65 protein-coding genes (2 of these 65 running past the window's edge) are annotated in these 115,343 nt (G+C 34.5%); 38 read left to right on the top strand and 27 right to left on the bottom strand.

The window, feature by feature from the left end:
- The 4 genes from LNP81_RS22825 to LNP81_RS22810 form a co-directional block, all read left to right on the top strand.
- Positions 1-785, top strand: partial view of an outer membrane beta-barrel family protein gene (locus tag LNP81_RS22825; protein ID WP_230039583.1) — the 3' end only. 1,306 nt of this gene lie to the left of the window's left edge; the window shows 785 of its 2,091 coding nt (coding positions 1,307-2,091); its start codon lies off the left edge, out of view; the stop codon is at positions 783-785.
- A gap of 288 nt (positions 786-1,073) precedes the next feature.
- On the top strand, positions 1,074-2,693 hold the full coding sequence (locus LNP81_RS22820; RefSeq protein ID WP_230039582.1) for a hypothetical protein: 1,620 nt from the start codon (positions 1,074-1,076) through the stop codon (positions 2,691-2,693).
- A 2-nt stretch (positions 2,694-2,695) separates the two neighbouring features.
- Complete coding sequence (locus tag LNP81_RS22815; protein ID WP_230039581.1) at positions 2,696-3,235, top strand: hypothetical protein; 540 nt, start codon at positions 2,696-2,698, stop codon at positions 3,233-3,235.
- 1 nt (position 3,236) lies between these two features.
- Positions 3,237-3,890, top strand: a complete 654-nt coding sequence (locus LNP81_RS22810) for a hypothetical protein (RefSeq protein WP_230039580.1) — start codon at positions 3,237-3,239, stop codon at positions 3,888-3,890.
- A 62-nt stretch (positions 3,891-3,952) separates the two neighbouring features.
- On the opposite strand, the gene LNP81_RS22805 is transcribed toward LNP81_RS22810, so the two are convergent.
- Both LNP81_RS22805 and LNP81_RS22800 read right to left on the bottom strand, forming a co-directional pair.
- The gene (locus tag LNP81_RS22805) at positions 3,953-4,555 is read right to left on the bottom strand and encodes an RsmD family RNA methyltransferase (protein ID WP_230039579.1); all 603 of its coding nucleotides are present in this window, start codon (positions 4,553-4,555) and stop codon (positions 3,953-3,955) included.
- A complete protein-coding gene (locus tag LNP81_RS22800) occupies positions 4,552-5,373 on the bottom strand; it encodes a DUF3822 family protein (protein ID WP_230039578.1) in 822 nt (273 codons plus the stop codon). Before LNP81_RS22800 ends, LNP81_RS22805 begins: the two co-directional genes overlap by 4 nt.
- Before the next feature lie 373 nt (positions 5,374-5,746).
- On the opposite strand from LNP81_RS22800, the gene LNP81_RS22795 reads away from it, so the two are divergent.
- Positions 5,747-7,171 carry an ATP-dependent DNA helicase gene (locus LNP81_RS22795; RefSeq protein WP_230039577.1) on the top strand — a complete coding sequence of 475 codons (1,425 nt, stop codon included), beginning with the start codon at positions 5,747-5,749 and terminating at the stop codon, positions 7,169-7,171.
- An 89-nt stretch (positions 7,172-7,260) separates the two neighbouring features.
- Complete coding sequence (gene ygiD / locus LNP81_RS22790) at positions 7,261-8,091, top strand: 4,5-DOPA-extradiol-dioxygenase (RefSeq protein ID WP_230039576.1); 831 nt, start codon at positions 7,261-7,263, stop codon at positions 8,089-8,091.
- A 191-nt stretch (positions 8,092-8,282) separates the two neighbouring features.
- Here ygiD and LNP81_RS22785 read toward each other — a convergent pair whose 3' ends face one another.
- Positions 8,283-9,617 carry an outer membrane protein assembly factor BamB family protein gene (locus tag LNP81_RS22785; protein ID WP_230039575.1) on the bottom strand — a complete coding sequence of 445 codons (1,335 nt, stop codon included), beginning with the start codon at positions 9,615-9,617 and terminating at the stop codon, positions 8,283-8,285.
- A 113-nt stretch (positions 9,618-9,730) separates the two neighbouring features.
- Here LNP81_RS22785 and LNP81_RS22780 point away from each other — a divergent pair, with 113 nt between their 5' ends.
- Together LNP81_RS22780 and kdsB are read left to right on the top strand one after the other, a co-directional pair.
- Positions 9,731-10,183, top strand: coding sequence for a hypothetical protein (locus LNP81_RS22780; RefSeq protein ID WP_230039574.1), 453 nt, complete (start codon positions 9,731-9,733; stop codon positions 10,181-10,183).
- A gap of 36 nt (positions 10,184-10,219) precedes the next feature.
- Complete coding sequence (gene kdsB / locus LNP81_RS22775) at positions 10,220-10,954, top strand: 3-deoxy-manno-octulosonate cytidylyltransferase (RefSeq protein WP_230039573.1); 735 nt, start codon at positions 10,220-10,222, stop codon at positions 10,952-10,954.
- 425 nt (positions 10,955-11,379) lie between these two features.
- Here the strand turns inward: kdsB and LNP81_RS22770 are convergent, their stop codons facing one another.
- The 5 genes from LNP81_RS22770 to uvrA all read right to left on the bottom strand — a co-directional run bounded on the left by LNP81_RS22770 (position 11,380) and on the right by uvrA (position 21,487).
- Positions 11,380-13,794 carry an alpha-ketoacid dehydrogenase subunit alpha/beta gene (locus LNP81_RS22770; protein ID WP_230039572.1) on the bottom strand — a complete coding sequence of 805 codons (2,415 nt, stop codon included), beginning with the start codon at positions 13,792-13,794 and terminating at the stop codon, positions 11,380-11,382.
- Positions 13,795-13,981: 187 nt separating this feature from the next.
- On the bottom strand, positions 13,982-16,732 hold the full coding sequence (locus LNP81_RS22765; RefSeq protein ID WP_230040940.1) for a gluzincin family metallopeptidase: 2,751 nt from the start codon (positions 16,730-16,732) through the stop codon (positions 13,982-13,984).
- A gap of 302 nt (positions 16,733-17,034) precedes the next feature.
- On the bottom strand, positions 17,035-17,763 hold the full coding sequence (locus LNP81_RS22760) for an LOG family protein (RefSeq protein WP_065448388.1): 729 nt from the start codon (positions 17,761-17,763) through the stop codon (positions 17,035-17,037).
- A 659-nt stretch (positions 17,764-18,422) separates the two neighbouring features.
- Positions 18,423-18,560 (bottom strand): hypothetical protein, encoded by a 138-nt coding sequence (locus LNP81_RS22755; RefSeq protein ID WP_230039571.1) that lies wholly within the window; start codon positions 18,558-18,560, stop codon positions 18,423-18,425.
- A gap of 95 nt (positions 18,561-18,655) precedes the next feature.
- The gene (gene uvrA / locus LNP81_RS22750; protein WP_230039570.1) at positions 18,656-21,487 is read right to left on the bottom strand and encodes an excinuclease ABC subunit UvrA; all 2,832 of its coding nucleotides are present in this window, start codon (positions 21,485-21,487) and stop codon (positions 18,656-18,658) included.
- Between the two features lie 281 nt (positions 21,488-21,768).
- Between uvrA and LNP81_RS22745 the strand changes: the two genes are divergently transcribed.
- Genes LNP81_RS22745 through LNP81_RS22730 form a run of 4 tightly spaced genes read left to right on the top strand, consistent with a single transcriptional unit; the run spans position 21,769 to position 26,711 of the window.
- Positions 21,769-22,884, top strand: coding sequence for an alpha-xenorhabdolysin family binary toxin subunit A (locus tag LNP81_RS22745; protein ID WP_230039569.1), 1,116 nt, complete (start codon positions 21,769-21,771; stop codon positions 22,882-22,884).
- 5 nt (positions 22,885-22,889) lie between these two features.
- Positions 22,890-25,349: a hypothetical protein gene (locus LNP81_RS22740; protein ID WP_230039568.1), complete on the top strand. Its 2,460-nt coding sequence runs from the start codon at positions 22,890-22,892 to the stop codon at positions 25,347-25,349.
- Positions 25,342-26,061, top strand: a complete 720-nt coding sequence (locus tag LNP81_RS22735; RefSeq protein WP_230039567.1) for a hypothetical protein — start codon at positions 25,342-25,344, stop codon at positions 26,059-26,061. The genes LNP81_RS22740 and LNP81_RS22735 overlap by 8 nt, the downstream gene beginning before the upstream one ends.
- Positions 26,062-26,072: 11 nt before the next feature.
- Positions 26,073-26,711, top strand: coding sequence for a hypothetical protein (locus tag LNP81_RS22730; RefSeq protein ID WP_230039566.1), 639 nt, complete (start codon positions 26,073-26,075; stop codon positions 26,709-26,711).
- An 80-nt stretch (positions 26,712-26,791) separates the two neighbouring features.
- Here the strand turns inward: LNP81_RS22730 and LNP81_RS22725 are convergent, their stop codons facing one another.
- From LNP81_RS22725 to LNP81_RS22715, 3 genes are all read right to left on the bottom strand, one after another.
- Positions 26,792-28,576 (bottom strand): chloride channel protein, encoded by a 1,785-nt coding sequence (locus tag LNP81_RS22725; RefSeq protein WP_230039565.1) that lies wholly within the window; start codon positions 28,574-28,576, stop codon positions 26,792-26,794.
- Between the two features lie 74 nt (positions 28,577-28,650).
- Positions 28,651-30,333 carry a gamma-glutamyltransferase gene (ggt, locus tag LNP81_RS22720; protein ID WP_230039564.1) on the bottom strand — a complete coding sequence of 561 codons (1,683 nt, stop codon included), beginning with the start codon at positions 30,331-30,333 and terminating at the stop codon, positions 28,651-28,653.
- 39 nt (positions 30,334-30,372) lie between these two features.
- Entirely contained in the window at positions 30,373-30,957 is a 585-nt protein-coding gene (locus tag LNP81_RS22715) for an acyl carrier protein phosphodiesterase (protein WP_230039563.1), read from the bottom strand.
- Positions 30,958-31,554: 597 nt separating this feature from the next.
- Between LNP81_RS22715 and glmM the strand changes: the two genes are divergently transcribed.
- Complete coding sequence (gene glmM, locus LNP81_RS22710; protein WP_230039562.1) at positions 31,555-32,943, top strand: phosphoglucosamine mutase; 1,389 nt, start codon at positions 31,555-31,557, stop codon at positions 32,941-32,943.
- A gap of 215 nt (positions 32,944-33,158) precedes the next feature.
- Here glmM and LNP81_RS22705 read toward each other — a convergent pair whose 3' ends face one another.
- On the bottom strand, positions 33,159-34,640 hold the full coding sequence (locus tag LNP81_RS22705) for a glycosyl hydrolase (RefSeq protein ID WP_230039561.1): 1,482 nt from the start codon (positions 34,638-34,640) through the stop codon (positions 33,159-33,161).
- A 221-nt stretch (positions 34,641-34,861) separates the two neighbouring features.
- Positions 34,862-35,734, bottom strand: a complete 873-nt coding sequence (locus LNP81_RS22700; protein WP_230039560.1) for a lysophospholipid acyltransferase family protein — start codon at positions 35,732-35,734, stop codon at positions 34,862-34,864.
- 112 nt (positions 35,735-35,846) lie between these two features.
- Between LNP81_RS22700 and LNP81_RS22695 the strand changes: the two genes are divergently transcribed.
- From LNP81_RS22695 to LNP81_RS22685, 3 genes are all read left to right on the top strand, one after another.
- Positions 35,847-36,494, top strand: coding sequence for a rhomboid family intramembrane serine protease (locus tag LNP81_RS22695; protein ID WP_230039559.1), 648 nt, complete (start codon positions 35,847-35,849; stop codon positions 36,492-36,494).
- Between the two features lie 53 nt (positions 36,495-36,547).
- Entirely contained in the window at positions 36,548-37,237 is a 690-nt protein-coding gene (locus LNP81_RS22690) for an SIMPL domain-containing protein (protein WP_230039558.1), read from the top strand.
- Between the two features lie 173 nt (positions 37,238-37,410).
- Positions 37,411-38,391, top strand: coding sequence for a YheT family hydrolase (locus LNP81_RS22685; RefSeq protein ID WP_230039557.1), 981 nt, complete (start codon positions 37,411-37,413; stop codon positions 38,389-38,391).
- Between the two features lie 19 nt (positions 38,392-38,410).
- Here the strand turns inward: LNP81_RS22685 and LNP81_RS22680 are convergent, their stop codons facing one another.
- Together LNP81_RS22680 and LNP81_RS22675 are read right to left on the bottom strand one after the other, a co-directional pair.
- The gene (locus LNP81_RS22680; RefSeq protein WP_230039556.1) at positions 38,411-38,893 is read right to left on the bottom strand and encodes a hypothetical protein; all 483 of its coding nucleotides are present in this window, start codon (positions 38,891-38,893) and stop codon (positions 38,411-38,413) included.
- A 116-nt stretch (positions 38,894-39,009) separates the two neighbouring features.
- Positions 39,010-39,312 carry a helix-turn-helix domain-containing protein gene (locus LNP81_RS22675; protein WP_230039555.1) on the bottom strand — a complete coding sequence of 101 codons (303 nt, stop codon included), beginning with the start codon at positions 39,310-39,312 and terminating at the stop codon, positions 39,010-39,012.
- Positions 39,313-39,384: 72 nt separating this feature from the next.
- Here LNP81_RS22675 and LNP81_RS22670 point away from each other — a divergent pair, with 72 nt between their 5' ends.
- Together LNP81_RS22670 and LNP81_RS22665 are read left to right on the top strand one after the other, a co-directional pair.
- Positions 39,385-39,792, top strand: a complete 408-nt coding sequence (locus LNP81_RS22670) for an aldose epimerase family protein (protein WP_230039554.1) — start codon at positions 39,385-39,387, stop codon at positions 39,790-39,792.
- 191 nt (positions 39,793-39,983) lie between these two features.
- Positions 39,984-40,904 (top strand): glycoside hydrolase family 16 protein, encoded by a 921-nt coding sequence (locus tag LNP81_RS22665; RefSeq protein ID WP_230039553.1) that lies wholly within the window; start codon positions 39,984-39,986, stop codon positions 40,902-40,904.
- 164 nt (positions 40,905-41,068) lie between these two features.
- On the opposite strand, the gene LNP81_RS22660 is transcribed toward LNP81_RS22665, so the two are convergent.
- From LNP81_RS22660 to LNP81_RS22620, 9 genes are all read right to left on the bottom strand, one after another.
- Positions 41,069-42,460, bottom strand: coding sequence for an endo-1,4-beta-xylanase (locus LNP81_RS22660; RefSeq protein WP_230039552.1), 1,392 nt, complete (start codon positions 42,458-42,460; stop codon positions 41,069-41,071).
- Positions 42,461-42,592: 132 nt separating this feature from the next.
- The gene (locus LNP81_RS22655; protein ID WP_230039551.1) at positions 42,593-43,711 is read right to left on the bottom strand and encodes a hypothetical protein; all 1,119 of its coding nucleotides are present in this window, start codon (positions 43,709-43,711) and stop codon (positions 42,593-42,595) included.
- Between the two features lie 8 nt (positions 43,712-43,719).
- A complete protein-coding gene (locus tag LNP81_RS22650; protein ID WP_230039550.1) occupies positions 43,720-45,243 on the bottom strand; it encodes a RagB/SusD family nutrient uptake outer membrane protein in 1,524 nt (507 codons plus the stop codon).
- A 49-nt stretch (positions 45,244-45,292) separates the two neighbouring features.
- The gene (locus LNP81_RS22645; RefSeq protein ID WP_230039549.1) at positions 45,293-48,397 is read right to left on the bottom strand and encodes a SusC/RagA family TonB-linked outer membrane protein; all 3,105 of its coding nucleotides are present in this window, start codon (positions 48,395-48,397) and stop codon (positions 45,293-45,295) included.
- Positions 48,398-48,830: 433 nt separating this feature from the next.
- Positions 48,831-52,985, bottom strand: coding sequence for a two-component regulator propeller domain-containing protein (locus tag LNP81_RS22640; protein WP_230039548.1), 4,155 nt, complete (start codon positions 52,983-52,985; stop codon positions 48,831-48,833).
- A gap of 1,121 nt (positions 52,986-54,106) precedes the next feature.
- Positions 54,107-56,398 (bottom strand): beta-glucosidase BglX, encoded by a 2,292-nt coding sequence (gene bglX, locus LNP81_RS22635; protein ID WP_230040938.1) that lies wholly within the window; start codon positions 56,396-56,398, stop codon positions 54,107-54,109.
- Positions 56,399-56,910: 512 nt separating this feature from the next.
- Positions 56,911-57,465 carry a porin family protein gene (locus LNP81_RS22630; RefSeq protein WP_230039547.1) on the bottom strand — a complete coding sequence of 185 codons (555 nt, stop codon included), beginning with the start codon at positions 57,463-57,465 and terminating at the stop codon, positions 56,911-56,913.
- A 295-nt stretch (positions 57,466-57,760) separates the two neighbouring features.
- Positions 57,761-58,300, bottom strand: a complete 540-nt coding sequence (locus LNP81_RS22625; RefSeq protein WP_230039546.1) for a DUF3575 domain-containing protein — start codon at positions 58,298-58,300, stop codon at positions 57,761-57,763.
- Positions 58,301-58,387: 87 nt separating this feature from the next.
- Entirely contained in the window at positions 58,388-59,527 is a 1,140-nt protein-coding gene (locus tag LNP81_RS22620; protein WP_230039545.1) for a helix-turn-helix domain-containing protein, read from the bottom strand.
- 422 nt (positions 59,528-59,949) lie between these two features.
- Between LNP81_RS22620 and LNP81_RS22615 the strand changes: the two genes are divergently transcribed.
- The 19 genes from LNP81_RS22615 to LNP81_RS22525 all read left to right on the top strand — a co-directional run bounded on the left by LNP81_RS22615 (position 59,950) and on the right by LNP81_RS22525 (position 107,285).
- Positions 59,950-60,735, top strand: coding sequence for a hypothetical protein (locus LNP81_RS22615; protein WP_230039544.1), 786 nt, complete (start codon positions 59,950-59,952; stop codon positions 60,733-60,735).
- Between the two features lie 201 nt (positions 60,736-60,936).
- Positions 60,937-62,262: a BNR repeat-containing protein gene (locus tag LNP81_RS22610; RefSeq protein ID WP_230039543.1), complete on the top strand. Its 1,326-nt coding sequence runs from the start codon at positions 60,937-60,939 to the stop codon at positions 62,260-62,262.
- Between the two features lie 297 nt (positions 62,263-62,559).
- The gene (gene lacZ, locus LNP81_RS22605; protein WP_230039542.1) at positions 62,560-65,673 is read left to right on the top strand and encodes a beta-galactosidase, LacZ type; all 3,114 of its coding nucleotides are present in this window, start codon (positions 62,560-62,562) and stop codon (positions 65,671-65,673) included.
- 377 nt (positions 65,674-66,050) lie between these two features.
- A complete protein-coding gene (locus LNP81_RS22600; RefSeq protein WP_230039541.1) occupies positions 66,051-70,142 on the top strand; it encodes a hybrid sensor histidine kinase/response regulator transcription factor in 4,092 nt (1,363 codons plus the stop codon).
- 78 nt (positions 70,143-70,220) lie between these two features.
- The gene (locus tag LNP81_RS22595) at positions 70,221-71,378 is read left to right on the top strand and encodes a glycoside hydrolase family 88/105 protein (protein WP_230039540.1); all 1,158 of its coding nucleotides are present in this window, start codon (positions 70,221-70,223) and stop codon (positions 71,376-71,378) included.
- Positions 71,379-72,026: 648 nt separating this feature from the next.
- On the top strand, positions 72,027-75,353 hold the full coding sequence (locus LNP81_RS22590; protein WP_230039539.1) for a SusC/RagA family TonB-linked outer membrane protein: 3,327 nt from the start codon (positions 72,027-72,029) through the stop codon (positions 75,351-75,353).
- 11 nt (positions 75,354-75,364) lie between these two features.
- Positions 75,365-77,347, top strand: a complete 1,983-nt coding sequence (locus LNP81_RS22585) for a RagB/SusD family nutrient uptake outer membrane protein (protein WP_230039538.1) — start codon at positions 75,365-75,367, stop codon at positions 77,345-77,347.
- A 358-nt stretch (positions 77,348-77,705) separates the two neighbouring features.
- Entirely contained in the window at positions 77,706-81,584 is a 3,879-nt protein-coding gene (locus LNP81_RS22580; protein ID WP_230039537.1) for a glycosyl hydrolase, read from the top strand.
- A gap of 130 nt (positions 81,585-81,714) precedes the next feature.
- Complete coding sequence (locus LNP81_RS22575) at positions 81,715-82,569, top strand: glycoside hydrolase family 16 protein (RefSeq protein ID WP_230039536.1); 855 nt, start codon at positions 81,715-81,717, stop codon at positions 82,567-82,569.
- Position 82,570: 1 nt separating this feature from the next.
- On the top strand, positions 82,571-83,704 hold the full coding sequence (locus LNP81_RS22570; protein WP_230039535.1) for a glycoside hydrolase family 43 protein: 1,134 nt from the start codon (positions 82,571-82,573) through the stop codon (positions 83,702-83,704).
- A 399-nt stretch (positions 83,705-84,103) separates the two neighbouring features.
- Entirely contained in the window at positions 84,104-85,129 is a 1,026-nt protein-coding gene (locus LNP81_RS22565; protein ID WP_230039534.1) for a glycoside hydrolase family 43 protein, read from the top strand.
- Between the two features lie 246 nt (positions 85,130-85,375).
- Entirely contained in the window at positions 85,376-87,715 is a 2,340-nt protein-coding gene (locus tag LNP81_RS22560) for a glycoside hydrolase family 2 TIM barrel-domain containing protein (protein ID WP_230039533.1), read from the top strand.
- A gap of 34 nt (positions 87,716-87,749) precedes the next feature.
- Positions 87,750-89,768, top strand: coding sequence for a DUF2264 domain-containing protein (locus LNP81_RS22555; RefSeq protein WP_230039532.1), 2,019 nt, complete (start codon positions 87,750-87,752; stop codon positions 89,766-89,768).
- 1,127 nt (positions 89,769-90,895) lie between these two features.
- Complete coding sequence (locus LNP81_RS22550) at positions 90,896-93,604, top strand: alpha/beta hydrolase-fold protein (RefSeq protein WP_230039531.1); 2,709 nt, start codon at positions 90,896-90,898, stop codon at positions 93,602-93,604.
- Between the two features lie 61 nt (positions 93,605-93,665).
- The gene (locus LNP81_RS22545; protein ID WP_230039530.1) at positions 93,666-95,222 is read left to right on the top strand and encodes a glycoside hydrolase family 43 protein; all 1,557 of its coding nucleotides are present in this window, start codon (positions 93,666-93,668) and stop codon (positions 95,220-95,222) included.
- 43 nt (positions 95,223-95,265) lie between these two features.
- A complete protein-coding gene (xyl3A, locus tag LNP81_RS22540) occupies positions 95,266-97,860 on the top strand; it encodes a xylan 1,4-beta-xylosidase (RefSeq protein WP_230039529.1) in 2,595 nt (864 codons plus the stop codon).
- A 215-nt stretch (positions 97,861-98,075) separates the two neighbouring features.
- Entirely contained in the window at positions 98,076-102,206 is a 4,131-nt protein-coding gene (locus LNP81_RS22535; RefSeq protein ID WP_230039528.1) for a hybrid sensor histidine kinase/response regulator transcription factor, read from the top strand.
- 559 nt (positions 102,207-102,765) lie between these two features.
- Positions 102,766-105,780 carry a SusC/RagA family TonB-linked outer membrane protein gene (locus LNP81_RS22530; RefSeq protein ID WP_230039527.1) on the top strand — a complete coding sequence of 1,005 codons (3,015 nt, stop codon included), beginning with the start codon at positions 102,766-102,768 and terminating at the stop codon, positions 105,778-105,780.
- Positions 105,781-105,791: 11 nt separating this feature from the next.
- Entirely contained in the window at positions 105,792-107,285 is a 1,494-nt protein-coding gene (locus LNP81_RS22525; protein WP_230039526.1) for a RagB/SusD family nutrient uptake outer membrane protein, read from the top strand.
- Positions 107,286-107,881: 596 nt separating this feature from the next.
- Here the strand turns inward: LNP81_RS22525 and LNP81_RS22520 are convergent.
- Positions 107,882-109,345: an MFS transporter gene (locus LNP81_RS22520; protein WP_230039525.1), complete on the bottom strand. Its 1,464-nt coding sequence runs from the start codon at positions 109,343-109,345 to the stop codon at positions 107,882-107,884.
- A gap of 527 nt (positions 109,346-109,872) precedes the next feature.
- On the opposite strand from LNP81_RS22520, the gene LNP81_RS22515 reads away from it, so the two are divergent.
- Entirely contained in the window at positions 109,873-111,171 is a 1,299-nt protein-coding gene (locus LNP81_RS22515) for a family 8 glycosyl hydrolase (RefSeq protein ID WP_230039524.1), read from the top strand.
- Between the two features lie 60 nt (positions 111,172-111,231).
- Here the strand turns inward: LNP81_RS22515 and LNP81_RS22510 are convergent, their stop codons facing one another.
- Positions 111,232-111,789: a DUF6624 domain-containing protein gene (locus LNP81_RS22510; RefSeq protein ID WP_230039523.1), complete on the bottom strand. Its 558-nt coding sequence runs from the start codon at positions 111,787-111,789 to the stop codon at positions 111,232-111,234.
- Between the two features lie 43 nt (positions 111,790-111,832).
- Positions 111,833-115,343 carry the 3' portion of a hybrid sensor histidine kinase/response regulator transcription factor gene (locus tag LNP81_RS22505; RefSeq protein WP_230039522.1) on the bottom strand. The gene runs 560 nt beyond the window's last position, so 3,511 of the gene's 4,071 nt are visible here — the last part of the coding sequence; the start codon falls outside the window, past its right edge; its stop codon occupies positions 111,833-111,835.

Genomic DNA, 115,343 nt, shown 5'->3' with positions numbered 1-115,343 from the left:
ACTACACTAATTTTTTTCCGAAAGTGCAATTTTCAGTCGCAATAGACAGCACGAAAAGCATTAGTATAAATTATGCCAAGAGTATTTCGAGACCTAATTATTCGTCTTTAAGTCAGGGAACAACCTATATAAATCCTTATTTTTTGTATGCCAGAAATATCAATTTGGATCCTACGATTGTCAACGAGATTTCTTCAACATTTCAGTATCACGATAAATCGGTTAAACTAACCTATTATCAAAATACAGATCCGGTTTATAATAGTTTTTTCTTTGATAAGGATTTGAATATAATGACTTTTAAAGACGTTAATTTTGATAAGGAATCTGCATTTGTTCTCGATTTCGAATTGCCTTTTACATATAAATTCTGGACGATAACCAATTCTTTGGTTTTTGTTTCAGAGAAGATCGAAGATGCTTCAGCGGTATTTTTATCTTCAAACAACGAATTTAAACTTCCAAAAGGATATACGGCGGTTCTTGCTTTTCGAGGCGTTACAAAACAAAACAAAGGTGTTTTTGAAAGAAATGCCAGGGCAATTGTAGATATGTCGTTTTCGAAAACTTTCTTTAAAAATTGGAATTGCAGTCTGAACTTTAATAATGTATTTAAAAAGATTAATGAAGAAGAAGTATTTACTATAAATAATATCAATTCAAAAGCCAGGTATTTAGTTGATGAACATGAGATTTCAATTTCAATTAAGTATTCTTTTGGAAAAGTAAAAGAAACCGAATTTAAAGGGAAAAGCATGGAGAAAAACTCCGGTCGGGTGAATTAAAAAAGGAAATCATTTGAATTATTCATGGGACTTTTTTTGCTCTTATTTTTCATATTTAAGAATTTTTATAAGAATAGTTTATGTTAAATATTTGTTTTTTTAAGTTAAATCTTACTTATTGTAGAAATTAACATTACTTTTGGTTTTTAGTCTAACCGATAATATGTTATGAGAAATTTTAAACAAGGTGCTCCACAATTGATTTTTGAGAATTTTAGGATTATTCTGTTAATGGGAATAATCCTCTTTAGAATTAACATAAAAAATCAATTAATTTAAACTTAATAAATGAAAAATATAAAATTTACAGTAAATAAATGCACTAGTATAACTATAGCGTTAATAAGTCTAATGCTATTTGCATGTGACAATAATTTCGAAGAAAATGAAAAAAATGCAACTCAAAATAATGCTATTGAGGAAATTAAAATAGTAGATGGAACTGTTGAAATTGAAAATAAGGCTAGTCTTAAGAGCATTTTTAACTCTTATCAAGAAAGTGCTGAAAAACAAAATGATTTTAATAAAGTAGTAAGACGTATTCAGCGAAAAGGGTTTAAGCCCTTAACTCCCATTTTTGATAAAGATGATACTGAAGAAGTACAAAAATTTGTAAATCAAAAAAGGTCAAGAATCGCTAAAAGAAATGCAGAATATGGTTTTACCTCAAAAGGAATTGATGATATTGATCTGGAAGATGAGTTAATTTCAGACCCTGTCTTAGCCAATTTGTTAAATGAAGATAGAGAAATAATTGTTGGAGATAGCTTGTACAAGTATACTGAGACTGGGCTTTATTTCTGTAAAAAAGAAGATAAGGATAAATTGTATAGTTATTTAGATAGATTAAATTTTTCTCAGAAAAAGGCAATAATTCAAACAAATAAAAATTTAACAAATAAGTCTTCGAATTCTTCTGAGATAATTCAAGTTACCGATGAAATATCTAAATTTGCGCCACTTAAAGCTTCTCAAAATCTTATGCAATATGATGGAGATTATGGTAGCGGTTTGCCTCATGTTCCGTATATTCCTAAGCAAAATGAAAGTCCAAAATTAATTAAACAAAACCTTGAAATAGCTTATGTAGAGGCAAATAGTATTTGGGAGAAAATATTTGGTGCATCAGAAAAAGCAGAAGATTATTATAGTGATAATAGAAGAGTTCAGGTTAGTTTTTGGAATCAAAATTATTTTTTATTTTCATCAGTAGGTTGCAGTGTTAGACTTCAAAAAAGAGAAAAATTGTTAGGAGTATCTTATTGGGAGAAATCATACGCTGATATTATAGAGCTTGGAGTTAATGATGTACAGTATGATTACAAATTTAATACACCAAAGTATGATCTAGCAGCTTATAACTATAACACGGTTTTTTTTGAATACAAAGGGGTGAAATATAATATTGATGGAAAAATTATTAATAAAACGCCAACTGAAGGTCCAAAGTTTATTTTTGATACTGGCGATCCGGAAGCTGGATTAACAATATTTATACATAACGAACAATACGATCTACTATCAGCAAAAGAGTTAAATAAAGCTATAGATGAAATTGCAAAACTATTTGTTAAAAATCTGCCATCTATTTATGATAAAACTATTTTAAATAACAAAATAAAAGATGAGACTTTAAAATATAATGTCGTTAAAGCACCATCATTAAGCAATACTATTACTTTTAAAACATTAAATATAAAATGGAATCGCAATGATGATAATTCAATTACTCATTATTTTGATTTTAATTTTTTATTTACATGGAAAAGCTCATATAATGATGCGGGTGACTACCTAAAAGGATTGTCTGGTGCAACTAAATATTCTAATGTATCAGTAGATCTTTATGGTGCAGCATTGCATAATGGCGAGTGGAGAGGCCGTAGGTTGATTCTAAATGGAAATTAACGATGAAAGTTAAATATATAGCCTTTGTAATTTTTCTTTGGTCACTAAAGATTTATTCGCAGAATAATAGTGTAGCAGTTGAAAAAAATCTGTTCAAGGTAAATATTCTTTTACCAGGTTTTATATATGAACACGGTTTTGATCAGAAAAATACCCTGTACTCAGAGTTAAGTTTAGGATTTGGTTATCATAGCAGTTACTATGGAGGATCTTCATGGTCATTTTTTCCTAATATAAATGAGCAGTTCCGTCATTATTATAATTTAGAGAAAAGAGATTCTAAAGGAAAAAGAACGGATCATAATTCAGGTAATTTTGTTGCGTTAAATGCAATCTACAATTTTAAATCAATTTCTAGTAATAATGATTTTTCAGCGGATACTTCGTCTTTTACAATTGCTCCGGTTTGGGGTTTGCAGCGAACTTATAGTAGAAATTTTAATTTAGGATTGAATGCTGGTGTTGGATATAATTTTGATAAATATGAGAGCGAATTTGTGCCTGTAATTAACTTTACTTTAGGCTGGATAATAGGTAAGTAACATGAAAAAAAATGTGTTTGGAATTTTATTCCTTTTTAGTTTTATTTGTGCAAATGCTCAAATTGTTAGGCCATATATTGGCGTTGCAACTTTTTTTCATACAAATTTTTCCAGTTCAGTCTTTTTGAATTTAAAGACTGGTGGAGAGTTTCGTTTAAATAAGTATGTGAAGCCAGAACTAGAATTTAGTGGAATGATTGGTGCTTTAGAGAATTTTACAAAAAGAGATGATAACAATACAATTATTGAAGAATTTACCAGATCAGTGACTTCTGTAAATTTTAGTATTTGCCCTAAAATAATTTTAGGTAATAGTAATGAACTCGATTCTTATTTTATCATTCTTCCTAAGTTTTCAATTTCGAATATTGAAGCGCACGGAAATTTAACAACTTACAATAATTCTGGTGTATCAATTACTAATCGTAAAAAAAATGTGAAGGATTGGAGCCAGTCCCTTGGATTTGGAGTAGGATATAATTTTAATCTATCAGATAACAATCCTGATTCTTTGTGTATTATATCAGATCTTCAAGGAGTTGAATTAGGAGAAGCGATAAATAGAATTAATGAGAATGAAAGTAGGGTTAATACAAAATGGACTTTTGGCTTAGGTCTTAATTATTACTTTAATTTAAAAAGAAAAAAAGTTTAATATTATAAAACGAAAAGTCCCTTGGAAACTCAAGGGACTTTTTTATGCTTTAAAAACGAAAATTAACCTTCGTCGTCTTCTGTAGCTTTATTCAATTTAATGGTCAGTTCTTCCTCATCATCGGTTGAATTTAATTCGAAGAAACTAAAAAACGATCCTCCATAATTTTTCTGAAAAGAAAAATTACTTAAATGTTCCATTTTGGTGTATTTAGAATGCTCAATAATCATCATTCCGTCTTCGTTTAATAATTCTCTTTCGAAAACCGTAAGAACAATTTTTTCAAATGCAGTCTGATCTAATCCGTACGGAGGATCGGCAAAAATGATATCATAAGAAGTTTTGCAATTGTCTAAAAATTTATAGACATCACTTTTCGTGGCAGCAATATCAAAATCGTATTCTGATGACACTTGTTTGATGAATTTTACGCATCCAAAATCACCGTCTACTGAGGTAATTGGAGCACTTCCGCGTGAAGCGAATTCAAAACTAATATTTCCTGTTCCGGCAAATAAATCCAAAACCTTTAAACCTTCAAAACTAAAATGATTGTTCAAAACATTAAATAATGCTTCTTTACTCATGTCGGTCGTAGGTCTTACAGGAAGGTTTTTTGGCGGAAAAATGCGGCGTCCTTTGTATTTTCCTGAAATGATTCTCATGATTGAAATAAGATATAATGTTTTTGATTTTGTGCAGTTGAGTAGCTGTTTTTTTGTTGTAATGTGCTTACATCCAAAAATGAAATATGACGAATGTATTTGTATGCAATCGCATAAAACGGATCGTTTTGATGTATGGTACCTAACAATTCAAGCGGAAAACTTTCAGGGTTCAAGCTCAATTGTTCGGCTGTAAAAAGAATATAGTATAGAAAATCTTCCGGAGTCTGGTATTCAAACGAATTGAATAATAACAATTTCTGATTCTGAACTACAATAACTTCAAAATGATTGGCATTGAAATTGACTACCATTTTTTTCTGGTCGTTGTTCTTAGAGCTTTCAAGAATTTTCTCGACCAAAATACTGTTGACATGTTTGTAATCAAACGATCCAACATTATCAATTAAAAAATTATTGATATTGATGTAAGGAATGTAAACCGAATTCATTTCGTAATTTGAAATTTTATCGAAAGTAAAAAAGTCGGTTTCAAAAACTTTGGTGTTGTATTGTAAATAGCTTCCTAAGAAATTTTCGTCGAACAAAGCACTCGGCACAAAAGTCGAAAGATTGTTGTTATGAATGACTAAAATCTCGTCGTAAGTTTCTTTTAATTCCGGATATTTTTTAAAAGCGGCGCTGTACAATTCTTCAATTTTTGATGGTTTTTGTGTAGCATCAAAATTGATTTCGTTAAAAGCTGTAATCGTATCATTTAAAGTATCAAAACAACAAAATGAAAATCCGTTCAGAGAAACCTGAATAGAAAGCTTTTTGTAATTTTTGGAAGTGATGTTAGTATTTTGCAATGACATATTGATTTACAATTCGTTACCTGTTTTACAAGAAAGAATTTAAGGCGATTACAAACTTACAAATTAAAAAGGAACAATTACAAATGCAATTTCGAAAAACAGTTTTAATTGGATTTTAAAATACGGTTAAATTTTCTTTACCATATAAGTAATATAAGTTCATATTAATTTAGCACAAAAAACGTAAACTTAAATCCCTTACATTACTTATATGGTGAAAAAAGTTTGTAATCGACATTGATATTGCAATTGATTTTTGCTATTGAAATTGATTTTTGCCATTGCAATTGATTTTTGCCATTGTAATTGATTTTTGAATTTGACATTGAAATTGATATTTAAAAGCCCGTTCTTTGTAGTTCAATTTTTCCCTATGAATTCATCACTTTTTTACGGCGTTTTACAAAAACGATTTCCTTTTGCACCCACTTATAAACAGGACATTTTTTTTCAGAAAATTGCTATTTTCCTAACTGATACGCATAACGAAACGATTTTTGTATTGAAAGGATATGCAGGAACGGGAAAAACAACCGTGATCTCGACAATCGTAAACAATCTGGGAGATATTAATAAAAAGTTTGTTTTGCTGGCGCCAACAGGTCGTGCGGCAAAAGTGATTGCCAATTATTCGAACACGCCTGCGTTTACTATTCATAAAAAAATATATTTTCCTAAAAAATCTGCTGGTGGAGGCGTGGCTTTTACCAAGCAGGTAAACAAACATAAAAACACCATTTTTATCGTCGATGAGGCTTCGATGATTTCAGACAGCAATTCAGATTCGAAATTGTATGATAACGGATCACTTCTGGATGATTTGATTCAGTATGTATATTCAGGAACCAATTGCAAAATGATTCTTTTGGGAGATACAGCGCAGCTGCCACCGGTAAATTTAGATATAAGTCCCGCGCTTGATGTACAAACACTTGCTGTGCATTACGATAAAGAAATCGAACATATAGAACTCGACGAAGTAATGCGTCAGGAAGAAAGCTCAGGGATTTTGTACAATGCGACTGAATTGCGTGAATTACTAAAAGATACTTTTATTACCGAGTTTAAATTTGATGTAAAGAGATTTAAGGATATTATTCGTCTTACAGATGGTTATGATATTCAGGATGCTATAAACTCGGCGTATAGTAATTACAGTATTGAGGATACAGCTTTTATCGTTCGTTCGAATAAAAGAGCGAATCAATACAATGAGCAAATCAGAACGAGGATTTTGTTTAAAGAAAGTGAACTTTCAGTTGGAGATTTTTTGATGGTGGTAAAGAATAATTATTTCTGGCTAAAAGAAACCGATGAAGCCGGATTTATTGCCAACGGAGATATTATTGAAGTTTTAGAGCTCTTCGGAATCAAAGAATTATATGGATTCAATTTTGCGAAAGTAAAGATCAGAATGGTCGATTATCCGGATCAAAAACCGTTTGAAACCGTTTTGTTATTAGATACTATAAAAAGTGAATCTCCATCTTTAACCTACGAAGAATCAAATCGTTTGTACGAAGAGGTGATGAAAGATTATGAAAGTGAAACCACAAAATACAAGAAGTTCCAAAAAGTAAAAGAAAACGAATATTTTAACGGATTACAAGTAAAATTCTCCTATGCCATAACGTGTCACAAATCGCAAGGTGGGCAATGGAATACCGTTTTTATAGAACAACCTTACTTACCAAACGGAATCGATCGCGATTACATCAGGTGGTTGTATACCGCTATGACGCGTGCCAAAAATAAATTATATTTGATAGGATTTAAAGACGAAAGTTTTGAGGAGTAAAACACTAATTTGACGAATTAGCACGAATTATTTTTTTTAGATTTAGCATTAGTGAAAATCTGTGAAATTCGTGTTTATAATTATTTAAAATGACAACACTAAACGATTTACATTCGATTTCGTCTACGTTTTCGAATACAGATAAAATGCCGGTTTTATTTTTAGGACACGGCAGTCCGATGAATGCAATTGAAGAAAATCAGTTTGTGGCTGGTTTTCGCGATTTGGCTAAAACATTGCCACAACCCAATGCTATTTTATGTGTTTCGGCGCATTGGTTTACCAACGGAACCAAAGTAACTTCGATGCAAATGCCCAGAACAATCCATGATTTTGGAGGTTTTCCGCAAGCATTATTTGATGTACAATATCCAGCAAAAGGAAGCCCTGAATTGGCTATTGAAACTAAGAAAATATTAGAACCCGTAAATGTCGATTTAGACGAACATTGGGGTTTAGATCATGGCGCGTGGAGTGTAATTAAACACTTATATCCAGAAGCTAATGTTCCTGTAATTCAGTTGAGTATTGATTATACCAAATCAGGACAATATCATTTTGAGTTGGCTCAGAAACTACAATCTTTACGTCGAAAAGGAGTTTTGATTATTGGCAGCGGGAATATCGTTCACAATCTTCGTTTGGTCGATTTCAGGAATTTTGACAAAGACAATTACGGTTTTGATTGGGCAATTGAAGCCAGAGAAACTGTAAATAATTATTTATTGGATGGAAATTTTCAGCCTTTAATAGATTTCGAAAAAATGAGCAAAGCCGTTCAGGTTGCGATTCCAACTCCAGATCATTATTTGCCTTTGTTGTATACTTTAGGCTTAAAAGAAAAATCAGAAGAACTGAGTTTATTCAACGATAAATTGTTAGCCGGTTCTTTGAGTATGACTTCGGTAAAAATTATGTAATGTGGTGTAAGTCTTTTGCAGCTTGATTTTACCGCAAAGCACGCAAAGATTTTAAATTTAAACAGTTTTATAAAAACACAAAGTTCGCAAAGCTATTTCAACATCTAGCTTTGCGAACTTTGTGTTTTAAACTTACCAGCAAGATAAAAAAATCTTTGCGTGCTTTGCGGTAAAATTAAATTACAGAAGAGTTATTTTTCTAAATGATAAGCATATAAATAACCATCGGCACTTCCGAAATAGATGGTATTATTACTGATGAATGGCGAAGAAACAATTGATCCTAATTGATAAAATTTATCCATTACTTTTTTGTTGTTATCGTATAAAGAAAGATCTTCGTTTTGACCTGCATATCCAAAATCTAAAAGATCATTTTTTAAAGTAGAAGCCGCAAATTGTTTGCGATTATCAGTACTTATAACGTTGGATGTTTTTCCGTTCGAAAGTAAATCCAAACTGAAGAAATTGCCGGTAAAATCTCCAAAGTAAATAGTATTTCCTGCTGTTGCGGGAGATGAGTAGACATAACCATTTACTTTAAACCTATATTTTTCTGCACCCGTTTTAGCGTCTAAAGCGAGTAAAGCATAAGTGTCTGAACTGCCTACATAAACGGTATTATCTTTTATCACGGCAGAACTTAGTATCCAGGAATTCTCGGCATTGTATTTCCAAATTTGTTTTCCGGTTTGGGCATCTAAGGCAAAAAAGAAAGGCTCTCTCGCACCAAAGTAAACTATACCATCTGAAACTGCGACTGAAGATTGTATGCCTTTAAAGCCCATTTGTGTCCCCGTTGCAAAATGCCAGATTTCTTTTCCCGATTCAATGTTTAAAGCGTATAAAGTAGCGTCCCAACCGCCAATGTAAATTTTGTCTTTATCGATTACCGGAGTTCCGTGAACGGGTTCATTGGTTTTGAATTTCCATTTTAAAGCTCCAGTTTTGGCGTCCAGAGAATAAATATTGCCATCACTGCTTCCAAATAAAACCCGAGAAGTTTTTCCGTTTACATAAACAACAGGTGATGAGAGATAAAAATCCCATAAATCTTCCATGTATTGCGTTTCAGGTTTCATTCCCCACCTGCCAATTTCACCTAACCAATGTTCTCCACCGGTTTTAAATTTCCAATGCAGTTTTCCGTTTTGTGTATTTACGGCGTAATAATTTCCGTCAAAACTCCCAAAATAAATGGTGTTTTCAAAAATACTTGGTGAGCTATGAATCGCTCCATTGGTTTTGAATTTCCATTTTAAACTTCCTGATTTTTCTTCGACAGCATAAAGAAAACCATCTTCACTGCCAATATAGACAATATCGTTTTTTGCAATTGGAGAGGAAAAAATCTTGCCTTCGGTTTTAAATTTCCATTTAAGATTACTGACTGACTGGTATCCTTTTCCGTCAAAAATGCGATCTGAAAAAGCATTTAATACTGTATTATTTTTGTTTTGGCTTAAAGCCGAATGAATAAAAATTATAAAGAAATAGAGTGGAAGGGTGGCTAGAAATCTTTTCATAGTTTTTATTTTAAAAATAAATATTTTATAAGATATTAATATTTAGTTATTTAAGAAATATGTTACGAATATATTTTTTAAACATGAATGTGAATAGGTATATTTGTTTTAATATGGAATTATCAAATAAAGAGATTAAAACGTATAAATCATCTAAAAAGGTTGTTTTGGGGCCGGTAATTATTACAGGAATATTTGTAGAAATTATTCTATTGATAATGGGAGAAGCAAAAATGACTCCTGTTTTGATTGTTGTGTTTATATTGATGGGACTTGGGCTTTTAATTGTAAAAGGTTCTTTTAAAATTATAATCGATTCTGAGAAGGAGCTTTTGATTTTAGAAAAAACGAGTTGGCTTGGAAAAATAATATTCAAAGAGACTTTCTTATTGAATGAAAACCAATTTTCGATTGCTGAAGACATACTTCCTAAGTCTGGAAAATATTATCTTATTTCGATTGCAAATAATAATACTAAAACGGAAAGCAATTATGTTGCAGAAGGATTTTCCAAAGAGATGTTGGAAGTAGTAAAAAACGATATAAAAAAATACAGAAAAGCTTAGTTTTTGCTGAGTAAATGAAATTTTAAATACTATAAAATGAAAATAATAGCTGTAATTCCGGCGCGATACGCCTCAACACGTTTTCCTGCTAAATTAATGCAGGATCTTGGCGGTAAAACCGTAATTCTAAGAACTTATGAAGCAACGGTAGCCACAAAATTGTTTGATGACGTTTTTGTAGTAACCGACTCGGATTTGATTTTTGATGAGATTGTTTCGAATGGTGGGAAAGCGATTATGAGTATCAAAGAACACGAATCAGGCAGTGATCGTATTGCTGAAGCTATATTTAGCCTTGATGTTGACGTTGTAGTAAATGTGCAAGGCGACGAGCCTTTTACAGAAGCTGGTCCTTTAGAACAGGTTTTATCCGTTTTTAAAGATGATGAAGATCGTAAAGTTGATTTGGCTTCGCTAATGCGTGAGATTACGGATCAAGACGAAATCAATAACCCAAATAATGTGAAAGTGGTTGTAGATCAATCACAGTTTGCATTGTATTTTTCAAGATCTGTGATTCCGTATCCGAGAGATAAGGATGTTGGTGTTCGTTATTTTCAGCATATTGGGATTTATGCTTTTAGAAAACAGGCTTTATTAGATTTTTACAGCCTTCCTATGAAGTCTTTAGAAGCTTCTGAGAAACTGGAACAACTAAGATATTTAGAGTTCGGAAAACGTATTAAAATGGTTGAAACTACGCATGTTGGAATCGGAATTGATACAGCTGAGGATTTAGAAAAGGCTCGTGCTATCTTAGCTTCGAAATAAACTAGATGGCACACGGATGACACGGATTCGCTTGCGCGAAAACGCTGATTACACGGATTTTTGTCATTGCGAGGAACAAAGCAATCTCATTTGCTGAATTACTTTATGTTTTGGTAATGTGTCAGGCTGAGCGTCCCGAGACTTCGGGAGAAGCTCGCGTTCCAATTGGTTCGCCTTCGACTTCGCTAAGGATGACAAACGTGATGTATAATCTTAAATCCTCTTATGAAAACGAGTGCCCTAGCCCTGATAGCAGTGGAAATCCTTTTGTGTAATGAAATGGAACAAAAGATTGGAGCGGATAGCAGGAAATAGCTCCTGAAAATTTAAATTCCAAATAGTAAATTCCAAATTCTAATTTTTACAAAAATGCACATAAAAAAAGCTCCAAATTTTGGAGCTTTTTTTTATATATAAATCTAAATTTATTGATACAAATTTGGATATTTTGAAGGATTAACTTCATTCATCATGGTATAAACTTTCTCAAAAATATCTTCGGCAGAAGGTTTAGAGAAGTAATCACCATCAGTTCCGTAAGCCGGTCTGTGTGCTTTTGCAGCCAGAGTTTGCGGTTTACTGTCTAAGTGAATGTACGCATTTTGTTCTTCCAGAATTTGTTGCAGGATGTAAGCCGAAGCTCCACCAGGAACATCTTCGTCGATTACTAAAAGACGATTTGTTTTAGCGATACTTTTTACAATATCTTTATTGATATCAAACGGAAGTAAGGACTGAATATCGATTACTTCACAATCGATTCCTAATTCTAGTAGTTCGTTTGCGGCTTGTTCTACTAATCTTAAAGTAGATCCGTAAGAAACTAAAGTAATATCAGCACCTTCTTTTAGGGTTTCAACTACACCAATCGGTGTTTTGAATTCACCAAAATTCAAAGGTGTTTTTTCTTTTAATCGGTAACCATTCAAACATTCGATTACTAAAGCGGGTTCGTCTGTCTCTAAAAGAGCGTTGTAAAAACCTGCTGCTTGTGTCATGTTTCTTGGTACGAGAACGTGAATACCACGAACGGCATTGATGATCATACCCATTGGTGAACCAGAATGCCAGATACCTTCAAGACGGTGTCCGCGGGTTCTGATAATTAGTGGTGCTTTTTGTTTACCAACGGTTCTGTATTGTAAGGTCGCCAAATCATCGCTCATGATTTGAATCGCGTAAAGTAAATAATCTAAGTACTGAATCTCTGCAATTGGACGTAAACCTCTTAAAGCCATCCCGATTCCTTGCCCAATAATGGTAGCTTCACGAATACCAACATCGGCAACACGAAGTTCTCCGTATTTTTCCTGCATTCCTTCAAGGCCCTGGTTTACGTCACCAATGTTTCCTACATCTTCACCAAAAATTAGTGTTTCAGGATATTTGGTAAACAAAGCATCAAAGTTATCACGAAGGATCATTCTGCCATCTAAATCTGCTTTTGCATTATCAGCATATTCAGGAAGTACTTTTTCTACAGAAAAAACATTTTTATCTGAATCTGAATGCAGATTACTGCTGAATCTTGGCTGTGTAATTTCGATATAGTTTGTAATCCAGTCAGACAACAAAACTTTGCTGTTTGGGATTTCTATAAAACGCAATATTTTTCTGGCGATTACCAGCATTTCCTTTTTTAGTGGAGATTTGATAGCGCTTAACTCAGAGATGTATTTTTGAATTTTATCTTTATGGTTGATACTCGCGGCAGAAATTTGCTCCAGTAAAGCCATAAGATTTTTTTGATCTTCGATAATTGGATTAATGAAAGAGTTCCACGCTTCTTTTTTAGCTTCTAGAACTTCTTTTTTCAATTCGGCATCAATTTCGGCCAGTTCTTCAGGAGATGCAATATTGATGGCAATCATCCATAAACGCATCTGACGAATACAATCGAAATCTTTTTCCCAAGCCAGTCTTTCAGCGTTTTTGTATCGCTCGTGAGAACCAGAAGTCGAGTGACCTTGCGGTTGTGTTAATTCGTTTACGTGAATTAAAACCGGAACGTGTTGTTCGCGGGCAATTGCAGCGGCTCTTTCGTAAGTCGAAACCAACTCTGCATAATCCCAGCCTTTTACTCTAAAAATCTCGTATCCGTTCGCGTCTTCATCGCGTTGGTATCCTTTTAGAATTTCAGAAATATTTTCTTTAGTGGTTTGATGTCTGGCGTGAACCGAGATTCCGTATTCATCATCCCAAACACTCATTACCATTGGTACCTGCAAAACTCCTGCAGCATTTATGGTTTCAAAAAATAAGCCTTCTGAGGTACTTGCGTTTCCTATAGTTCCCCAGGCAATTTCGTTTCCGTTTACAGAGAATTTATCTTTGGTTTTAATACCGTCGACGTTTCTGTAAATTTTAGATGCCTGAGCCAATCCCAATAATCTTGGCATTTGTCCTGCTGTAGGCGATATATCTGCACTTGAGTTTTTTTGTTTTGTTAAGTCTTTCCAGGATCCGTCTTCGTTTAAACTGTGCGTTACAAAGTGTCCGCCCATTTGTCTTCCGGCCGACATTGGATCAAAATTTAAATCAGTATGACCATATAAACCTGCGAAAAATTGTTTTGGAGTCAGTTCTCCAATAGCCATCATAAAAGTCTGATCGCGATAGTATCCGGAACGGAAATCTCCGTTTTGAAAAGATTTTGCCATGGCAAGCTGTGGTACTTCTTTTCCGTCACCAAATATCCCGAATTTGGCTTTTCCTGTCAATACTTCTTTACGACCTAAAAGGCTACATTCGCGGCTGGTAACTGCTATTCTGTAGTCATTCAATACCTCAGTTTTGAAATCTTCAAATGTTAGTGTAGTATTGTTTTTTTCTTTTATCATAATCTTGAGGGGTCATGTTAGACTGCGAAATTACTTAAAAACAATCAATAATCATAATTCTTTAAAATAAATATAATTTAATTATTTGTATTTAAAATCAAAAAACTACGTATTTTTTTTGGGTTATTTTTACAATAAAATGTAATTTATTGATAATATCGCATGTTTTTCTTTAAAATTTATTCAATTAAAACCATTTTCTAGTAAAAAGATTAACTAATGTTTTTGGCGAAAGTGTGATTACAAATCGTATTTTTTCGTTGTATTTGTTTTGAGAAATTTCCCATCCGTTATTCGAGTAAACAGGGAAATAAAGTTCAAAATAATCCGGAACCAAATTTAATCTGATACCGCTATCATAAACAAAATTCTCACTTTGGTGTTTATTTTTCATAAACCCAATATCGCCGTAAACCTCAATCCAGTTCCAGACCGAATAACTGGCGTTTAATGCTGTCATCCATTGATTGGCGTAGGCTGGGGCTAGTTTCGATTTAAAACCACCTTCGGCCATAACATATTGCTGACTAAAAAATCCGGTACTTTCTGATCGTCCGTAAAAATTATAATCGAACATATAATCGGTTGGACGGTCTAAACCAAAACTAAAATAATCTGAATTTGTTGTGTTGTATAAAAAACTTCCGGCGTACAATCTTAAATTCAGTTTATGGTTGTTTTCAAATAATCGTCGATATTCTACCTCTCCGGCAACTTTACCAAAGTTTCCGCCAAATTGCACATCGGTCATAAAACTAAAATGATCGATTAATTCGGTTTTGGTATTCGAATAACGCGCATTAAAAACAGAATAATTGGGTTTAGAATTATCGGTTATATACTGACTGGCTTCACGATTTACAATGACTTGTCGAAACATAATAAGTTGTTTTCGATTGTCTCTAAAATTCTCTTCGCGAATTCTAAACTGAACCATCGGATTCAATCTTAAATAGGTTGCATCAGGCGCATAATGAAAATAATTCTGACTCACAGAATATCTCACATTATAAAGTGTACTGTTTCTGTAATATTGATTGTACACAAACGCTGACGAACCTGAAATTGTTCCGGCCTTTATAGAATAAGCAGGATTAATATCAAAAGTAAAAGGTTTATCCAGAATCGTTTTGTTATGAAAACGAATTCCCGGCGTAAAACCATCGTACAAATTATAAGTAAGCGTAGGAATGTATAAAATTTGGTTGTAATAGGGATCTTCTAAGTCTTTGGCAAAATTAAACTTGATAGGACGATTCGTTATTACAACACTTTTCAGCGATTTCCAGTTGTTTCTCTGGTTGTATTCAGGAACTTCATTATCGTAATTCAGTACAATTTTATCAGCATTTTTACGATCGAATTCATAAATAGAATCCGTGTTTTTGGGTTCAATCCATTTTTTAAAAACGACTTCGTTTTTCTTAAGTCCATAAACCGGAATGGGAACAAAGTTATCGGTTTTATTTTTGATCTGAAACTGAACACTGTCTTTTGTTCTCAAAACATTCGAAAATTTATAATCGATAATATCTCTCGAGTCGATAATAGTATTAAAAAACCAATCAATATTTTTAGCGCTATTTTTAGTTAGTATTTTTTCAAAATCATAACGATTGGTTTGTTCGGTTTTATTTAGGTTGTAAAATTCCTGTACACTTTCAGGAACAATATCATGATTCAGATAATCATCTAAATAACTCAGACTTAATCCTGCGCGATATTTACTGGCAATTTGCTCGTTGAATTTTATCAAGGTGTTTTTTGGGTCCCCAAGCGGTTGGTCCAGATTTTTGCGGGCCATCAGCATATAATAATAGCTGTATTGCTCGTTGAAAGTAAGATTGGTAATATTGTAACTTTTAAAGAGTTTCATATTAGAAAGTCTTCCTAGCATTTTTTGATCCCTATGGTTTTCCTCCATGTATTGCATCATGGTATAAATCTGGATTCCGTCATACACCCAATTGTCTTTTCGCGGATCTAGTTTTAAACTATTTTTTAAATAATTATTCAGATACGTTTTTAAAAAGGTGATTTCAAATATAAAATCATCAGAAAACGGACTAATAAATGACGGTAACTGATTGAGTCCATAAAACGGATTTCGGTCATAATCTACCTGAGAAACAGTAATTTTTTGATGCGGATATTTACCTATAAAAGCGCTGGCAAAAGTTACGACTCTATTTATAATAATGGCTTTCTGAACTTCGCTAAGTTTTTTGTTTTTAAGATTTGTAAGTACTTCCAGCGAACCATTGTCATAGCTTACAAAATTATTTTGCTTTTCGATAAACAAATTAAAATCAGTTCTGTTGGCTCCGGAATAAGAGTAGGTTTTAAATAATGAATTTGTCGCGTCTTCGGACACCGAGTTCAAATCGGTAGTAATCGAGTATTGATTGGGGATTTTTATAGAAATTTCATAATCCGTACTTGCGTTTGCAATATCGTCCAGATTATAGTTATTGTATTTCATAAAACGATGATTCTCAAAACGCGCAGGGCTTAAGAACCAGTTTTTTAGATTCATTCCGCCATTTTGATCAAAGCCATAACGAGTAAATTTATCACTCGGGATTTTTGAAATATAAACAAGATGTAAATCAATTTTCTCTCCGGGATATAATTTTCGGTTTAGTTTTACGACCACAAAATCGGGATTCTTTTCCGTTCTTTCCCATTCAAGTGCCATATTATCTGAATCTGTCAAATTCAAAATAGTAGTATTTCCTCTTTCTGCAGCTTTCGCTAGGTGAAAACCTCTATAAAACTCATCCGAAAATCTTTTGGCCAATGGTGTATTCTTTCCAGAGAATGCATTATTCCAATCGTTCAAAACAATCGAAATCAAAGAATCATTAGAGGTATTATAATAGGTAATATCCTGTTTTACATTCAGTGTTTTTAGCTCGAGATTAACCGCCACCTCCATCTTAGACTGATGTTGTGCGTATTGTTTTAATGAGCTCATCAAAACAAAAACGAAGAATATGACTTTATATAATAGTTTCAATGATTGCTTGGGATAATTAATATATAACTTAAGTTACGAGTGTTCAGTTGTTTTGGTTTTTTGTAAAAATAGCATAAAAAAAGCTGTTTAAAAAAACAGCTTTAATTTTTTGTAAGATTTTATAATTATTTCACCATATAAAGTGAAATATGGAAATTTAAGTTTACGCTTTATGCGACATTTTTAAATGAACTTATATAACTTATATGGTAAAAAAAATATTAGAAATTAGGACTTAAATCGTATTTCTTGTAGAATTTATCCAATACATCAACCACTTCATCTTCAGTGTCAACGATCTTAAATAAGTTCAAATCCTCTGGACTAACAGTATGCATTTTTTCTACCAAAACTGTTTTTACCCATTCGATCAATCCTGACCAGAATTCAACACCAACTAATATAATTGGGAATTTCCCGATTTTCTTGGTCTGAATCAACGTAATCGCTTCAAACATTTCGTCAAGAGTTCCAAAACCTCCTGGCATTACCACAAAACCTTGCGAATATTTTACGAACATTACTTTTCTCACAAAGAAATAATCGAAATTCAGGTTTTTATCGTGATCGATATACGGGTTAAAGTGTTGTTCAAAAGGCAATTCGATATTTAATCCCACCGAAATTCCGCCTCCTAAATGCGCACCTTTATTACCAGCTTCCATGATTCCGGGGCCCCCTCCTGTGATCACACCGTAACCAGCTTTACTGATTTTGTAAGCAATTTTTTCTGCCAATAAATAGTATTTATCGTCCGGTTTTGTTCTCGCCGAACCAAAAATAGATACACACGGACCAATACGTCCCATGCTTTCGTAACCGTTTACAAATTCGGCCATGATTTTAAAAATAGCCCAGCTATCATTTGTTCTAATTTCATTCCACGTTTTTTGTTTCAAACGGTCCTGAATTACTTTGTCCTCATCATTATCAAAATCTTCTAATCTCATTTTAGGTATTTTAATTATTTATATTTTTATTTTTAGCTGTGTCGTTTTTAAATTGTCATCCTGAGTGAGTCACATTGTTATACTGATCATAGTCGGAGTGAGGAGCTTAATCCTGCTGTCCACTGTATTCCCGATAAACAAAAACTACGGCTAAAAAGCCTTGTTTTTCTAAATCGGGAGATGCCGCTCCCATCAGGGCTAGGGCACCAGTTTTCAATTGAAACATTGTTTTTAGCCCATAAAAAATTGCCAAAATCAAAAACTTTGACAAAAAGGGCGTACTAAATTACTGCTTTTTTCGAGAATTGTTACAGAAATGGGGATTTATTAATTTAAATGTAACATTTCTGTATGAATGTTTTTGGTTGGAGATTCATTATCAATAAGTTGATAGGCATAATAATGATTTCGATATTTTGTGATATTAATAGATTGGTTTTAATCATTTTTCGTCATCCACAACCACAATCTTGTCATCCCGAGGAACGAGGGATCTCCGCAAGAAACTCCGTAAGCAAAATCGCCAATTCTCTATCTGTTTACTTTCACAATCTAGTTAATCAGGAGACTAGTTTTGCTATGTAATTTTGTAGCAACGGATTAGAATCCGTTGCTACAAAATTGGTTGTTCCTCCGGAACTTTAATAGAGATAATTACTTTAATTGATCAGATTTACAACTAGACTATTTGAAACTTCATCCCAATCTAACATTCTTTCAGGTGAAATTCTGCTTTTTTCAATTCTCTTTAAAACTATTTGTTTTTGTTCTTCAGGGATTTCTAGTTCTTGTTTCATGAATTTTTTTATGAATGTTCAAAAATTTAAAAGAGCTTTCGGCTCGATCAATTTTGTAGAGATGTATTTTAATCCGTCCATTTTGTAGATATATTTTATTCTAACTCTTTTTTCAAAAACTTAGCCGTATAGCTTTTTTTATTTTTCGCCACTTCTTCCGGAGTTCCCTTGGCGATTAATTGTCCGCCGCCTTTTCCACCTTCTGGACCAATATCAATAACATAATCAGCAAGTTTTATCACGTCCATATTGTGCTCGATAACCAAGATTGTGTTTCCTTTGTCTACCAATTTGTTAATCACGTCCATTAGAACACGAATATCTTCAAAGTGCAATCCGGTTGTAGGTTCGTCCAGAATATAAAACGTATTTCCGGTATCTTTTTTAGACAATTCTCCTGCGAGTTTGATACGTTGGGCTTCACCACCAGAAAGTGTTGTACTTTGCTGACCAAGTGTGATATATCCTAACCCAACATCCTGAATTGTTTTTACTTTTCGATAAATCTTCGGAATGTTTTCAAAAAACGGAACCGCTTCATCAACCGTCATATTCAATACATCCGAAATTGATTTTCCTTTGTATCGGATCTCCAATGTTTCTCTGTTAAAACGTTTTCCCTGACAGGTTTCGCATTCTACATAAACATCCGGTAGAAAGTTCATTTCGATAGTTCTCACACCGGAACCTTCGCAGGTTTCGCAACGTCCGCCTTTTACGTTAAAACTAAAACGACCCGCTTTGTAACCACGAATCATACTTTCAGAAGTCATGGTAAACAAGTTTCTAATTTCGGTAAAAACTTCTGTATAAGTCGCCGGATTCGAACGTGGCGTTCTCCCAATCGGACTTTGATCGATATCAATTACTTTATCAATATGTTCAAGACCTTCAATCTTTTTATAAGGTTGCGGTTTTTTTACACCATTAAAATAATACGCATTCAAAATAGGGTAGAGCGTTTCGTTGATCAAAGTCGATTTTCCACTTCCTGAAACTCCCGTAACGCAAATTAATTGTCCTAAAGGCAATTCGATCGAAACATTCTTTAAGTTGTTTCCGGTTGCTCCGGTTAGTTTAAGGAATTTTCCATTTCCTTTACGGCGTTCTTTTGGAATCTCTAATTTCATTTTACCGTTCAAATACTGAGCGGTAATTGTATCTGATTTTAAAGTTTCTGCAGGAGTTCCAATACTGATGATTTCTCCTCCGTATTTACCTGCTTTTGGGCCAATATCAATAACATAATCAGCACGTTCGATCATGTCTTTATCGTGTTCTACCACAATAACCGAGTTTCCTATGTCACGTAATTGTTCCAAAGAATGAATTAGTTTTTCATTGTCTCTTTGATGTAAACCAATACTTGGCTCGTCCAGAATATATAAAACACCAACTAATTGCGAACCAATTTGAGTCGCTAATCGAATACGTTGTGCTTCACCACCCGAAAGTGATTTTGAACTTCGGCTTAAAGCCAAATAATTCAAACCAACATTCATAAGGAAATTCAAACGGTCTTTGATTTCTTTTACTACTTCTGAAGCGATTAAAAGTTGTTTGTCTGATAAATGTTTGTTTAAATCCTGGAACCAAACAGTCAGATCAGAAATATCCATATCGCATAATTCGACGATATTTTTTCCGTTTATTTTAAAAAATAAAGCTTCTTTTTTCAAACGCGAACCATCACAAACCGGACAATTTACTTCATCCATAAAATCTTTTGCCCAACGTTTTATAGTGGTCGAAGAAGTTTCGTCAAACTGATTTTTGATAAAATGCGAGATTCCTTCAAAATCTATTTTATAGTCGCGTGTAACTCCTAAATCTTTAGAATTAACAACGAATTTATCTTTCCCACCATGCAAAATCATGGTCATGGCTTCTTCCGGAATTTTCTCAATCGGATCTGTTATCTTGAAGCTAAATTTCTCTCCAATAACTTCCAGCTGTTTAAAAATCCAGGATGATTTATATTCGCCAAGCGGAGCAAAACCTCCTGCTTTTATCGATAATTTAGGATTTGGAATAATCTTTTTGATATTGATTTCGTGAACGGTTCCCAATCCGTTACAATGCGGACAAGCTCCTTTTGGAGAGTTGAAAGAGAATAAATTTGGTTCTGGGTTTTGATACGAAATTCCTGTTGTAGGACACATTAAGTTTCTACTGAAATAACGAACTTCATTGGTGTCCTGATCTAAAATCATCAAAACATTTTCGCCATGATGCATGGCGGTATTGATACTTTCAGATAATCTTTTTTGATTGTCTTCGGTATCTTCGATCAACATTCTGTCGACTACAATCTCGATATCGTGTGTTTTATAACGATCCAGTTTCATTCCGGAAACCAAATCCTGTACTTCGCCATTTACACGAACTTTAAGGAAACCTTGTTTGGTTATTTGCTGGAATAACTCTGCATAATGCCCTTTTCTGGCTCGAATTACCGGTGCGAGAATATTGATTCTTTTCCCTTTAAAATCCTGAATAATCAAATCTTTGATTTGCTCATCAGAATACGAAACCATTTTTTCGCCTGTGTTGTAACTATAAGCGTCAGCACCACGAGCGTAAAGAAGTCTTAGGAAATCGTATATTTCTGTAATAGTTCCAACGGTTGAACGCGGACTCTTACTCGTTGTTTTTTGTTCGATCGCAATTACTGGCGAAAGTCCGTCAATTTTGTCTACATCAGGACGTTCTAATCCGCCAAGAAACTGTCTGGCATAAGCCGAAAAAGTTTCTACATAACGACGTTGCCCCTCGGCATAAATGGTATCAAAGGCCAAAGAGGATTTTCCCGAACCTGATAAACCGGTAATAACCACCAGTTTTTCACGCGGAATAGAAATATCTATATTTTTTAGATTATGAACTCTTGCACCAAGAACTTCAATTGTATTGTCTTTTTCTAACATAATTTTGAGCAAAACGCAAAGTTACCACTTTGATTTATTCTTTTTGTGCTCGATAGCAAAACTTTATGTTACAAATAGTAACAAAAACAATAAATCTCCTGTAGGTTTTTTAATCGGTTCATGACAATTATTCTAGCTTTTATGACATTATTAAAACTTCATGCTTTATATCGTTTTAAATTTACTATTGATTAAGGTGTAATTATTTGTTTATTAGATATGTACATTTTATTCTTGCAAGAATTTGAATCGAAAATTATTAACATAAACCCTAAAAAATCATGAACTTATCAAACACAACTCAGACATTAGACATGGGACCTGGCGTAATTGCCCAGTCATCAGTTAAAGGCGGACCAGCATTTATTCTTTCTGCTTCCGAATGGTTTACAATTCAAACCTACGTAATAAATGCTTTGGCTCTGCCTACGACAGATGCAGCGTTTAAAACTTTATTAGGGTCAGGCGCACCCGGGGATATGACTCCGTTTAAACCATTAATCAGTGCTTATGGAACCATTAACACGCATGTTACAAGCTGGCAGACTGATACTTTTCCTAAAAGTGTTTCGCTGGCATCAGATATTTATAATTATGCACAGCAAGCACCTATTTATTATGCACCCATTTTACCATTGGCAAAAAAACTAACTGCAAATCCTGATGATAAAGAAGCTAAAGATGAACTGACAGCCATTTTGGGAGTACTTTCAAAATCAGCTTCAAGTCATCATGACAAAGCGAAAGAAGTCGCAGAGAAAATCCAGACTTTTGCAACACAGACACAGGCAGATAAAGTAGTTTTAAATGGTTCTGACGGAAAAGGAGGCCTACAAAAGGAATACAAAGATAAATATGGTGAAAGCAGTGAAGATGTCATCAGGCTGTCTAAAGAAATCGAAGCTCAAAAATTGGTTTTGAAGGCAGCAAATGAAGAATATGACCATGATGTAATTGTGGCCGCGACTACACCAACTTATGCCTGGGTATGGCCTTTTGGAACTGTTGCAGCTGCGATTGTTGCCGGTGTTTATGGAGATAAAGCTGTAAAAGCACTTGAAAGAGTAAGGGCGGCACAACAGCAAATTAATACGATGAGTGCAGAGCTAGCTGCAGATGCACAGTTAATCATCAATATTACTACTGCAACTTCTAGTATTACTGATATTTTAGGAAAAATTGAAGCAGCCTTGCCTATCATCCAAAAAATTCAGGGAGTTTGGGGGGCAATTTCTGATGACTTGAATAATATTATTCAGACTATTGATACCAATATCGCCGAAGCACTGCCAATTATCATGAATCTTGGAGTTCAAACAGCTATTAATGAGTGGACAGAAGTGGGAGATTTAGCTCAGGCTTATCGTTTACATGCGTATGTAACTGTTCAAAAATAATTGACATGTTAACTGATAACACTCTTATAAACCAATCTGCACAAGTTGTAGATTGGTCCTCTTTTTATAGTAAATTAAAAGAGAAAGGAAATGTCCCGAATGCTGCAATTACGATAATTGACAAAAATTATGCAGTTTTTAGAGATATGTATTTGGACTTAGGAACAATAACCGAAAGCATTCGTACGTCTGGTTTTAGTCCGTCGCAAATTACTATTTACGCTGATGTACTTCATGTAGGCGATTTTACAAATGTATTGCTTGATGCTGCCGGACTTATTATTTATGCACGCCGCATTGAGGTTACAGACAATTCGACGATTATTTTAGATTACCAAAAAACAAATACTGCTCAGGTTATTGTTTTTGCTGTAGAAATGGCGGGTACCATTACAGTTTCGGCCATAAAAAATACCAAAGACCAGCCTGTATTATTTAATATTTCGCAGGTCAATGTTTCTCCCGGAATTATCATTAATAATAGCGAAGGAAACCCAGTAAGTAATGCTATTAAATTGGAACAGGGATTAGGTTTTCAATTGCCGGGAAATATGCTTTTGTATCTAAATAATGCTTTTATTTATGCATCATTATTATACGATCAGGACCCAAAATTAGCACTGTCTATATTTTTATGGGTGAAAAGTTGGGCAGCGCAAAGTCCTGAAATGGAAGAGCTGTTTTATCGCAGCACAAGCACAGCAACTTTGTTAAATTCTCAGATCAATGCTGCAGTAAACGGAGCTGCTTTTGTGCCTTATTTAACATCAGATATTTATACAATGCTGGCGAAGGCTTTTTCTCAGGACGCGGCTAAGTATGAAAATGATTATATGCATTTGAGTACGCAGGAAGTTTTGACTGCTGAGAATATTGCAATAGCTAAAACGATGGTGAATAATGCGCAAAGCGAAATAGACTTTGTAAATTCTTTACTTGCTCAGGCTAATGAAAATTACAAAAATGCCGTTTCTGCTTCTAATAAAGCACATGTTAATTTAAGTAAGCAACAGATTAAAGTAAGTAACGTTGGGGCAAAATTTGAGCAAATAGGAATTCCGGATTACGAAAGAGAGCAGATTATTAAAGCAGTTATCACTTTAGTGAGCGCTGTTGTTACTTTTGGCGCCGGAATTGCTATGGTTGCCGCCGGAGATCCTGCCGCTGCGCCTGCTGCCGTAACTGGTGCTGTTGATAGTGCAAAAGCCGTTGCAGCAGCAGCCGATACTGCAAAAGATATTGCCAAGACAGCAAAAATCCTTTCAGATTCGATGGCATCATTAAAAAAACTGGTTGAAGTGCTTAAAAAAGTTTACGAACTAGCCAAAGCTGTTAAAGAAGTTGCAGGTAATATCAGTGAAGCTAAAAAACAAATGAAGGCAATTCAGGATATGGACGACACTACCGGAGGAGCAGATTTAAGTGCTGCTGATGGATGGGAAGTTTATAAAATTCAGGCAGATAATATTTTAGAAGATCCTATTAAAAAAGAAATTGGTTTTGCTGCCGAATACAAACAGGAATTAGATATTATGGTGATTTACGGCCAGTCTCTTTCTGCCTCTCAATTAGCGGTAATTAAGGCGGGACAAGAAGTGGCTTCGATTACTTTTCAACTGTATTATGCCAAAGAAAAGAAGGCAAATTTAGAAAAATTAGTCAGCGATTTAAAAGTTGGTGATACGTTGCTGTTAGAAACGATGCAGCAATTCTATCAAAAATATTTAGACAGTAAGAGCTCTTTATTTTCGGCTTTAAAATCATATCAGGCTTCTTATTTTTACTGGGCTTTGAGAAATTCATCGGTACAACCCAAAATTATTGATCCGGTTAAGAATTTAAACGCCGGAATCGAGGATATAACTAAAATTGCAATGGATAATGCAAATGCCTTAAATCAGTTTAATCCGCCGCCACAAAGTATGAGCAATATGCTTTTTGAAATTAAAGCCGCTTCTGTTCTGAAAGAATTACAGACTACCGGAAAAACGACTTGGGTGCTTCCTCTTGATAATCCCGAATTTGAAGGGCTGAACCGTGTGCGTTTATCAAAAATAAGAGTTTGGTTAGAAGGCATTATTTTAGAACCTAATCATGATTCGGTATTCATTAATATTACCACGGCAGGAAATTATCTGGATCGATACAATGATTTAAATTACCAGTTTGGCAGTAAAGAACTTACCCGTACATTTAAATACATGGTTTCTAAGCACGATAAAAATTCAGACTGGGATTTTGATAATGATACTTTTGGTGTTGTTCAAATCGATGGATCCGTAGATAGAGAAGTTAAGTATGCTTACTTTCAACCTACGCCATTTAGCGAATGGAGTATTTCTTTAACCTCAAATAACAAAGGGGTAGATTATTCTAAAATCTCTAAAATTACGATGGTTTTTGAAGGGTCTGCAATTGGATCTGCAAAAAGTGCTTTAGTACGTAAAAAGTTAAGCAATGATTAATTTAGCTTCCAGCTCAGTTAGTGATTTGTTTACAATACCTGTTGCAGAATGGACAGTAATCAATAAACGTGTCGGTCAGGTTTTGGCCACGACAAATATAAAGGATTATATTTCCAGCCTTTTGGCAGGATATCCAAACTTACTCAGTAGTTGTGAGCAATGGCAGAGCAGTACATTTTCCGGTTTAATTTTACATTCAAAGGTTTTGTCCGATTATGCTGCGCAGGCAATTTCTAATTTTAACGGTTTAAATGAGCAGGTAAAACAAGAAATTCAGTCAGGCAGTCAAAATGTGTCCGATTCTTTAAAGCAGGAAATCATCCATTTACTGCAAAAACTTAGTACAGATACAGCACCAATAGCGGCACAGTCTAATCAGTTGTCTACTACGGTTCTTAATTTCTTAAATTTTAATGTTACTGTCGATGCTCAAATGGCTTCATACAAAGGTACTTTAGATACATTTTGGGAACCTTTAGGAAATAACATCAATGAGTTAGAAACTGCGGCAGGACATGTTACGGGAACATGGAGCGCTATTACTGATGATTTGAATTTTGTATTAACCCAGCCTATAATTGTTACAATTCCTTTTTTGCAGTCGCTAAATATCGATGGAGCTATTTTAAGCTGGCAGAATATTCAGAAAGAAAGTATTGGATTTCCGGCACTGACTGCCGGACAGCAACAATATTGGACAAACCCATTTTAAAACAAAAAACTATGATAAAAATAGAAAACGGAAATTTAAAAGAGTTACTTCTTGCTTCAAATACCGGCCCCTTTATGCAGGCCGAAATTGTGTCGCTAACCGGAAAAGGAAAACTGCAGGTCACCTGTAACTGGCTGTATTCTTCATTAAATTGTGATCCTAATTATACTTCGGGTTTAATATGGCAGTTTAATAAAATAGATAATGACCATATTTCATTGTCGCCTGTAAACAGCTGTATAAACAAAACTATTTATGCAAGTGTGCGGGATGATATAGATTATTATCTTCAGGCTCAGGCTCCCTATTCTGCAGATTGGATTACCGCTGTAGGCCGTGATGAAATTATAGGTTTTAAACTTCAGGGTACTTTTATTGCTCAATTTACAGGTTTCAATGGAAAATTTATCGCGATTAATGATAACGCAGACGATCATGGAGGTCACAGGGGTTATCGTTTAAGAAGTATTGGTGATACTTTTAATCAAAATGCGCAATGGTTTATTTCTATAAAAAAAGCATTGCAGCCGCACATTCAGTTTAGCGGTGCTAATTATGATTTAGCAGCTGTAAAACAAGAATTAGAAAACTGTAATTTAAATGTAGAAAACAATGTACTTGAACAAGTAATTTTACAGCTTAACAACTAATAAAAATATTGAGATAAATAAAAAACGCTGATTTTTATTAAAATCAGCGTTTTTTTTATTTAGTCATCATAGTTTGAATCTTACTCAATAGTCATAGAACGAAGCTTTGTTCTGTAAGCTTCAAGTGCAATAGACTTAGAAATAAATCCGAAATATTTTCCGTTTCGTAAAACAGGAAGAAAAGCTGATTTTGACAGTTCGAATTTTTTCATCACAATTTCCATGCTGTCATTAGATGAAATCGTTGCCAAAGGTGTTTTCATAACATCTTTTATCAAAGTATATTTAACTCGATAGTTGTTGAATATAATTTCCCGAATATCATTAAAATGAACCACACCAACCAAATCTTTTTCATTATCAACAACCGCAAAAACAACCTGATTCGAGTGTGAAATAAGATCAACCAGTTTGCTTAAATTTTCATCCGGATGAACCGTTAAATAGTCGCATTGAATAATAGTATCAATATCTAAAGTGGAAAGAATATTAGAGTCTTTGTTACTCGTAAAAGCGTGACCTTTTTTAGCCAAACCTTTTACATCAAGAGAATATTTTTCGAAACGTTTAGAAATAGCAAAACTTATCGAGGAAACAATCATCAGCGGAATCATCAAACTATAACCTCCGGTAATTTCGGCGATTAAGAAAATGGCAGTAAGCGGTGCATGAAATAATCCGCTCAGGATACCGGCCATTCCAACCATTGTAAAATTGCTGATAGGTAATTTTGATAAACCAATAAGGCTAATGAATTTCGAGAAAAAGTAACCTAAGTAAGATCCTAAAAATAGGGAAGGAGCAAAATTCCCTCCGTTACCACCGCTTCCAAGAGTTAATCCTGAAGCGAATACTTTTACCATCATCGTGCATCCCACAAAAAGAAGCAGCACCCATTGATTGTTTCTAAAATCAGCAAATAAAGTATTGTCTAATATTTGTCCGGGATCACTTTCAGATAAGGTTTTAATGCTTTCGTAACCCTCTCCAAAAAGTGTTGGAAATATAAAAATAAGTAATGCCAATAACGAAGAACCAATTAAGGCTTTTCTATAAGGACCCACTTTTAAATTTGAAAAATAATGTTCGACTCTCTGGAAATTTCGAGCGTAATAAACGGCTATAAAACCTGTCAGAATTCCTAACAGAACATAAAAAGGGATATTATGATAGTTAAAAGCTTCTTGTTTTTTAAACGATAATAAAATAGTTTCATCCAAAACGATAGCAGAAACCAAAGCACCGGTCGCGGCAGAAATCATAATAGGCGTAAAGGCCGAAATGCTTACGTCGACTAATAAAACTTCTATTGCAAAAAGAACTCCGGCAATTGGCGCATTAAAAGCTGCAGAAATTCCCGCAGCAACTCCGCATCCAATAAGCAATGTTCTGTCTTTATAGGGTAATTTAAAATTTTGAGCAAAATTAGATCCAAATGCCGCTCCTGTAATTACGATAGGGCTTTCTAAACCTGCAGAACCTCCTAAACCAACTGTTAAGGAACTAGTAACAATTTGGGCGTACATTTGTTTCCTTGGAATAATACTTGCTTTTTTAGCAACAGCATATAAAATCTGAGAAGTTCCTTTTTCGATGCTTCCGTTAAGAACTCTTTTTACCACAAAAACAGTCAGCACAATTCCCACAATTGGAAGGATACTATTAATGAAACTTAGTTTTAAAATACCATTGATGTAGGTCGCAAAAGAGAAAACGCTGTGAGCAAAGGTTTTAAGAACAATTACCGCCAAAGAGCAGGAAACACCAATTAAAACACTTGATAAAAAAATAAACTGCTTTGGAGTCATTAATGATTGTGCCAAAGCGATGATGCTTTCGAGTCTTCTGAAATATTTTTTTAGCATTCTGTTTGTAAAAGTTAGGTAAACTACAAATTTAGCTGATAATGTTTAATTTTAAATAGAAATCTGTAATTAAATTAAAAACCAACTGCTGTATCGTCTCCTCGGGAATCTGCGCCACCTTCGAGAGTGTTATTTGGTAAAACTAATATACAGTCTAATTTACCAATTACCGGAGTTGTTTTTTCGTTGATTAAATATCCTTTCGCTTTTAGTTTGTCGATAGTATTTTTGTCAAAAGCATTGGGCTCAAAAGTAATTAAGTCCGGTAACCATTGATGGTGAAAACGCGGCGCATTTACAGCATCCTGCATGCTTAAATTGTATTCGTAAACATTTAAAATAGCTTGTAATACACTTGTAATAATCGTTGATCCTCCCGGAGAACCTACAACCATAAACAATTTACCGTTTTTCTCGACAATTGTTGGAGTCATGGAACTAAGCATTCTTTTTTGTGGTGCGATGCTGTTCGCTTCATTTCCTACCAGACCAAACATATTTGGAGAACCCGGTTTGGCGCTGAAATCGTCCATTTCATTATTCAAAAAGAAACCCAATTCATCACAATAATATTTAGATCCGTAACCATCGTTAAGTGTTGTGGTGGCAGCAACGGCATTTCCTTGTGCATCAACAATCGAATAATGAGTAGTTTCGGTACTTTCATTAAAATTTACTTTTCCTTCTTTTATTTCTGATGATAAACTGGCTTTGTTTGTATCAAAAGATGACATTCTGCCTTTTAAATAAGAATCAGATAATAACCCGTTAATGGGAATTTTTACAAAATCAGGATCTCCCAAAAACTGACTTCTGTCGGCGTAAGCTCTTCTTTCAGCTTCAACAATTACCTGAATCGATTCTTCAGAGTTATGTCCCATTTTGGCTAAATCATAAGGAGCAATCATTTTCATGATTTGCGCCAGACAGATTCCGCCGCTGCTTGGAGGTGACATCGAAGTTATTTTTAAATCTTTGTAATTAAATTGTAATGGCTTTCTCCATTTGGCCTCGTATTTCTCTAAATCTTTCAGCGTTATAATTCCGCCTTTTTTCTGAAGATAATTCACTAAGATTTTAGCCGTTTCGCCTTTATAGAATTCGTTTCTTCCGTTTTTTGCAATGCGTTTTAAAGTATTGGCAAGAGCCGGATATTTTATGGTATCATTTTCTTTAAAATTACCCGCTAATAATGTATTAGGACCATTTATTTTTACAATCGCATCATGATAATCCTGCAGTCTTTTTTCTTGTTTTTTGGTTACAACAACACCTCTTTCTGCCAACGCAATTACAGGTTTTAGAATTTCAGACATGGTCATAGAACCTAATTTTTTATGAACCGCAAAAACTCCTGCAATAGTTCCTGGAACACCAATGGCAAGAGCAGTTTCGGTACTTTTACCTTTTATAACATTTCCGTCTTTATCCAGAAACATGTCTTTTGTTGCTGCCAAAGGCGCTTTTTCGCGATAATCTAAAGATCCCACTTCGCCGTTTGCTTTTCTGTAAACCATAAATCCGCCACCACCTAAATTTCCTGCGTAAGGGTATGCAACTGCCAATGCTAATTCGGTGGCAACCATAGCGTCAAATGCATTTCCGCCTTTTTGAATAATTTCCGCACCCACTTTAGAGGCTTCCTGGCGCGCCGAAACCACCATAGCTTTTGTGGCTACTAATCCGGTTGGTTTTGCAGTTTGTTGGGCAAAACTACATATAGAAATAAAGCTGAATAAAAAGACTATTTTTTTCATAAAAAGAATCGTGTTTTGTTTTATAGAATCGGGTTGATTTTATAAGGAAAGTAATTTTTGTTTTGAATGCGCTTTTATATCTTCAAAAAAGAGGGTGAATTCCTGTTCGAATTCGGTATAAAATTCTACTAGTTCTGCACTTGCAAACTGCATCTTTGATAGGTTCTTAGACCTTCGGTCCATTTGAGTCAGGATATTATGAATTCCTTCTACGGTTTGATAACTCAAAAGCCAGTTTCTTTCGATCATATAAGGCATTAGACCTTGTGTTTTTTCGGTAAGGATATCATAGTTTTCATGTAATGATTGGTAGAATCGATTAATGAAATCTTCCAGTTTTTCATCTGAATATTTTTTCCAGTTTTTGGCTAAAAAATGGTCGTAAACAATATCAACAATAACGCCGGCATAATGATGGTATTTTTCATGTAAACGTTTGGTGCTTTGTCTGAAAACATCGTGAGAATCTGTGTAAGTGTCTATCGAGCGATGCAAAATAATACCTTTTTGAACTTCATCAGGAAAATGTTCAAATTGTTTCCCGCGAATTCCATCGGCCATAAAGTTGCCAATTTTAATTAAATCATTGTCTCCGGACAAATAAATGTGGGCTAGGAAATTCATTTTTTTGAAGGTTCTAAGGTTCTAAGTGGCTAAGATTCTAAGTTTTTTTGCAAATTTGTTTTTACAGGCACTAAGATTCTAAGGCGTTAAAGATTCTAAGTTATTTTAGTAAAAGTATGAAAACTTTTTTAGATCCTTTTATAATAAGACTTCACAACATAAACTTAACATTTTAGTTTATTTTTAAAATCTTAGTAGCTTTTTTAAAAAAACCTTAGCAACTTAGCATCTCAGCAACTTAGAACCTTTTTTTTAAATCTTAGTAGCTTTTTTAAAAAACCTTAGCAACTTAGCATCTCAGCAACTTAGAACCTTTTTTTTTAATCTTAGCAGCTTTTTAAAAAACCTTAGCAACTTAGCATCTCAGCAACTTAGAACCTTTTTTTGAAATCTTAGTAGCTTTTTTAAAAAACCTTAGCAACTTAGCATCTCAGCAACTTAGAACCTTTTTTTGAAATCTTAGTAGCTTTTTTAAAAAACCTTAGCAACTTAGCATCTCAGCAACTTAGAACCTTTTTTTAAAATTCTTAGCCACTTAGTCATTAAGAACCTTAGTAACTTTTCTATATTTGTAATTGGTAACCATAACTCATAAAAATGACTTTAATAAAATCGATATCAGGAATAAGAGGAACAATTGGTGGAAAAGTAGGAGATAACCTGACTCCTGTTGATGCTGTAAAATTTGCATCGGCATACGGTACTTTTCTTAAAAACAATACTTCAAAAGAAAAATTGACGGTTGTGATTGGTCGCGACGCCAGAATTTCAGGGCCAATGATTCACAATCTGGTTGTAAATACTTTAATAGGTTTAGGTATTAATGTAATAGATCTTGGACTTTCGACTACGCCTACAGTAGAAGTGGCTGTTCCTTTAGAAAAAGCAGATGGTGGAATTATTCTGACAGCTTCTCATAATCCAAAACAATGGAATGCCTTAAAATTATTGAATTCAAAAGGAGAATTTTTAAGCGGAGAAGAAGGCGCTAAAATTCTTGAAATTGCCGAGGCTGAAGCTTTCGATTTCTCGGATGTGGACAGTTTAGGCGAAATCACGGTAAATGATGCTTATATGGATATTCATATCGACGAGGTGCTGAATTTGCCTTTAGTTGATGTTGAAGCGGTAAAAGCGGCAAAATTTAAAGTAGTGGTTGATGGCGTAAATTCATCAGGAGGAATTATTATTCCCAAATTATTAGAATTAATGGGCGTTGAAGTAGTAAAATTATACTGCGAACCAAACGGACATTTCCCTCATAATCCGGAACCTTTAAAAGAACATTTAACGGATATTTCTGAATTGGTAGTAAAAGAAAAAGCGGATCTGGGAGTTGTAGTTGATCCGGACGTAGATCGTTTGGCTTTTATTTGCGAAGACGGAGAAATGTTTGGAGAAGAATATACATTAGTGGCTTGCGCCGATTATGTTTTGAGTAAAACTCCGGGAAATACAGTTTCAAATATGTCATCATCACGTGCTTTGCGTGACGTAACTGTAGCTCATGACGGAAAATATGAAGCCAGCGCAGTTGGAGAAGTAAACGTAGTAGCATTAATGAAGAAAAACAATGCTATTATTGGTGGTGAAGGTAACGGTGGAATTATTTACCCAGAATCTCATTACGGACGCGATAGTTTGGTAGGAGTGGCGTTGTTCCTGACTCATTTGGCCAACAAAAAAATATCAGTTTCGGCATTGCGTGCTTCATATCCTGAATATTATATGAGTAAAAACAAAATCGAATTAACACCACAAATTGATGTTGATGCGATTTTAGTAGCCATGACAGAAAAATATAAAAACGAAGATATCACAACGATTGATGGTGTAAAAATTGATTTTGCTACAGAATGGGTTCATTTAAGAAAATCAAATACAGAACCAATCATCAGAATCTATACTGAAGCTCCTTCGCAGGAAAAAGCAGATGTTTTGGCTCTTCGAATTATAGATGAAATAAAAGCTATTGCGGGAATTTAAATACCTGAAATGGGGAGATTTAACCGCAAAATGCACAAAGGTTTTTTATATTTAATCTCGCAAAGCCACAAAGCCGCAAAGAAAAATAAACTTTGCGGCTTTGCGAGGAATAAGTTAGCGTTCCTTGCGTAAAACCTTTGCGAACCTTGAGGTTAGAATGATCAGTTATTAAAAGAAAACCTCTTTCATTTATTTTGAAAGAGGTTTTTCTTTTTTTAGTTTTTAATAATCTTAATAGATTTTTTAACTGAGCCATAAACTGCATTTATAATATAAACTCCTCTCGATAATTTATCTCCAATTTTAATATCTTCATTCGTAAAATAATCGTCTGAAGCATAACAGATACTTCCTTTCATATCTACTATTTTTAAAGATAAAGGCTCTGTAATCGATGATTTTATATGAAGTATCGATTGTGTTTTTATTGGATTTGGATATACTTTAAAAGAATCTTTTTCGAATGCAGGATCGTTAACACCCAGACTTGCCAGAGAGACATCAATATAATTAAAATTCATATTGTTTGATTTGAATTTAATTTTCAGATAAACTTCTCCTTTAGGCAAGGCAATACCGTTTACAATTTTGTTTGTATAAGTTTGCAAACCACCAGTTGCATCAAATGTTTCATCTGTTTTAATCACGACATCATTTACTAAAACATCAAATTTACCCTGATTTGTAGAGGCTACTCTAAAAGAAAAATTATAGTTTCCGGCCTGATCAGTATTTAGCATAAATTCATTCCAATCGCCCTGGTCGATAGCGCTTACATTTTGACCAGTTCCGGAATCTGTAGTATTTTGCAGGCTCGTTCCTTTTCTACGGTAATGTTTATTGGCGGTTATTCTGCCTGGAACGTTCATTTTTTTTGAGGTGTAAGTGGCATTTACATATTCGGTTCCTATTGGTCTTAGAACACCATTTTCAGGTGCTAATAAAGGACCTTCGGCCATGTCTAACCAATCTGCAGGAACTCTTCCGGTAAACCATGAATAGCGATAAATGTCCGGATCGTTTTCAAAATTGGTTATAATTTCTTTCATAAATGCCGTTTTTTGAGCTGCAGTCTGAACCACTCTGTTGGCAAATTCAGTTACCCAAATGGGGCGGTTGTATTTTTTAAGAAGTCCTGTTACGCCAATTACATCACCAGAGGTTCTGTCGTAAGTATGAAAGGCAATGTAATCGACTTTGCAAGTTGGGCATAAAAGAAAAAACTGATCGTGCCACGCAGTTGGACTGCTATATCCTCCGTAACTATTATTTGGGTCATTAAAAGCCGGGGATGCACTTACTATTTCCAGATTTTTTGCAGCAGCTATTTTTTCAATATTCTTCCAGAAATTTACAGCATCTTGCGGAGTCATTCGCGCGCCATCATTAAAATTAGGCTCATTAAAAGCGAGCAAATATTTGGCACCCGGCTTTATTCGGTCAATAAAAGCCTGAACATTGTTATCGCTGACCTGATTCCATGCCATGGGTACATATTCGAGCCCAATAGAAGTATAATTGGCGTTTGTATCCTTTTCGGGCAAAGAACCCCAGTTGTACCACCACGAAACTCCTGGTTTCAGGGCAAGTAAATCAGCTGTAGAATGGTCTTTGTAAGCTATTCCGCGTTTAGGGCTTTGAGCGTGAGTGAGGATTGAAAAACAGAGTAGGAGTAAGAAAGATATTTTTTTTATCATAGTTTGATAATTTAGATTTGGGAAAATTTTATCAATATCAAATATATGCCGTTTATCTCGTTTATTATTTTGATCCTGCGATAAAAAAATATTACAAAAACCCATCAAAAACATGCTGTAGATATTTGAGATAAATGAATTTCTTGTTTTTGATAGTATTCAAAAAAAAATCCAAAAAAGTATTGACTACCTTTTTGGATTTTAATGTTTAGATCAGGTTATTACTCAACCCTATGTTTCCATCTTTTATGTGTCCATAAATAATATTCAGGAGCTTCATAAATTTGTTTTTCTACTTCTCTTAAATACTTTTCTGTTATTTCAAAATTTTCGTATTCTTTAGGATCATCTGCTATAGGCACAATTGTCGCCTCATAATAACCACGTCCTACTTTTTGTACTTTTACAAAAATCACACTCAAATCATATTTTTTAGCCAGCATTTCTGCTCCTGTATGAACCGGAACTTCGATTCCCATGAATTTCATCGAATGAAAAATTCGATCAAGTTTTGGCGATTGGTCACTTGCCAATCCGTAAAGACTTAGAATTCCATCACGTTGGTTTTGTGCCATTAGCGGAATTGTTTTTCTAGTTTCTACTAATTCAGCATCGTATTTAGAGCGTATTTTTCGAATTAATTTATCAAAATAAGGATTGGCAATTTTTTTGTAAACCCCAATTCCTCTAAATTTAATTCTCTTATTAATGGTCAAAAGCCATTCCCAACTTGCATAATGAGAAGCGACCAAAACAACACTTTTTCCTTTATCTTCGTATGAACGAAGCACTTCGATATTCGTGATTTTAAATCTTTTCTCCATTTCTTCCGGAGTAATACTCATCGTTTTTATCATTTCCAGAAACATATCACACATATGCTGATAGAACTTTCTTTCTATCTTTTTTCGTTCTTCTTTGCTTAAGTGTGGTAAGGTAAGTGCGAGATTTTCGCTAACGACTTTTCTTCGGTATCTAATGATATGATATACCATAAAGTAAATACAATCTGATAGCCAGTAGAATATTCGAAAAGGGAGTATAGAGATAAGCCATAGTAAAGGATAGGCTAATATATAAACAAGAAATTGCATGTAATATTTTTTTACAAATATAAAGTAAAAATGAATAACCAGTGATATTTTGCCCTGACACTAACATATGTTTAAGAATGACTATATTTACCATTCACATTAAATATTATTTATGAATACCGTTAATACCATTTTGATTGGGATTATAGTTGCCAATGTTTTAATTAGTTACAAAGGTTTTAATGATCTTGCTTTTTTTAGAAAATACGAATTTCATGTAGGAAGCATTCGTTCCGGAGAACAAATCAGAATGCTTTCATCTGGTTTTTTGCATGTAGATATGATGCATTTAATATTTAACATGCTAACATTATGGTTTTTTGCACCCGTTGTAATACATTGGTTAGGAAGTATTTCGTTCGCTTTAATCTATTTTGGTAGTTTAATTTTTGGAAGTTTATTAACAATGCTGTTTCATAAAAACGATTATAGTTATCGTGCCGTTGGAGCATCAGGTGCAGTAACAGGAATTTTGTATTCGGCGATATTATTACAGCCGGATATGATGTTAGGAATTTTCTTTGTTATACCAATGCCGGCTTATTTATTTGGAATTTTATATTTATTGTATTCAATTTACGGAATGCGCGCCAAAAATGATAATATTGGACACACGGCACACTTTGGAGGTGCTATAGGCGGTTATTTGATAACTTTGGTAAAAGAACCTTCATTAATTGTAGATCATAGCTTGATGGTTATTCTATTAGCCATTCCTATTTTTATACTTTTTGTTATGGCAAAATTAGGGAAGCTCTAAATATTGGCACAACTTTTGAAATTCGATTACCAAACAATTTAAATATAACAAAAATGAAGAAAGTAGTATTATTTTTAACAATCATGTTTATGACTATGTCTTACGCTCAAGAAACCAAACAAATTCCTCAAATCAACGTAAATGGGGAAGGCAAAGTAAAAGTAGCACCTGATCAGGTTTGTATTTCAGCAACTGTTGAAACAAAAGGGAATAATGCTAAAGATGTCAAAAAGCAAAATGACGAAAAAATCGATGCAGTTTTAAAGTTCATCAAAAAATCGAACGTTCCTGCAGCTGATTTCAAAACAAAACAAGTAGCTCTTAATCCGCAATACGATTACGAGAAAAAGAAAACAAGTTACAATGCTACTCAAACCATAGAAATTGTATTAAAAGATTTATCTAAATACGATGAATTGATGGAAGGTCTGGTTCAGCAAGGTATTAATCGTATAGACAGAGTTTCTTTTGAAACTTCTAAATTAGCTCAAATTGAAACAGAAGCTAGAAAATTGGCTATAAAAGATGCTAAATTAAAAGCAGAAGATTACGTTTCGGTTTTAGGACAAAAAGTGGGTAAAGCTTATACAATCTCAGATAATACTCAGGTTTACCGTCCACAACCAATGTATGCTGCTATGAAATCTGTAGCTATGGATTCAGCTGGTGCATCAAACGAAACTTTGGCAATTGGAGAAATAGAAGTTGTTGCAAATGTTAGCGTGAGTTTTATTTTAGATTAAGAAAAATATAAATTTCAATTTTAAAAATCCAAATTCCAATTCTAAAATTGGGATTTGGATTTTTTTTTTGTCTTTTGAGTGATAATTTATAAATATGAAAATAAACAAATAGTTTTAAAGTATGTGTTGATTCATTTCATAGATTTGTAGTAAGCGCCAAAACAAATTTTACCATGCCGATAATTGAACAATCAGAATATAATTTTCCTTCTATTATCCAACGCAACAGGCATGTGTCTACTATTTATGCTGCTTTGTTTAAACGGTTTGATGCTCCGGGATACACAAGGGAAAAAATTGAATTGAATGATGGAGATTTTATCAATATCGATTTTATTATAAATGATCCTAAAAAAGCGGTGATTTTATGTCATGGCTTAGAAGGTGATTCGCGCAGAACCTACAATAATAGTTGCGCCACTTATTTTCAGCACAAAGATTTTTCGGTTTTTGCATGGAACAACCGTACCTGCGGAGGTGAAATGAATCGATTGCCCAGACTGTATCATCACGGCGCGGTAGATGATCTTGATGAGGTAGTTCAGTTTGTTTTACAAAAAGGATTCGAAGATGTTTATTTGATTGGATATTCAATGGGAGGTGTTCAGTTGTTAAATTATTTGGGATGGAGAGAAATCGATGAGCGCATAAAGGCTGCAGTATCGATCTCAGTGCCAACGCATATTGCAACAAGTGCAGCGATCCTCAAACAAGGCTTTAACAGGGTTTATTTAAAGAATTTTACCATTGACATTAAAAAAAAGCTGAAATACAAAGCCGCACAATTTCCCGATTTTATAAATAGTGATCAGATTGATAAAATAACTTCTTTTGATGAAGTCGATCATTATTTTACAGCGCCGTTGCACGGCTTTGCAAGTCGTGATGATTATTATCAGCGTGTTTCTCCAGAATTTTCCCTTAAAAATATTACTACTCCGGTTCTCATTATTAATTCTCTTGACGATCCTTTTTTAGGCGAAAGATGTTATCCAAGGGCTATAGCAAAAGATAGCGAATTTGTGTATCTGGAAACACCAAAATATGGAGGACACTGTGCTTTTCCGTTACGTAATTCCACCTATTCATATGCAGAGATGAGAGCTTATGAATTTTTTGAATCCTGTAAGCAAATCAAGGTTTTCAAGGCATAATGATGAACTTTGCCATAAATTATTCTTTTTTATTCTCGAGCTGAACATTAAATTTACCCCAAAAAGGATTATCTGCCATTAGCGAATGTCCAATTACTAAAATGTGATTTCCTTTTTGTTTAAGTGGAATTTCTACATCCATTCCAAAAGGGCCATCTGAACTTTTATCCGGAAAAATAATTTGATTGAAACGGATGTTTCCTTTACCCGTAGACGGAATAATCGTTGCTTTTAATTGTCCTGGATCTTCATTTTTAAATTTTACATATATTTTTGAATGAATAGAATCCATAAGAGCTTCTGCTGTAAACAGTCCTTTTTCATTTTTAAAGTTCATAAATATAGTATCACCTATTTGTTTATTCTCTTCTTTTTGTTTGTTCTCTTCCTTTTCTTTCTTCACAGAAATGGTATCCGAGATCGCAACAGAATTATTCTTGTTTTCTTTTTGTTGACATGAAAAAAAGAAAATCAGGATCAAGAGCATTAAAATATTTTTCATAACAGTAATTTTAGTAAAACACTCAAATTTACTTCTTTTTGATAATTATATGTTACATAATAATCAGCCGATTTTAGAGAATTCAGATATGATTTTATTTATTCATCGCAATATATTCAGAAGGAGTCATCGAAAAAATGTTTTTGAAAGTTTCGACCAAAACTTGTTTGCGATTTATACCCCACTTTTTCGGCAATTTCATACATTTTAAAATTTTCGTTCAAAAGGAGTTCTGCTGCTCTTTTCAAGCGTACAATATTGATGAGTTCATTCGGGCTTAAGTTTGAAATATCTTTGATTTTTCGGTATAAAGTCGAACGGCTCATGTTCATGATTTCTGCCAGAGATTCAACACTTAAATCAGAATCGGTACTATTTTTTAAAATCTCTTCGTCCAGTTTTTTTGAGGAACTTTTCATCGGTTTTATTGTGTGCAATACTTTTAATATGCGAAAGGGGCGAACTCGCATAATAATTCATAAAAAGTGAATTTGTTTTGGATAGAAAACAAAGGAATCAAAGCGGCTTTTACCAATTATGGAGGAAGATTAATGGGACTTTGGGTGGCTGATAAAAACGGAAAACCAACCGATGTTGTTGTTGGAATGAACAGCGCAACAGGCTTTAAAAATGCGATAGAACCTTATTTTGGAGCAACTATTGGAGAGCGAATTGAAACCAAAGACGAGCAGCTAAAATTCGGAAAAGGATACGATCATAATTACGTTCTTAACGGAACAAAGAAAAACGGATTGAATCATGCTTCAATAATTTCCGGAGACAAATCAGGCATTATAATGCAATTTTTTCAATTTTATGATTTTCAGGATATTTTGCACGTAAATACATCATTTATGGCATGTTTTGCATCAAATGGGTTACTTTTTGGTTGTGTATAAACTTATTTTTATTAAAAATAATTTACTGTTTTATACTGTATTAGTTATTGTGATTGATGGTTTTTTGAATAGTAGTTTTTAGAATAGAATTAGACATTCAACAGCATTTTTGCAGTATAAAATCAGGCAGAATTAGTAATAGAAATACGCATTAATACTTTACTACAATTATAAATTTAACCACAAAAATTATGAAAAAATTGAATCTTTTATCATTAACGCTAAGCTGTGCGTTAGGATTTGCATCCTGTTCGGATAATGTAACTCCGGCTAAAGAAAACCAATTGACAACTGCAAATTCAAAAAGCAATACAAGCAAAGTAGCTGCTGCACCCTGGGTGAAACAATTTGAAGACACATTTGATGTAGGATCAAATCTCTCGCAATGGACAAAAGAACAACGAGCGGATTATAATTCCTGGTATTGCGATTATTCCAGTTCAGTGCCTACTACACAATGGAGGGACGGAAAACAATGTTTAGAAATCAAGACGACAAAACTCAGCACTTACAAGTATCAATCTGGTTTTATTACTTCTAATTATCAGTACAAACCAGAAAATAACACGGAGTATATGCTTTCGGCTAATATTAAATTAGTAGCGATGGACGGAGGAACTTACAAATCTTTTAAAGATACTTATGGCGCATGGCCGGCTTTTTGGTCGGTGCAGGGTAATGGCTGGCCAACAAAAGGGGAAATTGATATTATGGAAGGATATTCTTTTGCGCCGGGTTCAAGTCGTTTTACATCGAATATTTTTTACGGAACTTCTGTTGGAGCCAACTTATTAGGAAATTCTGCAGAGAGAAATTATCCGGCTAATTTTAATGTAGACGGAAATAACGGATGGCATTTGTATGAGTCTTTTTGGAAAATGAAAGACAACGTAGTTACTGTAACCATAAAAGTTGATAATGTAACTGTTGCAACCTATACAAATAGTAGTGTGTCTAATCTTAATTTAAATAATTTTGGGCAGCATTCTGTTATTTTTAATGTGAATGTGGGATCGAAAGATTCGAATTTTATAGATCCTAATAAACTCAATTTATTTACAACTGTAATGATGTGGGTTGATGATGTGACAGTTTACAAAAGACCTATTTAAGTCTATTTAAGTCTATTTAATATAAATACGAATTACACTAATTATCACTAATTCGTTTGTGAAATTAAATTTCACAAACCAGATTAATCTTCCTTAAAATTAGTGACAATTCTTGTAATTCGTGTTTAATTTTTGTGCCAAATGTACTTAGGCTACTTTAAAATTTAATCTAAACCTTCAAGAAATCCGGTATGCGAACTTTTGATAGCAAAATTGGAATCGTACAATAAAGGCCAGTCATCTCCCGGGTGGTTAAGTTCTGTACTAAACGGAATCCAGGATTCATTATCTTTCATTCCCCAAACGGTCAAAGCATATTTGCTTGCTGCAGGAAGCGCATTGTAGATTTTTACGATCTCTTTGTATTTTTCTTTTTGAGCCAGTCTTCTTTCGTTGGTAAAAGTCGTAATGTCATTAGACTGATTTACTTGTATGTCTAATTCCGAAACATGAATTTTCAGGCCTTTTGCTACCGCTTTGTTAAGATCAGTTTCTATTTGTGCTTTTGTCGGGCTTAAATAGGTATTATGCATTTGAAAACCAACGCCATCAATAAGATTACTCGCTTTTAAATCATCTACAATACTAAAAACTTTATCTTGTTTTGGGATATTAGTTGAGGTTGCATAATCATTATAAAACAACAATAATTTGGTATCGCCTGCTGCAATAGCTGCATTTTTAGCCCATTGAAAACAATCTTTTACATAATTGGCTCCCATTCGCTGAAGAAAAATTGTATTTCTCATGGCACCGCCGTTGTCATCTACAGCTTCATTAACCACATCCCAGGATTTTACTTTTCCGGCATAATGAGTCACAACATCTGTAATGTATTTTTTAACTTCTGCTGCAAATTCAGCATCAGTTCCGGAATAATTCTTCAACCACGTTGGTACTGAATTATGCCATACCAAAGCATGACCGTGAACATTGATTGCATTGGCATTTCCGTAAGCAACAATTTTATCCGCTACAGTCCAGTTGTAAACGCCGCTTGCTGTAGAAATCTGATCCATTTTCATTTCATATTCGGCAGAAATACTGCTAAATTCATTTTTCAAAATAACATCATAAGGACTTCCGTTGGTTAATTGCGAAGCTTTTATCGCCATACCTATAAAAAACGGATTGGCTAGTTTATTTGCTTTTACTTTTAAAAATGTAGGATCTTCAGGAATGTTGCTGGAACCTGTAGTTACAACACTAATAACATTTGAATAACCTGAAGTTTCGGTTTCTGTTTTGGCTCGAACTCTGTAATAATATTGAGTTCCACCTGTTAAACCAACCACAACTTCGTTTAAATCCGTAACTGGTTTTGATTGATAATTGGGAACAAAAGTCGTAAAGTTTTCGTTTGTTGAAACATCCAAAAGATAGCTTTTTGAGTTCGAAACGTAATTCCATTTGGCTTTAAAACCATGATCGTTTACGTCTTTTGGCGCGTTTGCAACGGGCGTTTCTAAAGCCGCAACAGCTTCGTTGTCGTCTTTAGAGCAGGCATTTAGAAAAAAGAAAAAGCTGGCCAGCACTAGTAAAAATTTAATTTTCATACTGTTTTTTTATTTTAGAATATCCTTTTTGTTAAGGTGACTATTCTTGTTTTATAATTTCTGTTTTATAAAGAGGCTGTTTTTTGTTATCACAGCCTCTTTTTTCCTGAGAGCTTAAAATGCAATCATTAATTATTTGTATCGAACCTTAATGTTATCGTATTTTATTATGCTGGGATTAGGTGTATCTGATTGAACTATTCCTACTTTGATTTCATTAACTTTAGAAGCGTCCAGCGTAGTGGCAGGTTCTCCAAAGCCATAATTATCTTTAAAATCAGCCAATGTTATGGTTTTGGTAGTCCAGTTAACATCCGTTATTTTAAAATTATAGCCATAGTTTTTATTATCAATAGTATTTAATTGAATGGCAAATTGTGCTCCTATAACATTGGCACTTACATCAATATCTATAAAAGTTTTTGTTGCATCATTATTCGAGGCGCTTAAAAAATTAGCTCCACCGCCTGCACTGCTTCCGTTATAGCCATTGGCATTTGAGCCAGCCCACACAAGTGTTGCATAATTACCTGTTGGCCCATTTGCAGTATTTGCGTTAAAACTATCTTTATCTCCATAAGCATCCCAATTCGTTCTTGTACCATTTCCATCAAAATCAGATACAATAACAATAATTTCCGGTGTAACAGGAGGTAGAAGCTGTATTACTTTTTTTGCTATACCTCCCGGTGTATTAAGTACTAACTCTGAACCAAAAACGGCATCTTCAGGCACACCAATAATAATTGCAGAAGATGATTTTAGAGTATAACTCACTTCTTTTCCTGCCAAGGTTACCGATGAAATATTATAAAACCAAGTTCCCTGAATTTCCAGCGGAAATCCTGGAGTTGCTACAACAGGATCTGTTTTTGTAATGGTAGGAACGGGCTGTAAAATCTCAATGTTTTTAGTTACGGAACCAGTTGCTGTTTCAAATGTAATGGGCTGTACACCAAATCTGCTGCCCAGTTTATCATCAAAAGGAATAGTGAATATAAAAGATTTATCAGAATTGTAGTTTGCATTAAAACTGATATTAATTTTATTATCCAGTGTAATCTTTTTTAATCCCTCTAAACCTTGACCTTCGACTCTGACTTTATTGGATGGAAATGCCTGATTAAGTAAATCTCCTGGTTCTGCAACCATTGCATCTACATTTGAAGTCACTGCATCGTCATTTTGGCAAGCTGTAAAAGAAGCCAGTACAAAAAGAATTAGAATTCTATATTTTATTTTATTGATCATAGTATAAGTTAATTAAAGTTAAAAGGAACCGGAGGCTCTAATAATGATGGATTAGTATCAATAGCAGACTGCGGTAATGGCAGTTCAAAATAATTACTTCCCGGAGTTATTTTTATCGAAACCAATTCGGTTCTCGCATCATCTGAATAAAAACCAACTTCCTGCTGCGAAATAACGGCTGTTGCTTCAGCAAGACCACGACGTTTTAAATCGAAGAAATATTGACCTTCAAGAGCAAACTCAACTCTTCTTTCGTTAAATAAATCATTTCTTGTAAGGATCATTTTTGGAGGTAATCCGGCTCTCGATCTTACTTCATTAAAAGTGCTTAAAGCAGCTGCAGAAGTTGTAGAAGGTGCTCCGGCCAAAATAGCCTCAGAATTCATTAGTAAAACGTCAGAATATCGCAGTATAATGGTATTTTGCGACGTTCTCATAAAAAATACATCGTTTCTTTCTGCAGCAGAACCTACAATGTATTTTCTGAAATTAGCTGCTGTCGAAGAGTATATTTTTTTATAAAGAAAACCACCCTGACTTTTTAGTAATTCCGGATAATAGTCGCCATCTGTCATGATAGTACTCTTTTTTCTGGTATCCTTTGCTTCAAAGCCATCTTGCAATGAGATCGAAGGAAGGTAAACTCCCCATCCGTCACCACCGCCAGTAATTCCTGTACCTCCCGGAACTATATACGCCTGATTGGTATTTTGTGTACCCCATTCAGTAGCAATAGCTTTCCATTGCAGGGCAAACATGCTCTCGTTACTATTATTATTCTCCGGACTGCTAAATAAGTTTCCGTAATCCTGAATTAAAACATATTGGTTTCCAATAATTTTCTGGGTTAAAGCGGCACATTCTGTATATTCATTCAAAGTCAAATGCACTTTTGCAAGAATACCCATGGCAGTAAATTTGGTAACATATCCTTTTTTTACTGATTTTTCAGGTAAATTTTCGACAGCATATTCTAAATCTTGTTTGATGAATTTATAAACATCTGCTACAAGATTTCTTTTTGGCTGTGGAGCAGAACCTGCTTTGCTAATGATAGGAACAGCACCAAAAGTTCTTACCAGATAGAAATAAGCATTGGCTCTCATAAATCGTGATATCGCAATAGCATTTTTATACGATGCTTCAGGCAGTTCACTTTTTCTGTCTTCGACTAAACTCATTAAATTATTCGACTGATCGATAACCGAAAACAACGAAACATATCCTTCTGTAAGAATCGGGTTTTGCGAGGTTACCTGAGCATCTTTAAATTGTGAATAAGCACCATCAAATGTAAAGGCGTTTCCCGCGTACATATCCCCAACTGCAATAAGGAATTTATCATTAAAAGTGAACCAGGGTTTAAAATACAAACTCTCAGCGATTCCGTCAAAAGCTGTGACTCCTTCGGGTAAATCGGCTGGTGTTAATTGATTTTCAGATGGCGCATCCAAAAAATCATCCGAACAGGAAAATAAAGACAGCAATGGTATGAGCATTCCCATCATAAAAAGTTTAAAAAGTTTTTTCATAACTATTTTTTTATGTTAACGATTAAGTCAAATATGTTTTTTATCAATTTTAGAATTCCAGATTCAATCCCATAGAAGTGGTTCTTGGCACAGGATAACGTCCTAAATCAATACCGCTTAAAGTTATGTTTTGATCTAAATTTCCCAGCGCAGGATCGAAACCTGAATATTTTGTAAACGTGTACAGGTTCTGAACATTCACATACAATCTTACTTTAGATATAAAAGAATTTTCGAATATTTTGTTTGGTAAATCGTAGCTTAAAGAAACGTTCTGAATTCTTAGATAAGAACCATCTTCAACAAATCTGTTCGAGATTCTGCCATTACCATTTGGGTCATTAAGGGTAATTCTTGGTACGGTTGTGTTTTCGTTTACTCCGGCTTCAAAAGCATTTGATACTTCGGTACTCACATTTCCAAATCGATCTCCAAATCCAGGATAAATACCATCAGTATAATGACGTGTAAAGTTGTAAATCTGGTTGCCCTGACTTCCTGTTAATACCACAGATAAAGTAAGGTTTTTGTATTTAAAGTTATTGGTAAAGGCATATGTAAAATCAGGAATTGCATCTCCTATGGCAGTCTGATCTTTAGCATCAATTTTGCCATCGTTGTTAAGATCTTTAAAACGAATATCTCCAATTCCCGTTCCTGTTTCCTGAGTAGGTCCTGCTGCTAATTCAGCTGCGTTTTTAAATAATCCGTCAGTCACATATCCGTAAAATTGTCCTACCGGCTGTCCTTCTGTCGTTCTGGTAACGTTGTATAAATCAAATTGAACTTTCCCCAGTAAAGATTTTCCTTCGCCTTGAAATCTGGTAAGTTCATTATTATATTTTGAAAAAATAATGGTACTGTCCCACGTAAAATTTTCGGTTACGATATTTCTTGTGTTCAAGGTAAGTTCGATTCCTTTAGTGACAATTTCCCCTGTATTCAGATAATAATTCAAAGCACTTTGATTTGATTCATCATTGATTTGTTTCGTAAGGAAATCAGATGAATTTTTGATATAATAATCAAAATCTAATTTTACTCGGTTATTCACCATTGCAATTTCAAAACCAGCATTGAAAGATTTTAGTGATTCCCATTTTATATCCGGATTTCCTAAGTTATCTATAGTTGGAGATACGCCTCCAAAAGGAGATGAAAGCAACGACAGAATAGTTTGATATCTATTTGCCGGAATATTTTGATTTCCTACAAGACCGTAACCTGCTCTAAATTTCAGGTAATTGATGTTCTTTGTTAAAGGCTCAAAGAATCTTTCGTTACTAACTGTCCAACCTCCTGAAAATGATGGAAAATAACCCCATTTATTATTGGGTCCAAAGTTGGATGAAGCATCTGCTCTTAAAGAAGCTGAGAAAGAATATCGATCAGAAAAACTATAATTTAATCTTGTAATATAAGATGCCATAGACCATCTGCCAGAACCGTTTCCGTTAAGGGCAGTATCAATATCGCCAATATTTAAGTTCGTAAAATCTTTGCTCAAAAACTCACCCGTTCTGTAACCGCTGAGGTATTCATATCGGCTTTCCTGTGCTTCCTGACCTAATAAAAAAGTAAAATTATGTTTCTCGTTTATCGTTTTATTATACGTAAGATAGTTTTTAATGTTCCAGTAATAACTTTGATCTTGTTGTTTGAATGATTTGTTTAAAAGTTCAGAAACGTTTCCTAAAGTGTATTTAGGTACAAAAGTGCTGCTTTTTGCAAAATTCAGATCGTATCCTAATTCTGATCTGAAAACCAATCCTTTGATAATCGTAAAATCAGCAAATAAATTACCATTAATTTTAAATCTTTCTGTAGTCGAGTTATTGTATTCAGCCAAAGCAATTGGATTTGTAGCTTCATTTGCCGAAGATCCCAAACCGCTTGTTGGTCCTGCATAAGAACCATCCGGAGTTCTAACCGGTAATTCAGGAGATTGTCTTAAAGCATTCATTACTAAACCACCTCTGTCGTCATTTCTGACTACTTGCTGCGATGATTTACTTACAGACAGGTTGTTACCAATTTTTAGCCATGATTTAACATTAGAATCAACATTTAATCGCATAGATAATCTGTTGAAATTGGAGTTGGAAACAATTCCTTCCTGATCAAAATAATTTAAAGAAGTATAGTAACGTGTTCCGTCTTTTTCGCCAGAGAACGACAATTGATGGTTGTACAATGTAGCAGTTCTAAAAAGTTCATCCTGCCAGTTTGTTCCGTTGCCTAATAAATCCGGTTTTTGATATTGAAAAGGAACAGGCTCACCATTTAGTTTGAAAATTTTTGCCTGATATTTAGCATATTCAGGTAAGTTTAAAACATCAACAGTATTAGTTATCTGCTGAGAGGCCAAATAGGTTTCATAAGTAAATTTTGATTTTCCCTTTTTTCCTTTTTTAGTGGTAATCAAAACAACACCGTTTGCACCATTCGCACCATATATGGCTGTTGCCGATGCATCTTTTAAGATATCAATCGTTTCGATATCCGAAATGTTGATACCCGATAAAGCCGAGTTTTTAGTTTGACCGTTTCCTCCCCCCAATGCGCTGAACGAAAATGTGTCATTGTTTTTATCCGCAAAAACCGGTGTTCCGTCAATAACATATAATGGCTCATTACCATTGATAGAAGTAATTCCTCGAATTTGAACAGAAATTCCTCCTCCGGGAGTTCCTGAATTTTGAGTAACATTTACACCCGCAGCTTTACCTACAAGTGCCTGATCGATAGAAGTAAAGGGTTTGTCCTGAATTTCAGAAGCCTTAATAGAGGAAACGGCACCATTTATATCTTTTCTTTTTGAAGTTCCGTATCCAATAACCACGACTTCATTTAATTTTTCGAGGTCGTTTACCATAACCACCTGCATCACAGATTTAGTATCTGCCGGCAATGATAAATTTTTATATCCTACATAACTAAAAAGCAACAGCGCTTTTGGTTCTACATTATTTAAAACAAAACTACCGTCAAAATCGGTAACTGTTGCGTTTTTTGTTCCTTGTACTATTATACTAACACCCGGTAGGCTGGTTCCGCCTGATGTTACTTTACCTTTAACAGTTTGAGCAAAGAAAAAATTTCCCCACATGCATACTATTAAACATAATAGTTTTTTTGACGTTCTTTTCTGCATAAAATTTGGTTTAGAGTTTAAGTTAAATAATTAGTTGGAAAACATTTAATCGAAAGGTCTTTTGCAAGCGCATCATTTAGAAAAATGACGACAGAATTTTTTCTTAAATATTTCTTAACGAAAGTAGAATCTAGAGGTGTGCTATTGTAGAATAGATGAAGCATATTGTGCAACAGATGATGCAAAAAAAACATCTGACACCCTATTATGGCTCAAAAAGAGCCTAAAACCATAAAATAGCTACTATGATATTGCTAAAATTTTTGGTTAAAAAATATTGTTTGTTTAAAAAAAGAGATAATATTTTTGATATATGGATTTTTATTTGGTTTTAAATCCATTCTTTTTTGAGAAAATTGCCTGACAAAAAAAAGAGCTTCGACTATACAATCGAAGCTCTTTTTAATGGCATTTTTATATTAGAACAATTGCCTTATTCTTTTGGTCTTTTTTCCTGTGTAGGCAAATGCCCGTATTTGATTTTATAACATTTTGCAAAATAGGAGGGAGAAGTAAAACCTACTTTATAGCTAATTTCATTAATGTTATTATTTCCTTTTTCGATGAGTTGTTTGGCTTTTTCTAATCGTACATTTCTAATAAACTCATTGACAGAAACTCCTGTTAATGTTTTTATTTTTCGATACAACTGACTTCTGCTCAAATAGATTTTAGAAGATAAAAGTTCGACAGTCAATTCAGGTTCACTGATGTTTTCATTAATAAAATGCAGGATTTTTTGAATGAATTCATTATCCAGCGAAGTTGTTTTTTCTTTACCGTCTTTGGTGATTCCACTGTAAAATTTCTTGAACATGATTTGTCTGCTCGTAATAAGCTGTGCCAGACTTGATTTTAAAATGTCTAACTCAAATGGTTTGCTCAAATACATATCAGCGCCGGAATCGATTCCTTCCAGTCGGTCTTTTACCATTGCTTTTGCAGAGAGCATTAACAACGGAATATGACTCGTTTTTAAATCTCCTTTTATGTTTTTACACAATTGCAATCCATCCATAACCGGCATAATAACATCTGTGATAATCAAATCCGGCAATTTCTGAACCGCAATTTCATAGCCTTTCTGACCATTTTCGGCCACAATAACCTTGTATAATTTGCTTAGTTCGTGTTTGAGATAATTTCTTAATTCAGGATTGTCTTCCACAATCAAAACAGTGTATGGTTTTGCAGTTTCGACAATATCATTTTCGATGGCTTGATTCGTAGCTTCATCGTCCTCAGATTGATGATTCACGGGTTCAGAAAGGAATAGATTTTTATTTTTTTCTATTTTAAATACTTCGTTAACTATTTCGCTTTTCTTATAAAAAGATTTACCTAAAGGAAAAGTTACCGTAAATTTTGTGCCTTGTCCAACTTCACTTTCAACATCAATTTTACCTTTATGTAATTCGATAAATTCTTTTACAACCTCAAGACCAATTCCGGTGCTGCCGTAGTAATCTTTATTTACATTATTGACCTGATAGAATCGGTCAAAGATTCGGTTGAGGTCTTTTTTGCGAATTCCTGAGCCGGTATCTGTAATGGTTATCGAAAAAGAAGGAGCAGAAATGCCCTTAATTAACAACGCATTATCAGCATCTGATTTATTTATCGAGACGGTAATAGCACCATTATCCGGAGTAAATTTAAATGCATTTGAAATAATATTAAACAGTATTTTTTCCAGCATTTTAGGATCGAGCCAGTCTTCAAGCTCATCAAATGCAGATTCAAAATTAATGGTGATATTTCGTGCAGCGGCTTCCTCATCAAAATAACCAATGATTCCTTGCGTAAATGCTACGACTTCGATTTTTTTGGCCTGAAGGAAAATTTTATTAAACTCTAATTTATTAAAATCCATAAGCTCGTTGATCAGTCTCGAAAGCCTGTCGGAACTTTTGTGTACAATTTTTAATTTATTATGGATTTCCGGAGATAGATTTTTACTTTTTAAAATATCTTCCAGAGGATTAATAATGAGCGTTAACGGAGTCCTGAATTCGTGCGAAATATTAGTAAAAAACTGTAGTTTTTTATTGTTTAATTTCTCTGACTGAATGTGTTTTTCTTTTTCTAATAATATGGCTTGTCCGGCTTTAAACCTGTTTTGATACATTTTATTGAAATATATAATCAGGAAAACCAAAACAGAGGTGTATAGTAAATAAGCCCAAATGGTTTTCCACCACGGAGGCAGGATTTTTATTTTTAATTCTAATTGAACATTGCTCCAGGATCCGTCGGCATTGGCAGATTTTACTTTAAAAACATAATTACCCGGCGCCAGATTGGTATAAGTTGCTGTTCTGTTATTTCCAACATAATTCCACTCTTTTTCAAAACCTTGCAGGTAGTAGGCATATTGGTTTTTCTTAGAATAATTATAGTTGATTCCTATATATTCGATTGTAAAAACAGATTGGGTATAATTAAGGGTAATTTCTTTAGTTTGAGATATGACCTTAGTTAGCGGCGAGGCATCTTCATTGGGTTTTACAGATCGATTGAATAATTTGAAATCACTAAAATACAAACGTGGTGCTTTCTCAGTTTTTTTGATCTCGTTAGGATTAAAATAATTTACGCCCTCGTAACTGCCAAAATACAATTCTCCGTTTCCATCTTTAAAGACCGCATTATTATTGAAATCGTTATCAATAAGACCATCATCTTTAGTAAAATTGGTACTTTTTTTATTTTTAAGATCAAGTTTTGTTAATCCTGATCCGCCACTTATCCATAGAGAACCGTTGTTATCGGCAATTATAGCGCGAACAGATTTTTCTTTAAAACCAGGAAAGTTATTATAGTTCGAAAATTTCTTCTCTTTTTTATTATAGTTGAATAATCCTTCACCATCTGTTCCTATCCATATCGTTTTATCATTAGATTCATAGATAGATAAAATAGTCTGAATACTGTTGTACTTGGTTTTATCCTTGAACATGGCATCGCGCATTTTTGTAACCTTAAAACCAGAGTTTTCCTTTAAACTTACCTGATATAATCCTAAAATTGTACCTACCCATAAAACATTATCAGAGTCTACAAAAACTTTACGAATAAAAGCGTTGTCTAAAGCGTTGTCTGTAAATGGTTTCGAGTCACAATGAACAAAAGTGTTGTTTTTATTATCAAAATAATGCAATCCTTTTATAAAAGTTCCAATCCAGATTCGGCCTTTTGAATCTTCCGAAAAACTAAAAATTCTATTCGATTTTAATCCCGTTGTATTTGCTGTATTGTAGTTTACGAATCGGGTAGTGCCATTTTTCAAAAAATAGATGCCGCGATCCCAGCTTCCTATCCATATATTTTGTTTGCTGTCTATAAAAATGGTCTGAATATCAACAGCATCTAAACCGGAATAATAACTTTGATTGTTTTTGTTGACATGAATATAGCTTTTATTGGTAAGATTATAAATATCAAGTCCTCCGCCTTCGTTGCTTATTAAGAGATTGCCTTTTTTATCTTTTATAACCGATGTTACGTAGCTGTTTTGTAATGAGTTATCGTTGTTTACCAATGATTCAAGCGAATTGAACTTGTTATTGGGTTTATCAAATACGCCTAGCCCTTTATTAAAATATCCTAACCAGAGTCGTTTTTCTTTATCCTCGAATAATGACCAAACCGAATTCGATTTTAAACTAAAGTCATTGTATTTACTATGTAAGTATTTCTGCAATACCTGTCCTTTATAATTTACAACCAATAATCCGTCATTTTCGGTGCCGCAAATGATGTAATCCTGACTGCTTTCTATAATCGATAAGATTTTGTTTTGGGTAATATCATAATTCTCAAATTGATAATTATCTGTTTCCGGTTTAATTTTTATCAGACCGCTTTCAGTCGTTCCCAGCCAGATATACCCATATTTATCTATAACAAGATTTTCGATATCGTCTACTAATGGTTCTCTCTTAAATTTGTCTTTATAAACCTGCTTGAGTTTTCCGTTTAAATCGAGTTCTAAAAGTCCGTAACTCGTTCCCAGATAAATAATTCCGTGTTTGTTTTTTACCGAAGATTTTATTAGAAAATTATATTTGTCCAACACTTTTGACGGTATCAGAGTAGTTTTTAAAGTTTTTTTATTGAGTTTGAATAATCCAAAACCATAAGTCCCCAGGATTAAGTTGCCGTTATTGTCCTCGATAATTGTTTTTACGGTAATAGGCTCGTCATAACCAATTCTAATAACGTCTTCAATATTGATTTTGGTAAAATTATCTAAATCCCTGTTGTACAAACACAAACCATCATCAGTCCCAACCCATAAATTATTATCAGAATCGATAAAAGTTGCAAAAATAAAATTGCTTTTTAATGAGCCTGGCTTTTTATTGTATTCATATCCAAAATAATTGACCCCGTCATATCGATACAAACCCGTGCCGTTTGTGCCTATCCAAATAAATCCATTTTTATCCTGAATAATTGAGGTTATGGCTCTTTTTGAAGTAGTTTCCAGTATGCTCCTAAATTGGTAGTTGTCAAATTTATCCTGAGCAAACAGGCAATTTAGACCTATAAAAAAGCATACAAGAATATATTTAATATTTTTCATTTAATAGTATTATTGATCAATTTACTGTAAAAATTAAATTCGAAATAAACCTCTGTTTATGTATCAACACTAAATGTTGTGGAGAAACATTAAAAATTTTATATTCCTTAATTATTTTTTAACGCAGAGAACGCAATCCCGATAGCTATCGGGATTCGCAAAGTTCACTAAGATTTAAGTAGTGTTTACACAATCAAAGTCCACAATGCTTTGTGTCCCGATGCTTCGGAATGTGTTTTTTCTAAACTTAGTATATTTAAAAACTTTGCGTTCTCCGTGGTATTTTTTTTATCTCCACAAGTTTTTAGGATTGATCCTGTTTTACGTATATATAAACAATATTAATAAAACTAAACATGAAATAAAGTTTTTAGGTATAAATTTTATCATATTGCCAAAAACCTGAGCTCGATTATTAAGTAATCGTACTCAGGTTATTAGGTTGTTGACTTAAGAATAAATCCCGGTGCTTCGGCCAATGTCATTAAGTTAAGTTTTTATAAACTAAAATTTAATCTCGCAAAACCGCAAAGCTTAAACACAATATTGTCATTTCGACGAAGGAGAAATCCTCGCGAGAAGCTCGACAAAGATTGGATTTTCGTTGCGGAGTCACTTACGAGGATTTCTCCTTCGTCGAAATGACAAAATCTTTACGATTTTTGCGTCTTTGCTAGATTTATTCACTGTAGCATTATATACTCTCCCTTAATTAATGACATTGCGCTTCGGATAATGTCATTAAGTTAAGTTTTCAAAAAATAAAATTATTGCAAATCAAATCCGTTTTTATCCGCGTTTTTACGAAGTAAATCTGTTTTATCAGCGTCAAAATCAGACGCTGATTTTACGGATTCGCTAAAGCGAAAACGCTAATGAAAACGGATTTTTCTAATTACTTTCCTGATTAAACTGTTAAGTGATTTAAAAGAATTTGTTTCACGCAGATTTGGCAGATCTACGCAGATTTAATTTTAATAATAATCTGCTTAAATCTTTTTAAATCTGCGTTAAAAATCTCAATACTTTAGGAATATGTGAAAGAAACTTGTTTCTCTTTTCGACAACTTTTCTCTATATAACCTATGTTTCTATGTGTTTAATTTTTTTTTAGAAAGACTTTATTTTAACTCAAATTTACTAGTAAGTCCTTCATTAGAATTCCATCCAACCATTATATTAAACAAGCCAGGCTCTGTTAGAAATTTGCCTTCATTGTCATAAAAACCAAGTTCCTTTTCTGTCAATGTAAACTGAATTGTTTTAGTTTCTCCCTTTTTTAATGTAACAAGTTCAAAACCTTTTAATTCTTTTACGGGTCTTACGATACTGGCAACAGCGTCATTTATATACAACTGAACCACTTCTTTACCATCATAATTTCCAGAGTTGGTAACGTCAACGCTTACTTGTATTTTTTCTCCTTTTGCAAAAGTCGTTTTGTTGATTTTAAGGTTTTTATAATCAAACTTCGTATAACTCAATCCAAAACCAAACGGAAACTGAGGTGTTTTTTCCACATCCATATAATGCGACCAAAACACATTTTTATCGCTATCGATTGGTCTTCCTGTGCTGTATTTGTTGTAATAAATAGGCACTTGCCCAACGTTTCTCGGGAAAGATATTGGCAATTTTCCACTTGGGTTGTAATCGCCGTATAAAACCTGAGCCACGGCATTTCCGGTTTGAGTTCCTAGTTGCCAGGCTTCTACAATTGTCGGGATATTTTCTGCAGCCCACGGAATACTCAACGGACGACCGTTATTTAAAACCAAAACAATATTAGGGTTTACTTTGTAAATTTCCTCTAATAATTCTTGTTGTAATCCTGGTAAATTCAAGTCGGTTCTGCTTCTGGCTTCTCCACTTTGAAAACCGTACTCGCCTAAAACCATCACAACAACGTCAGCATTTTTTGCCGCTTTTTTTGCCGCTTCAAAGCCACTTTTATCTGTTGTATTGAAAACTGTTTCTGTCAGGAAAGTAGCTTTCTGCGAAAGCAAATCTGCACCTTTTTCAAAAGTCAATTGATTGTCTTTGTATTGCTGCATTCCTTCAAGAACCGAAACAGCAGTATTATCATCGGCAGCAATTCTCCAGCTTCCTAGCGGACTGTTTTTATCGTTTGCCAAAGCGCCAATCAAAGCGATTTTTTGTCCGGATTTTTTTAGCGGAAGCAAATTTTTATCATTCTTCAACAATACGATTGATTTTTTTGCCATGTCCAGAACACCATCGTTATTGGCTTTGCTTCCCACAACTTCTTTTTCACGCTTTTCGTCGCAATATCTGTATGGATCATCAAACAAACCCAATTCAAATTTCACACGAAGAATTCTGCGAACAGCATCATCAACCAAGGCTTCTTTTACTTTTCCTTCTTTTACTAAACCAACCAATTTTGCGACATACAAATACGATTCCATATCCATGTCTGAACCTGCAATGACTGCTTTTGCAGTTGCATCAGCTTCATCTTTTGCATAACCGTGTGCAATCATTTCGCGAACCGAAGCATAATCCGAAACCACAAAACCATCAAACTTCCATTTTCCTTTTAGGATATCTCTTTGTAAAAAAACATTTCCAGTTGCCGGAACTCCGTTTAAGGTATTAAATGAATTCATAAACGTACGAACTCCCGCCTGAACAGTCGCTTCAAAAGGAGGAAAAACCGAATTGTATAATTTAGAAGTACTAATATCTACGCTATTATATTCTAATCCTGCTTCGACAAAACCGTATGCTGCAAAGTGTTTGGCGCAAGCTGCGATCGTATTTACTTTAGCCAAATCTGCAACAGTTTCGCCCTGAAAACCTTTTATTCTTGCGTAACCTATTTTACTTCCCAGATAAGGATCTTCACCGGCACCTTCCATCACGCGTCCCCAACGTGCATCATTTGTAATATCGACATTGGGTGCAAAAGTCCAGTTAATACCAGATGCCGAAGCCTCATCTGCCGCAATCGCCGCCGATTTTTTAATGGCTTCCAAATCCCAGCTTGCCGCTTCTGCCAACGGAATCGGGCTTAACGTTTTATAACCGTGAATCACATCAAAACCAATAATTAGCGGAATTCCCAAACGGGTTTCTTCAACAGCAATTTTCTGTACGGCACGAACTTCTTTTACGCCACGAACCGTAAGCATTGATCCTACAAGGCCTTTTCGCAAGTGTTCGTATTTTAATTCAGCACTTCCGCCTTTAGGAGCAGGACCTGTCACATCCCAAAAACCATTGTATTGATTCATTTGTCCGACTTTTTCTTCTAAAGTCATTTCTTTCATCAAAAGTGTTATTCTCTCTTCAACAGGTTTTTTTGTATCCATATATTTTTTTGTCTGAGCATATCCGTTTGTAAAAACGATCAGCAGTAAAAAGGAATATTTTTTAATTTGTTTTTTCATCATGTGGTTTTAGTTTTTATTATAGAGGTTTAGAAATTAGTTAGAAATTATGCATTATCTTTTTTGCATGATGCATTCTGAATGCTAAGCTTTAAAAGTCTATGACTCGTAAAACTATAGAATTCGGGATTGTAAATGTAGTTTTACCGTGATAATAAGAGTACTAAATTTGAAGCATTATATAAAACAAATGATGTATTTATAGCGCATGAATATCAGTAAAACAAAGAGATTACTCTTGAAAGGGATTTGGTATTAAAAGAAAAAAAACGAAGATGCAGAAGTAAATACCCAACAGCAGTTTAATAAAATTAGTTGGAGTTTTTAAAATTTATTTTTCAGTCTGAGTTCTTTTATTATGTGAGCTTGAGTTTATATTACTGAGAAATCGCTTTTTATCTTGTTTATTGAAAGAGTTGAAGCCCTGGATTTTTATCTTAAATAGTAGATAATAAAAAAGCTCCAGATTTCTCTGAAGCTTTTTTATTATTCCTAACAGAACAACTTAAATTTTAGAAGAAGAAATAACCAACAGATACTTGAAATACTCCGTTTTTGTTTTTACTGGAAAATCCTTCTAAATCATTAATATCGGTTAATCCAAGATTGTATCTTGCACCAAAATTAAGTCCGTTGTCAAGTTTATAGCCTAAGCCAAAATTAACACCAAAGTCAAAAGTTTTAAACGAGTCTTTTACATTTGTTTTTTCATTTTTAGCAGAAAGTAAAAAACCTATTTGCGGTCCGGCTTCAACACTCAATCCTTTTGTTAAATAATATTTTCCCATTAAAGGAATGTTCAGATAATTTAAGGCAACAGTATTATCATCGAAACTATATCCCTGGCCGGAGTACATTATTTCAGGTTGAAAAGAAAATTTCTCAGAGAGTGGAATTTCTGATACAACACCAAAATTAAACGCGGTTACAACATCAATACCTTTAGTATTATCTCCGCTGATATTGGCAAAGTTTAGACCTCCTTTGACACCAAATTTAATCTCTTGTGCAGTAGCACTTGCAAATCCTAAAACTGTAGCAACAGCTAGTAATAAAAAGTTTTTCATAAAAATTGTTTTGAATTATTTGATGCAAAATTGACTTAAGAAAAATCATGAAAGGTGTCAAAAGCTTAAAAATCTATAAATTGATACCTATTTTGGGGGTATTTTAACATTATTTGTTATTATGAACAGTTACTTTTTTTGAGCTTTACAAAAAGTCGTTTTGAAGTAACCCCAGAATTCTAATCTCACAGATGGCAGGACTTTCCTGCTCTTGACTGCAACGTCGTTTTAGTGATATTCCGCAATAAAAAAAGCCCCAGATTTCTCCGAAGCTTTGTATTAGTAGTGGGAAATACTAGAATCGATATCCTGCACTCAGTCCAAATTTTGCAACAATAGTATGGTCCGTTTTATTTGCATTGAGTAATATACCGCCATAACCAATATTTGCTTCAAAAAGAAAACCGCTTTTACTGACCCATTTCCAGCCTCCGCCGGCACCGAGAGCAAAATTAATAACGTCAGGATTTTCGGTATATATTGAATGATCTTCTGAAGCGTATATTTTTTTGCCATCTGTTGAAGCCAGCATTCCAAATCCTTCAACAAACCAGCCTGATGCGTATTTTTTACCAAAATATCTTCTGTAATACGGAGATATTGAATAATTTAAATCCTTTTCATTCTTTGTATTGTCAAACACATAATAAAAAGAAAGTCCTAATGACGAATTATGATTTAAATGTCTTTCGTAACCAACTTGAAAAGATTGAAATAAAGGAGCAAGTGCGTTTAATTTAATTTCATTATTTTTCTGATAAGGATCGGTTTCATTTTGAGCATTCACAGAATAAAAGGCTAACAAAATAATAAGTAATAGATAGTTTTTTTTCATAAAATTGTTTTGAATTATTTGAATCCAAAATTCGTTTAAGAAAAAGTATAAAAGGTCTCAAAAGCTTAAAACTTTATAATTTGGTACCTATTTACTGGTATTTTTATATTCATTTGGTGTTTGGCCCGTAACTTTTTTAAAGGCTTTATAAAAAGTTGTTTTTGAAGTAAACCCGGATTCTAATCCAATGGTCAACAAATTGTAGTTTTCATACTCAGAATTCGAGATCATTTCCTTCACAGCTTCAACTCTGTATTGATTGATGTAATTAGCAAAGTTATCTCCGGTGATCGTGTTTACAATTTGCGAAACATATCCCGCACTTATGCCCAGTTTTTCGGCAACTTTTTCTCTGTTTAATGTACTGTCTGTATAAATGTGCTGCTCTTTGCAAAGAAGTTCCAGTTTTTGAAAATAGAGATTATCTGCTGTAATAGGTTCCCTATATTCTTGTGTCGTACTATTGTCCACAATTTGCAGATTATTGCTATACGAAATAGCAAAATCATTATTTAGAAAATTGTAAACGGCCTCTTTGTTTTTGGCCAGTTTGTATTTGTAAATACCTACATAAGCAGTCCAATGAATTACGAATGTTGCAGATAAAGCAAGAACATTCATAGTAGGAGAAATATCATATTGAAGAAATAAGCCGAGCAGAGCGGTAATAAGCCAGACTAGTAATAATGAGGAAACAATCGTTAATAAAGTACTGATCCATTTTTTATCTTCTGAATTTTTTAAATGTCTTATCATAAAATAAGAGTAAATGGGCAGAAACGGGATGAATGTAACGGCTAAAACAAGATGAACCAGGCCAAGTATTGGGATGAGATTAATACCAGACTTTGGAATAGTATAAATTCCTGCAAGACGATCAAGATCGTATGAAATATTAAGGATAGCGGAATAAGCAAATGGAATAAAACACAAATAATGTTTTTGTTTGATTTTTACTGCATCATCAATCCGGTTTATAATAAACAGAAATAGGAAAGCAGGAATTAAAAATACCCACTCTATGTGGTCAATAAATCGCAGAATAGGATAGGGAGTAAAGGCGTTTTCAATCTCAAAAACATGATTTAGTAAAATGATAGAAAATGTAAATAGTAAGTATGCCAGATATTTATTGGATTTACTATTGAATAACGAAGACTTAAAAAAAATTAAGCCTAAGATTATTCCCTGAAAAATTGCAATATTTAAAAGTGTAGTATAAATCAATTTTATAATATAAAAGTTGTTTTTAAGATTTGTTTTGGGATATCATGGTAACGAGTCATTTTTTTCAACATAACTTATTTCATACGAATTGATAAAACGAATTTATAGTAATACTGATGACTTTTTTTAGGGATTAAGAAATGATTAACTAAAATGATTTTCTTCGCGAAGAGAATAAATCAAATGGGTTTTAATTATTTACATGATAATTTAGTGTAGAATTTATAGCTGATGAAGATTTATTTTTAATAGTCTAATAAATTGTTTTACAGATGATTTCTATCGAATGAAGAGTTTTTGAACGACGAGTTACAGCCAAAAAACAACGATATATCGTTGGTCTTAAAAAATAGAACTTCCTACTATTTTACTCCAATTTATCAATAACTTTGAATTAACATTTTAATCCTTAGAATTAATAGATGAAACGATCTGCCTGCACAGAATACTTTATCATTATCCTGTTAATAATTGGAAATTCGTTTGATACATATGCCCGGACCCAATTATTTACGGAGGCAGATGTGATAAAAACTGAAAAATCCTTAACAGGATTGCAGGGCATTGAAAAAATAAAGGCTTTATTGAAAATAAGTGATTGGTATGAAGCTTCTTATAATAATCCTAAAACATTAGAAAAAGCGTTCGAATATGCCGAAGAAGCCCTTCAGTTAAGCCAGAGCATTCATTCTGATATTTATTCCGGTAAATGTTATCTACAGCTAGCTATGGTGCAAGAGTTGCGAAATAACAATTCAATGATAGAATTCAACGCCAAAAAAGCAATAGAAACATTAACCAAAACAAATCAAACAAATGATTTGGCAGAATCATGGGTAATGCTCTGGTCGGCTAAAATGCGTACCAATGCACCAATACAAGATTGTTTAGTTCCAATTTTTAAAGCCGCCTCTCTATTTGAAAAATGCAGCAATCATAAAAGAAGCGGTGACTGCTATAAAGAAATCAGCGAATTGTATTTTTCAATTTCAGATTTTCACAACTCTTTAAACTCACTAAAAAAAGCCATATTTTTTTATAAAGCTGCCAATCTTAAAGAAAACGATATTTATCCTATTTCCTCCAGACTGAATATTATTTATGAAACAGAAAAGAAAAGCATGGATATTATCAAACTTAAAAATAAAACCTTGTTGCAGCAAAGCAAATTTAATATTAAACAGGATGAGGTCAAAATCTTCTCCTAATAATGTAAAGTTGTTCTTTTTTCATAATTTTTTATAGATACGATATTTTTTTATTCAAAAATTTGATAAATAAATTTAAAAACTGGTTGGTATTGCTTTGTATAAATAAGTGTTGTGGTTACATTTGTTAAATGGTTATAAAATCATGCTCAGGAAAAAGAGCTACGATATTTTAAATTAACGATTTGACAATAACAACAAATGGATATCAATTTACTAAGGCATTTAAATAAAAATCAGGTATTTGCAAGTTTGTTTTTAATGATGGCATTTTCATCATATACGGCTAAGGCACAGCTAAAAACCAGCGAAAGCGAAATTGGTTTAGGGTGGAGCAATAATTCTGTCAATACCGTAATTTTTAGGAACAGCGCCTTAACTACTTTTAAAGGAGTTCAATATACAGCATACTACGATCCCGAAGGCAGGGTAGTTTTAGCAAAACGCAAACTAACTGCACAAAAATGGGATACATTAATTACTCCGTATAGCGGTAATGTAAAAGATGCACACAACGACATCAGCATTGCAATAGACAGCGATGGTTATCTTCATATGAGTTGGGATCATCATGATACGCGCTTGCGTTATGCCAGAAGCAAAATGCCATACAGTTTAGCGTTGGGCGAAGAAAAAGCGATGACCGGCACAGATGAAGCCAAAGTAACGTATCCTGAATTTCATAATTTACCCGACGGAAAATTATTGTTTTGCTATCGTTCCGGAGCTTCGGGACGAGGAAATATGATTATGAAATTATATGATGTAAAAACGCAGCAATGGACATCTTTGCAAAATAATTTAATCGACGGCGAAAATCAACGCAGTGCTTATTGGCAAATGTGTGTAGGCAAAAAAGGAATTTACATGTCGTGGGTCTGGAGAGAAAGTTGGGACGTATCTACAAATCATGATATTTGTTACGCTTTTTCTGCAGATGGAGGAAAAACATGGCAAAAATCTACAGGCGAAAAATACGTTTTGCCTATTACAAAAGCAACAGCCGAACAAGCCTGGGCAGTACCTCAAAACAGCAGCTTAATCAATCAAACGGCCATGACAGTCGATGATCAGGGAAATCCGTATATTACTACTTACTGGGACAATACCGGAATACCGCAATATAAAGTGGTGTATTTATCCAGAGGAAAATGGAATTTAATCCCGACTAATTTTCATACCAAATCATTTACTTTAGGCGGAGGAGGTACCAAAAGAATCCCTATTTCACGTCCTGAAATTTTAGTACATAAATCGATGTTGTATTTGCTTTTTAGAGACGAAGAAAGAGACAATAAAATAACATTGGGCTATACCAATCTGCAAAATAAACAATGGAAAGTAGAGGATCTTAGCCAATTTTCAGTAGGGCAATGGGAACCTAATTTTGATAAAGAACTCTGGAACGATAAAAAACAACTGCATATTTTTTCTCAAAATGTAAATCAGGCCGATGGAGAAGGTTTAGTCAAAGCAAATCCTGAGCCTGTAAAAATTTTAGAAGTAAAAAAGTTGCCAGTGCTATAATATCCATTTTTTAGTTTTAAAATTATGAATCATGTAAAATATTTGCTAATTAATTTGTTTTAAAGCTGTTTTTATTGATATACCCCTTCTAATTTATTGTTACGTCCCTCTTGTCTTATATGCTGTTATCTAAATTTGTGAAGTTATTTTTTATTTCTAAAATTGAGCATATCATTTTTAATTGGGACCAATACATTTTTTTAAAGTGTATCTGTTTTAGTAATGATGATGGGCAAAATTTAATTGAAATAAAATTTAGGAGTATTAAATTTTAGTTCCCATTTTTAAAATAATTAAATGAAAAAAATTGTATTAGCGCTTGCTTTATTTTTGAGTCTGCAAAATAATTATGCCCAGAGTAATGAATGGGAAAATCCTAAAATTCTCGACCGGGGGAAAGAAGCAGGAAGAAGTTCCTTTCTTTTATATAGTAACGAAGCTGAATTGAAAGGCAATGATCCTCAAAAATCAGCATTATATCAGAGTTTAAATGGAAGCTGGAAATTCAATATTGTAAAAAATCCGTCGCAAAGACCCATGGATTTTTTTGCAGTAAACTTAGATGATAGCAATTGGAAAAACATTCAGGTGCCTTCGAACTGGGAAATAGAAGGTTTTGATATTCCTATTTATACCAATATTACGTATCCATTTCCTAAAAATCCTCCTTTTATAAATGGAGATTATAATCCGGTAGGAAGCTACAGACGCACTTTTGAAATTGCTGATTCCTGGAAAGACAAAGAAATAATACTTCATTTTGGTTCTATCAGCGGGTATGCGAAAGTGTTCTTAAACGGAAAAGAAGTAGGGATGACCAAAGCATCCAAAACGCCTGCCGAATTTAATATTACTTCTTTTTTACAAAAAGGAAATAACCTGATTGCAGTTCAGGTATTTCGCTGGCATGACGGAAGTTATTTAGAAGATCAGGATTTCTGGAGGTTAAGCGGTATCGAGCGTGATGTTTATTTGCAGGCAATGCCCAAAACAACCATTTGGGATTATTTTGTAAAAAGTGACTTAGACAATCAATATAAAAACGGGATTTTTAATCTTGACGTTACTTTAAAATCTTTTGAAAACAGTAAAATTAAAAACACTGTTGTAAAAGCGGAGCTATTTGACAAAGAAGGAAATGTAATCTTCTCTGAAAGTAAAAAAGTAAACGCTAAAGAACAGAAAATCAGCTTTGAAAAAACAATCGAAAATGTAAAACAATGGAACGCAGAAACACCAAATCTGTATAAATACACTATTACATTATTAGACAATAAAGGAAAAACATTAGAAATTATTTCTAAAAAAACAGGTTTTAGAAAAGTTGAAATAAAAGATGCCCGACTATTAGTAAATGGTAAGGTTGTAATGGTAAAAGGTGTTAATATACACGAACATGACGATGTAAAAGGGCACGTTCCTGTTGAAGCTACAACAGTAAAAGACCTTCAGCTAATGAAGGAATTTAATATTAATGCCATTAGAATGAGCCACTATCCGCATGATAATCATATCTATGATTTATGTGATGAATATGGTTTTTATGTGGTCGATGAGGCCAATATCGAAAGCCATGCAATGGGTGCCGAATGGCAAAATTGGTTCGATAAAACCAAACATCCTGCTTACTTGCCAGAATGGGCACCGGCGCATATGGATCGTATTGAAAGAATGTTTGCCCTGGATAAAAATCATCCGTCAATTATCATCTGGTCTTTAGGGAATGAATGCGGGAATGGTCCTGTTTTTTATGATGCATACGATTGGCTTAAGAAAATAGATACTACACGTCCGGTTCAGTTTGAGCAGGCAGGAGAAAACAGAAATACCGATATCGTAGCGCCTATGTATCCGGGAATTAAAAGCATGAAAGATTATGCTAATTCTGATAAAACGCGTCCTTATATCATGTGCGAATATGCGCATGCTATGGGAAACAGCAGCGGAAATTTTCAGGAATACTGGGACATTATCAATAATAGTAAACGCATGCAGGGTGGTTTTATTTGGGATTGGATTGATCAGGGACTGAAAACAAAAAATGAAAAAGGAGTTACTTTTTGGGCATACGGCGGAGATTTAGGCGGTGCTGATTTACAAAACGATGAGAATGGTTGTGCTGATGGACTTGTGTTTTCTAACAGAACTCCAAAACCGGCATTAAGTGAAGTAAAGAAAGTGTATCAAAATATTCAATTTCAATTGAATGGAACTGATTTAGCGGTAACAAACCATTATAATTTTACCAATCTGTCTGATTATATCTTTAAGTGGGAATTGATTAAAAATGGCGTAAAAATAAAATCGGCAGAATTTAATTTGGATGCAGCTCCGGAAGAAACTAAAAAAACAACACTGGATTTAGGTACAATCGATGAGAATTCAGAATATTTTTTAAATGTTTTTGCCGTTTCAAAATACGATGCGCCTTTGGTGGCAAAAGGACATGAATTTGCCAGAGAGCAATTTAAAATAGGCAAAGGTTCTTATTTTAAAAACAACAGTATTGCCAAAAGTGATTCAAAATTAAAATACACTGTGAGCAATAATATCGTGTCTTTTGAGGCTGAAAATAGTACAGGACAATTTGATTTAAAAAAAGGAGAAATCTTGAATTATAAACTGAAAAATGCGGGCAATGAAATTTTTACCAATTTCCCTTCGCCTTATTTTTGGCGTGCTCCAACAGATAATGATTTTGGAAACGGAATGCCAAATAAATTAGCGATCTGGAAAGAAGCATCAAAAAATCCGATTGTAGAAAGTGTTAAACTTGATAAAAATACTACCGAAGGTTTGCTTATAAAAGTAGCTTATAAACTGGCACAGGCAGATGTTCCTTATACGGTAGAATATCTTATTCAAAATAACGGATCGATAAAAATTACTGCATCTCTAGATTTGGCAGGGAAAGATTTACCTGAATTACCTCGTTTTGGAATGCGCATCAAGTTAAACGGTGATTATGATAATCTGAGTTATTATGGAAGAGGACCATGGGAAAATTATTCAGATAGAAATTCGGCTTCTTTTATTGGAGAATATTCAGATAAAGTCATAAATCAATATGCCAGAAATTACATTCGTCCTCAGGAATCGGGTTATAAAACGGATGTTCGTTGGCTTACATTAAAAAATAACAACGGGCAAGGTATTAAAATCGAAGGGCAGCAAGCACTTAGTTTTAGTACATTGAATATTTCGACAGAAGATTTAGATCCGGGAAAAAATAAAGCGCAGAGACATCCTTCTGATTTGAATTTAGATTCTAAAGAAGCCGTTTACCTGCATTTAGATTACAAACAAAGAGGTTTGGGTGGTGATGATAGTTGGGGACGACTTCCTCATGATCCCTACCGATTATTAGAGAAACAATACAGTTATTCGTATACCATATCATTGGTGAAATAAACTGTTGAGCATAATTATTTTTAACACATAGAAACATAGATTTTTCTAATTAAAAGAAGGCGTTTCACTTGTTTTTAATGCATCCCGTCCCGAAGTTTCGGGATAGGTACTATCTATGAAAAAGAAATGTATTTCTTTTTTTGTATCCTTTTTGTTCATAAATTCTATGTTTCTCTGTGTTTAATTATTTTTTTATGACGCTAGCAAAGCAAACGGAAGAAGTAATTATATTCTATGAATTTAATTCGTATTTTTCTAAATATTTGTTCAGAAGAACCTATGAAATCATTCATAGGTTTTTCTAATTTTAAAGATTTTAAGTTTAATAAATGAATTTTAATAAAAAAGCTGATACTTAATTCCAATCCTACCATATTTTGAAAAATAGAATCCTATTATTTTTAATGCTTTTAGTTTGTTCGCCGTCTATGCCACAGACAGCAGGTTCATCTGTTTCAAAATTTGGACATGCTAAATATGATATTAGTTACATTGGCATAAAAAACGGATTGGCCAATAATGCTGTTACTTCGGTCTACAAAGACAAGCGTGGCTTAATGTGGTTTGGTACTTATGACGGAATAAGCAGGTATGATGGTTATAATTTTTTAAGCTTTAGAAACGAACCTAACGACCGTAATTCATTAAACAATAACAGGGTTGTAAGTATTTGCGGAACTAAAAATGAAATTTGGATTGGTACAAAAGGAGGAATAAGTGTTTATGATTATTTGAGTAATCAGTTTAGTACGCGCTATTATCTAAATGCGAAAACTTCTAAGAGTGAGCCTATAGATTTTGTTATCAATAAAATCATCGATCACAAATCAAACATGTATATAGGCACGGCAGGCAAGGGATTGCTTTATTATGCAGACAAGCAGGAAATCATTCAGATCCCGCTTTATGTAAACGGAAAACTGCAATGGGATTATCATGTTCAGGGAATGGATTTTGATCAATCCGGTAAATTCTGGTGTTTTGTTCAGGGCGTTGGCCTAGTGACTATGGATGCAACGGCCAAAAAGCTTATCGTTGTTTTCTCTGATTTTACAACGGGTAACTGCATTTTATGCGATAAATTTTCGAATATTTGGATCGGGGTCGATGAAGGTTTATTAAAATACAACGGATCAAACAAAACACATCACATTTATACGAATCAGGAAATTCAGTATCCTATTTCTGATTTAATGTGTAAAAAAGACAAAAAGGAACTTTGGATCGCTACAAACGGTAACGGAATCATAAAATACAATTATGTTTCGGATACTTTTTCTTTATTTAATGCGAGTTCAGATGAAGAAAAACTGAACAGCAACGCCATTTCATCGTTGTTTTCAGACAATGAAAACAGAGTCTGGATTGGGACTTTAAGAGGAGGAGTAAATAAAATTGAAGAAACAAAAAGTCCTTTTATTACTATTTCGAAAAATGAAAACATAAAAAATACCCTGCCCAGCGATTTTATTCTTTCGTTATCAGAGCAGGATAGCGAACATTTATGGATAGGAACTGACGGAGCAGGAGCAAGTTTGTGGAATAAAAAGACCAATACATTTACCAATTATGCTTATAACGCAAACAACCCCAATTCGATCTCGAATAATTTTGTAACCGCAATTGTAAAGGACAATAAAGGAACCTGGTTTGCTACTTACGGCGGTGGTGTTTCTTTGTTTAATGCTCAGACGGGTAATTTTAAAAAATACAGTTTTTTTAATCCCAAATACCAGTCATTTCAAAAAAATATATGGGTACTTTTTCGTGGTAAGGATAATGTTTTATGGGCCGGTTCTCCGGATGATGAAGGACTGTATCGTTACAATAATTCAACCGATAAATTCGATTTTGTCGATGCAAAAATAAGAGGGATTATCTCGATCACCGAAGATGAAAATAACAATCTTTGGATAGGAAATTTTACCAAACTAATTCGCCTCAATACCAAAACAATGCAGCGAAAAGAAATTGAGGTAAAATATCCGGTTCGGTCTGTGATTGCTCTTTCGAAAACAAAAATACTGGTGGGTACAGAAGGAGGAGGTTTGATGATTTTTAATCCCGAAACTTCGGCCAAAAAAATCCTTACTCAGCGAAACGGACTTCCTAATAATTCGGTTTTAAACATTGTTCAGGACAATCAGGGCGCTTTTTGGGGCAGCACCTATAACGGAATATTCAGTTATAATATAAAAAACGGGAAAATAACGAGTTATCATGATACTGATGGACTGCAAAGCAATCAGTTTAATTACAATGCGGCCTTAAAACTTACCACCGGCGAAATTGTTTTTGGAGGAATTAAAGGTTTTAATATTATTGATACCAGAATTAATAGTCAGATTCATGATTTTCCAAAAGTCGTAATAACCGCTATAAAAGTAAATAATAAAGTTTTTGATCAGTCGGGTCTCACTTCTTTTGGCGTCGATCAATTAAAATTACCTTATGACGAATCGATGCTTAATATCGATTTTACTGCTTTAGAATACAGTTTGCCTGAAAAAATATCGTACGCTTATTTTCTCGAAGGCTGGGATTCGCAATGGCATTATATTGATAATATCCGAAGTGCCAATTATTCCCGATTGACAGAGGGAGATTATGTATTGAAGATAAAATCTACAAATGCAGAAGGAGTCTGGAATACAAAGTCGATTTCGCTGCCAATTACCATATTACCACCATGGTACAGAAGCGGTTTTGCCTATTTTATCTATTTTCTTCTTGTTGCTTTTATTATTTATGTTGTCGATAAATACCAGCGAAAACAAGCACAGCTTCAATATGAAATAAAGCTTTCGCAGGATTTGGCAAAACAGGAAAAAGAGTTAAATGAGAAAAAGATAACCTTTTTTACGAATATTTCTCACGAGTTCAGATCGCCCTTAACGATGATTATCAATCCGCTAAAGGATATCATTTATGGAACAGATCAGCAAATAGATCCGGGCGCTATCGAAATGGTATACAGTAATTCCAGAAGATTATTGAGTTTGGTCGATCAGCTGCTTCTTTTTAGAAAAACAGAAACAGAAACGGGAAAACTTAAAATTGGACAAATTGATATTGTAGAATTGGCCAAAGAGGTTTTTAGCTGTTTTGTGCATCATGCAAAAATTAAAAAAATCGATTACAGTTTTAGTATTTCCGAAGAAAGGCTATTGGTTTATGTCGATCGCGAAAAAATAGAAATGACGTTGTTTAACCTGATTTCGAACGCATTAAAATTTACAGAAAAAGAAAACGGAAGCGTAACTGTCAATTTGCGATGCACAGACAAAGAGGTTATTATAAAAGTTATTGATAACGGAGAAGGTGTTCCGGATGCTGATAAAGACAAGATATTTAATTTGTTTTATCAGTCGAATAACAACATAAAAAACAACCGTAAAGGATTTGGTATTGGGCTTTATTTGGTGAAACAATTTGTTAATCAGCATTTTGGTGAAGTGAGCTGTTACGATAATGAAAACGGAGGAGCTATTTTTGAAATTAAATTGCCTTTGGGGAAAGAACATTTTGGAGATATAGAAATCAGAGAAGACTTAAGCGACAGAACTTTGTTTCTAGAAGAAGCTCTGGAAGATACGGTATTGCAGGAAAATGGTTTGCAGAGAATTGATGAAACGGAAACTGTCAATGAATTAATAAAAGATGCCAAAAGTATTTTAGTAGTTGATGATAATGCCCAGATAAGAAATTATCTAAAGCGAATTTTAGCGCCAAAATATCATATTACGCTGGCTGAAAATGCAGAAACAGCTTTGACTATTATCAAAAAAATACAGCCCGACTTAGTAATTTCAGATGTTGTAATGGGAGAAATGAATGGCGTGGCTTTTTGCAAGCATATAAAATCTGATGAAGAATTAAAGCACATTCCTGTAATATTACTTACCGGAGGAACTTCAGAAGAAGTAAAACTAAAAGGTGCCGAAGTGGGAGCCGATGATTACATCACAAAACCATTTGATAATGAATATTTATTAGCCAGAATCAGCGGAATATTAGCCCGAAGAGATAGTGAACAGAATTATTTGCTGAACTCAGTGACCAAAAAAGAGGCAAATCTAAAACTCTCTGATGAGGATAAAAAACTCATAGAAAGAATCGTAGACGTTATTGATGCCAATTTGGATGTCGAAAATTTCAATGTGCACGATCTGGCATTTCACCTGGGCATGAGTTATTCTTTAGTATATAAAAAAATTAAAAAAATTACAGGCAAATCTGTTTCAGAATTTACCCGAAACGTTCGATTGCGAAAAGTTGCAACATTATTAATTACAACCGATTTACAAATAAGTCAGGCCGCTTCGATTGCCGGTTTTGGTGATATAAAATATTTCAGGAAACACTTTCAGCAATTTTATAATATAAATCCTTCGGAGTTTAAGAAAAAGTATCAAAACGTAAAGGACAATAAATACATACTGAATGAAAGTTTTTGGAAATCAACCTAAAACGAACAAAATTAGGGTCAAGTATAAAAATACTAACTGATCCTCCATCAAAATAATTTAATATTTAATCTTACTATAATGATGAAATTTAGAAACACATTTTTTATTGTAATGGCCGCCGTATCTCTTACAGCTGTTAGTTGCAAAACCAATGCTGTAACACAAAAAAGTGCCATAAAACAATCTAAGAAAGAAGTTATTGCTATTATCGACAAAGTAAACAACCGCTGGCAGGATACACATCCGGAATTGGGTAATGCTTTTTGGAACGTTGCGGCTTATCATACCGGAAATATGGAAGCTTATAAAGTAACACAAAACAAAAAGTATCTGGACTATTCGATGGCGTGGGCAGAAAAAAATCAATGGATGGGAGCCAAATCAACTGATAAATCTGAATGGAAATACAATTACGGAGAAAAGGATAAACATGTATTGTTTGGCGACTGGCAAATTTGTTTTCAGACGTATATCGATTTATACAATTTTACAGGCAAGAATGATCCGCATAAAATTGCACGTGCCCGTGAAGTTATGGAGTATGAAATGAGCACGCAAGCAAACGATTATTGGTGGTGGGTTGACGGTTTGTATATGGTAATGCCGGTAATGACAAAGCTATACAACGTGACGGGCAACGAAATGTATTTAGAGAAATTACATTCGTATTTGTTATATGCCGATAGTATTATGTACGATAAGGAAGCCAGCTTGTATTTTCGTGATGCAAAATATGTGTATCCAAAGCATACAAGTGCCAACGGGAAAAAAGATTTTTGGGCCAGAGGAGACGGTTGGATTTTTGCAGGCTATGCCAAAATTATTCAGGATTTGCCCAAAACAGCTCAACATAGAGACGAATACATAAGACGTTTTAAGGATATGGCCAAAGCCTTGGCAGATGCACAGCAAAACGAAGGATACTGGACCAGAAGTATTTTAGATCCGGGACATGCGCCGGGACCTGAAACCAGCGGTACAGCATTTTTTACGTATGGTTTTATGTGGGGAATTAACAATGGTTATTTAGATAAAAAAACATATTTGCCGGTAGTGGAAAAATCCTGGAATTACCTCACAACATTTGCGCTTCAGGCAGATGGAACCGTGGGATATGTACAGCCTATTGGCGAAAAAGCCATTCCGGGGCAAGTGGTCGATAAAAATTCGACAGCTGATTTTGGTGTAGGTGCTTTTTTATTAGCAGCATCAGAGATCTCTCGTTTTGTGAAGTAAAGTTTAAAGTTTGTTTCAGGTTGATTAGTTTTACCACAGAGTTTCGCAGAGTTTTTTCACAGAGGTTCACAAAGTTTAAATTTTGTTTCAGGTTTCAAGTTTCAAGTTGCTTCTCTGTATAGTTTTACCAAGGAGTTTCGCAGAGTTTTTTCGCAGAGTTTCACAGAATTTCACAAAGTTTTTTTAGTTTATTGCATGGAGTATTAAACTTCAGCACAGCATGCTAAATTTTTCACAGAGTTTCACAAAAGTCAACCTATTTCTTTGTGAAACTCTGTGAAATCTTTGTGCATCTCTGTGGTAAAAATATACTCAAAGTAAAGAACCTGAAACTTGAAACCTGAAACTTAAAACTTCCCAATGTTTCTTAAAAAATTACGTAAAGTTTATTTATAACACTAATTTTTTACGGTTGATACAAAAATAACCTGTTTATTAGGGTAAAATGCGGATTTGCCCCTTTTATAATGTCGTAATTACCCCCTTTCACTTATACGTCTTATGCTAGATTTGCAAGGCAGACTACAAGAAACGACGTGATATTTTTTACGTAAAAAAATTTGAAAAATTAAAATGTAAAAAATACACTTAAGTGAGTTTTTGCAGTCTGTAACTTAACTAATCAATTAACCAAAATTACAACCAAAAATGACAAAATTTATTAGGAAGATTAAGGCTCCTGATTATGTATCTGGATTTGATTTGAAAAAGAAACTAACACTACTTTGTGTTTTGGTTTCATTGTCTCAGGTACATGCATTCTCTACTGAATCCGGTAGTACAGCAGGAACAGAAAAAGTACAGCCACAAAACAGCATTACCGGTCAGGTTAAAGATCACAAGGGGATTCCTCTTCCGGGTGCTTCAGTTGCGGTAAAAGGAACAAAAAAAGGAACGATTACAGATTTTGACGGAAAATTTACGCTGGCTGCAGATGATAATGCTGTATTAGTAGTATCCTTTGTTGGTTTTGTAACCAAGGAAGTACCTGTAAATGGTAAAAACAATATTACGATACAACTGGAAGAAAACGCTGCTTCATTAGATGAGGTGGTAGTTGTAGGATATGGTAAAATGAAGAAGAAAGATTTAACAGGAGCCATTGTTCAGGTTAAAGCAGAAGCTTTGGCCAACCAAAATCCGCAAACGGTTCAGGATTTATTGAGAGGTGTTCCCGGTCTAAAAGTAGGTTATTCTGCTGATGCAAAAGGAGGAGGTTCTTTGCAGATTCGTGGACAAACTTCTGTTTATTCTGACGGAGGTCATAACTCACCGCTTATTATTTTAGACGGAATGCAATTTTACGGCGAGCTTTCAGAGATTAATCCTGATGATGTTGGTCAGATCGATGTTTTAAAAGATGCATCAGCAACAGCTGTTTACGGATCTAAAGCGGCTGCAGGGGTTATTGTTATTTCAACTAAAAAAGGAAAAACGGGTAAACCAGTTATTAATGTAACTACAAATACAACGATTACTACCAAAAGTGCTTATCGCAATGTTTATAATGCAGATGGATATATAAAATATCGTCAGGATTGGGAAACTGCTAAAACGTACGGAACAAATACGGCCACCGGAAATTACGAGGCATGGGTAACAGGAACAGCTGCTAATAAAGCGGGGTATTATACAAATCCAAATCAATTAGATCAATATGGTATCACTCAGGCGCAATGGTTGGCTTATCAGCCAGCTGCACAAATACAAGGCAAAAGTCTGAATGAAGTTTGGGGACTTCGCCTGGGAATTACTGATGCGTCGCTCCTGAAGAATTTTACAGATGGAAAAACACACGATTGGTATGGCAGTACTTTTAGAACAGGAATAAATCACGACAATAACTTAAGTGTTTCCGGAGCAAGCGATAAAGTAAATTATTATATGTCTTTGGGTTATTTAACCTCAGAAGGAGCTATTCAGGGTAATGATTATTCTGCAGTTCGTGCGAATATGAAAGTAGATGCTAAAATTACAAGCTGGCTTGAATTTGGAGCCAATGTTAATTTTCAGGATCGTTCAGATGGAGATATATCTGTGGGTACAGGAACCAATTATTGGGATGCAAATATGTTAAGAAACAGCCCGTTTTCTAATTTTACAGAAGCAAATGGTGACTATGCAAGACAACCAATGGGACCAACAATTGGAGGTTATAATTATTACTATGACAGACAATATATGGAACTTGAAAAAGGGTATACGGTATTGAATACCATTTTTAATACAAAAGTAACTTTACCTTTAGGTATTACCTATTCCTTTAATGCTGCACCACGTTATGAGTTCTTTTACAACCGTTATTTTCAATCGGCGGGTAATAAAAACCTGAATCCTGTAAACATAGGAGTAGATAGAGGTAATGGTAAAAAGTTTACCTGGAATCTGAACAATACATTAACATGGGACCATACATTCAAGGAGAAACACCACTTCATAGTAACTTTAGTTCAGGAAGCAGAAGACCTAAAAACATGGTCAGATGTTGTATATGCCCGTAACATTCAGCCTTCTGATGCCTTAGGATTTCACAATATTGCTAACGCAACTCTTTTGAACAGCTCATTTTCAAGTACAGATACGCATCAAACAGCCGATGGTTTAATGGCGAGACTTTTCTATTCGTTTGATAATCGTTATATGATAACCGCAACGGTACGTCGTGATGGATATTCAGCATTTGGAGCTTCATATCCTTACGCTACTTTCCCTTCTGTTGCAGTGGGATGGAACTTTAATCAGGAAAGCTGGTTTCATTGGACTCCTTTAAGTACAGGTAAATTACGAGTTTCCTGGGGTAAAAACGGAAACAGATCGCTTGCAGATCCATACATTGCTTTGGCGAATTTAGGTTCAGGTACAGGTGCAACAATGGGATATATAGATGCTTCAGGAAATATTGTTGATACGAAGTACTTAGCTATTGACCGTATGGCGAATCCTAATTTGCAATGGGAAAAAACAACCGCAACAAATATTGGTCTTGATTTTGGTTTCTTAAAAGATCGTATTACCGGAACTGTAGATCTTTACAGATCAGTTACCAATGATATGATTATGAGTCAGCGTTTGCCAGGTTTCTCCGGATTTGGATCAATTGCAACCAATCTTGGTGAGGTCGAAAATAAAGGGATCGAAATAAGTCTTAATACTTTAAATATAAAAAATCCAAATTTTGAATGGACTACCATGGTTGCTTTTTCATACAATAAAAACAAGATTAATGCATTGTACGGCAATATGGAAGATGTTAAGGATGCCAATGGTAATGTTGTTGGAACAAAAGAGTCAGATGATAAAACAAACGGATGGTTTATAGGCAGACCAATTTCTCAAATCTGGGATTATAAAGTAATTGGAATCTGGCAAAAAGATGAAGCTGTAGAAGCTGCAAAATACGGCCAACGTCCTGGGGATCCAAAAGTGGAGAACAGTTATACTGCTGACGATGTGAATGGAAAACCAACTTATAATGAAAAAGACAAACAATTTTTAGGAGAAACTGCGCCACCAATTAACTGGTCATTGCGTAATGAATTTAAAATTTACAAAAACTGGGATTTGGCAATTAATATGTATGCTTACATGGGACACAAATCGCTTGACGGACGTTATATGAATACGTATAACGATGGTAGTTTATACACCAACAATTACAATCCGTTTGTAAACCCTTATTGGACAATTGATAATCCAACCAATGATTGGGCACGTCTTGATGCAAGAGGCCCTGCAGGAGCCGGAACAGCAAAATTATACGATCGTAGTTTTATTCGTTTAGACAATATTTCGTTGGCCTATTCACTTCCTAAGGATCTTATTGATCGTTTGCATGTTAGAAATTTCAAAATTTATGCTTCGGTTCAAAACGCTGCAACATGGTCAGCTAATGATCAATGGAAATATTATGGTGACCCGGAAACAGGAGGGCTTGCTACGCGAATGTTTAATTTAGGATTTAACGTTTCACTTTAAAATTATCAATAATGAAAACTTATATAAAAAATAAAATTTTAATACTGGCACCTTTAGCAGTGGCTTCTGCTCTTTTGGTTTCTTGTTCAAAGGATTTTCTGGAGCCGGATCCGCTTTCGTTTTACGAACCCGAAACTACATTTCAGACTGAATCAGGATTGCAGGCAACTTTAGCGATTGCAGATAAAGGTTTGCGTAATAATTATATTCATTATAATGCAGCGACAAACAGTGTGCCTATCGGTACAGAATATGTTTTTTCTGACATGGCAAAATATGGAAAAACAGATAACAGTAGTACTATTTCTGATTTTGCAAACACTATAGTTCCTACCGGAAGTTTTAAAACATCAACAAATGATGATTTTTATCTTGGGTTTTACTGGGATGAAGGTTATAATGGTATTAAATACGCCAATACAGTACTGACATATATTGATAATGTAACAAGTTTATCAGAAGAAGTAAAACGTAAATATATTGGTCAGGCTTATTTTCACAGAGCGTATCGTTATCTTAATTTAGTGTATCAATTTGGAGATATACCATTAATTACTAAAATTTTGCAGGTTCCAAAACAAAGTTATTATTCTACTAAAAAAGAAGCTATTATCGAAATGATTACAGCAGATATGGAAAAAGCTGTAGAATGGGTACCTGAGCAGTCAAAACTAGCTTATATAGGTTTAGTAAATAAAGGAGCTTGCCGCCAATTACTGATCAAGTGTTATCTGGCTTCAGGAAGATTTAAAGACGCAGAAACACAGGCCGATTTATTGATCAATCAATCAGGTTATTCTTTAATGCAGGGATCTTTTGGAACTTTTGATCCGGGTGGAAATCCAACTACATGGGCGATAAACAGAAATGTAATTTGGGATTTACACCGACCAGAGAATAAGGTAATTGCCGGTAACAGAGAAGCTATTTTGGTAATGCCAAATGGTGGAGTACAGTCATTTTTACCGTTTGCTTCGATGAGAATTTTTGGGCCTAACTGGAATTCCGGTACGCTTACAACTCCTGATGGTAAACAGGGAGCAAATCGTTTTGCCTCAAACAATGCTAATTATCAGGCAAAGTATGATTATGCAAGAGCACTAGGACGCGGTATTGGAACTATTAGTGCTTCTTATTATTCACAGCATCCTATGTGGGTTGTAAACGGTATCGAGGACAAACAGGATCTTAGACACAATAGTGCTGTTGGTAACTGGGTAAATATGGAAGACCTTAAATACAGTGATAAAACTTCTGCATACTACCAGCAAAATTTTAGAATGAAAGAAGGTAATACACTATTGTCAAAAGATACACTTCGTGAATGGTTCGATTTTCCGTTGTACAAAATTTATCTGCATGATGTTGTAAATGAAACGAATCCAAATGCAACTGATTTTCAGGGAGCAAGTACAGGAGGTAAGGCACACTGGTATTTATATCGTTTGGCCGAAACGTATTTGTTAAGAGCCGAAGCCCGTTTTTACCAAGGTAATGTAGGTGGAGCAACTCAGGACGTGAATGTTATCAGAGCCAGAGCCGGAGCTTCTCAAATGTACGGTCAGGTAACTATTGGTGATATTGCTGCAGAAAGAGGGAGAGAACTTTATCTGGAAGAATGGAGAAATGTTGAGTTAAAACGTATTTCGCATTGTCTTGCCCTTAGCGGACGACCAGATGAATGGGGTCAGACTTACAGTAAAGATAATTGGGATAAACAATCAGGAACTGATGCAGCCGGAGGTAGTTATTGGTACCAACGTATTTCACATTACACGCTGTATAACAAATTTCAGAGCGGAATTGTAGTGCCAAACGGTACTAAGTTTTATACCATGGACAAACGCAATAACTATTGGCCAATTCCAAACAGTGCCATAACGGCCAATATCAAAGGTAAATTAAGTCAGAACTACGGTTATGACGGTTACGATCCTAATGTTAAGGTTTGGGATAGATGGCAGGATGCTGTTGCAGATGAAACCCAAATTTAGAGATCTATTCTTTAAAATTTTCACGCCTTTTAATAGTGGTTTTTAATAAGTGTTGATTACTACAGTATTATCCCCTAAGTGGTTAGAGGGGATAATACTTGTAGTATCGTTTTTATTGCTTATAAAAATCAGTTCAAAATATATTGTGATCCTATCACTTTGTAACTAACCACTTATACTTTTTAAACTCCATAATACATTAAAAATAATACCTGTTAATAATAGCAGAAGAAATAGTGTAATACTTCTTTAAAATACAACTAAGAAGAAGCACAATTTCTTAGCAAATAATTTTGTCGGTTACCAATGAAAGCATGAAACAAAAAATTTAAAATAATTTTTAAAACAAATATTTCATATGAAAAAATTATACACAATTTTATTATTCTGGTTATCGGTCTTTGTATTCAAGATACATGCACAAGCTCCTAATTTGCCTGTAAAAGCAAACTTAGCGACTACATTAAACGGTTCTAAAACTTTTACAAACGCAGTAAGTTCAGATGTTTTATCATTTCCATTATCCAATCAAACAGAATTTACCTTAGAAGTTAAAGCTAAAATTAATGCCGCTGTAGGCAGAGGTTTAGATGTTGAGGTAAAAAATGCAATAGGACTTGGATTTAGAACTTCTTTAGATAAAACAACTTTTAATACTACCACAATCTTATCATCACCGGATAATTTAAGTACCTCTGTAGATAATGCTCAGGAACAAACGTACCGATATGCTATAAAAGGCGGTGTTGCAAATATTTATCAGGACGGACATTATTTAACGTCTAAAACACTCGATTTTTTAAATGATAATTCAGGTACAACAATAGCGTATGGTGCCGATAATTTATTAGGAAGATGGGCTGGAGTAACAGGAAATAATTCGGGGAAACCGAACGATTATGGCTGGGCAAGTACTTCTACGGCACTTCCGTGGAATACTGCAAATTCGACCTCCGGTGTACGATATCTGGATGTAACTTCCGGACATACATTTGAATCTGATAATTCAGTTTTTAGCGGAAGAATAATGTACATTCGTTGGGACAATGCCAGTTATTCTGCGGCAACGTATAGCTTTCCTGTAAAATTAGAACAGGGTTTACGATATGAATTTTCATGGATTTACGAATACATTTCAAATGCTGCTCCGGGTGCCAAACTAAATGTGGCAATATCTTCAGGCGCTGACGGATCTGGTGTTATTGCTTCTAAAACATTTACAACAGGCAACGCCAATAAATTACGAAAAGGCGATTTATCTTTTGTTTCCAATTTTGATGGCAATTATTACCTGACCATTACGGGGGATTACGGATTAATGGCTATCGCCGATTTGAAATTGAAATCTTCAAACATAATCAATACATGGGACGGTTATTTTAATGACAATGCCGGAACTCCTGCTGCTTACGCGTGGACAAATGTTACGGCTCCAACCATTTTTAATACAGCCAACAGCACCAGCGGAACACGATTTATGGATGTAACTTCCGGTCATACTTTTGAATCTGATGCGACTAATTTTTCAGGAAGATTACTCTATATGAGATGGGATACTACCGCACTTCAAAATTCGGTATATTCTTTTCCGGTTTCCCTGGAAGCTTCAAAAGGATATCAGTTTTCATGGATCTATGAGTACATTTCTAATTTAAGCCCCGGTGCTGCAATAAGTGTATCTGTTTCTACAGCTTCTAATGGCGGAGGAACAGTTGTAGCGTCTAAAAATTTTGTAACAGGCGCTGCTAATGCATTACGAAAAGGCGATTTGTTATTTCAATCTCAAAGTGCCGGAACGTATTACATCAATATCACCGGAGCCAAAGCGCTTTTTGGAATAGGAGATCTCAAAGTTCAGGAACAGCAGACAGCTAATATTGTTATTGGTAAAAATTATGCAACTGGAGCTGTTGATATGGCCATTACATCAGTCACTTTTGAGAATTTGGCATACGCACCGGAGAAAATTATTAGCCCTTCACTGCTAACAAAAGACATTACAGGCAACGCAACTGTTGCGGCTTACACAAAATCAAAAGTAATTTTAAACGGATCGGCATCTTTGTATATAAAAAACGGATACAATCCTTTAATCAATTCAACAGTAAATTTGAATTCGATCGATGCTCGTTTGTATTTTGAAAATGTTAAGCCTAGTGAAGTGATCAGTTCGCAGTTACAATATGTTTCGATAAACGGAGTTTTGGCGGGTAATGGTACAAATGCAAATGTTACAAATTATGGGTCGGGTACAGTTGTCTCTGCTTATGTTGCAGATTATCAGCCATTGCAGGTTTTTACCGAGGAGAATTTTGCCGGATCATCCCAACAATATAGTACTGTAACACCATTTGATAATTTAGGATCTTTTGATAATGCCATTAAATCATTCAAATTAAAAAAAGGATACATGGCAACTTTTGCGACAAGTGCAGACGGATCTGGTTACAGCAGGGTTTATATCGCAGAAAATGAAGATCTTGAAGTTCCGGTTTTACCCATTAATTTAAAAAGTACAATTTCGTTTGTTCGAACAATGCAATGGCATCAGGTCAATAAAAAAGGACTTGCTGGCGGAAGTACAGAAGCTATAAATACCACAAATATTACCTGGTATTACAATTGGAACACTGGAATGGATACTACGCCAAATGTAGAATATGTTCCAATTCGTCAAACCCAATGGTGGCCTTCATTTACACCTGCCTATACGAAAGATGGTTATACTCATTTATTAGGATTTAATGAACCAGATCGTCCTGATCAGGCAAATATGACAGTTGAAGCTGCAATAAGTTCCTGGCCGGCTCTTTTAAAATCAGGATTAAGAGTAGGATCTCCTGCAACATCAGATCCGTTTAATCCGTGGATGGCTAATTTTATGACACAGGCAGAAGCTAATAATTATCGAATTGACTATGTCGCACTTCATTGTTACTGGTACAAAACTGCCGCACAATGGAAAAGCGATTTGCAGAACATTTATGATAAATACCACAGACCAATCTGGATTACAGAATGGAATGTAGGTGCAAACTGGACAGGTAACAATTTTCCTGACGGGCCTGTTTTACTTACAGATGCAAATGCTATTAAGCATAAAAATGATTTGGCAGCAGTATTAAATGTGCTTGAAACGACTGATTATATCGAGCGTTATTCGATATACAACTGGGTACAGGATTCCAGAGCAATGTACGTAACTATAGATGATGCTTTTAAAACCAGAAATCCAAACTGGCAAAATTATGTATGGCTTCAAACAGCGCCGGTTATTTCCAGCACCGCTACAAGTTATACCGTACTAACGCCTGCAGGGGAATATTATGCCAAAAATGCATCGGCGAAAGCCTATAATTCAGGTAAAGAATACATTCCGTTATGGAAAACGAAAGTAGAAACGCTGAGTTATACGCTGACATCAGATTATAAAAATATTACCGTAAAATGGACCGGAACTAATCAGGAATTGGTCAGCAAATATATTTTAGAAAGAAAGCTAACAGGCGAAAGCGCATTTTCAGTTTTCTATGAATCAACAAATTACAATGTTCTTGAAAAAATAGATCAGGTTCGTACTCACGCAGAATACAGAATTAAAGTAGTAGGCAAAGACAATGTCGAGTCAGCTTATTCAGCTATTTTGGTTTATGATCAGCCTGCTATTCCGGCTATTCCAACCAATTTTCAGGGAGAAGCAATATCCACATCAGCCATCAACTTAAAATGGGCGGTAGTTGCAGATGCAGCATCTTATAAAATAAAAAGAGCAACAACAGTAAACGGTACTTACGAAAGTATAGGAGCGTATGTAAAAGACACTATTTTCAGTGATACAAATTTAGAAGCAAACAAAGATTACTTCTACAAAATAGCGTCAGAAAATGCGGGGGGCGAAAGTCTGTATTCATCGGCTTTGCAGGTTAAAACACAAGCAACGCTAAGTACGTTTGTGGTTAAAAATGCTTTGACTTTAAATGCCTCAGAAGGAGATTTGACAGGTGCTGTTAGCGCGTTTCCAAATCCTACAAATGGTCAGTTCGATGTTTTTTTACCAACCAATGAAGCTACCGTTGCAATTGCAATTTATAGTTCAGATTCAAAATTAATTTCGAGATCGAATTATGTAATCGAAAATGGTAAAGTGCATCTGAATATAGAAAATCAGCCTCGCGGAATTTATCTGGTTAAGATTCAATCGCATCCCGATGCAGCAATCAGAATCATTAAAAAATAAGAATTGCAGATAAAATAATAAGTATTGGTTTTTTTAATTTAGTAGTGATGAGGGATCTTTCGGGATCCCTTATTTAAAATATTTGGACTGAGTTCAGGATTAATTTTAGATAAAAATAAACTGAGTAAAAATGAGATTTATTGGTAAGTTTTTGGCGTTGGGTATTGTCCTGATGCTGATTTTTGGTTTCGTCATCCACAGATCGAAATCTTCAAAACATGAAGATTATAAGTTGGTTTGGGCAGATGAATTTAATAAAAATGGTCCTCCGGATGAAAAGAATTGGAATTATGAAACAGGTTTTGTGAGAAATCAGGAAAACCAGTGGTATCAAAAAGAAAACGCCTTTTGCAAAGATGGTTTTTTGATTATTGAAGCCAGAAATGAAAACAGACCCAATCCCAATTTTGTTGCTAAAAACCATAAGGATTTTGCCAAAAACAGAGATTCGATAAAAGTTACCTCTTCCTGTTTGATTACGCGCGGAAAACATTCGTGGCAATACGGGAGATTTGAAATGCGTGCAAAAATCCCAACCGGAAAAGGAATGTGGCCGGCTTTCTGGAGTTTGGGTATAAAAGGCAACTGGCCTGCCAATGGCGAAATTGATATCATGGAATATTATACAGGAAAAATATTAGCCAATGCCGCATGGAAATCAAAGGACGCCAATACAGCCTGGGACGCTGAAGCAGTTAAACTCACAGATTTTAAAGATAATTCCTGGGCAAACCAATTTCATGTCTGGAAAATGGATTGGGATGCACAATCGATTAAATTATATGTAGATGATCAGTTATTAAATGAGATTAATATTGATAAAACTATAAATACGCCGGATCAAACTATAATTCCGTTTCAGCAGCCTCATTATCTGTTAGTAAATCTGGCTGTAGGAGGAATAAACGGAGGGGAATTTACCAGTGCAGATCTTCCGTCAAAATACATTATAGATTATATAAGGGTTTATCAAAAAAAGAAATAAAATGAGATTAAGATTAAAATTTTCGATAATTATAAGTTTTGTATGTTCTTTTGTTTTTTCGCAAAACAATTCATTTGTTCCGGGAAAACAGTGGAAAGATACAGATGGAGTACATATTAATGCCCACGGAGGCGGTATTCTTTTTGTTGACGGAACATATTACTGGTACGGAGAATACAAGACTTCGGGCCGTGCAGGAAATGTATCATTGGAAGGAATAAGCTGTTATACCTCAAAAGATTTGTACAATTGGCATAACGAAGGTATTGTGCTAAAAGTAGAGCAGGATGGTAATTCTGAAATTACAAAAGGATGTGTGATGGAACGTCCAAAAGTTATTTTTAATAAAAAAACAGGCCAATACGTTATGTGGTTTCATTTAGAGTTGAAAGGGCAGGGGTATAATGCTGCCAAAGCCGCTGTAGCGATAAGTGATTCTCCAAAAGGGCCTTTTAAATTTAAAAAATCATATCGTCCAAATAAAGGAGTTTGGCCAATAGATTTTAAGGACGAATTTAAAACGGCTGCAAATAATGAAGCGGGATTAAAATCCTGGAGCCCTGAATGGCTAACAGCAATTAAAAACGGAATGTTGGTTCGAAAGGATTTTAATAAAGGACAAATGGCAAGAGACATGACGGTTTATGTTGATGATGATGAGAAGGCGTATCTTATTCATTCTTCGGAAGAAAACCTGACCCTTCATATTTCAGAACTTACAGATGACTATTTGGATTTTACAGAAAAATGGACAAGAATGGCGCCGGCGGGACATAATGAAGCGCCAGCTATTTTTAAAAAAGATGGCATTTATTATATGATTACTTCCGGCTGTACGGGTTGGGATCCAAATGAGGCGCGTTCTTTTTCGGCTAAATCTATTTGGGGACCGTGGGAACCTTTAGGGAATCCGTGTGTGGGTAAAGATGCATCACTGACCTTTCATTCGCAAAGCACTTATATTCTTCCTGTTGAGGGCAAAAAGGATGAGTTTATTTTTATGGCCGACCGCTGGAAACCTGAAAATGCGATTGAAGGAAGTTATGTTTGGCTGCCGATATCTTTTAGTAATGGTAAGCCAGTTTTGAAATGGTTTGATAAATGGAACCTAACTGCTTTTACAGAAAATCAATAAATAATATAGTAATAAGTAACCAGTTGGGTATAATGAATAAAATTTAATTAAACACATAGAAACATATATTGCATGATTTTGGGAAAAAGTAAATCAAAAATAAACACGAATTTCACTAATTACCACTAATTAGTTTGTGAAATTAATTTCACAAACTAAGCTGACCATTGAAATTTGTGCAAATTTGTGAAATTCGTGTTTAAAATTGACTTAATAATATTATATCCAGACGGTAGGATAGCTATCGGGATGCATTGATGAAAGTGAAACGCCTTTTTTGAGTGCAATAATTTCTATGTTTCTATGTGTTAAAAAAACTTATACACAACAGGTTATAAGTATTTCTAAAGTAATAAAATAGGTCTTGTAAACAGGCACAATATTTTTAAAGTTATGAAAATGAAAGCAAAGCAAAATTATTTCAAACAGAAATCACTTCTTGTTTTTTCTATGTGTATGTGTTTTTTATATTTTTCAATGGCGCATGCCCAGAAAAAAAGACCAGTAAAAGAAGCTGTTCCTTTAGACTCCATTCGATTAAGTGATCCTGCTATTTTAGCAGACAAGAAAACCAATATGTATTATATGACCGGTACAGGTGGTTTGCTTTGGAAGAGCAAAGATTTAAAATCATGGAATGGCCCTTATGATGTCGCCCAAACAAACCCAAATTCCTGGATGGGAGCAAAGCCTATGATTTGGGCAGCAGAACTCCATTTGTATAAAAATAAATATTACTACTTCGCCACTTTTACCAATCAGGGCAAAATAATAGATACGGTTGCCGGTATTCCTATCGAGCGTCGTGCGAGTCATGTTTTGGTGAGTAACAATGCTCAGGGACCTTATGTACCAATGAAAGATGATATCTATTTGCCTGCTAATAAACCAACACTTGACGGAACATTTTGGGTAGATAAAAACGGAAAACCGTATATGATTTATTGTTATGAATGGTTGCAAAACGGTAACGGAACTATGGAAAAAATAGAACTAAAACCGGATTTAAGCGGATCTATTGGAGAAGGAAAATTACTTTTTAAAGCGAGCGATTCTCCCTGGAGCAGAGAGAAAGATACTAATGGAAATGACAAACCAAATAAAGTTACCGATGGGCCTTATTTATTTAACACAGGATCCGGACGTTTAGGAATGATTTGGACGAGCTGGATTTATGACGTTTATACCCAAGGTGTAGCCTATTCTCAAAGCGGTACTTTAGATGGTCCGTGGATTCAGGAAAAAGATCCCATAACACCACCAAATTTTGGTCATGGTATGTTGTTTAAAACCTTTGAAGGCAAATGGTTAATGTCAGTTCATAGCCATCGAAAAGTGGGCGATAAAACAGTAAGAATTCCTAAGTTATTTGAGGTTGATTTGTCTGGGGATAAGTTAGTTATAGTAAAACCTTATTTGCCATAAGATAATCCAAGCAACTTTGCACTATTTCACTATTTAGAGCAATAACATTATATTATAATTGTTATTTTTACACTTATCTATAGTTTCTTTTTATTAGAAAAAAAATAAATAGGTGTGAATAGATTTATAATAACTAAAAACAGTTCGATACTAATGACCGGGATAAAACATTTTAGAAAAACTTTATTTTTTATTAATTTATTGCTGCTTGGTTGTGTCACACAAAGCATAGCTCAGCATAAAAATATGGAACAAAAACAGCGTTTCAATGCTGATTGGAAATTTTCTTTAGGAGATTCTTCAAATAATAGTTCAGTAGATTTTGACGATAATAGTTGGAGAAAATTAAATTTACCCCACGATTGGAGTATCGAAGGAAAGTCAGAAAAAACAAATGTAAGTGGTGGTGATGGTGGTTTTTATCCAATGGGAATAGGCTGGTATCGAAAAACATTTTCTGTTCCTTCTGAATGGAAAGGTGAGAGAATTTCGATTTATTTTGAAGGAGTTTACATGAATGCTGAGGTATTTATCAACGGAAAATCAGTAGGTCTTCAACCTTATGGATATACTTCTTTTGAGTATGATCTTACTCCTTATTTAAAATTTGGACAAAAAAATACAATAGCGGTAAAAGTAGATAATTCTCAGCAAAAAAATTGTAGATGGTATAGTGGTTCAGGTATTTATCGTAATGTTTGGCTACTGATAAAAAATCTTGTTCATGTTAAAAATTGGGGTGTTGCGATTACAACTTTGGAAGTAAAAAATAACATGGCTAAAGTTCAGGCCAAAACTGTGGTAAAGAATGAAAGTACAATTGTACAAAGCGTTTTACTTTCGACAGTTATTGCAGATGCAAAAGGAAAAGAAATTGGAAATTCGGCAAGTAAAATCGAACTTCAACCTAATGAAGAAAAAGAAATAATCCAGGTTGTAAACGTCAAAAATCCTAAATTATGGTCTGTTGAACAACCAAATTTATATCAGGCAAAATCAATAATTAACAAAGAAGGAAAGAATATTGAAGTAAAAACAACTGATTTTGGAATTAGAACAATTGATTTTAGCGCCGAAAATGGTTTTTTATTGAATGGCAAAAAAATAATTTTAAATGGTGGTTGTGTACATCATGACAACGGAGCTTTGGGAGCTGCAGCTTATGATCGTGCAGAAGAAAGAAAAGTAGAATTACTAAAAGCGGCTGGATTTAATGCGCTCAGAACGTCACATAATCCCCCTTCTGAAGCTTTTCTAGATGCTTGTGACCGATTGGGCATGCTCGTTATAGATGAAGCTTTTGATGGATGGAGAGAGCAAAAAAACACTTATGACTATGCCAGTATTTTTGATAAATGGTGGAAACATGATGTAGAATCTATGGTATTAAAAGATCGCAATCATCCGTCTATAATTATGTGGAGTATTGGTAATGAAGTCATAGAACGAACCAAACCTGAAGCGGTCGAAACAGCAAAGATGCTGGCAAATGCTATTCGCAGTATAGATGCTACCCGTCCTGTAACATCAGCAATGACCACTTGGGATCAGGGTTGGGAAATTTTTGATCCTTTGATGGCGGCTCATGATGTGGCAGGATATAATTATCAGCTGCATCGCGCAGAATCAGATCATAAAAGGGTGCCTTCGCGTATTATCCTGCAAACCGAATCCTATCCAAAAGATGCTTTTGCTAATTGGAATTTAGTTCAAAAACACAATTATATTTTGGGCGATTTTGTCTGGACAGCAATGGATTATTTAGGCGAATCAGGCATAGGCCGTTATATATATCCCGGCGAACCTTTGGGTGAGCATTGGGAATCGAATTTATATCCATGGCATGGTGCCTATTGTGGCGATGTTGATTTATTGGGATGGAGAAAACCTATTTCTCATTATCGCAGTATGTTATACAATGCCAATGAGAAAATCTATATGGCAGTTCGTGAACCAAATCCTGAAACTGGACCAATTAAACTTACGTCCTGGGCAGTTTGGCCAACATGGGAAAGCTGGACGTGGCCAGGTCAGGAAGGAAAAAATGTTGAAGTAGAAGTATATTCGAAATACCCAAAAGTACGATTGTATCTGAACGGTAAAAAAATGGGGGATAAAGAAACTACGAAACAACAGGAATTTAAAGCAACGTATATAATTCCGTATGAAAGTGGTGAACTAAAAGCTTTTGGTTTAGAAAACGGTAAAGAAGTTGAACCGGTTATACTGAAAACGGCCAGTCAGCCAGCAAAAATAAAATTAGAAGCTGATCGGAAAACGATTAAAGCTGATAGTCAGGATTTAGTATATGTAAGTGTTGAAATTACTGATGAAAAAGGTGTTTTAAATCCAAATACCGAGAACGAACTTATTTTTAATGTAACGGGTGCCGGAACAATTGCAGGAGTTGATAATGCCAATCTAAAAGATAGTGATTTATATGTTGCAAATACACGCAAAGCCTGGCATGGGCGTGCGTTGGTAATTATTAAAAGCAGTGATGAATCCGGAGTTATTAATCTTGAAGTTACTTCTGCGGGATTACAAAAGAAGATAATCAAAATACAAGCAGTAAAGAAAAAATAAAGTTCAATATAAAGAATTACAAAATAGTTAAAAAATGAATAATTTGAAAATGTGGTTGTTCGCCACAATGTTTAGCCTGTCTTTATTTTCGCAGCAAAAAGAAAACACCAATAACGTTTTTAAAATCGCGAATCCGGATTATAAACTAAGTCCTTATACCGGAATGACAAAACAGCACTGGAAAGATGCCGGACTTTATTTGTTAGAAGGTGCTTTTAGTTACATTCATAATCTGGATGACCCGATGAAGTTCCCCAAACAACCCGGGAAAAGTTATCCTCAGGACGAAAGCAGAGTGCCAACCGAGAAATTGGAAGGTTTGAGCAGAACGTTATTTATCGCTTCTCCCTTGCTGAAAGAAAACCCGAATTTAGTCATCAATAATATCAAAGTTGCCGATTATTACAGATATCAGTTTAGTAAATTAATCGATCCTAAAAGTCCTTCTTATATCACGCCAAGAGCCAAAAACGGAGGGCCAAGTCAGAATTTGGTCGAATATGGAGCGATCGCTATGTCGCTGCTTACCAATCCTGAAGTGCTCTGGCAACCATTGCCTCAGGAACAAAAAGATGCATTGGCAAAATCGATGTTGAGTTATGGCGATGGTCCTACAGTGTCCTCAAACTGGAAATTTTTCAACATTTTTGTATTGAGTTTTTTCAAAGAACAAGGCTACGCTGTAAATGAGAAATTGCTGGAAGAATATTTGCAAAAATGTTTAAACGATTATCGCGGCGATGGCTGGTACAACGATAGTCCGGCCTACGATTATTACAGTATGTGGGGATTTCAGCTGTATGGAGCATTATGGTCTGAATATTTTGGAAACAAATATTATCCGGAATATGCCGCGAAGTTTAAAAGCAATTTTAGAGATCTTAATTCCAATTATCCTTTAATGTTTAGCCGAAACGGCGAGATGATCATGTTTGGGCGCAGTATTAGTTATCGCATTGCTACCATTGCCGCTTTTCCTTTTATGGGGCTCGAAAATGATCCTGCTGTTAATAATGGCTGGTTGCGCAGAATTTCATCAGGAGTTTTAAAACAGTTTTTAGAAAACCCTGAATTCATGAAAGACAACGTACCCACTCTTGGTTTTTACGGAGCATTTGAGCCTGCCGTGCAGGTGTATAGCTGCAGGGGAAGTGTCTATTGGATGGGAAAAGCCTTTATGGGACTTTTATTGCCGGACGATAATCCGTTCTGGACAGCAAAAGAAAACGAAGGAGACTGGGAAACTAAATTCAAAAAAGACGAGGTTTACAATAATTTTCAAAACGGACCTAAAATTTTAATTACAGATTATCCTGCTATTGGAGCTTCAGAAATAAGAGCCTGGTGCCATGAAAAGAAGAAAGACGACTGGCAGGGATTTCGATCTACAGAAAACTACAATCGATTGGCCTATAACAGTGCTTTTCTCTGGCAGGCTGATGGTGCCAATGGCGAAGTTGCGATGAATTATGTCTTTAAAAATGGTAAACAAGAGTGGGAACCGCTACGTTTATTTAATTTTAAAAAATTTGAAAATGGTATTTATTATCGCGATGCCGTTTTAGAAACCAATGCACTTATAAAAATGAATCTGGCCGATATTCCTTTGCCAAATGGTATTTTAAGAGTAGACAAAAATAACAGTTCTGAAGCCGTTTCTATACGATTAGGACACTATGCGCTGCCACAATTGGGAAAAGAAATTACAACGACAACAAAAAAAGTACAAGGTAAAATTGTAACCATTATTGATAACGGAAAATACCAATTGGCTATGATTCCGCTTTTGGGTTGGGAAACAACGGAGGTAGTAACAGCCAAAGGTTTACATCCGGAAAGTGAAACGAGTAAGGTAATTGATGTTGCGGATAATTTTAATCCTAACAATAAAAAATCGAATGTTTATGCTACACTAATGTTGTGGAAAAAGTCCGGAGAAAAGTGGCAGAAAAATGAACTAATGCCAATAAAAAACCTTGAACAGACAAATGAAACCGTTACAATTCAATTTACTAATGGTACCAAAAAGATCGTTGATTTTAATGAAAAATAGTTATTACCAATAGAGAGATTAAGGCTTTAAAGCACCTAAAATTTTTATATAAACCATAAACTATTTTTATGTTAAAATAGAGTGAATTTAGCCTCAAAAATGAAAGTTGTTTAGAACCCGTTTGGTGTATTTATTAAAAAATCATTTAGCAGGTAGTCCTAAAGCTGTTCCTCTATTCAATTTATATGCTTTTGTTCCATCGGAACATCTCATTGGTAGCCCAATAAATGTGACATTTTTTTACGTTCCGTAGGAACGTTTGATTGAATTGAAAAAACATCCAATAGTATAAGACACAATTTATCAAACGTTCCCAGGGGCAATATCGCAAAGGTTTACCAGAAATGACAATATTGTGTGGAAACTTTGCGCCTTAGCGCTTTTGCGAGATCAATTTTATTTTCTAAATTATTATAAATTTACAGGCAAAATATAAACTTTAGTAACCAGAATCAAACTCTTAATATTGTTGGTAATAAGACAAAAGATAGTAATCATTTTATTTTTGATAGTGATATCCTGTAGGACATAAAACAAATAAGAGAGAAAAGCCCGATTTTGAAAGAAATGGAAGAAAAAGGAGAAATAATAATTTGCGGTGCCGTATATGATATGAAAACCGGTAAAGTCAAGTTTTTGGCGCAGCGTTCGTAATTCAAATCCAAATGACAAAGTATTTGTAGTTCTAAAATTTTATCCGCAAAAAAGTCCTGATTTTAATCAGGACTTTTTTTGTGCTGATTTTTTTTTAGTTTCTCAAAAAAAACGCTTCAAATACTGATAATTTACGCTGCTGCCGCCGTATGTTTTATTGTTAAAAAGCTAATTATTTAATGATAAAATTGATTAAACAGTTTTTTTAAAGTTATTTTTTTAAATAATTATCACATAAAAACAACACAACCGATTGTGTTTGATTTCTTTTTATTTATATTTGTTAAGAATACACTTATAGTTAAGCTAAAATCAATTCTAATGATTGACTTTTTCCTTTAAATAAATATAAGCGTTTTAACAGAGAAACTTTGATGTCCTGACAGAATAAGAAGATAGTTCTGAATAGAGTTAAATTAAAAATTTCACGTACTCAAAAAAAGATTTTAGACAATAAACACCCTTGATATAAAATGAAATCAATCATTAAGTTTTCAGTATTTGCAGTTCTTTTTTTACTAGCACAAAAAGGATATTCACAAGATCCAAATTTTCATGTTTATTTGAGTTTTGGACAATCTAATATGGAAGGTAATGCAACTATAGAACCTCAGGATAAAATAAATGTAGATCCGCGTTTTCAGGTTTTAGCGGCAGTCAATTGTCCGGAAATGGGACGAGAAATGGGAAAATGGTATACCGCTGTCCCACCATTATGCAGATGTACAACCGGGCTTACGCCAATGGATTACTTTGGCAGAACCATGATAGCGAATCTTCCGCAGAATATAAAAGTAGGCGTAATCAATGTGTCTGTGGGTGGATGCAAAATAGAACTTTTCGATAAAAATAAATTGGAGAATTATGTAGCAGAATCTCCGGACTGGTTAAAAAATACAGTAAAAGAATACGATGGAAATCCCTATGGCAGATTGTTAGAAATGGCAAAAATTGCCCAAAAAAAAGGAGTCATAAAAGGGATTTTACTTCATCAGGGAGAATCTAATACAGGCGACACACTCTGGCCTCAAAAAGTAAAATTAGTTTATGATAATTTAATAAAAGATTTAAACCTGGATCCTAAAAAAGTGCCATTGCTTTCTGGAGAAACCGTAAACGAAGATCAAAACGGTAAATGCGCCAGTATGAATAAAATTATTGCCAAACTGCCTCAAGTAATACCCAATTCGTATATTATTTCCTCCAGCGGATGTACTGCCGCAACGGATGAGCTGCACTTTAATGCAGCAGGTTACAGAGAATTAGGAAAACGTTATGCAGAGAAAATGCTGTCTTTATCAGGTTATGCAATAACTAACGGTGAGGAATCTTTTATAGTTCAGGCTCCCATTGGATTTGATGTATTTAATCCAAATGTTAAGGCAGGAAAAATTGAAACGCTGAGTTATGAATCTAAAACTGTAGGTTCTGTTAGAAAAGTCACAGTTTATACACCGCCGGGATTCAATACAAAGAAAAAATATCCTGTATTATATCTTTTACACGGAATAGGCGGCGATGAAAAAGAATGGCTCAACGGAGGAAATCCGCAGATTATATTAGATAATTTGTATGCCGAGGGAAAAACAGAACCGATGATCGTTGTTATGCCAAATGGCAGGGCGATGAAAGACGATAGCGCTTCGGGAAATATAATGGCTCCCGATAAAGTACAGGCTTTTAGTGTTTTTGAACAGGATTTGCTAAAGGATTTAATTCCTTTTATTGAAAAAAAATATCCCGTTCTAAAAGGCAGGGAACACCGTGCCATTGCAGGTTTATCGATGGGAGGCGGACAGTCTCTGAATTTTGGATTAGGGAATTTAGATAAGTTTGCTTGGGTTGGAGCATTTTCGGCAGCGCCAAATACTAAAGCCCCAGAAGAATTACTACCCAATCCCGAAGTGGCAAAAAAGAAACTCAAACTGCTTTGGATTTCCTGTGGAGATAATGACTGGCTGCTTATCAATAGCAAACGTACCCACGATTATTTGTATAAAAATAATGTACCGCATGTCTATTATTTAGAGCCCGGAGTTCACGATTTTAAAGTTTGGAAAAACGGATTGTATATGTTTTCTCAATTTTTATTTAAAGCTGTCGATCAATCCAATTTTCCGGCCTATACGATTTTAGGTGATCCGGCTCAAACCAATATCCGTAATGCGAAGTATCCCCAGATATTACCGGACAACAAGGTGGTTTTTAAAATTAAAGCCCCGCAAGCTTCAAAATTGCAAATTGATTTAGGTAAAAAATACGACATGGTCAGGGATTCAGAAGGATTTTGGACCGTTACAACCGATGTCATAAATTCAGGATTTAATTATTACTCTTTACTAATTGATGGTGTAGCCATAGCAGATCCTTCAAGTCAATCATTTTATGGTATGGGACGTATGGCCAGTGGGATTGAAATTCCCAATAAAGAGGGAGATTTTTATGCCCTGAAAACAGTGCCGCACGGAGAAGTAAGGATTCAGCAATATTTCTCAAAAGTAACCAACTCCTGGCGCGAAATGTACGTGTATACACCGCCCGGTTATGAAAATACCAACGAAAAATATCCGGTTTTATATTTATTGCACGGAGGTGGCGAAGACCAGACAGGATGGGCATCTCAGGGAAAAGCAAATTTAATTCTGGACAATTTAATAGCCAATAATAAAGCAAAACCAATGGTAATTGTAATGCTTGACGGCAATATGACAGGAAACGCAGGCTTTAATGAAAATGCGCTTAAAGCTTTTGAAAGTGAATTAAAAACAGAAGCGATACCCTTTGTAGAAAGTAATTTTAAAGTAGCAAAAGACGCTAAAAACAGAGCATTAGCAGGTTTGTCGATGGGAGGATTGCAGACACTTTATACCGGAATTAAAAATTGGGATCTGTTTTCCAGTATTGGTGTATTCAGTTCAGGATGGTGGGCAAATAATCCGGCTTTATCAGACCCTCAATATGAGTTTATGAAAAATAATTCGGCAGTAATTAATTCGAATATTAAACAATTATGGATTTCAATGGGAGGTAAAGAAGACATCGCGTATGAAAACTGTAAAATAATGTTGAAGAAATTCGATCAGATGGGAATTAAATATAAATACAGTGAATATCCGGGCGGACACACCTGGCCGGTTTGGAGACATGATTTATCTGAATTTGCTCCATTATTATTCAGGTAAAATCTGTTTTTTTTTTAGAAGATTTTAATAAAGACCAACGGGTTATCATTAATTAAAAACCATGAAAAAAATATATATTCTTTTAGCTGTTTTTATAATCTTTAGTAAATCTGATGCTCAGGATAAAAAGGCACAGAATCCTGTAATTTTTGCAGATGTTCCTGATTTGTCCATTATTAGAGTAGGCAATGAGTATTATATGAGCAGTACTACAATGCACATGAATCCGGGTGTTCCTATAATGAAATCGAAAGACTTAGTCAATTGGAAAATAATAAATTATGCGTACCAGACATTAGAAGATGACAATGATCAATTAAATTTAGAAAATAACAAGAACGATTACGGCAGAGGTTCATGGGCGAGTAGTCTGCGGTATCAAAATGGGACTTATTATGTAAGTACTTTTTCCGGAACAACAGGCAAAACGTATATTTTTTCTACAAAAGATATAGAAAAAGGCAATTGGAAAAGAACCGTTTTGAATACTTCCTACCATGATCATTCTATTTTTTTTGATGATGATGGCAAAATTCACATCGTTTGGGGAGCAGGGAAAATAGAGATTGCAGAGTTAGCATCAGACTTAACTAATATAAAATCAGAAACAAAAAAAGTTTTAATCGAAAATGCCAGTTCGCCTGCCGGAAGCAACATTATGCTGCAGTCAGAAGGTTCGCAATTGTTTAAAATAGAAGGCAAATATTATCTCTTTAATATTGTCTGGCCAAAAGACGGAATGCGTACTGTGGTCATTCATAGAGCCGATAAAATTACTGGTCCCTGGGAAGGAAGAATTGGTTTTCAGGATTTAGGTGTTGCACAAGGAGGCTTAATTGATACTCCTGACGGCAAATGGTTTTCATACTTGTTTAGAGATTACGGAGGCGTAGGACGTATTCCTTATTTGGTTCCGGTGAAATGGGTAGACGGTTGGCCGGTTTTAGGCGAAAATAATAAAGTACCTCAGTATTTAGATTTGCCCGAAAGTAAAGGATTAATTCCGGGACTAGTTGATTCCGATGATTTTAACCGTAAAAAAGGATATCAGGATTTGCCGTTAGTCTGGCAATGGAATCATAATCCTGATAATTCATTATGGTCGGTAAAAGAAAGAAAAGGATACCTGAGATTAAAAACAGCATCTATAACAAACACTTTAACTCAGGCTAAAAATACACTTACACAAAGAACTTTTGGACCGGAATGTTCTGCAACAACTGTGTTAGAAGTTTCTAAAATGAAAGAAGGTGATTTTGCCGGACTTACCTTATTTCAAAAAGATTTTGGCCTGGCAGGTATAAAAGCTGAAAACGGATCAAAAAGAATTGTAATGATTGAAACTGTAGACGGTACTTCAAGAGAAATTCAAAGCCTTCCTTTCTCAGGAAATAAAATTTATTTTAAAGCAACATGCAATTTTAAAGACAAAACCGATTTAGGCCAGTTTTACTATAGTCTCGATGGAAAAAAATGGATTGGTATAGGAAACGCAATTAAGCTGCCTTATACACTTCCTCATTTTATGGGCTATAGATTTGGTCTTTTTAATTATGCAGAGAAAGATTTAGGCGGTTATGTCGATTTTGATTATTTCCGTCTTGAGAATAAAATTTAATATGAAACGAACAGCAAAAACTGTAATTCAAAAGTAAAAAAACATGAAGAGTAATTATTTCTATATTTTAAGTTTATTATGCTTTTTCAATTTAAACGCGCAGTCATATCCTTATAAAGATCCTTTGTTGAGTTCTAAGAAACGTGCAGAAGACTTAATTTCCCGATTGACTCTGGAAGAAAAGGCAGCATTAATGTGCGATCAAAGTGATGCGATACCCAGATTGGGAATCAAGAAATTCAATTGGTGGAGTGAAGCTTTGCATGGTTACGCCAATAATGATAATGTAACTGTTTTTCCTGAACCGATAGGTATGGCCGCTTCATTTGACGATCATTTGGTTTTTAAAGTATTTGATGCCGTTTCAGATGAAGCGCGTGCAAAATACAACCAATGGATACAAAACGGAAATGAAAATAAACGTTTTTTGAGTCTTTCGGTCTGGACGCCCAATGTAAATATTTTTAGGGATCCGCGTTGGGGACGAGGGCAGGAAACTTATGGAGAAGATCCTTACCTGACTTCAAGAATGGGAGTTTCTGTTGTTAAAGGACTTCAGGGACCTGCAGATGCTAAATACCGAAAACTTTTGGCCTGTGCGAAACATTTTGCCGTGCATTCCGGCCCGGAATGGAGCAGGCATGAATTGAACCTGAACAATGTAAACCCTCGTGAATTGTACGAAACCTATCTTCCGGCATTTAAAGCTTTGGTGCAGGAAGCGGATGTTCGACAAGTAATGTGTGCCTATCAGCGTTTAGACGATGAACCTTGCTGCAGCAATACCAAGTTATTACAGCGTATTCTTCGTGATGACTGGGGATTTCAATATATGGTAGTTTCAGATTGTGGAGCCGTTACAGATTTCTATACCACACATAAAGTTTCGTCAGATGAAGTGCATGCAGCATCAAAAGCTGTACTGGCAGGAACTGATGTTGAATGTGTCTGGGATAAATATCCATTTAAAAAATTACCCGAAGCCGTTGCCAAAGATTTAATAAAAGAAGAAGAAATCAATAAGAGTCTGCTTCGTGTTTTAACCGGTCGTTTTGATTTAGGCGAAATGGATGATGACTCGATTGTGCCCTGGACGAAGATTCCGGCATCTGTGCTTAATAGCAAAGAACATCAGCAGTTAGCGCTTGAAATGGCTCAAAAGTCAATGACACTTTTACAAAATAAAAACAATATTCTTCCTTTAAATAAAAACATAAATAAAGTTGCCATTATTGGTCCAAATGCAGATAATGAACCAATGTTGTGGGGAAATTATAATGGTACGCCAAATAAAACCATTACAATTAAGAAAGGAATAGAATCTAAACTTGCTGAAGATAAAATCCTGTATGATAAATCGTGTGATTTGGTAGAAGATAAAGTAACACAGACTTATTTTGATCAAATTTCATTTGAAGGAAAAAAAGGAATGAAAGCCACTTATTGGAATAATCCGGACAGAGAAGGAAACAGTGTGGCATCGCAGCAGATTTTAAATCCTATAAAAATGACAACGGCTGGTCAGCATGAATTTGCTTCCGGAGTTAAACTGGAAGGATTTTCGGCAAAATATGAAACCGAATTTTTAGCCAAAGAAAATGATGTTCTCATTTTTAAAACCGGCGCTACAGGATCTTTTGAGTTATTGGTCGATGGTAAATCTGTAGCAAAATATACGAACTGGCGTACTGTTCCGGCCAATATTCCGTTTACGGTTGTGGCAGGTAAAAAATATAAAATCGAAATTCTTTTTGCCCAGTCCAACAATTGGCAGGCAAATCTTGAATTCGATTTTGGAAAAGAATTCGATATAGATTTCAAAGGTCTGATTCAAAAATTAAAAGGTATCGATACGGTAATTTTTGCCGGCGGACTTTCGACTTTATTAGAAGGAGAAGAAATGCCGGTTTCTTATCCTGGTTTTAAAGGCGGTGACCGAACCAATATTGAACTTCCTGCCGTGCAGAGAAAATGTCTGAAAGAACTTAAAGCTGCCGGCAAAAAAGTAATTTTTGTAAACTGTTCAGGATCTGCAATTGCGTTAAACCCTGAAACAGAAAGCTGTGATGCCATTTTACAAGCATGGTATCCGGGAGAATCAGGAGGGCAGGCGGTCGCAGATGTTCTTTTTGGCGATTATAATCCTTCGGGAAAACTGCCCATTTCATTTTATAAAAATTCAGACAAATTAGGAGATTTTGAAGATTATTCCCTAAAAGGGCGCACGTATCGTTATACCACAGATGTTTTGTTTCCGTTTGGTTTTGGTTTGAGTTATTCTAAATTCGAAATTGAGAAAGGTAATGTCAGTAAGAGCAAGATAAAATTTAATGAAGATACACAGCTTAATTTTTCAATAAAAAATAGCAGTAAGCGCAACGGAACAGAGATTGTTCAGGTTTATGTTCGAAAATTAAACGATACAGACGGTCCTTTAAAAACATTGAAAGCTTTTAAACGAATTGAGTTAAAAGCCGGAGAAAAGCAAAATGTAACGATCGATTTACCTGCTTCTTCATTTGAATTCTATGATACCAAAACCAGAGCAATGAATGTAACCAATGGCGAATATGAGTTGTATTATGGCACTAGTTCTGATGCCAAAGATTTAAAAATGATCAAAATGGTTGTGCAGTAAATTAAATGATTGTCTCTAATGGAGGAGTACTTCGGGGCAATTTAAAAAAGTTATAATCTAATAGTGAACATGATAAAGTTAGAATAGTTTAGTTTTTTGATTTGCTACGTTTTTAAACTTAAAAATAACAACCCCAAGATGGTATTCATTGAAAAACAGCTAATTGGTTTTTATTACACAACATACATTGAATTTAATTTTATAATCATTTTATAATGTCCCCAAAAAAATATTTTAAAGTCATTATCATCTTATTTTTTACAATAAACAGCTTATATTCTCAAAATCCATTCGAAAACTATCAATTTCGAATAGTAGATAATGAGACTTCAAAAAGCGGTATTTATACCATTGCACAAGATCAGTTTGGCGTGATGTGGATGGGAACAAATGGTGCAGGTTTGTATAAATATGATGGAATAAATTATGTTGGCTACGAGCAGGATTCAAAACGCAGTAATTCGATCAACAGTAATTTAATTTACACTGTTTATGTAGATAAGCAGAACCGTTTGTGGGCTGGAACTGATGAAGGATTGTGTCTTTATAATCGTAATCTAGATACTTTTGAGAATATCGATCTTCGAAAACCAAGTCAAAAAGAAACTGTAATTTCTGTAAGAAGTATAATTGAAGACAATCATGGTAATATCTTTTTAGGAACATTTAATAACGGTTTGCTAAAACTGGACGTTAAATCGCGGAAAATTACAAGCCTTAAATTAGATACTCCAAATGCAGTAAATTATTTGATTCATTGTTTAGTAAAGGATAAAAAAGGAACTATTTATTTAGGAACTAATTCCGGTTTAAAAGTAGTTGACCCAATAAAAAATGAGGTAAAAAAAATAAGAATTGCCAAGGACAATCAATTACTTTCAGGAACCATTATATCCATGTTTTTTGACAGTAAACAAAATTTATGGATTGGAAATGGATATAAAGGACTCGTAAAAGCCAATTTATATTCTAAAGAAAAACAGGCCTTTTCATATCCTATTACCCAAAAAAGAATCATGTCGATCCTGGCTGCAGATGACGAAACTATTCTTTGTGCAACAGAAAATGATGGATTAATCATTGTAAACGATCAGGGTGTTGTTCAAAAAAAATACGAAAACAGTAAATTCAATACGCGCAGTTTAGGCTCTAATTCAGTCTGGTCATTATTTGCAGACAAAGAAAAAAGAATCTGGCTGGGATATTATAATAAAGGTTTAGGTGTTTTTGACAGAATAAACAATAAGGTAAAAGGAATTGAAAGTCTGGCCGGAAATCCGCAGTCATTGCAAACCAATTGTGTTACCGGGATTGCCAAGGATCATGAAGGTCAGTTGTGGATTTCTATGGAGGGCGGAGGAGTCGATGTTTACAATCCGGAAACCAAAATTTTTAAGCATATTACCAAATCAGATACTCATTTTTATTCTGGGTTAACAAACAATAACATTACTAAGGTCTTTATAGATAAAAAACAAAATGTATGGCTGGCGAGCTGGAATGAGGGAATCTTTTTTTTGAAAAAAGGAAGCAGGAACTTTATTAATTACAATACAAAAAACACTCCTGACTTAGCTTCAGATAATATTATGAGTATTACCGAAGATTCAAGAGGCGTAATTTGGATTGGAACTTTTGCAAAAGGATTACACTATTATACTCCGTCTGACGGTCGTTTTCATCATTGTAATACGAAACCATTTTATGCCAATGGAATGGTGAATTTAGACATCAGAAAAGTAATGGTAGATTCTGATGATGCCGTTTGGGTAGGTTCAACAACGGGTTTATACAAAGTGAGCACGAAGGATTTTGTTTCTTTTTCAGTAACCTCCCTGCGCGATAAAATGTCAGAGAAACTCAAAAATCATAAAAGCATACACACTATTAATACTTTGTATCAGGCCAAAAACAAAGAAATATGGATTGGTACTGACGGTGCAGGATTATTTAGCTACAATAAAAAAACGGATGCCCTAAAATGGTATATAAATTTTAATGGACTTCGCGAAAAATCAATATCTTCCATTATAGAATCGAATGACGGGCGTATTTGGCTAAGCGGAAAAAAAGGAATCAGCAGACTGGATTTAAAAAATAAAACAACAGTAAATTATTCTACTTATGACGGATTGCTGGGAAATGATTTTAACAACAATTCTGCATTAAAAGATGAAAACGGAATTTTATATTTTGGTGGTTATGAGGGGGTAAATTACTTTGATCCGGGAAATTTAGTTAAAAGTAAAAAACAACTTCCTATTTACTTTACCGATCTGAAACTTTTTAATAAATCAGTAAAACCGCTTGAAAAAAACTCCCCATTAATCAAAGTAATATCAGAAACAAAAAAAATAATCCTCAAGCACGACCAGTCTGTATTTACAATCGAGTTTATAGGTATAAATTATTCTTTTCCTGCCAGAAATGAGTTCGCTTATTATTTAGAAGGATTTGAAGATTCCTGGAATTACGTGGGCAGTAAACGCTCTGCAACTTACACGAACTTAGCTCCGGGTAAATATGTTTTTAAGGTGAAAGCCGCCGAAAAAAATGGGGTTTGGAGCCAGACTCCATTAGAATTAAAAATTGAAATTTTACCGCCCTGGTGGAAAACATATTTTGCTTATCTCTTTTATTCGCTTTTAGTATTGGCAGCAATTTATTTTGGTAATCAATATTATCAAAACAGGTTCAAACAGCAACAATTAATAGAATTTGAACAGAAAAAAGCACTTCAGATTGAAAAATTAAATGATAAAAAATTACAGTTCTTTACCAATATTTCGCACGAGTTTAGAACGCCGCTTACTTTAATTTTAAATCCATTAGCAGATATAATAAAGAATAATAGTCCGGAATTGCCAGGCGGTATATTGAATAAACTGCAAACGATTCAAAAAAGCTCTGACCGACTTTCAAGATTAATCAATGAGTTGATGGATTTTAATCAGCTTCAGTTTAATAAAATGTCTTTGAAGGTGCAGTTAATGGATATCGTTGCTTTTACAAAAGAGATTGTGAGTTATTTTGATGAAGAAGCTTCCAGCCGCGGCATTCAGTTGGAGTTTGAGTCAGAGAAAACAGTATTAAAAGATTGGGTAGATCCTAAAATGTTCGAGAAAATTATCTTTAACGTGATTTCAAATGCTTTTAAGGTTACTCCGGATAACGGAAAAATCAGGATAAAAATAGTAGTCAACGAGCAGTTAGTTCATTTTCCTTTGATAAGTTCAACCAATAGTAATCCTTCTTTTGAAATTGTTATAGAAGATACCGGAGCGGGATTAGATAAAAAAGATATCAAACGAATTTTTGATCGTTTTTATCAGGTAAATAATTTAAATAAAGCGTATTACGGAAGCACAGGAATAGGGTTAGAAGTAGTTCGCGGCTTTGTAGAATTGCACAAAGGAATTATCGAAGTAAAAAGTAAATTAGGAATGGGTACCACTTTTAGGCTGTTATTTCCTATTGGAAAAGAATTCTTTAATGAAAATGAAATCTTGCAGGAAGAATTTAAAAAGGAGAAAAAAATAAGTTTCACACCTACTGTAGAGAAAACACCTGTTTTATTGCAAGAGAATCAGGAAAAACAAGATCGAACGTATACGATTTTGATTGTCGAGGATAATGTGGAATTAAGGAATTATCTAAAAAATGAACTTAAAAAAGAATACAAAGTTCTAACTGCAGAGAATGGGCAAATTGGTTTAGAACTAGCTTTGCAGAAACTGCCTGATTTGATTTTGACAGATGTAATTATGCCCGTTATGAGTGGTTTAGAACTTTGTGCGGCTATTAAGGGAGATTTAAAAACAAGTCACATTCCGTTGATGATGCTGTCTGCAAAAGCATTAGTCAAAGACAAATTAGAAGGTATCGATTCTGGCGCCGATATGTATTTGAGTAAACCTTTTGATATGGATATTTTAAGATCGAGTCTGGTTCAGTTGCTCAAGAGCAGGCAAATTATGTTTAATAAATTCTATAACGGAGTTACTCCTAAGGCAAAAGAAAAAACGACGACTTTAGATAATGAATTCATAAAAAATATATTGCATTATATTAATGATAATATGAGCGAATATGAGTTAAGTGTTGAGGTTTTGGCATCGAAAGTATTTTTAAGCAGAAGCCAGTTGTATCGAAAAATTAAAACATTAACAGGCATATCCGTAAATGAATTTATACGCAATGTTCGTTTAGAAAAAGCCAAAGAATTAATAGAATTGGGCAACGACAATATAACCGAAATTAGTATTAAAGTAGGTTTTAGTTCTCCTTCGTACTTTACAAAATGTTACAAAGAAAAATACGGACATCTGCCTACGCATAGTAAATAGATTATCCACTTACAATTATTTTTAAGACGGTTTCTACCGTCTTTTTTTGTTTAATAATGAGAACAATTTTACAATTATGAAGTGCGATTTAAGGCCTGTTTATTAAAAATTAAAGCAATTAATACTAAAAAACCTTTTTAGGTAATTGTTAAATAGCTGTAAATAATCTTCTTTTTTTATGTCATACTTAAAAAAAGAACAACATAATTATTAAAATCCTATTTGTGTTTTTTTTGATAAATGGCTTAAAAACTACCAATTAGGCGGTTTCTGTAGTTATCATGCTACAAAATTGATAGTTTTTGCATCATTTTTAATAGATGAAATTTAGTCTAACCTTATATTTTTGGATTGTAACTAAACAAAAAAAAAATGAGCAACAAGTATTAACAATTTTAAAAATTACAGTATGAAATGAAAACCAAATTATTTATTGAATCCTTTTTTTAATAAAATAAGAAGTGCAGGAAAACACTTTTTATTGATACATAAGGAATGAAGTAAATAAAAAAACTTTACAACCGAATAACTATTTAAACTAATCAAAAAACCAATTGAAATGATGTTAAAATTAAAATTTGCAATAATCACATTGCTGATAATCAGCAGTCATAATATGATGGCACAGTCAAAAACGATACAGGGGGTGATTACGGATCCTTCTGGATTTCCTTTGCCTGGTGCCGGTGTTAATGTAGAAGGGTCACAAAATAGTGCATCTACAGACTTTGACGGAAAATATACTTTGAAAGGCGTTAACCCTACAGATAAAATTACTTTTTCGTTTGTAGGCCTGATTTCTCAAACCATCACTGTAGGAACCAGAAACAATATCAATGTTACATTAGCACAATCGACACAAACCTTAAACGAAGTTATAGTAGGTTACGGAACTCAAAAGAGAACTAAAGTAACCGGAGCAATTTCTACAGTAGGTTCAAAAGATATTGCTGCTGTGCCAATTACAAATGCTGAGTCGGCTTTACAAGGAAGAGCTGCGGGTGTTACTGTTGTAAATGGTGCTCCGGGTTCTAATCCTACAGTTACTATTCGTGGTTTGGCTACAATGGGAAATAGTGCTCCTTTGTACGTAATTGACGGAGTGCTAACAGGGAACTTATCAGGTTTGAGCCCTAACGATATTGAATCGATGTCTGTTTTAAAAGATGCTTCAACAACTGCTTTGTATGGTTCAAAAGCTTTTAATGGAGTAATTATGGTGACAACCAAAAAAGGAAAAAAAGGACCAGGCCAATTAAATTTTAGTACTTATGCCGGTTTTCAAACCATTACAAAAAGATATGATGTTTTAAATACACAACAATATCTTCAATATGCTAAAGATCTTGGAAGTGATTTGACGGCAAGAGCTGCGGAATTTGGCAATGTAAATACCAATTGGCAGGATCAAATTTTTCAAAGCGGTCTAATGCAGGATTATAATTTAAGTTTCTCAAATGGTACAGAAACATCTACGTCGCGCTATTCTGCTGAATATTTAAAACAAGAAGGAGCGGTAATCAATACTGGTTTTGAACGTTATTCTTTTAGAGCCAATAATACACAGGATATCGGAAGATTGAAAGTAGGAAGTAATATCGGAATATCTTTTAGTACAATCAATCCGGAGCGTAGTTCAGGAGGAAGAACATTGCTGGAGCATGCTATAAAAATGGCACCTTATTTACCGGTATACAGTGATTCTGATTCTAATGTAGGCGGTTATCAGGGGCCAAGTGCAATTGACGGTAATGACGCAGAAAATCCTGTGCGTGTAGCAAATTTAGGATATCAAAAAATTAATAATTTATCGATAATAGGAAATATCTACGCTGAATTAGAAATTTTCAAAGGTTTAAAATTCAGATCACAGGTTTCATTAGATTATTTCACAGGAAAAGATCACACATTTGTTCCTAGTTTCAATGATGGTTCCTATCATAAACAAGCATTTTCGACAACTAATGAAACCAATACTCAAGGTCAGAATATTGTTTTTGATAATAGTTTAACGTACAAAACGACTATAGCTGCTAAGCATAATATTGAAGTATTAGGAGTTATAACTAAAATTGACGGAAAAGGACAAAACCTTGCAGCAGGAAGCCGTTATTATATTTCAGACGAAATAGATCAGCTGCGTTATAATGAAGGAAGTTTAAGTTCTTCAAATTTTGTAGAAAAAAATATTGGATACATTGCCCGTATCAATTACGATTATGATGATAAATACATACTGGCTGTTTCAGGACGTAGAGATGCATCTTCTCGTTTTGGAGGTAATAACCGCTGGGGTAATTTCTATTCATTTGCTGTGGGGTGGAATATAGCCAAAGAAAGTTTTATGGCAAATTCTATCTTTAGTACATTAAAACTTAGAGCAAGTACAGGAACAACAGGAAATGACAGAATCGATAATTATCAATATGCCGCTACATTATTGGCAGATTATAATTACCCAATTAACGGAGGAAACGCACCGGGAGTTTCTCTTGGAGTTGCTTCTAATCCTGACTTGAAATGGGAGTCTAAAAAAGACAGAAATATAGGTTTGGATTTTGGTTTATTCGAAGAAAAATTCACAGGATCTGTTGAATATTTTAATAATAAAAGCAGTGATATTCTTTTTGCAGTTCCATTAGCAGCCTCAGTAGGATCTGCGGGTGGAGGAACTCAAATTCAAAATATTGCCGATGTAAAAGTATCAGGATTTGAAGTGTCATTAGGTTACAATGACAGAAAAGGAGATTTTACCTGGTCTGCAATAGCTAATTTAGGAACAAGTAAAAACGAGGTGACAAGTTTAGCGCCGGGAGTTACCAGTGTATTAGGCGGACCAACAGCAAGAGCAGGTTTAGAAAATTTCTCAAGACTTGAAGTAGGACAGCCATTATTTTATTTTTACGGTTATCAAACCAACGGAATTTATCAAAACCAAGCCGAAGTAGATGCTGTTTTTGGACCGGGTCAGACTATTATTAAACCTGGTGATATTAGAATTGTTGACCGCGATGGCAATAAAGTAATTAATTCAGATGATAAAACTAATATCGGGAATCCATATCCGGATTTTACATACGGTTTAAACCTTACGGCAGCTTATAAAAAATTCGATTTTAACTGTTTTATTACAGGAGTTCAAGGAAATGATGTTTACAATGCTAATAAATTTGATTTGACAGGGATGAATCGTTTGTTTAATGCTGGTACAGAAGTTCTGGACAGAGCAATTGTTGTAAACGGCGTTGTAACAAATCCATCGGCTACTTTACCACGCGCACAAGGAGCAGATATTAACTGGTCTTCGGCTAATCAGCGTTATATAGAAGATGGTTCTTATACCAGATTAAAAAATGTCACTTTAGGATATACATTATCAGGAGAAACTTTCGACAGCCATTTTTCTAGTATAAGATTCTATATAAGCGGACAAAACCTTGTTACAATTACAAAATATTCTGGTTTAGATCCTGAAATTGCACGTACAGATGCCAATGCAAATTCTGCGGGCATTGACTTAGGAAGATATCCACAACCTAAATCAGTGATTTTTGGACTTGATGTTAAATTTTAATATATAAGATGATGAAAAAAATAAAACATATAGTTGCTGCATTGTTGGGAGTATTCGCAATGAATTCATGCGACACTTCGGATTTAGAATTAACTAATCCAAATACTTTATCGCCCGAAACTTTCTTTAAAACCGAAGCGCAGGTAGAATCTTCTGTAAATGCCGCTTATGCCAATTTGCAGACCAGAGGACTTTATGCACGAAATCTTGCTTTTGCTATGGATCTTATGGGGCAGGATGCAGCAGGAAATCCTCAGCTAGAAGGAAATAAAAAACCTTTTCAGGACTTTTCTTTTAATGCAGGAAATGATATTATTCAGTACTACTGGGAATCTTGTTTTTTAGGCATATCCAGAGCTAATTTTGTATTAGATAATGAAGCTAAAATTAATGCTTTACCGAATGCTACTTTATCACAAGAGAGAAAGAATAAATTTTTAGGAGAAGCCCATTTTTTAAGAGCTTATTACTATTTTCTTTTAGTAAATCGTTTTGGAGATTTGCCAATTTATAAAACCGGAACGATCACAGGAGCAGCAAGAAGTCCTAAGGCAGAAGTTTATAACTTGATTAGAGCCGATTTCGAATTTGCTTCTCAAAATTTGTTATCTAAAACTGCAGAACAAAAAGGAAGAGCCACCAAAGAAGCGGCTTATGCTTATTTAGGTAAAGTATTATTATATGAAAAAAAATACGATCTGGCTTTAACCGCTTTAAATAATGTTACAGGATTCAGTCTGGAAGATAAAGGAAGTTTTTACAACAACTTTATGGAAGAAACAGAGCATGGTAAAGAATCTATTTACGAAATAGAATTTAATGAAAACAATGGAACAGGGAATAAATGGGATGATGCCGGAAATAGTGGCGGAACCGGTTTTGCTGAGTCAACTCTTAGAGGTCAGGAATATGGTAATTTAAGCTGGTTCAATGTATATCCTCCAGACGGTTTATTAAATTCATTTGAACCGGGAGATTTACGTTTTGGAGACACTTTTTATGTACCAGGTTCAACATATGTAAATGGGACGCTTACAATGACAGCGCAAAATTTTAATACATCTGCGGGTCTTAGAAAAGCAGGATGGAAAAAATACCAAAACTATTACAAAAAAGAGGACGAAGCCGTACAATCCAGTATAAACTTCAAAGTTATGCGTTACGCAGATGTATTACTGATGAAAGCAGAGTGCGAAAACCAAAGAGACGGAGGTTCACAAACCGCAGCTATTGCCTATATCGCACAAGTTAGAGATCGTGCAGGTTTAACAACTACTATCGCTCCAACAAAAGATGCTGTTTTCGCTGCCATTGTACACGAACGTAAAGTAGAATTTGCCGGAGAGCAAAGCCGTTTTGATGATGTTATAAGATGGGGTAATGCCAGCGTAGAATTGGCAGGAACAGGTTTTCAGCCGGGTAAAAATGAGCTATGGCCAATACCTAACAGAGAAACATCTTCTAATCCTAATATAAAACCAAGTGATAATAATCCTGGTTACTAAATAATTAAAATTTGTTAGTTTTTGAGTTAAGTTAGTGTTTTGATAAACAGCGCATTTTTAATGCGCTGTTTATTTTTTAAGCCCGTACAGCATAACTTTCTATTATAAAATCAGATCTAAGATTTGCATTCAAAATCTATATTCAAAATCGATATTCTAAGATCCGAATTCAAAGGTTTATATTCTAAAATCTATACTCTTTACTCTTTACTCTTTACTCTTTACTCTTTACTCTTACTCTTTGCTCTTTACTCTTTGCTCTTTACTCTTTGCTCTTTGCTCTTTGCTCTTTGCTCTTTGCTCTTTGCTCTTTGCTCTTTGCTCTTTACTCTTTACTCTTTACTCTTTATTCTTTACTCTTTATTCTTTATTCTTTACTCTTTGCTCTTTACTCTTTACTCTTTACTCTTTACTCTTTACTCTTTACTCTTTACTCTTTACTCTTTACTCTTTACTCTTTACTCTTTACTCTTTACTCTTTACTCTTTACTCTTTACTCTTTGCTCTTTGCTCTTTGCTCTTTGCTCTTTGCTCTTTGCTCTTTGCTCTTTGCTCTTTACTCTTTACTCTAAAATCTAAACTCTAAAATTCCTCCCTCATTCTCTTCTCTCCCTCAAATCGGTTTCAATTTGAATTTCCATATTTTTATCAATTACATAAAAGCACAACAAAACGGCGCTTATGATAAATATAAAACCGGGATAAATACTAACAGATAGTTTAATGCCTTCTACTGCAGCAGGAACCTGATTTGCTTCTTCGGCAACATAGCCATATTTAGATAAAAAAGCGGCGCCCAACGCACTTCCAATACTTATTCCAATTTTTAGTCCAAAAATCATGGCAGAAAAAACAGTCGCAGTTGCTCTTCTGTTATTTTTCCATTCGCTGTAATCCGCCACATCGGCAATCATAGCCCATAATAAAGGAATAGTGATTCCGTAGATAAATCCATGTAATAATTGAGTCAAAAAAACCATAGCAATCGCTGTCCTGCTATAAAAATTAAATGCCAGCAGACTTATAGCCGATAAAAAAATAAAAGTGATGTAAACATTTCTTTTACCCAGAGCATCTGCCAGAGGTTTTGAAAACATAATTCCAAAAATCATAAAAATAATTCCTCCCGCATTAAAAAGACTAAATGCCGATGTTGGCGCATCTTTAGGCCACTGAAAATCAACAAACCCCATTGCCGTTAATGAATTATTCAAACGTTCAATAAAGGCAGTAAAACCAATATCATTCAAAAAAACAATTTGTGCAGCGGGATCTAAATAATATTTAAAGTAAAAAACATACATCCCACCTTTTAACGACAATGTTATAAATACCAAAACCGTTACGAGAAGCATCACCAGCCAGGGGCCGTTTTTAGACAAATCAGTAAAATCCTGTTTGACTGAAGATTCCTGATTCTCAGCTGGTACAATTCTTTCTTTCGTAGTAAAAAAAGTAATAAGCATGCAAAATACCCCAATAATAGCAAACAGTATCATGGTGTTTTTGAAACCAACAGCTTTGTCACCATTTCCTAAAATTAAAACGAATGGCAGTAAAAGCGACTGAATGATAAATTGCGCAACCATGACCGCCACAAAACGATAGGAGGAAAGACTGTTTCTTTCTTTCATGTCTCCCGTAAGAACACCGCTTAAAGCAACATACGGTAAATTATTTGCAGAATAAATCAGGACTAAAAAAAAGTAGGTCAGTAACGTATAAGTTATTTTGCCGCCTATCTCAAAATCAGGAGTCAAAAAAGAAAGGACAGAGGCAATTCCAAAAGGTACTGCAGTCCATAATATCCAGGGTCTGAATTTGCCCCATCGCGTTTGGGTACGATCTGCGACAACGCCCATAATAATATTAAAAAAAGCACCAATAAAACCTCCGGTAAAAATAATAATACTTGCTGTTCCGGCAGGAATTTTATAGACATCTGTATAAAAGAAAGCTAAAAAAGTCAGCAGCGTCTGAAAAATCAGGTTTGCTGCAAAATCACCTAAACCGTAACCTATTTTTTCTAATACAGAAAGCTTTTGTGATGTAGTACCCATAAATATAATTAATTGCTTTTTATCTCCTTATTGCTTGTTATTTTAATTGAGAAATATTTTTGAATCGGTTTTAATCAAAAAAAGGATACTTCGTTTTTAAAAGAAAGCGTAAATGTAAAAATAGGCTGAAATTGAAAAAAACATTGTCATTTTTGAAGCCTTAAATAACATATTTGATGCATCATATTCTTTCTGTTAATCTATTAAATATATAATGCTATCTGAATTTCCTAATTTAAAGAAAAGTAAGCTCAAACTATGATGCTCACTTTTTAATTTATCGGTCTATTGACGGAAATAACAACGTAGGAATTAACATCATTCGGCTTTATAAAAAATCAAAAAAGACTTGAAAATTTAGTTCAGGGTTGTTGATTCAATATTTCAAACAACCGATTGCGTATTTATCCAATTTGTTTATATTTGTAATACATACACTTATTGTTAAAGCAGTTATCACTTTTTTAATCAGGATATGAAGATTCAAAAATTAAAGATGAAATAAATAAACATTTAAAAAGACAAATATGACTGCACAGTATCGTGATACAAATGAATGTTCGATTAGAATTCAGCTTTTTATAATCATTTTTACTTTGATAGTTCCCGTTTTTGTAATGGGGCAGAATAAAAGTAAAACAGAAAAATCAACACACAAAAAACCTCAATACCGAAATCTTTTTAAAGAATCAGGCTACAGCCAAATTGAAATAGACAACAAATTATCCAAAGCATTTTATGATGTTTTTGAAGGGCCTAATCGAGTGTATTTTAAAGAAGGCGATTCATTAGGATATGTTTCTGATGTTAAAAATAAAGATGCCCGTACCGAAGGAATGTCATACGGAATGATGATTGCCGTACAGCTCGATAAAAAAGAAATTTTTGATCGTCTCTGGCGTTGGTCGGTAAAATACATGCAACATCAAAACGGACCAAGAGAAGCTTATTTTGCATGGAGTGTAAATCCGGAGACTAAAAAACAAAATTCGGCTGGTTCAGCTTCAGATGGAGAATTATATTATATAACCAGTCTGCTTTTTGCATCTAATAAATGGGGGAATGGTACAGGAATAAATTACTACAAAGAAGCGCGAAGAATATTAGATGCCATGTGGAAAAAAGACGGCACTGACAATGTGCATAATATTATAAACACAGAACATAAACAAATCTCTTTTGTACCTGAAGGTGGCGGATATTACTGGACAGATCCCTCTTATCATGTTCCTGCATTTTATGAAATATGGGCCTTGTATGCAAAAGACGGCCACGAACAGTTTTACAAAGAATGCGCAGCTGTTTCCCGTGATTTTTTGCATAAAGCCTGCCATCCTGTAACGGGTTTAAATGCTGATTATACAGATTTTGACGGTGCCCCTCATCCTACACCCTGGATGCCTCCAGCATTTCGTTATGATTCCTGGCGTGTGCCTATGAATATTGCCATGGATTATACCTGGTACGGAAAAGATAAAAAATGGCAGGAAGAGTACGCCGAAAAATTTCAAAATTTCCTTAGATCTAAAGGATTAGACACTTACGAAGATCAGTTTAATCTGGATGGTTCTACTCCTGATTTTATTCTTCAGGCCGGACCGGTAAAAAAACTACGACATTCCATTGGGTTGGTAGCAACAGCAGCAACGGCATCATTAGTCAATAAGGACAAAGAAAGTATCGATTTTGTTCACGCTGTCTGGAACGCCAAACTCGAACCTTATGATGATGGTTATTTTGATCCTTATTATGATGGGTTAATGTATCTTTTTAGTTTAATGCACCTTAGTGGGAAATATCAAATTATAACGGCGGAAGGTAAATAATAGATTCTCCAGAAATAAAGATGATAATATTCTTTTTTATTTCTAAATAGTCAGACTGTTTCATACCCATCCAACCTGCTTTCGCCAGAGATTAAACTCCTCGTCGTCTGGGTGCAAGTCTATTTTATGAACTGAAGGAATGAATTCTACTATAGATTTTTCGTCGTGTGCGTTAAGTTGTAGTTCTTTGCGCAAGCGTATCATTTCGTTCTTATTTTCTACGGGATACATACCGCGGCTGTCAAACTGAGTGCCGAATTTCTGAGGTCTTCCTTCAAAATAACATATTCTGTCATGGAGATAAGCAAAGTTTTGCGGACTTACTTGATCAGCGGCTTCGGCTATTAGCGTATAACATTTTTTCATAAAAACCGGCAAACTGATGGCGTGCTGAACAATCAGCCATGCTGCCTGGCTCGCTTCTTCGCCAACAATTGATTTTGTAGGATATCCTATAGAATTGATAATTTCATCAAGTCGTGTAGCATTCTTTATATGCACGCGCTCCATATCAGGATTATAGCCAGGCGAAAGTTTCCCTTCTTTTAAAAGTTCTTCGCGTACTTCCAGGTCATGACGCGCCATTTCTATCAATTCTTTAGCGATGCGATTATCCATTCAATTATAAATTAACAGTTTGTTTATTCCTTAAAAATGCTAACTACGTAATATCTCTCTTCTGAATGATATTCAGTTCCTTATTAAACGAATTTCTATATTTTTTGATATACTCCGAAGGTTTCATGCCAAACAATTTCACGAATTGCTGACGAAAATAACGCTGATCTTCTATACCAACCTGAGGGCCAACCTGTGCGATATTAATATTTTCGGTAAGCATAATTACGGCAGCTCTTCGGATTCTGATCGATCGGATAAAAACATTTACGGTTTGTCCTGAAATGGCTTTGATCTTTTTGTAAAGACTGGAATGGCTCATTCCCATTGCAGCAGAAAAAGTCTTTAGGTTAAAGTCACTATTTTCAAGATTGGCTTCAACGATTTCGATACATTTATCAAGAAACTCTTTGTACTCAGTAGGAACTTTATTAACATTTTCACGAAGTGTAATACTATCCAGGAAATACTTGCGCAATTGTCCTCTGTTTCGTAGAACAGCATCTACACGCGCCAGAAGTATTTCGCTGTCAAAAGGTTTGGTTACATAATCGTCTGCACCTTCAGTAATACTTTGCAAATGAATGTCATTGCTGGTTGTAGCTGTGAGCAATATCACAGGAATATGGCTGAAATCATCGTTTTGTTTGATTTTTTTGCATAAATCCAAACCGTTCATACCTTCCATAGAAATATCGCTAAGTACAATATCGGGCATGTGTTTTTCAACAAGTTTCAGTCCTTCAATTCCATTTGCTGCCGAATACACAATATAATTTTTCGTGAAAAGCTGTACCAGATAATGATTCATTTCCGGATTGTCTTCAACAATAAGGAGCACTTTTTTTGTACTGATTAATGCTGACTGTATCGTTTCAGGATTTGAGGGCTGATCGTCACTTTTAGCTGTGTTTTGATTGTCTGCCGGCATTCCTTCCAGAAGTTCACCCACAAGAGGCGACATTTGCGGATGATTTTCATTGATGCTCATTGCTGCAAAATGACTTTTCCCTTTTGGAAGCGTAATAGTAAACGAAGTACCTTTTCCTAATTGGCTTTTACATTTTATTTCGCCATGATGTTTAGTCACAAAATATTTGGCGACATAAAGTCCTATTCCAAAACCATTGCTGGCTTTAGATTGACCTTGCTTGAATTCTTCAAAAATAGTATCAATATCACTCTCATCAATTCCGCTTCCGGTGTCCGATATAATAATCGAAACATCAGCAGTATTCTCGATAATTTCAATACTTATAGTTCCTTTATTTGGCGTGAATTTGAAAGCATTTGAGATTAAATTAAAAAGCGTAATCTCTATTTTTTCATAATCGCCATATATTTCGGCTGGTGTTTCTTCTTCAATAAACTGATAATTTAAACTTTTAACGGCTGCCATTTGCGTAAAGCTTTCGTAGATTTCACGGCACAAACTGTTTAGATTAATCTTAGAAATTTTTAATTCATCAAGATCAGTTTCTGCTTTTCTAAAAAGTAGCAATTGATCCGTAAGACTCAATAATCTTTTGGCATTTTTATAGGCGAGATTAATGTCGAGATCATCTTCAGAACGTTTTTTTCTGTCAATGGCGCTCTTTAGCGGATTTATAATTAATGACAGGGGAGTGCGCAATTCATGAGCCATATACGTAAACATAGAAAACTGTTTTTCGGCATGTTCCTTGTCTTTTTTATGCTCCATTCTGGCCAGTTTTATTTCGTAGCGCAATCTTTCCTTATTTTTATGATATCCTACGTAGGCATAAATCGCGCCTGCCGCAGCGATTAAATAAAACAGATAAGCCCACCATGTTCTGTACCAGGGCGGAAGAATTTTTACCGTTGCCAGCGTTACTTCATTGGTCCAATTTCCAAAAACATCGGTAGTTTTTACTTTAAAAAGATACGTTCCTTCTGTCAGTCGGGAATAATTTGCACGATTATTTTTTGAGGTATAATTCCAGTCTTTGTCCCATCCTTCAAGAAAATACGCCGTATTTATTTTTTCGGAATTGACATAATCAAGATAAACAAAATCAAAACTCAACGCCGATTTTTCATAAGGAAGTTCGGCAGCGCTTATCATTTCGAGTTTTTTTTCTGTGATATACGGACTGTCTAATTTTAAGGACTGATTGTTTACCAGCAAATCATTCAATAAAAATTTACCGGTATTTTTTTTGTCTTTTATATTATCAGGATCAAAAACATTGAATCCGTTTATACCGCCAAAAATAAATTCTCCTGTCGAAAGTTTCGTACCTGCATTCCAACTAAATTGACTGCCCTGAAGCCCATCAGAAACACCAAAATTTCTAAAAGTATTGTTCTTCGGATTCAGTCTTGAAATTCCGTGATAGGTACTCATCCATAAATTTCCTTTTTTGTCTTCAAGAAGGCGAAGGATAGTATTGCTCGAAAGGCCATTTTGTGTGGTATATTTTTTGAAAGTGCCTGTTTTTCTATTGAATAAAAGCAAACCACCTTCGACAGTACCAATCCAGAGATTTTTGTTTCGATCTTCGGTTATACATCTAATAGTATATTCTGAATGGTAGTTTTTTACTTTTTTTGTAGTGGGATTTATTTCAAAAAAAGAATTGAAAGTTCCGCCCCAGATTTTTCCGTCCTGAGTTTCATAAAGACAAGTAACATCGCGCAAAGCGGTACTATAGCAAATGAATTTGTTTTGTTTTTTATCAAATTGATATAATGCACCGGCGTTAGTAACGGCAAGCCACAGCGTTTTTTTCGAATCTATAAACAACAGCCAGGATTCCTGTTCTGCTTTTTTAGTAATTTGATTATAAATAGAGAAATTCTGAATTGCTTTTGATTTAGGATCAATTCTGCAAACTCCGCCTTTCCACATCGCAACCCAAATGGCATTATCATCATCTTTGACAATACTTGTAACAAAATTGCTCTGAATTTTTCTACCCGCAGTTGAGGTGGTCGAATAAACATCGTAAGTATTTTGTTTTCTGTTCCAGTATCGCATTCCGGCGCCATCAGTACCAATCCAGATATTTTTCTTTTCATCTTCACAGAAAGAAAGCATGAAGTTTGCGGCAGGATCTTCGTCTTCTTTATTGGTCAGCGGGTCTTTGCTTTTAAAATGATTAAAATCGAGCGGGTTTTTCCCCATCATGCTTACACCGCCACGCAAGGTTCCAAACCACATTTCTCCTGTTTTGCTTTCGAATATATCATACAAAGATTTACTGTTAAGCAATGAAACCGGACCGCTGGCGCGATATAAAACCGGAGTAGATTGATTTTTGGTAATCGTATAAAGTCCTGCACCATCAGTAGCAATCCAGAGTCTGTTTTGTTGCTGATAAAAATCACGTACGACTGTTTTTTCCGAAAAGTAATTTTTAGAATACGTATTCAGATTGTCATTATATAAGTAAGCGCCTTCGTCTGAACCAATCCAAAGTCCTTCATTTGTCAACTTAATGCAATTTGCGCCTGTAATTGTATTGTTGAGAAGCGTTAGTTTTTGTGATTTAATATTGTACTGACAAAGACCTGTTCCGGTTATAAAAACA

Origin of the sequence: Flavobacterium piscisymbiosum (assembly GCF_020905295.1) — a bacterium.
Taxonomy (GTDB): domain Bacteria; phylum Bacteroidota; class Bacteroidia; order Flavobacteriales; family Flavobacteriaceae; genus Flavobacterium; species Flavobacterium piscisymbiosum.
Note: the sequence above shows the minus strand (reverse complement) of the source record. Positions and strands in the feature narration are given on the sequence as shown.

Excerpts from the sequence above, each read along its gene's own strand:
- LNP81_RS22820 (WP_230039582.1), top strand. The coding sequence starts at position 1,074 with ATGAAAAATATAAAATTTACAGTAAATAAATGCACTAGTATAACTATA.
- LNP81_RS22815 (WP_230039581.1), top strand. The coding sequence starts at position 2,696 with ATGAAAGTTAAATATATAGCCTTTGTAATTTTTCTTTGGTCACTAAAG.
- LNP81_RS22810 (WP_230039580.1), top strand. The coding sequence starts at position 3,237 with ATGAAAAAAAATGTGTTTGGAATTTTATTCCTTTTTAGTTTTATTTGT.
- LNP81_RS22805 (WP_230039579.1), bottom strand. The coding sequence starts at position 4,555 with ATGAGAATCATTTCAGGAAAATACAAAGGACGCCGCATTTTTCCGCCA.
- LNP81_RS22800 (WP_230039578.1), bottom strand. The coding sequence starts at position 5,373 with ATGTCATTGCAAAATACTAACATCACTTCCAAAAATTACAAAAAGCTT.
- LNP81_RS22795 (WP_230039577.1), top strand. The coding sequence starts at position 5,747 with ATGAATTCATCACTTTTTTACGGCGTTTTACAAAAACGATTTCCTTTT.
- ygiD (WP_230039576.1), top strand. The coding sequence starts at position 7,261 with ATGACAACACTAAACGATTTACATTCGATTTCGTCTACGTTTTCGAAT.
- LNP81_RS22785 (WP_230039575.1), bottom strand. The coding sequence starts at position 9,617 with ATGAAAAGATTTCTAGCCACCCTTCCACTCTATTTCTTTATAATTTTT.
- LNP81_RS22780 (WP_230039574.1), top strand. The coding sequence starts at position 9,731 with ATGGAATTATCAAATAAAGAGATTAAAACGTATAAATCATCTAAAAAG.
- kdsB (WP_230039573.1), top strand. The coding sequence starts at position 10,220 with ATGAAAATAATAGCTGTAATTCCGGCGCGATACGCCTCAACACGTTTT.
- LNP81_RS22770 (WP_230039572.1), bottom strand. The coding sequence starts at position 13,794 with ATGATAAAAGAAAAAAACAATACTACACTAACATTTGAAGATTTCAAA.
- LNP81_RS22765 (WP_230040940.1), bottom strand. The coding sequence starts at position 16,732 with ATGGAGGTGGCGGTTAATCTCGAGCTAAAAACACTGAATGTAAAACAG.
- LNP81_RS22760 (WP_065448388.1), bottom strand. The coding sequence starts at position 17,763 with ATGAGATTAGAAGATTTTGATAATGATGAGGACAAAGTAATTCAGGAC.
- LNP81_RS22755 (WP_230039571.1), bottom strand. The coding sequence starts at position 18,560 with ATGAAACAAGAACTAGAAATCCCTGAAGAACAAAAACAAATAGTTTTA.
- uvrA (WP_230039570.1), bottom strand. The coding sequence starts at position 21,487 with ATGTTAGAAAAAGACAATACAATTGAAGTTCTTGGTGCAAGAGTTCAT.
- LNP81_RS22745 (WP_230039569.1), top strand. The coding sequence starts at position 21,769 with ATGAACTTATCAAACACAACTCAGACATTAGACATGGGACCTGGCGTA.
- LNP81_RS22740 (WP_230039568.1), top strand. The coding sequence starts at position 22,890 with ATGTTAACTGATAACACTCTTATAAACCAATCTGCACAAGTTGTAGAT.
- LNP81_RS22735 (WP_230039567.1), top strand. The coding sequence starts at position 25,342 with ATGATTAATTTAGCTTCCAGCTCAGTTAGTGATTTGTTTACAATACCT.
- LNP81_RS22730 (WP_230039566.1), top strand. The coding sequence starts at position 26,073 with ATGATAAAAATAGAAAACGGAAATTTAAAAGAGTTACTTCTTGCTTCA.
- LNP81_RS22725 (WP_230039565.1), bottom strand. The coding sequence starts at position 28,576 with ATGCTAAAAAAATATTTCAGAAGACTCGAAAGCATCATCGCTTTGGCA.
- ggt (WP_230039564.1), bottom strand. The coding sequence starts at position 30,333 with ATGAAAAAAATAGTCTTTTTATTCAGCTTTATTTCTATATGTAGTTTT.
- LNP81_RS22715 (WP_230039563.1), bottom strand. The coding sequence starts at position 30,957 with ATGAATTTCCTAGCCCACATTTATTTGTCCGGAGACAATGATTTAATT.
- glmM (WP_230039562.1), top strand. The coding sequence starts at position 31,555 with ATGACTTTAATAAAATCGATATCAGGAATAAGAGGAACAATTGGTGGA.
- LNP81_RS22705 (WP_230039561.1), bottom strand. The coding sequence starts at position 34,640 with ATGATAAAAAAAATATCTTTCTTACTCCTACTCTGTTTTTCAATCCTC.
- LNP81_RS22700 (WP_230039560.1), bottom strand. The coding sequence starts at position 35,734 with ATGCAATTTCTTGTTTATATATTAGCCTATCCTTTACTATGGCTTATC.
- LNP81_RS22695 (WP_230039559.1), top strand. The coding sequence starts at position 35,847 with ATGAATACCGTTAATACCATTTTGATTGGGATTATAGTTGCCAATGTT.
- LNP81_RS22690 (WP_230039558.1), top strand. The coding sequence starts at position 36,548 with ATGAAGAAAGTAGTATTATTTTTAACAATCATGTTTATGACTATGTCT.
- LNP81_RS22685 (WP_230039557.1), top strand. The coding sequence starts at position 37,411 with ATGCCGATAATTGAACAATCAGAATATAATTTTCCTTCTATTATCCAA.
- LNP81_RS22680 (WP_230039556.1), bottom strand. The coding sequence starts at position 38,893 with ATGAAAAATATTTTAATGCTCTTGATCCTGATTTTCTTTTTTTCATGT.
- LNP81_RS22675 (WP_230039555.1), bottom strand. The coding sequence starts at position 39,312 with ATGAAAAGTTCCTCAAAAAAACTGGACGAAGAGATTTTAAAAAATAGT.
- LNP81_RS22665 (WP_230039553.1), top strand. The coding sequence starts at position 39,984 with ATGAAAAAATTGAATCTTTTATCATTAACGCTAAGCTGTGCGTTAGGA.
- LNP81_RS22660 (WP_230039552.1), bottom strand. The coding sequence starts at position 42,460 with ATGAAAATTAAATTTTTACTAGTGCTGGCCAGCTTTTTCTTTTTTCTA.
- LNP81_RS22655 (WP_230039551.1), bottom strand. The coding sequence starts at position 43,711 with ATGATCAATAAAATAAAATATAGAATTCTAATTCTTTTTGTACTGGCT.
- LNP81_RS22650 (WP_230039550.1), bottom strand. The coding sequence starts at position 45,243 with ATGAAAAAACTTTTTAAACTTTTTATGATGGGAATGCTCATACCATTG.
- LNP81_RS22645 (WP_230039549.1), bottom strand. The coding sequence starts at position 48,397 with ATGCAGAAAAGAACGTCAAAAAAACTATTATGTTTAATAGTATGCATG.
- LNP81_RS22640 (WP_230039548.1), bottom strand. The coding sequence starts at position 52,985 with ATGAAAAATATTAAATATATTCTTGTATGCTTTTTTATAGGTCTAAAT.
- bglX (WP_230040938.1), bottom strand. The coding sequence starts at position 56,398 with ATGAAAAAACAAATTAAAAAATATTCCTTTTTACTGCTGATCGTTTTT.
- LNP81_RS22630 (WP_230039547.1), bottom strand. The coding sequence starts at position 57,465 with ATGAAAAACTTTTTATTACTAGCTGTTGCTACAGTTTTAGGATTTGCA.
- LNP81_RS22625 (WP_230039546.1), bottom strand. The coding sequence starts at position 58,300 with ATGAAAAAAAACTATCTATTACTTATTATTTTGTTAGCCTTTTATTCT.
- LNP81_RS22615 (WP_230039544.1), top strand. The coding sequence starts at position 59,950 with ATGAAACGATCTGCCTGCACAGAATACTTTATCATTATCCTGTTAATA.
- LNP81_RS22610 (WP_230039543.1), top strand. The coding sequence starts at position 60,937 with ATGGATATCAATTTACTAAGGCATTTAAATAAAAATCAGGTATTTGCA.
- lacZ (WP_230039542.1), top strand. The coding sequence starts at position 62,560 with ATGAAAAAAATTGTATTAGCGCTTGCTTTATTTTTGAGTCTGCAAAAT.
- LNP81_RS22595 (WP_230039540.1), top strand. The coding sequence starts at position 70,221 with ATGATGAAATTTAGAAACACATTTTTTATTGTAATGGCCGCCGTATCT.
- LNP81_RS22590 (WP_230039539.1), top strand. The coding sequence starts at position 72,027 with ATGACAAAATTTATTAGGAAGATTAAGGCTCCTGATTATGTATCTGGA.
- LNP81_RS22585 (WP_230039538.1), top strand. The coding sequence starts at position 75,365 with ATGAAAACTTATATAAAAAATAAAATTTTAATACTGGCACCTTTAGCA.
- LNP81_RS22580 (WP_230039537.1), top strand. The coding sequence starts at position 77,706 with ATGAAAAAATTATACACAATTTTATTATTCTGGTTATCGGTCTTTGTA.
- LNP81_RS22575 (WP_230039536.1), top strand. The coding sequence starts at position 81,715 with ATGAGATTTATTGGTAAGTTTTTGGCGTTGGGTATTGTCCTGATGCTG.
- LNP81_RS22570 (WP_230039535.1), top strand. The coding sequence starts at position 82,571 with ATGAGATTAAGATTAAAATTTTCGATAATTATAAGTTTTGTATGTTCT.
- LNP81_RS22565 (WP_230039534.1), top strand. The coding sequence starts at position 84,104 with ATGAAAGCAAAGCAAAATTATTTCAAACAGAAATCACTTCTTGTTTTT.
- LNP81_RS22560 (WP_230039533.1), top strand. The coding sequence starts at position 85,376 with ATGGAACAAAAACAGCGTTTCAATGCTGATTGGAAATTTTCTTTAGGA.
- LNP81_RS22555 (WP_230039532.1), top strand. The coding sequence starts at position 87,750 with ATGAATAATTTGAAAATGTGGTTGTTCGCCACAATGTTTAGCCTGTCT.
- LNP81_RS22550 (WP_230039531.1), top strand. The coding sequence starts at position 90,896 with ATGAAATCAATCATTAAGTTTTCAGTATTTGCAGTTCTTTTTTTACTA.
- LNP81_RS22545 (WP_230039530.1), top strand. The coding sequence starts at position 93,666 with ATGAAAAAAATATATATTCTTTTAGCTGTTTTTATAATCTTTAGTAAA.
- xyl3A (WP_230039529.1), top strand. The coding sequence starts at position 95,266 with ATGAAGAGTAATTATTTCTATATTTTAAGTTTATTATGCTTTTTCAAT.
- LNP81_RS22535 (WP_230039528.1), top strand. The coding sequence starts at position 98,076 with ATGTCCCCAAAAAAATATTTTAAAGTCATTATCATCTTATTTTTTACA.
- LNP81_RS22530 (WP_230039527.1), top strand. The coding sequence starts at position 102,766 with ATGATGTTAAAATTAAAATTTGCAATAATCACATTGCTGATAATCAGC.
- LNP81_RS22525 (WP_230039526.1), top strand. The coding sequence starts at position 105,792 with ATGAAAAAAATAAAACATATAGTTGCTGCATTGTTGGGAGTATTCGCA.
- LNP81_RS22520 (WP_230039525.1), bottom strand. The coding sequence starts at position 109,345 with ATGGGTACTACATCACAAAAGCTTTCTGTATTAGAAAAAATAGGTTAC.
- LNP81_RS22515 (WP_230039524.1), top strand. The coding sequence starts at position 109,873 with ATGACTGCACAGTATCGTGATACAAATGAATGTTCGATTAGAATTCAG.
- LNP81_RS22510 (WP_230039523.1), bottom strand. The coding sequence starts at position 111,789 with ATGGATAATCGCATCGCTAAAGAATTGATAGAAATGGCGCGTCATGAC.